This is a genomic window from Paraburkholderia gardini, from assembly GCF_907164575.1.
In the GTDB taxonomy this organism is placed as follows: Bacteria; Pseudomonadota; Gammaproteobacteria; order Burkholderiales; family Burkholderiaceae; genus Paraburkholderia; species Paraburkholderia gardini.
The window spans coordinates 1-115,343 of the sequence record NZ_CAJQYY010000007.1 but is presented as its reverse complement, the minus strand read 5'-3'; the positions used below and the strand labels follow the sequence as shown (position 1 = coordinate 115,343).

The window sequence follows — 115,343 nt, the reverse complement described above, 5'->3', positions numbered from 1 at the left end:
ATCCACCGCGTTGAGGAGCTGTCTTATGCTGTTTCGCCTGCTGGCCGCCTTGCCGTTCATCGGCATCCTGCTTGGAATTCCCTTCGTCAACCGCGTCGAACCGCTCGTGCTGGGCATGCCATTCGTGCTTGCCTGGATCGTGTTCTGGGTCGTGGCGGGCGCCGTGATCATGGGGATCATCTATCGTTTCGATCCAGTCAACCGCCAGGTCGCCGACGATACCGCGGAGGTGCAGTCATGAACAGCGCACTGATCCTGATTGCCGCCGTCACGCTTTTCGCGCTGTATCTGGGCGTGCGCGCGCGACACGGGCACGACATGAATCTCGAACAGTGGACCGTAGGCGGCCGCAGCTTCGGCACCGGGTTCGTGTTCCTGCTGATGGCTGGCGAAATCTACACGACGTTCACGTTTCTTGGCGGCAGCGGTTTCGCTTACGGTAAGGGCGCGCCGGTCTATTACATCCTCGCGTACGGCACGCTCGCGTACATCCTGTCGTACTGGCTCCTGCCGCCCATCTGGCGCTACGCCAAGGCGCAACGCCTCGTTTCGCAATCGCACTTCTTTGCCCGCAAATACGACAGCCCGGCGCTTGGTGTGCTGGTGGCGCTAGTGGGCGTCGCCGCGCTGATTCCGTATCTGGTGCTCCAGCTGAAGGGACTGGGCATCATCGTTGCGACCGCATCGTATGGCGCGATTTCGTCGACTGCGGCGATCTGGATCGGCGCCGTGGTCGTGACGGCTTACGTGATGGTGTCGGGTGTTCGCGGCTCGGCATGGAACTCGGTCGTGAAGGATGTGCTGATTCTCGCGATCGTGCTGTTCCTCGGTATCTATCTGCCGATCCACCATTACGGCGGACTGAGCGAAATGTTCCGCGACATCGATGCCGCGCGCCCAGGCTTCCTGACGCTCCCGGCAAAGGGCTCCAGCGTGACGTGGTTCCAGTCCACGGTTCTGTTGACGGCGCTCGGCTTCTTCATGTGGCCGCACACGTTCGGCTCGATCTATACCGCACGCGATGAACGGATTTTCCGGCGCAATGCAATGGTTCTGCCACTCTATCAGCTGATCCTGCTGTTCGTGTTCTTCGTCGGTTTTGCTGCGGTGCTGAAGGTGCCGGGCCTTAAGGGCGGCGATATCGACCTGTCGCTGTTCCGCCTGTCGATCCAGACGTTCGACCCGTGGTTTGTCGGCGTGATCGGCGCAGCGGGTGTCCTGACGGCGCTCGTGCCGGGTTCGATGATACTCACAAGTGCATCGACGCTGCTCGCGAACGACGTCTATCGCGGTGGACTGCAACGTAACGCGTCCGATGCGGCCGTCGGCAAGCTGGCGCGCCTGCTCGTGCCGGTGGTCGCGCTCGTCGCGGTCGGCTTTACGCTGCACGGCGGAGACACGATTGTCGCGCTGCTCCTGATGGGTTACAACTTCGTCACACAGCTGTTCCCGGCGCTGGTGTGCAGTCTTGCCAGACGTAATCGCGCGACGAAACAGGGTGCGTTTTGCGGGATTCTCGCGGGCGTCCTCGTGGTTGCACTCACAACGACCCTGCACACGAGCGTTGCGCAGTTGTTCCCATTCCTGCCCGACAGTCTGAAAGACGTGAATATCGGCTTTCTGGCGCTTGCCGTGAACGTGATCGTGCTGGCGATCGTGAGCGCGGTGACGCACCCGCGTGCGTCAGTTGAGCCGTCGCACGTGCGGCAGCATTAAGGCATTAAGGCTTCTGAACGGCTGACCGCGGCTTCCTGTTTCGACAGGGAAGCCGCGGTCGGGCCACTCCAGCGTGCTTAAACGACTGGCCGCCGCGCTTTGGCGTAAAGCGACGAATCGCTGAACGCCACCGCATCGAGCACGCGCCCGACAAGAATCAGCGCGGTCCGCTCGATCTGCGTACCCTGCACTTTCCCGCAAATATCGCCGAGCGTTCCGACAACGCGTTCCTCATCGGGCCAGCTCGCCCGATAAACGACCGCGACCGGACAATCCGCGCCATAGTGCGGCACCAGTTCGTCGACGATGGCTGCGAGATGCCGCACGCCAAGATGAATCGCCATTGTCGCGCGATGGCGTGCGAGATCGCCGAGTGCCTCGCCTTCAGGCATGCTGGTCTTGCGTGCGTAGCGCGTCAGGATCAAGGTCTGCGATACGTCGGGCAACGTGAGTTCGACGCCAAGCGTCGCCGCGCACGCGGCGGTGGCCGTCACACCGGGCACGATTTCACAGGGAATGTTCAACGCGCGCAACCGGCGGATCTGCTCGCCGATTGCGCCAAAGAGCGAAGGATCGCCCGAGTGCACGCGGGCAACATCCTGCCCCTTTGCGTGCGCGTCCGCGAGCAACGCGACGATTTCGTCAAGGTTCAGATCCGCCGTATTCACGACGCGTTCAGCCACGTTGCCCGCAAGCATCGCCTCCGGAACCAGCGAACCCGCGTAAAGAATCACCGGGCAGCGATGCACGAGCTTTAGCCCTTTCACGGTGATCAGTTCCGGATCGCCCGGCCCTGCGCCAATAAAAAATACGGTCATCCACGACTCCATCATTCCATTTGCACGAAAGACGTCGATACGTCTTTCGCTAAAGCATTTCTTTTAGCGCAGCAAGCAGTTGCGCGGGCGAATCGAATTCGCGATCGGCACGGCCAGGCGCCGGGCGGCGCACCATCACGACCGGCAAGCCAAGCTCGCGCGCCACGTCGAGTTTCGCCTCTGTCGCCTTGCCGCCGCTGTTCTTGCTGACCACGACATCGATCCGGTGCTCGCCAAACAGTGCGCGCTCGCCCTCTACGCTAAACGGCCCCCGCGCGTCCATCACACGCGAACGTTCGGTACCGGGTTGCGCGTCGAGGCACCGCACGATCCAGAACTGATGCGCCGGAATCTCATGCAGATGCGCAAGCGGTTCGCGTCCAAGCGTAAACAGTGGCTGCGAAAACGGCGCTAACGCCAGGACGATGCCCGCCCAGTCGTCGACCATGCGCCAGTCGTCGCCGGCCTGCGGCTGCCACGGCGCGCGGCGCACGGCCCAGCACGGCACGCCTTGCACACGGGTCGCCGCTGCTGCGTTCGCACTGATCCGCGCTGCGTAAGGGTGCGTTGCATCGACAAGCAGTCCGATTTCCTCGTCACGCAGATAGCGCGCGAGCCCCTCAGCACCGCCAAAGCCGCCGACGCGCACCCTGCAGGCAAGGTCCGCCGGCACCTTGCCAAGTCCGGCAAGACTATAGACGTCATGCGGGCCCAGTTGCCGCGCGACCTGCATCGCGTCGCCGGTGCCGCCCAGCAGCAGGACGCGCGTCATTGCGCGACGCCCACGATATTTCCCTGCCGGTCGATTGCGAACATCTCGATTTTCACTTCTGCTGGCACGATATCGCGCGCGATGCTCAAGGCATGAGCACAGACGATATCGCCAAGCGGTACACCATGATCGCGTGCAATCGCCAGTGCCTGCTGGCTGGTATTCGACGCGCGAACCGCCTGAACCAGACCGGCATCGGCGCCCCGCTCCGCGGCCCAGCCCGCGAGCCGGTCGAGGTCGATACTCGAATGGCTGCTGTGCAGATCGAGGTGGCCCGACGCGAGTTTGCTCAGTTTGCCGAATCCGCCGCACACACTTAAGCGTTCGACTGGCGCACGACGCAAATGCTTGAACACGGCGCCCACGAAATCGCCCATTTCGATCAGTGCGATATCCGGCAATGCGTAATGCGCGCGCATCGCGTCTTCACTCGCATTACCGGTGCATGCGGCGATATGTTGATAGCCGTTGGCGCGGGCAACGTCGATGCCCTGATGAATCGACGCGATATACGCGGAACACGAAAACGGCCGGACGATACCCGTCGTCCCGAGGATCGACAACCCACCGAGAATGCCAAGCCGCGGGTTCATCGTCTTTAGCGCCAGTGCCTCGCCGCCTTCGACGCCGATCGTGACGTCGAAGCCACCCGCATAGCCGTGTTCCGCGGCGAGATCGGTGAGATGCCGGGTCATCATCTGGCGCGGCACGGGATTGATCGCCGGCTCGCCAACCGCCAGCGTCAGTCCCGCGCGCGTGACCGTACCGACGCCCGGGCCCGCGAAGAAACGCACACCTGGTTGCGCACGCAACATGACGCGTGCGAACACGACTGCGCCATGCGTCACATCGGGATCGTCGCCTGCGTCCTTGATCGTGCCGGCTTCCGCGCCGCCGTCGTCCGTCAGGCGGCAAAACACGAGCGGCATCGGTACATGCTGCCCCTTCGGCAATACGATTTCCGCAACGTCGCCCGCCACACCCGCGAGCAGCAGACGCGCCGCGGCAAGCGAAGTCGCCGTGGCGCAGCTGCCGGTCGTGTAGCCGCTGCGCAGCGGCGCGGGCTGTTCGGGGGTTTCGTCGCGCATTTACGGTTTGCGGCTTTCAAGTAGCGTGATGGGCAGCGCCTGGCGCCAGGTGTCGAAGCCGCCCAGCGGCTGTGCCTGCGCGACGCTGATGCGCGTCAGCGTACCGCCATGCTGTTCGCGCCACGCGACAAGCGTCGCTTCGCTTTGCACGGTGACGGCGTTCGCCACGAGCCTGCCGCCGCTGCGCAGGCGCGCCCAGCAGGTGTCGAGGACGCCCGGCGCCGTGACGCCGCCGCCGATGAAAATGGCATCGGGCACGGCGAGTCCTTCAAGCGCGTCCGGCGCCCTGCCCGCCACGATCTGCAGACCCGGCACGCCGAGCGCATCGCGGTTGTGCTCGACGAAACGTTGTCGTTCACGATGTGCCTCGATGGCGATCGCGCGGCACGATGGATGCGCACGCATCCATTCGATGCCGATCGATCCGCAACCGGCGCCCACGTCCCAGAGCAATTCGCCAGGCTCAGGCGCGAGACGCGCTAGCGTGACGGCGCGCACGTCACGCTTCGTCAACTGGCCATCGTGCTGCCAGACTTCGTCGGGCAAGCCTGGCGTAAGCGGCAGCGCACACACGGCTTCCCCCGCCCGACATTCGATTGCGACCAGGTTGAGCGCGGCGACTTCGTCCTGATTCCACGCGTCGGCGCGCGCATCGATCCGGCGTTCCGACGCACCGCCAAGATGTTCAAGCACGATCATCCGGCTTGGACCGAAGCCGCGTGCGTTTAGCAGCGCGGCAATCGCGCCGGGCGTGCGGCCATCGCCGCACAGTACAAAGAGTCGCGTATCGCGATGCAGATACGCGTTGAGCGCGGCAAGCGGCCTTCCGACCAGCGAGACCATCATGACATCCTGCAGGGGCCAGCCGAGTCGCGCCGCGGCGAGCGAAAGCGACGAAGGCGCGGGCAGCACGCGCATTTCGTCGGTGGATAGCTGACGGGCGAGCGTTGCGCCGACGCCGAACAGCATCGGGTCGCCACTCGCGAGCACACAGACCGGTGCATCATCGTCGCGATGCGCGAGCACCTGCGTCACATCGAACGGACGCGGCCACGGTTCGCGACGCGCGCGCAGACGCGGCGGCAGCATCGCGAGATGACGCTCGCCGCCAAAGACCACCGATGCGTCCAGCAGCGCGCGCCGCGCCGGCCTTCCCAGACCGGCAAAACCGTCGTCGCCCATTCCCACCACGGTCAGCCATGCTGGCATGCACCCATCCCCATTCCTGTGTTCTGTCGACCAGAGTTGGCGCTTTAGCGCCTTACTCTGGTCCCATGCAACTTGTTGCGGTCGACCAGAGTTGGCGCTTTAGCGCCTTACTCTGGTCCCATGCAAGTCGAGATCGCGGCATGCCAGGCAACGCCGCAGCGTACTTGCGCTATTCGAAAAAAGGCATAATACAGCCTCGCCGGTGTCCCTCGGGACCTAAGAGGGAACACAGATCGACTGTGGCTGCCCCCGCAACTGTATGCAGCGAGTCCGCGCCTCACCTGTGCCACTGGTTCGACCGGGAAGGCCGGCGCGGACCACGACCTGCGAGCCAGGAGACCTGCCGGTGAGACCTGTTCGTGCCAGCCAACGTCGGGCGGGGTGTACCGATGCCGCAGCATCTCCTCCATGACGAGGCGCTCGGGCCGTCGCGCGACGCACAACCCGGTGATCTCTTGAACCACGTTACGTCTGCCTTCGCTTCCACTGCATCGCTGCGCCCTTCGGCTTGCCCGGGGCTGTGGCGCATCGTGCAGGCACGCGACGGCGGTCTGTGCAGAATCAGGCTGCCGTGCGGTGAACTGCGCGCGGATCAGGCGCTTGCTATCGCGGATGCTGCAAAGCGGCACACGTCCGGCGTAATCGAAGTGACGAACCGCGCGAACCTGCAACTACGCGGCGTACGCCCCGGCGAGGAAAACGCGCTAACAGGCCGGCTGCTCGACGCAGGATCAGGACCACAAGCGCCACGCGACGCTCACGAAACGAACCCGGTCGCGCGCGACGATCTTCGCAATCTGATGGTGAGCCCGCTTGCAGGGCGCGATCCGCACGCGCTCTTCGACATTACGTCGCTTGCTGCGCAGATACTTTCGCTTCTGCAAACCGATCCGCGATTCACGGCACTTTCGCCCAAATTCGCGTTGATGCTCGACGGTGGCGAACGTCTTGCCATGCTCGACCATCCGCACGATATCTGGCTTGCTGCAGTGCGGGATCGCAAGGACGTGCGGTTTGCCTTTGGGCTTGCGGGGTGTCCGCCTGTCTTGCATACATCCCGGCATACGGCGTCCGGTACTGTCTTGCCTCATCAGGTCCCCGCGCTCGTCGCCGCGTTGCTGCATACGTTTCTGGATCTCGCCGCACCTGACGACTCGCGCATGCGCGATGTGCTGGCCGCGCACGGCATCGCGGCCTTCATGGAGCAGGTGCAGGCGCGAGTCGATTTCACTCTTGCGAATGATTTTCACGTTGACGCCTGGCGTCGCTTGCCGGCTCAGGTGTCACTCAGACTCGGATCGCATTCGCAAGACGGTGCGAATCTCTCTTACGTGGGCGCTCAACCGGTGCTCGGCCGTCTCGACTTTAAAACGCTGCAGGCACTTGCCCGGCTTGCCATCGATGCCGGCAGCACAACGCTTCGCATGACGCCGTGGCAAGGCATCATCATTCCAGACGTTCCCGACGACAAAGCATCGCACGTGTTAAAGCGACTTGAGTCGATTGGACTCGTCACGGATGCCGCCAATCCGCCGGCACATGTCATCGCCTGCACCGGTTCGCAAGGCTGCGTGAAAGGCATGGCCGACACCAAGGCCGACGCCCTCCTTCTCGCGGCCCGCCTGCCGGCCGGTGTCGACGTTCATTTCAGCGGTTGCCCGCGCTCCTGCGCGGCGGCGCATTGCGCGCCGTGGACGCTGCTTGCCGTGGCGCCCACCCGCTACGACGTTTTTCGACGCGACGGCACACCTGGTTTTGGCGCGCCCGTCGCACGCAATCTGACGATCGATCAGGCGGCCGATACGCTCGAACGCCTGACCCGGAGTTCATTCGATGCTTGATTACATTCGCGACGGTCGGGAAATCTATCGCAGGTCTTTCGCCACGATCCGCGCCGAGGCCGACCTGCGTCGCATTCCCGCCGACCTCGAAAAGCTGGCCGTGCGCGTGATTCACGCGTGCGGCATGGTCGACGTCGTCGACGATCTGCAGTTTTCCGCCGGCGCGGGCGCCGCCGGACGCGCGGCGCTGCTGCGCGGCGCACCGGTGCTATGCGACGCGCGCATGGTCGCCGAAGGCATCACGCGCGCGCGTCTGCCGGCCGACAATCCGGTCATCTGCACGCTGGGCGATCCCGGCGTGGCGCCGATGGCGCTCACGCTGCACAACACGCGCTCGGCCGCCGCACTCGAACTGTGGCGACCGCATATCGAAGGCAGCGTCGTCGTGATCGGCAACGCGCCCACGGCGCTCTTCTATCTGCTCGAAATGCTCGACGCCGGTGCGCCAAAACCCGCGTTGATCCTCGGCTTTCCGGTGGGTTTCGTCGGCGCGATGGAATCGAAGACGATGCTCGCGCAGAACAGTCGCGGCGTGCCGTTCGTGATCGTCGCGGGACGCCGCGGCGGTAGCGCCATGGCCGCGGCAGCCGTGAACGCCCTCGCTTCGGAGGAAGAATAAATGACGGTGCGTGGACGTCTTTTTGGACTCGGTGTAGGACCTGGCGACCCGGAGCTGATCACACTGAAAGCGGTGCGTCTGCTGAAGGACGCGCCCGTCGTCGCGTACTTCGTGGCCAAAGGAAAAAAGGGCAACGCGTTCGGGATCATCGAGATGCATCTGGACGAAGCGCAGGAACGCCTGCCGCTCGTCTACCCCGTGACGACCGAAACGCTCGCGCCGCCGCTTTCGTATGAAACCGTGATCGCCGACTTCTACGACACCGCCGCCGACATCATCGCTCGCCATCTCGATGCGGGCCGCGATGTCGCGGTGATCTGCGAGGGCGATCCGTTTTTCTACGGCTCGTATATGTATCTGCATGACCGTCTGGCGCCCCGCTTCGAAGCGCAAGTGGTGCCCGGCGTATGTTCGATGCTGGGCGGGGCGGCGATACTCGGCTCGCCGCTCGTCTATCGCAACCAGACGCTTTCCGTGCTGTCGGGCGTGCTGCCGGAAGACGAACTGAAACGACGGCTCGCCGACGCAGACGCCGCGGTCGTGATGAAACTCGGCCGCAATTTCGACAAGGTGCGGCGCGTGCTGTGCGAACTCGGCCTTGAAAAGCGTGCGCTTTACGTCGAGCGCGCCACGATGACAAACCAGCGGATCGTGCCACTCGCTGAAGTCGATCCGATGGCGTCGCCCTATTTCTCGCTGCTCGTCGTGCCGGGTGAAAAATGGCGTGGATGAATTCAACCGCGCCCGCCATCGTGATTCTCGGCGCCGGCGCACTCGACACGGCGCGACGCATAGCGGCGTGCTATCCCGGCGCGCAGGTTCACGGGCTTGCAGGACGTGTCGAGGCGGACATCGCCTACAGCGAACTCAGCGCCCATCTGCGAGAGTTGTACACGCGCGGCACGCCGCTCGTCGCGTTGTGCGCAGCGGGCATCGTGATTCGCTGCCTCGCACCGCTGCTTTCGGACAAAGGCGCGGAGCCGCCCGTGCTGGCCGTGGCCGAAGACGGCAGCGCGGTCGTGCCGTTGCTGGGCGGTCTGGCCGGCGTGAACCGGATGGCCCGCGAAATCGCCGACGCGCTGAACATCGCGCCCGCCATCACGACGAGCGGCGAGCTGCGTTTCGGCACATGCGTGCTGAATCCGCCCGACGGGTACGCGCTTTCGAGTCTTGCCCAGGGCAAGCGCTTCGTATCGGACCTGCTCGCGGGCGAAAGTACGCGCATCGAAGGCGAAGCGCCCTGGCTCGACGACGCGCAGTTGCCGCGCTCATCCAACGCACGGCTCGCCATACGCGTCACGCCGCAAGCATGGAACGGCAGCGCGGACGAGTTGCTGATCCATCCACGCAGCGTCATCGCCGCGATCGGTGGTCTTGATGGCGACATCGTCGGGCATGTGCAGGATGCGTTGAGCGCAAACGGGATCGCCGCGCTCTCGCTGGCTGCGCTGCTCGCGCCCATGGAGCGCGCAGGGGAACTCGCGCTGACCGAAGCAGCCGCAGCGCTCGGCGTGGCGCTCCGTTTTGTCGCCATGCCCACCACCGGCAACAACGAACAGAAACCGCACACGCTCCTGGTCCCGGCGATGCGTGTGCCGCACGACATTCTGGCCGGCGATTCGCCGGTTGCGCTGGCGATCGCGCGCGCCCCGGTCGATCCCTTTTCCGTCGGGCAGACACGTGGGCGACTAAGCGTCATCGGTCTCGGCCCGGGCGATGCGCGCCTGATGGTGCCCGCCGCACGCGAGGCGCTCGACGCGGCCACCGATGTGCTCGGCTACGAAACCTACGTGACGATGGCGGGCCCGTTCCGCGCGGACCAGCGCGTACACGGCACCGACAACCGCGAAGAGATGCGGCGCGCGCGTCACGCATTCGAACTGGCCGCCCAGGGATGTTCGGTCGTGATGGTGTCGTCCGGCGACCCCGGCGTGTTCGCAATGGCCGCCGCCGTGCTGGAGGCGCTTCACGAATCGGGCAACGCACGCTGGGCCAGCGTCGAACTCGAAATCCTGCCGGGTGTATCGGCGGCCATGGCGACGGCCGCGCAGGCCGGGGCGCCGCTCGGTCACGATTTCTGCATGCTGTCGCTTTCCGATAATCTCAAGCCGTGGGATGTCATTGAAAATCGCCTGAGACACGCCGCCGGGGCCGATCTCGTGATGGCTTTCTATAATCCGGTTTCGCGCGCGCGCCCCTGGCAACTCGACAAGGCGCTCGATATCGTTCGCGAATTCCGTTCGCCTGAGACAACGGTCGTGCTGGGAAGAAACGTCGGCAGACCCGGCGGCCAGGTACGCCACACGTCGCTTGGAGCGCTTCGCAGTGAAATGGTCGATATGCGGACGATGGTGATTATCGGATCGTCGCTTACACGCGCGTTTTCGGTGAATGGCGGGGTGGAATGGGCTTATACGCCAAGGTGGTATCGCCAGGGTTAAGAAGTTGCATCCAGTGCTATTAACCGATGCACAACAGGTATCCAGTTCGATTATTGCCTGTAATAATGGAGGTTCTTAAGTCTTCAATTAAAGTTTTATTTTGCCGGGCCGTATACGGCCGTTAAGAACCCGAAACGAGGTGGTCGGTATATGGCGTCAAACGAACTGGCAGAAGAAGAATCGGTCGTCGCACCCGAGCTGGCGTTTAAGCCCAGTGACGTTCCTTTAGCCACACCGCTGTCGTGGCCCATTGTCGATCAGGACGGCGCCCTGTTGCGTGAGCGCGGCGCATCGATTGCCAACGAGGACGAACGCCGTTTTCTCTTCGCGCATTTCAAGCCTCGCCGCAAGGAGACGACGGTTGCGGGCGCAACGTCCGCGCAGCCTGAAAGCGAAACCCCGCTGCCCTCGTCGCTTCCCGAAATGCATTTGCCGATCGGCGCGCTGCTCGGCGTGCGTTCGCTGATCGGCATGGGCCGCCCGATGCATCCCGCCCGCGTGATCGGCTTCGCGCCGAACCAGGTGCTGTTCATCACGCCGCCGGCCGCGAACGGCAAGGCCGCGCCGATCGAGCTCAACGAAAACCTCGACATCGTCGCGATTGCGAGCCAGGCGGTGTACCGCTTTACGTGTACCGTCGAAGCGCTCTGCAGCAATCCCTTTCATTACATTGTGTTGTCGAAACCCGGCGCGATCCGCCGGCTGCGCGAACGGCGCTCGATCCGCGTGCGCGCGCATCTGGCCGTTCGCCACGGCACCGAAGCGAATGAAGCCTGGGACGGCGTGGGTCTCGCGGACGGCGTCAGCGTGCTGGGTCTGTCACTCGCGACGACGAGCGCGCTGGGGCGCATAGGTGAGCGGCTGCGTCTGTCGTTCTGGGTCACATCGGGCGAGATCGAAACGTTGATCGAAACGCGCGCGGTGATCCGCAATCTGCAAGCTCACGAGAAGCACAAGGAACTGGTCGCGCACGGCCTCGAGTTCGATGTGCTGGAACCGTCGATGCAGACCGCGCTCAAAGCGTTCGTGTTCGACCGTCAGGACGATGTGTACATCTGGAGCAGCATGACGCGTGCGTGAACCGAACCTGATCGCGTCCAGCGGAAATCACGATGCGATCAGATCTTCCGGTGTACAGCACAGTGCATCCCAGGCGCGCGCGATCTGTTCGCAACGGCCAAGCCTCACGGCACCACGTTCGAAATCGACGCACACGATCTGATCGGCAAACACCGGACGCACGGGCAGGTCGCTGCTGCGTCCATCCGATAGCAGCCACAGCCAGCGCTGCTGTCCCGGCTTGCCGCGCGCGGCGCGCTCAAGGACGTGAGCCGCCCGCGACACGCCGAGCGCAAGTGGCGTCCCTCCTCCTCCACCCACTGGCTGTAGCCAGCGCTCGTTCCACCAGCGCGGCACCGCGGGCCCGAACCGTACGTCGGCACGCGCACCGCCGAAACACACCAGCGCGGTTTCGGCGCGCGCAGTGGACGCCTGATCGAACATCGCGACAAGCAGGCCCTTTGCCAGCGCAAGCTGCTGGCCCGACATCATCGAGCCGGAACAGTCGAGAACGAAACAGTGCAGCACGCTGCCCTTCGACGCTTCGCGCCTGAAGCGCACGTGCGCGCGTGCGAGCGGCTCACGCCGTTTCGCCGCGAGCGTCGACGGCCAGTCGATACGTCTGCCGGGTTTTGAGCCCCGCGTGCCAGCGCCTGCTGTATGTGGCCATCGAACGCCGCTGATCGATCCAGCGGCGGCGCCTGATCGATGGCTCAGCGTTTTTTTGCAGGTAACGGAATGACGCCTTTGACGCGCATCGTACCGGCTGCCTCCGGCGGCAGTTGTCCCCAATCGCCTTCGCTGCCGGTTTTGCGTTCCGCCTGGGACGTCTGCGGAAATTCGTGCATTTCCTGTTGCGCAGGCGGCGATGACGATTGTGGCGCATGCGTATCCGCATCGCGATTCACGCGGCGGTGCCGCAACACCGCTTCCGCCACACGATCGACATGTTCGACCGTGATCGCCGCGGCCCCTTCCAGCGCTGCCAGCGCACGTGCTGCGCGCAGCATGACGATATCCGCGCGCATCCCGTCGACAGCGGCATCGATACATACACGGCTGACGTGCCCGTGAACCGTATCGTCGAACGCAAGTTGCGGCAGCCGTTCACGCGCGGCGTGAATACGCTGCACATAAGCTGCCTGTTGCGTCGCGTAGCTCGCGCGAAAGGTGTCCGGGTCAGCGTCAAACGCAAGGCGCGCCTTGACGATCGCTTGCCGCACCTTCGAATCGAAGCAGTTTTCGAGTTCCACCATCAAACCGAACCGGTCGATAAGTTGTGGGCGCAACTCGCCTTCCTGCGGATTCATCGTGCCGATCAGCACGAAGCTCGCCGCGTGACTATGCGAAACGCCATCGCGCTCAACCGTGTTCACGCCGCTCGCGGCTGCATCGAGCAGCGCATCCACAAGCGCGTCTGGCAACAGGTTGACCTCGTCGACATACAGCACGCCGCGATGCGCTTTTGCAAGCAGACCCGGCGAAAACTTCACCGAGCCGTCGCGCAGCGCGGTTTCGATATCCAGTGTGCCGATCAGACGCTCTTCGCTGGCACCCAGCGGCAGCGTGACGAGTTGCCCCTCGGGCAGCAATTCGGCGAGAGCCCGGGCGGTCGTCGACTTCGCGGTGCCACGCGGGCCGCTCACCAGCACGCCGCCGAGTCCCGGATCGATTGCCGCAAGCAATAGCGCCTGCTGCAACGGCGCCTGCCCGATCAACGCCGCGAACGGAAACGTGGTGCGGGCGGTTGACGACGACGCGATGCCGCCGCCGGGCAAATCCGTCGATGCGTTCATGTTCGTGTTCCTTCGAGTTGCTGTTCGCTTGCCAGCAGATGCTGCTCGATCTGCGCGCGATAGTCGCCCGGGTTTTGCCACAGGCCGCGCTGCACCGCTTCGAGCAGACGCTCGCAGATGCCATGCAGCGCGTGCGGATTGTGCTTCGCGAGAAAATCCCGCGTCGCGCTATCGTTCAGGTAGGCGTCGGTGACGAGCGCGTACTGGTGATCCGAAATCACGCGTGCCGTCGCATCGAAACCGTAAAGATAGTCGACGGTGGCGGCGATTTCCGCGGCGCCCTTGTAGCCATGACGCTTCACGCCGTCCAGCCATTTCGGATTCACCACGCGTGAGCGGATCACCTGCGCGATTTCTTCATGCAACGTGCGGATGCGCGGTGCAGCCGGATTGCTGTGATCGGCGTGATAGATATGCGGCTGCGTACCCGCGAGATGCCGGACAGCCGCGACCATGCCGCCCTGGAACTGGTAGTAGTCGTTCGAATCGAGTACGTCGTGTTCGCGATTGTCCTGATTCTGAAGCACGACATCCAGCGCCGCGAGACGTGTACCGAAGACCTCGCGCGCGTCCTCACCCGCGCTCTTCTGCGCGTACGCATAGCCGCCCCATGCCCGATACGCTTCGGCCAGATCCGCGTCGGTCTGCCATTGCCGTGTGTCGATCATCTCCTGCAGACCCGCGCCATACGAACCGGGCTTCGCGCTGAAAACGCGCCAGCCGGCGCGGCGGCGCGCTTCGGCTGCATCCATGCCGCGCGCCATCAACGCCTCTTTTTCGCGCAGCACGCGAGCGCGGACGGGATTCATTTCCTCGGGTTCGTCGAGTTCGGCGACAGCCTGCACGGCCGCGTCGAACAGATGCATCACGTTGGCGAACGCATCGCGAAAGAAGCCCGATACGCGCAAGGTCACGTCGATACGTGGGCGATCGAACGCCTCGATCGGCATGATCTCGAAGTCGGTCACACGATGGCTGCCTGGCGCCCACCGGGGTCGAACGCCGAGCAATGCCAGCGCCTGCGCGATGTCGTCGCCGCCGGTGCGCATCGTCGCGGTGCCCCACACCGACAGGCCGATCGCACGCGGATAGTCGCCGTGTTCCTGCACGTGGCGCTCGATCAGCTGCTGCGCCGATTTCAGGCCCAACGTCCACGCCGACTGGGTCGGCACGGCACGTGTGTCGACCGAATAGAAGTTACGGCCGGTCGGCAGCACGTCGGGACGACCACGCGAAGGTGAGCCGCTCGGGCCCGGCGGCACGAAGCGGCCCTCAAGCCCGCGCCCCAGTTGCAGCATTTCCTGCGGTCCACAGGCATCGAGCCGCGGCAGGATGTCGTTTCGCAGACGCTCGATCACACGTTCCGCCTGAGGCAACGTATCGGCTTGATATACCGCTCCAGCCTGCAACGCGCTCCCGCCTGCAATATCGTTCAGCAATGCCGACGCCAGTAATTCGAGCCGTTCGCGCGTGTCGCCGTTATGCCGCCACGGCGCGTCGCTGACCTGCTGAAGGACGTCGGGGCGCGCGCCTTCCCATGTCGCTGCCCAGTCCGCTGTCAAAGGATCGAAGAGATGATCCATCTGCAGATCGCGCGCGAGCGCATCGATCAGCCCTGCCTTCTCGCGCTGTCCGTCCCCCACCGGAAAACGGCCGAGCGCAAGCAGCGTATCGCGTCGCTGAACGCCTCGCGGCGACTGTCCAAACGTGTGCAAGCCATCGCGAATCTGCGCTTCCTTCAATTCGCACAGGTACGCATCGGCGCGCGTGAGCAGCGCGTCTTCCGCATCCAGGCCGTCGGGCAGACCGAGACTCAGCTCCTCGTGCAGACGATGCGTGATGATCGTTTCGAGAATGGTCCGCCGCAGCAGTTTCGAGCGACGTGGATCGACCATCAACGCTTCATAGTATTCGTCGACCTGGCGTTCGAGATCCTGCAACGGGCCGTAGCTCTCCGCACGCGTGAGGGGTGGCATCAGATGATCGATGATGACCGCCTGCGTGCGCCGCTTCGCCTGGCTGCCCTCGCCCGGGTCGTTGACGATAAACGGATACAGATGCGGCATCGGCCCGAGAATGAGATCGGGCCAGCAGGTGTCGCTGAGCGCGACGCTCTTGCCCGGCAGCCATTCCAGGTTGCCGTGCTTGCCGACATGCACGACCGCGTCGATACCGAACTGGTGACGCAGCCAGAAATAGAACGCCAGATACGCATGCGGCGGCACGAGATCGGCGTCGTGATAGCTGGCGTAATCGCCGCCTTCGCGCGAGCGCGCCGGCTGGATGCCGATGAACACATGCGCGCAACGCCAGCCCGCGATCATGAAGCGGCCACGCCGCAGCGACGGGTCCTGATCGGGCGTGCCCCATCGTGCGTTCAACGCGTCGCGTACCTCAGCGGGCAACTGCTGGAAATGCGTCAGATAGTCGTCGAGCGCAAGGCTTTGCAGTGCCGGGCGCAGGTCGCGCACCACCGGGTCGTTCGTCACGCCTTCAGTAAGCGTACGCATCAGGGCATCGCCATCGACGGGAATATCGTCAACCGTATAGCCCTGCTCACGCAACATCGAAAGAATGCCGACAACGGACGCAGGCGTGTCGAGCCCCACGCCATTGCCGATGCGCCCTTCGCTTACGGGATAATTCGCGAGAATCAGCGCGAGCTTCTTGTCCGCGTTGTCGATACGCCGCAGCCTGCACCAGCGTCGGCTCAACTCAGCGAGAAACGCGACGCGCCCGTGATCGGGCTGATAACGCACGACGTCGACTTCAGTGTGCGGACACCGATACGCAAGCCCCTTGAAACTGATGGCCCGCGTGATGATGCGGCCGTCCACTTCGGGCAGCGCGATATGCATCGCGATATCGCGCGAATTGAGGCCCTGATTGTCCTTGAGCCAGTCGTCGCGATTGCCGCCGCTCAGGATCACCTGCATCACGGGCGCGTCGCCCGCAAGCGCGAGCGGTTCGGGATCGTCAATCGCCGACGCGGCGAATGCAGTGGTGTTAAGTACCAGCGCCACGTCATGTCGCGCGCACAATTGCTGCACCATGTCGCGGCTGACGTTGTCCTTCAGCGATGTGATCGCGAGTGGCAACGGATTAAGACCCTGTGCATGGAGCGCGTCGATCAGTGCATCGAACACAGCGGTGTTCGCCGCCTGCAGATGCGCGCGATAAAAGAGAATCGCGACGACAGGTGCATTGGCATGCCAGCGTGCCTGCCAGTCTTCGATCGTCGGGACGTCGCGCGACGGATGGTAAAGCGATGCGGCGGGCAACGGTTGCGCAAGCGACGGCTCTTCGCCCCAGCCCAGCGCATGATGCGCGATACAACGCAGAAAACGCTCCGCATTCCGCGGGCCGCCCTCGCGAAGATAGCGCCATAGCTGATGACATAGCGCGGCATCGGCCGTGCTGCGTGCAAGCAGATTCGGGTCTTCCTGCAGGTCGCCTGAGAACATCGCCAGCACCTGCTGCCTGCGTTCGGCGAGCGCGACCACCTGTTCGATGCCGTAAGGCCAGTACGCCTCGCCGCCCAGATGATCGACGATCACCACCTTCGCGTACTGCAATACGTCCTCGACGTAGAAATCGACCGACGCCGGTTGCCTGAGAAACGTCACGTTCGCGAGCCGCAGGCTCGGAAAATCAGCGCCCAGCCGCGGAAATACGCTCGCGAGCAGCGATAGCGTGGTATCGGCCGAACTGAGCACCACGATGTCCGCGGGACGCTGATCGATCCGGATGACGCCGGCCGTATCGTCGACGAAACCGCCGGGTGTGGTGCGCAGCAGATGCATGTCGTTTTACGCCTGTTGCGTCGTGCCGTGGGGCACGGCATTCATCGCGACGTCGAACGCCTGCTGCAACGTTTTCCGGTCGAGGTCTTCGCCGATCAGCACGAAACGGCTCGCGCGTGGTTCGTCCGCCTGCCAGCGCCGGTCGAAATAGCTGTCGAAGCGCCGGCCCACGCCCTGAATCACGAGACGCATCGCAGCGCCCGGCAATGCCGCGAAACCTTTGACGCGATAGATCGTGTGGCTCTCGACCAGGCTTTGCAACGCCGCGATGGTCGCTTCACGCGAGGCAACATTTGCCGCGACCACGACGGAATCGAATTCGTCGTGGTGATGATCGGCGTCGTCGGCCGAACCGTGATGGTCGTGACGCAGATGGATCGACTCTTCGGAAGCCGACTGAAGACCCAGCAGCGCATGAAGGTCGAGTTGCCCCATGTGCGCGCGCACCACCTTCACCTGCGACGGGATTTCCTCATGGATGAGGGCCTCGACCTCGCGTTGCTTCGATTCGTCGAGCAGGTCGGTCTTGTTGAGAATCACCAGATCCGCTGCAAACAACTGGTCTTCGAACAGTTCGTGCAGCGGCGATTCGTGATCGAGATTCGGATCGGCCTTGCGCTGCGCGTCGACGGCCAGTGGGTTTTCCGCGAATTGTCCACTTGCTACGGCAGGACCGTCGACCACGGTGACGACTGCGTCGACCGTAAAGCTGTTCTTGATCTGCGGCCAGTTGAATGCCTTGACCAGCGGCTTGGGCAACGCGAGGCCGGACGTTTCGATCAGCACGTGATCGATCTGGTCGCGACGCTCGACGAGTTTTTCCATGACCGGGAAAAACTCTTCCTGCACGGTGCAGCAAAGGCAGCCGTTGGCGAGTTCATACAATTGACCTTCCGCCTCGCTGCCATCTTCATTGCAGCCGATGCCGCAACCCTTGAGGATTTCGCCGTCGATGCCGAGCTCGCCGAATTCGTTGACGATCACCGCAACGCGAAGGCCGCCTGCATGTTGAAGAATGTGCCGCAGCAACGTGGTCTTGCCGCTGCCGAGGAAGCCCGTAACGATCGTGACGGGAATCTTGCGCGTCTGCATCCTGACTCCAGGGGGTGGACAGTTGAAGTAGATGGGGACGAAAAACGGGTTGCCCGGAATGACTGGACAATCGAAGAAAGCATGGACGATACGCCGCATCCCCGCGGCATTTGCCTGTTTTTCTCGGGCCGGTATCCGGGCTGACGAAATCGCCGCTTCACCTTCCCGCGCATCGACACGTTGCGCAGTGGACACGTAGATACACGTCGTGGCGTGCATCTATTGAAGCCGGCCTGGCATTGCGTGTGCGCAATGCCTTCGCTTACCGTTGCGGGGGCAGCACAGGTTGGCCCGATCCGTGCAGGAACGGCTCCCTGTTTCCCGTTTAACTGCGCGCACGGAGCGTGCGCGCGAGCACCAGAGTGCGTGCGAGTGTAGGCTTCGACGGTGGCGACGTCAAGAAAAGGACTATGCGTACGACCGTGATCCCAAGCGCTTTCTGCAAGTTTTTTTCGCGCTCGCCTGTGATATCGTATGCGCGCGTTTGGTGCCCGCACATGCATTCGCATGTGCAGTTAAACGGGAAACAGGAAGCAAGGTGACGCGGCTGGCCTGTGCTGTCCCCGCAACGGTACACGACCCGCGGATCATTCGTCCGCGCATGTCATTCAACGCCACTGCCTGCGTCGTGCTGGTGGGAAGGCGAATGGCATGTGGTCGTCAGCCCGGATACCGGCCAGACGCGAGGGGCGACCGCTGCGATCGCCGAACGCCCGGTCCGCGGGGGACGGAATGAGGCGCCTGACGTGTGGCAACGCATGATTCATCGATTCCCTGAAGCCGTCATGACGGCGACTTCCCCGCTTTCCTTCCCTGACTGCACCACGCGGCCCGTGCCGTGCTGCACACGATGAGCCGCGCCTGGTTGATCGGCGCGGGCCCCGGCGACGTCGAACTCATGACGCTCAAGGCGACGCGCGCACTCGGCGAAGCTGACGTCGTGCTTGTCGACGATCTCGTGAACCCCGATGTGCTGCAATTCGCGCGCAAGGATGCGCAAATCGTCTACGTCGGCAAACGCGGTGGGCAACCGTCCACGTCGCAGGCCGGCATTGTCGAGGCGATGCTCACCCATTTGCGCGCTGGACGTAGTGTCGCCCGGTTAAAGGGTGGCGATCCGTTCGTGTTCGGGCGCGGCGGCGAGGAACAGCAGGCGCTCGCCGCGGTTGGCGTTCACGTCGAAATCATCAACGGCATCACGGCAGGTATCGCCGCGCCGGCCGCGATCGGCATCCCGGTGACTCATCGCGATCACGCGCAGGGCGTGGTGTTCGTCACCGGACACGGCGCGGGCAACGGTGAACCCGACTGGCGCGCACTCGTCGCCACGCGCATGACGCTGGTTATTTATATGGGCATGCGTCGGCTGAACGAGATCGAGGCCGCGCTTTTGCGGGCTGGCATGCCCGCGGAAACACCGTGCGCCGCCATCGAATCCGCGACACGACCCGAACAGCGGCACGTTCGCTCGACGCTCAATACGCTCGCGGCCCACGTCGCGGCGGCGGGACTCGGCTCGCCTGCGATCGTCGTAATCGGCGACGTCGCGACGCTCGGCGAGTCGCCCATTCCGCATGGCGACACCGTATGAAAACGCTGACAGTCGGCATCGGTTGCAGACGCAACGCGTCCGCCCGGCAGATCGAATCCGCCGTGCGCGCGGCGCTCGCGCTGGCGGCCCGTTCTCTCGACGAAGTCATCGCCGTCGCCACGATCGAATCGAAAGCGCACGAGCCCGGCATCGCTGGATTCTGTGCTCACCACGCGCTCCCGTTGCACACGTTCACCGCCGGACAGATCGACGCGTTCGGCGAACTGCCCACGCCGTCCAGTGCGGTACGCGCGAAACTTGGCGTCGACGGCGTATGCGAACCGTGCGCACTGCTTGCGTTGCCCGGCGCCACGCTGATCGTCCCCAAAACCGTGCTCGATGGCGTGACGATTGCCATCGCCAGCGCACCCTGAACATTACGAAAAACAGGACACGCCATGAAGACAGATCCCGAATCGCATCAACGCATGACGCAACGCCGTCGCGAGGGCCACGAAAAGAAACAGGCTTCGGCGACGGTCGAAAAAGGCCTGCTGATCGTCAACACGGGCACCGGCAAAGGCAAGACCACCGCCGCGTTCGGCATGGCCGTGCGCGTGCTCGGACACGGCATGAAACTCGGTGTAGTGCAGTTCATCAAGGGCGCGCTTCACACGTCCGAGCGCGACTTCCTCGGCGCGCAGGCGCATTGCGAGTTCATCACGATGGGCGACGGTTACACGTGGAATACGCAGGACCGCGACAAGGACATCGCGACGGCCCGCAAGGGCTGGACCGAAGCACGCCGCATGATCGAAAGCGGCGATTATCAGATGGTGATTCTCGATGAGCTGAATACCGTGCTGAAGTACGACTATCTTCCGCTCGACGAAGTGCTTGAAGTGCTGACGGCACGGCCGGACATGGTGCATGTTGTCGTGACCGGCCGTCACGCGCCCGATGCGCTGATCGAAGCGGCCGACCTCGTCACCGAAATGCGGATCGTCAAGCATCCGTATCGCGAGCAGGGTGTGAAGGCGCAACGCGGCGTGGAATTCTGAACGATGTCCGCGTGCCCCGCCCTCTTCATTAGCGCGCCGGCCTCGGGTCAGGGCAAGACCACGATTACCGCCGGTCTGGCGCGCCATCACGCGCAGCTGGGGCGACGCGTACGCGTCTTCAAGACGGGGCCCGATTTTCTCGATCCGATGATTCTCGCGCGGGCGAGCGGCGCGCCGGTGCAGTCGCTCGATCTGTGGATGGTCGGCGAACATGCGTGTCGCGTGTTGCTGGCGGAAGCGGCGGAAGACGCCGACCTGATCCTGATCGAAGGCGTAATGGGTCTTTTCGACGGCACGCCATCCAGCGCCGATCTGGCGACGACGTTCAACGTGCCGGTGGTCGGCGTGATTTCGGCGAAAGCCATGGCGCAGACGTTCGGCGCGGTCGCGTTCGGCCTTGCGCATTTTCGGCCGCACGTGCCGTTTCAGGGCGTGTTCGCGAACCGCGTCGGTTCGACGCGGCACGCACAGATGCTTGAAGAAGCGTTGCCCGACGGTTTGCGCTGGATGGGACATATCGCGAGCGCGAGCGACATCGAGTTGCCGGACCGCCATCTCGGCCTCCATCAGGCCGACGAAATCGCCGACCTCGACGCGCGCATCGACCGCGCAGCCGATGCGCTCGCCGGCACGCCGCTCGCCGGTCTGCCGGCGCCGGTGGATTTTGGCACGGCATCACGCGAAACGATGCCGCGTCTGCTCGATGGCATGCGGATCGCCATTGCGCGCGACGCGGCGTTTTCATTTATTTATCCGGCCAACGTCACGCTTCTCGAGAAGCTCGGCGCGAGCGTCACATATTTTTCGCCGCTCGCAGACGAACCCGTACCCGCGGCCGCCGACGCGCTCTGGTTGCCCGGCGGTTATCCGGAACTGCATGCACCGACGCTTTCGCGCAATACGGTCAGCGCGGCGTCGATTCACGCCCACGCGCGGGCCGGCAAAACACTGATTGCCGAATGCGGCGGCATGCTGTATCTGCTGGATACGCTCACTGATGTCAGCGGTACACGCACACCGATGCTCGGCCTGCTACCCGGCGATGCGACGATGCAGTCCCGTCTCGCGTCGCTTGGCATGCAGCAGATCACCGGTACGCGCGGCGCGATGCGTGGGCACACGTTTCACTACTCACGCCTGGAGACGACGATGACGCCGCTGACAAAAGCCGTGCGCGCGCAATCGACGGCACCGGGCGAAGCGGTGTTCCGGGCCGGCAACATCGTCGCGACGTACATGCACAGTTACTGGCCCTCCAATCCGGCTTTCACGGCTGCACTCTTTCATGGCGAAGCGTTTTAGCGATCCGGACCGCGCGGCCGTCTACCGCGCCATTCACGAGCGACGCGACATGCGGCACTTCGTCAGCGAGCCGGTCGATCCGGCCGTATTGAAGCGTTTGCTGGACGCCGCCCATCACGCGCCAAGCGTCGGTTTCATGCAGCCGTGGCGCATTGCCCGCATCACCGACGCCTCGCTTCGCGCCGCACTGCACGCCGTTGTCGAACGCGAGCGGCTGAACACCGCCGATGCGCTCGGCAAGCGTCGCGACGAGTTCATGAAGCTGAAAGTGGAAGGCATGCTCGAGTGCGGCGAACTGCTGGTCATGGCGCTCATGGACGATCGGGAGAAACACATTTTCGGTCGACGTACGCTGCCGGAAATGGACCTTGCGTCCGTTGCGTGCGCCATCCAGAACATGTGGCTCGCGGCCCGCGCGGAAGGCCTCGGGATGGGATGGGTATCGCTCTTCGACGTCGACGAAGTGCGCACGCTGCTACGTATGCCAGCCGGCGCGCGGCCGGTGGGCATTCTGTGTCTTGGGCACGTCGATGCGTTTTACGATCAGCCGATGCTCGAAACCGAACGCTGGGCATCGCGGATGCCGCTAGAAGCGTGTGTCTTTGAAAATTGCTGGCCCGAAGAAAGCGCACCTGGCGATAGCGTGAACGTGAACGCCAGCGCCGCTAAAGACGCCTAAGCCTCACGCGGTTATCGCTGGCGCGACACTTGCACGCGGCGCACCCACCCTCACCTTCAACCCGGCCGACGAAAATGCCTCGGCGGACTCTGGCGGCAACGCCGCATCGGTCACCAGCAGATCGACTTCTTCCGGACTGAATGCCCGCACCAGCGCGCTATGGCCGAATTTCGTGTGATCAGCTGCCACGACGCGCTGCTCCGCCTGCGCGAATGCAGCCTGTGCGAACGCCGCGTCCCACGGTAGCGAATCCATGAAGTGCCCGTGATTGTCGATCGCCGTCACCGAGACGATCGCGTAGCGCACATGGAACTGACGCATGAACGTCAGCACGTTCTCGCCGAACGCGGAGGCGTCATCCGGACGCAATTCCCCACCCGTCATGAAGACACGGTTTTCGTTGCGCGGCGCGAGCGTGCGCGCGATTTCCGCGGAATTCGTCACCACCGTGAGCCGCGAATGCGCACATAACGCCTGTGCGATGTGAACGCAGGTACTGCCGCTGTCGAGAATCAGCGAATCGCCGTCCTCGACCAGTTCGCCGATGCGCGCCGCGATGATCTGCTTGCCCTCGCGACTTTCCAGCATGCGGCGCTGGAACGGCGGCTCGTCGACGTGCCCCGGCAGCATGATGCCGCCGTGAACCTTGACGAGCAGTCCGTCGCTGATCATCGGTTTGACCGTGCGGCGAATGGTTTCGTCGGATACGTCGAAAAGCCTCGCCAGTGCGGTAATCGTGCAGGTCTGCTGCGAGCGCACGATGCGCATGATTTCAGCCTGGCGCTGGGTGGGAAACATAGGCGTGCCATCAGGTCTCGGAGACCGCAGTCTAACAAAGGCATTGGCTGCCCGGAAGCCAAACTCATCAAATTTCCACATGAATAAACATTTCATGCACCATTTAACGCCCATCTTTGTATAGATATCGATGTAAACGTTGAATTTACTGTCATCTTTCTGCGATATACTTCCATCAATATCCACATATATCCACACACATTCACGGAATAAAACCATGACAGCCACTCTTCCCCAGCATGCGCGTGTGGTAATCGTCGGCGGCGGCATCGTGGGCTGCTCGGTCGCGTATCACCTGACAAAGCTCGGCTGGACCGACGTCGTGCTGCTCGAACAGGGTCAGTTGTCATGCGGCACGACGTGGCATGCGGCCGGCCTTGTCGGCCAGCTGCGCGCGCAGGAAAGCATGACGAAGCTGATCCGCTATTCGACCGCGCTGTACGCCCGGCTCGAGGCTGAAACGGGGCTTGGCACCGGCTGGAAACAATGTGGATCGCTGTCGGTCGCGCGTACGGCCGAGCGCATGACGCAACTGAAACGCACGGCTGCGGTTGCCCGTGCGTACGGTGTCGCCTGTGACGTGATCGGCCCGAAAGAAGCGGGCGAACTGTGGCCGGTGATGCGCACCGACGATCTGCTCGGCGCGGTCTGGCTGCCCGGCGACGGCAAGGCGAATCCGACCGATCTCACCCAGGCGCTCGCGCGCGGCGCGCGAACCGGCGGCGCGCGCATCGTCGAAAACACACGGGTGAGCGCGATTCACACGCGGCCCTCCGCTTCGGGCGGCCGCGAAGCGTGCGGCCTCACGTGGCAAAACAAGGATGGCGAGACGGGCACGATCGAAGCGGAAGTCATCGTCAATTGCGCGGGACAGTGGGCAAAGGCAATCGGCCGTCTGTGCGGCGTGACGGTGCCGCTGCATTCGGCCGAACATTACTACATCGTCACTGAACGGATCGCAGGCGTGCATCCGGATCTGCCGGTCATGCGCGACCCTGACGGCTTTATCTATTTCAAGGAGGAAGTCGGCGGTCTCGTCATGGGCGGATTCGAACCGGACGCGAAACCGTGGGGCATGAACGGCATTCCGGAAAACTTCGAGTTCCAGTTGCTCCCCGACGACTGGGATCAGTTCCAGATCCTGATGGAAAACGCGCTGCAACGCGTGCCCGCGCTAGAAACCGCGCAGGTCAGGCAGTTCTATAACGGACCAGAATCGTTCACGCCGGACAACAACTTCATGCTGGGCGAGGCGCCCGAACTGAAACGCTTTTTCGTCGGCGCCGGGTTCAATTCGATGGGCATCGCATCGGCGGGCGGCGCGGGGATGGCGCTCGCGGAATGGATCGTCGCGGGCGAACCGACGATGGACCTGTGGCCTGTCGACATTCGCCGCTTCGCGCGCTTTAACGGCAACGACACGTGGCTGCACGACCGGGTCAAGGAAACGCTAGGGCTGCATTACGCGATGCCGTGGCCGAATCGCGAACTCGACAGCGCGCGGCCGTTTCGCCGCTCGCCGCTTTACGCGCTGCTCAAGGAAGACGGGGCGTGTTTCGGCAGCAAGATGGGTTGGGAGCGCGCGAATTTCTTTGCGCCCTCGCCGGCAGAAGCGCATATCGACTATGCGTTCGGCCAGCAGAACTGGCTCGCGTGGAGCGGCGCGGAACATCGCGCGTGCCGCGAGGCCGTGGCGCTCTTCGACATGACGTCGTTCTCCAAATTCCTGGTAAAGGGACGCGATGCCGAAGCGGTGCTGCAAGGCATCGTCGCCAACGATGTCGCGGTGCCGCCCGGCACGACGGTCTATACCGGCATGCTCAACGAGCGCGGCACGTACGAATCGGATTTCACGCTCACGCGGCTTGCCGATGACCAGTATCTGATCGTCACCGGTTCCGCGCAGACCACGCGCGATTTCGACACGATCGAAAAGCTGATTCCACAGGACAGCTATTGCACGCTCGTCGATGTCACCGGCCAGTATGCGGTGCTCGCGGTGATGGGGCCGCGTTCGCGTGCGCTCTTGCAACGCGTCTCAAGAGCAGACTTCAGCAACGAGGCGTTCGCCTTCGGGCAAAGCCGGGAAGTCGATATCGGCTATGCGACTGTGCGGGCGACGCGGTTGACCTATGTCGGCGAACTGGGATGGGAGCTGTATGTACCCGTCGAATTTGCCGTGGGCGTATATGAGACGTTGCATGCAGCGGGCAAGGAATTCGGGCTCGTGAACGCGGGGTACTACGCGATCGATTCGCTGCGGATCGAAAAGGGCTATCGCGCGTGGGGACGTGAGTTGACACCGGACTCGAATCCGTTCGAGGCGGGCCTCGGGTTTGCCTGCAAGCTTTCTGGCGACGTCGCTTTTCGTGGGCGCGATGCGTTGCTGAAACTGAAGGCAGCGCCTTTGCGGCGACGCATGGTCGTACTCACCGTCGACGGCGCCAGCGACCGGATGCTATGGGGTGGTGAAGCAATTCTGCGCGACGGCGTGGTGGTGGGATTCGTCTCGTCCGCCGCCTTCGGGCACACGTTCGGATGCCCGGTTGCGATGGGATACGTGTCGAACGCCGCGGGCACTATCGATGAGGCGTTCCTGGCAGACGGCCGGTTCGTCGTGGATGTTGCAGGAGACACGTTGCCGGCAACGCTGCACGTCAAGGCGCCTTACGATCCGAAGTCGCTAAGGATCAAAGCCTGATCGGGTGTGGTGTGTGGAGCGGCGCAACTGGCCCCACAGCGCTATCCGCGCCGCCCCGCTCCTGCAATGTCACGCGGTGCCGCACCCAGTAGCCGGTTGACCCAATGCGCCATATGACTCTGATGGGCAAAACCGGTCTCCAGCGCGATCTGCGTGACGCTCAGCCGTCCCTCCAGCAGCAACGCTCTCGCCCGCTCGACCCTGCGCTGGATCACATACCGATGCACCGGCGTGCCGAGCGTCTCCCTGAACAACGCCTTGAAATGCGGCACGCTCAGGCCAGCGACGGCAGCGAGTTCCGTTAGCGTGAGCGGCTGGTCGAGGTTGGCCTCGACGTAGTCGATGACCCGTGTCGCCATGATCGGCGCGAGCGCGCGTCGACGGTCGTCCCGCTCTGGAACGCCCGCCGTCAGCCTGACGATCAGCGCCGTGCACAGGCTTTCCGCATACAGCGCATCCGATGCTTCCTCGGCCTCGAGTTCTGCCCGCAATGCCCACGAAAGATGTTGCAGGCGCGGATCGCGTAGCTGGAATTGCGCGCGCAATGTTGTACGCGAAGGGCTCGCGTCGAGTTGCTCCATCGTCGTGCGCGCAAAGGTGTCGTCAATCCAGATGCGCAGGATCGTGCAGTCGCCGTCGTCCGTCCATTCGCCGTCGAGCCCCGCGGGGATGACGTCCATATCGCCGTGCGCCTGGATCCGCGACACGCGGCGACCGTCGCACCGGCAGCGCGCTCTCACCGGTGCGCCGACATGCACGCCAATGCGGTGATACGGCGTGCCCGGAATGCGATGCGCCCCCGCCGCAACACCCACCACCGCCGCGCCGAAACCTCGCCAGCCGGGCGATGCGCTCGAACGCGGGCTGACTGTTCTTCCGGCTGGCGGGACAGGCAAAGGGCGCGCGGTGTTCATGACGTTTCCTTCTGACAGGGGGCATTGGGTGCGCCCATTGTGATGCCATTCGGGCGATTCTGCAGGCGTTCATTGTCGTGCGGTTCGTCGAAAAAAATCATCCGGATCTGCTCAAACCGGTCCGTGTATGTGCATCCTGGTTGCACCGCTCGCCCATGATGGACTCACGCCATTCATTCATCGACGAGGAGTGCCACGTGTTTGTCATTTTCGGCGCAACAGGACATGCAGGCCGTCTCACCGCTACCCGGCTTCGCGAAGCCGGCCTTCCGGTACGCGCTGTCGTCAGGCGTGCGGACCAGGCAAAAGAATTGAAGGCGACCGGGTGTGAGATCGCGTTCGCGGACCTCATGGATCTGGCCTCGGTCACAAAGGCCATTGAAGGCGCACAGGCCGTGCAGATGATCTGCCCGGTGCCGTCCGGTCACGCAGACCCTGAACATGCAATGCACACCATGATCGATGTCGCCGCTCAGGCGTTGCGCGCCAACCCGCCGCAACATGTGCTCGCGATCTCCGATTACGGCGCCGAGCTCGACATGAATACCGGCATTACGCGGCTCTTCCATTATCTTGAACGGCAGCTCAGCGCGAGTGTGCCGCGTCTGACGCTGCTTCGCTCAGCCGAACACATGCAGAACTGGAGCCGCGCGATACCCGTCGCGCTCGCCACCGGCATGCTGCCAGGCCTGCATCATCCGCTCACGAAACGCTTCCCGAGCGTCGCCGCGCAGGATGTCGGCGCGCTGGCCGCGACGTTGTTGCGCGAAGGACCACCGGTCACCGCAACCCGTATCGTCAGCATTGAAGCGATGGTGCGCGTCTCGCCGATGGACGTCGCGCGCGTGATCCAGCAGGAAGCGGGGCGTGAGATCGTCGCGCGTGAATTGCCACGCAATCAATGGTTTTCGGTGCTCACCAGGGGCGGCTTAAGCGCGAAGCACGCAAACCTCATCGTGGATCTTTACGATGCGCACAACGCGGGGCACATCGATATCGAAGCCAATGTCACCGGGCGCCGTTTCGGTACGACCGCACTCGCGGACGTACTCGCGCCGCTCGTCAGACAGGCCGTGCTGGACGCTCAATGAAACGGTGCAAACACTCAGGAGACGCTACTAACCTGACGTGACCGGCACAAACGACCACGGCGCGCATGACCGGCACAACCGGCACCGCGCACCGCGCACCGCGACATGCGCGAACAGCAAACGCGGTTATTCGTTTTCTTCGAAGTAGTGTCCGAACTTGACCTGCTTCGTGCGGATATAACGCTCGTTTTCCTCGCGCGTCGGAATGGCGAGCGCCACGCGTTCGCACACCGGGATGCCGTGTTTCGTGAGCGTGTCGAACTTCTTCGGGTTATTGCTCATCAGTCGCACGGACGTGACCTTCAGGAGACGCAGGATCGCGGCGGCCGAATCGTATTCACGGGCGTCGTCGGGCAGGCCCAGATCAAGGTTCGCCTCGACGGTGTCGCGCCCCTGCTCCTGCAGCGCGTAGGCGCGGATCTTGTTGCTAAGCCCAATGCCGCGCCCTTCGTGACCGCGCAGATACAGCAGTACGCCACAACCTTCCGCAGCGATATAGCGCAGCGCCTGATCGAGCTGCTCGCCGCAATCGCAGCGATACGAACCCAGTACGTCGCCCGTCAGGCATTCCGAATGCAGACGCGTCAGCACGGACTTGCCGGTCGTGATGTCGCCCATCACCAGCGCGAGATGCTCCGCTCCGTTTTCGACGACGCGAAAGACGTATGACGTGAACGTGCCATAACGGGTGGGGAGTGTGGCGGTGGCGTCGAGCACGACGCATTCGCTGTCGTCGGATGCGCAGTTCGTGGACGGTACGTAAGGCGTGGACATGGCGTTGGACAAGAGTGCGGACAGATCTGATGCATGGCCGGGACGAAAACCCGGAGATCGATCCCGGCGTTGAAGCCAGGTCAAGACTGGACTGGAGTTTACCGCTATTCGGCATCGCGCACCGGTTCAACCCCACGGAACGCCCCGCTTCAGCCTGAAGCATGAAGCACCGCACGTGGCGCGCAACGGCAGAGCGCGCCTATACTGGAATCGCCTGTCTACACGACAGCGCGCCACCCACCGACGTGCTGCATTGCGATACGGAGCCGCTCCATGACAAGCGTTGCGCAAGTACTTAAAACGAAGCCGGACAACACCGTCTACACGGTCACGACCGGGGATTCCGTCTACGACGCGATCAAACTGATGGCGGACAGGCAGATCGGCGCACTGGTCGTCATGGATGGCGACAGCATCGCCGGCATCATCACCGAACGTGACTACGCGAGAAAGGTCGTGCTGATGGATCGCGCGTCGAAGGCGACGCCCGTGCGCGACATCATGAGCCGCGCAGTGCGCTTCGTGCGGCCCGAACAGACCACCGACGACTGCATGGCGATCATGACCGACTTCCGCATGCGCCACCTGCCTGTCATCGACAGGGAAAAACTCGTCGGCATGGTGTCGATTGGCGATCTGGTGAAGAACATCATCGCGGAGCAGCAGTTCACGATCCAGCAACTGGAGCTGTACATCACAGGAGAGCGGCCCGCGTAGCGGCGTCCGCATTGCAGTGCAGTCACCGCGCATCACACGGCGCAGGCGGCAACGAAAAAGCGCCCAAACCGCGAGGATTGGGCGAAGCCACCTGTATGGCGGCGGAGGTTCCCTGAAACAGGTTGCACCGGCTTTCGCCCTGGGACATCTGCATGCCCCAGGGCGAAAGCCGGCATGCGACGCAGGCCGTCAGTTCATGTAGTAACGGCTGACGGCGAGCGATTAATTGCCGAAGTAGACGTTCCGCTGTTGCGGCGTCATACCCGAAGCGCCCGATTGCGAAGAGCCGTGCGTGCCCATACCGTAACCGCTTGTATCGGCGGCCGGCGCCTGCGCCGTGGCCATGTTCTGCGCATTCACGCGCTGCTCGGCAGCCTGGATATCGGCCGGATATTGTGGATCGCTACGCGCCGGGTCATAGCCCGCCTGTTCAAGCTGGATCAATTGCTGACGCACCTCAGCGCGGGTGACGGGCTGGTTCGTCTGGGCAAACGAAATAACCGGAGCAGCAAGGACTGCAGCGACGACAACCACCTTGATCAGGGATTTCATGACTCACCTCCAGAACGCTGTTTTTGCCTGCGCAAAACACATGATGTGTCGAGCGACTAAATTCAGTGTAGTCACCACCGCACAAAGGGAAAACCCTTATTTCAGACATAAACACTTGCGAGATTCGCAAGAATACGGGCATGCAGGTTGGTTGAAAGCCTTGTCAGTCGATATTTACCGTAATAATCGCAGGAATCGTAAACGATTGAAGGGAATCCCGGATTCAAACGCCCGATATGCCCGTCGAAGGCAGTAAAAGGAGTCGGCGCGGTCCGCTGACGTATGCGCTATTGGGCATATAAAAACGCAATGGCCGATGCATTTCGCGTGAAAGGCCAATCCGTTTCGTCGCCGCGACGGCTGGGTCTGCCTCGTCTTCACCCTTGCCGATCCACAAATCGCGCCCGGTGCACAGATCGCGGCCGTCGAACGACTGCCCAATGCCGAACGCCGCCGTAAGCCGCCCGGGCCCACGCGCGAGATCGCGCAGCGGCACGCGCGGCCGCCTCGCTTCCATGAGCGGGATGCCATCGACAGGCTCGACGGCGCGAAGCAAAACGCCCGCGCCGATATTGACGGTTTCGCTCGACATATTGAGCATGTACGCTGTGCCGTATGTCAGCCGCACATACGCATGGCCCCGCTCGAGGAACATCGACCCGTTATAGGGGCGACGTCCCTGAAAGGCATGGCTTGTCGAATCACCCAGCGGATAGGCTTCCATTTCGACTATCCGCCCACTGATACGACCTTCCGGTATATCGTGAACGAGGTATTTACCGACCATGAAGCGCGCGAGTTCTATCGTGTCGACGGGTAGTTCATCACGCCTGAGCGGCACGATGCGCGCGGGTTGCGGTGTGATACGTTGCGTCAAAGCCTCATTTCGTGGTCGCGTGGCAGTCACTATGGCACCATTTGGGGTATCTTTACCTTCCGGCACAACTGAACAGGCATACCGGCAGGTGTTTTAGCGCTTCTGTCTGCATTATCGCCATTTACAAAGCAATACCAGAACACCGTTCCATCGCGACTCAATCCAGAAGTACCTTGGTGGTGTAGGGCAACGGTTCCGCCCGGAACCCGCGCAAAATTGTGACAACAGGAGAAAATGCATGAAGGCAATCCACGCAATCAAACTGGCAGGTAGCGCACTTCTCGTCGTGGCATCGATCAGCGCCTATGCCCAGGCAAGCGACGCCACCGCTCCCGATACGTCGACGACAGCTGGCGCCAAGCAGCAATACAAGGCGACCAAGGCAGCTAACCGCGCGCTCCAGAAAAAGGTGCGTGCAGCGCTGTCGAAGGCCAAGGGTGTAAGCGTCGCCAACATCACCGTTCGCGCACGCGACGGCGCTGTCACGCTGCAAGGCACCGTGCCGGAACAGGGTCAAAGCGACAAGGCAACGGAAGTCGCCAAGGGCGTGGCAGGCGTGACGTCCGTGAAGAACGCACTGTCGGTTCGTCCGGAAGGCACGTAATAGCAAGCGGGCCGATTCATCCCCGCCAGACGCCGCCCTCGAAAGAGGCGGCGTTTTTTTCGCATATTCCCGGCGTCTTTATAACGCGCTTTTAGAGCGGGCTTATAACCGGTGCTGTTGAACAGCGATTAAAGCCATCATTCAGCTTTCAAAACTTCGCTGCATTTCGCGGGCAATGACGATTTGCTGAATCTGCGTTGTGCCTTCATAAATCCGGAAAAGGCGCACGTCGCGATAGAACCGCTCGATGCCATATTCGCTCATATAACCCGCGCCGCCGAAAATCTGCACGGCGCGGTCGGCCACCCGCCCGCACATTTCCGTTGCGAACATCTTCGCGCACGATGATTCGGCCGTCACTTTCTCGCCCGCATCGCGCCGGCGCGCGGCGTCGACGATCATGCAACGCGACGCGTAGATTTCCGCCTTGCTGTCGGCGAGCATCGCCTGGATCAATTCGAATTCCACGATCGCCTTGCCGAACTGCCGGCGCTCCGTCGCATAACGCAGCGCATCGGCCAGCATGCGTTCAGCGGCGCCTGTCGCGACGGCCGCGATATGCAGACGTCCCTTGTCGAGCACCTTCATCGCGGTCTTGAAACCCACGCCTTCTTTTTCGCCGATGAGGTTTTCCGCCGGCACGCGACAGTTCTCGAAGATCACGTCACACGTATGCGCACCCTTCTGGCCCATCTTGCGATCGATCCGGCCAAGCGACAGCCCCGCCGTCCCGGCTTCGACAACGAACGCCGAGATCGCGCCCGCCCCCTTGCCGGCCGGGTCCGTGCGCGCCATCACGGTAAAGAGCCCGGCTTCGGGCGCATTCGTGATGAAGCGCTTGGTGCCGTTCAGCACATAATGGTCGCCGTCGCGCACGGCGGTGGTCCGCAGCGACGCGGCATCCGAGCCCGCTTCCGGTTCGGTGAGGCAGAACGAGCCGATCAGTTCGCCCGATGCGAGGCGCGGCAGATATTTTTCCTTTTGCGCAGGCGTCCCGTCGATCACAATGCCGGTTGAGCCGATGCCGTTGTTGCTGCCGATCGCCGAGCGAAACGCAGGCGAGGTCTTGCCGAGCTCCATCGCGGCAAGCACTTCCTCTTCCATCGTGAGGCCGAGGCCGCCGTACTCTTCGGGCAGACACAGGCCAAAGAGACCGAGATCCTTCATTTCCTGCAGCAGACCAGCCGGAATCTGGTCGGTTTCCGCGACGATCTCCTCGCTGGGTACGAGGCGCTCACGAACAAAGCGGCTGATGCTGTCGAGCAGCATGTTCAAGGTTTCCTGACTGCGGATCACGAAGTCTCCTTAAGATTGCAGTTTCATCATGCCTCGATAATTTTTTTATTCTAGCGTACAGGCTGGCTGCCTCCGCGGCCGCCCACCGCCCGTCGACACCCATACTGGACAGGAACTCCCCGCATGACTACAACATCGACGCTGCTGCCACGCTGGACACTGTGGGTGCCGGTCGCCGGCTGGATCGTGCTCGCTGCCGCCGCGCTACTGCCAGGCAATGCCGTACTGCTCGCGCTCGTCGGCGCCGCGCTCGCGGGTGCGGTCTTCGCGGGCGTCCACCATGCGGAAGTCGTCGCGCATCGCGTGGGCGAGCCGTTCGGCACGCTGGTGCTCGCCGTCGCCGTGACGGTGATCGAAGTGGCGCTGATCGTCTCCGTGATGCTGAGCGCGGGCCCCGAGAAAGCCGGCCTTGCACGCGATACGGTGTTTGCCGCGGTGATGATCGTCTGTAACGGGATCGTGGGGATGTGCCTGCTTGCAGGCGGCATCCGCCATCGGGAGCAGGATTTCCAGATTCGCGGCGCCAGTGCCGCGCTTGCGGTGCTGGCATCGCTTTCGGTACTGACGTTGGTGATGCCGAATTTCACCAGCGCCGCCGGGCCCGTGCTCACGCCTTCGCAACTGGCGTTTGCGGGCGTGTCGTCGCTCGTGCTGTATGGCGTATTCGTGTTCGTGCAGACCGTGCGGCATCGCGATTACTTTCTGGCCGACGTCTCCGATGAAAACACCCATGTCGGGCCGCCCAGCGCGCGGGTGACCCTGCTGAGCGCCGGTCTGCTCGTGGTGTGTCTCGTCGCGGTCGTCCTGCTCGCGAAGCTGCTTTCGCCCGTGGTGGAAACGGCGGTGGCCAATGCGGGCCTGCCAGAGGCCGTCGTCGGGATCGTGATCGCGGCGCTCGTGCTGCTGCCGGAAGCGCTCGCCGCGTTGCGCGCCGCGCGCGCGGACCGTCTGCAAACCAGCCTCAATCTCGCGCTCGGTTCGGCGCTCGCGAGTATCGGCCTGACGATTCCCACCGTCGCGGTCGTGTTTCTCTATATCGGTCAGCCGCTGCAACTCGGGATCGACGGCAAGGACATGGTGCTGCTGTTCCTGACGCTCGTGGTCGGCACGCTGACGCTCGGCACCGGCCGCACCACGATCCTCCAAGGCGCGGTGCATCTGTCGCTGTTCGCCGCGTGGTTGTTCCTGTCGATCGCGCCTTGAGGGCACGGGCCTTGCGGACGTGCTTTTCAAGGCCCGCGCAACCGCTCAGGCGATCGTTTCAGTCCAGTGTTCCGCGATCCATTCGCGAAACAGATTGAGCTTCTGCTGATGCGCGACGCTGTCCGGGTACACGAAGTAATAGCGCGCGCCCGTGGTCAGCACGGTATCGAACGGCCGCACGAGCCGCTTCGCCGCGACGTCCTCGTCGATCAGCGCGAGGTCGCTGATCGCGACGCCAAAGCCCTGTAGCGCGGCATTCGTCGCGAGATCGAGCGTATCGAAGCTTGGGCCGTGATTCGCATCGATATCGCGGGCCTCGACGTGATCGAGCCACATCTTCCAGTCGCGATGATCGCGCGTGGGATGCAGCAGCGTGTGCCGCGCGAGATCGGCGACACTGCCAAGCGGCTTGTCGTCGAGGAGTTCCGGCGCGCAGACGGGCGTCAGGCGTTCCTCGAACAGCGCCACCGACTGCACGTCCGCCCCCGGCGACGAACCGTAGACGATCGCGGCGTCGAACGGCTCGATCTGGAAATCGACGTCGTGCTGCCACGTGGTGGTGACCTGCACGTGCAGGTCGGGATATTCCGCCTGAAACTGCATGATCTTCGGCAGCATCCAGCGCATCACGCAGGTCGGCACCTTCAACGCCAGATCCGTGCGTTGACGCGTCAGGCGCAACGAGATTTCCTCGATCCGCGCGAAGCTCTCCTTGACGGCAGGCAGCAGCGATTCGCCTTCGGCGGTCAGCGTAAGACCCTTTGCATGCCGTTTGAACAGTGGAAAGCCGTAATAGTCTTCCAGCGCGAGAATCTGGCGGCTGACCGCGCCTTGCGTCAGGCACAGGTGATCCGCGGCACGCGTGAAGCTGCGATGCCGCGCGACCGTTTCGAAAATCTGCAGGGCGTTAAGAGGGGGAAGTCGTCGCATGATGGGGGCGCCCAGCTATCAGGAAAATGCATTGCAGCCCGCGTATCGATCCAATGCGCGGATGCGTGTCACGCCCGCAGGATACGCCATTCAAAACACCTGCACGACTGGCGTTTGCCCGCGCACGCATGCGTTCGTCTCATGGGCACGTCGATCTTCAGGCCGCTGCACCGTGAAAAAACAGTTCGGGGATGACACCGGAGCGCCGTTCTTCATGCGGCTTACGCACCGCTTTAGTGCCGCACGCGTGTTTTTCGCACCATGACAGACCTTTCCTCATACCTCCAGTCCGCGCAGCCTGCGCTGCCACGCTGGACGTAAACCCGCACACGGCGCTGCCCCAAGCCTTCGCACGATCGGCACAGGCCGCCATCTGGCGTGCTCCGCCCCGAAGCGCATGAGAATACGTCATGGCGTCCATGCAGAGATTTCGTTTGTTGCGTGATTTTGGCAAACCTAGAGTGCATCAACGCGCCACACCATCGGCTGCGCCGGGTTGCAACGTTCACAACGGGAGAGACGGCCATGCATGACATCAAAAGACGACAGGTAATCAAGACGATCGGTGCGGCAGTCGCTGCCTCCACGCTGCCGATGCCGTTCATCAACGTGAATGCGCAGGAACGCAAGTTCGCCGGTCAGACGCTGCGTCTGTTGACCTGGTCGGACGACACGGGCGCCGCCGCCATGCGCAACATCGCGGCCACGTTCACCGAAAAAACCGGCGCGAAAGTCATCGCCGACCGCGCCGACGGCACCTCCGGCATGGTCGCCAAGACGAAGGCCGCGGGCGACCGTCCGACCTATGACGTGATCACGCTGGCAGGCGTCGGCGCCTCGGGGCTCGGCGATGCGGGTCTGCTCGTCAAGCCCGATCTCGACAAGCTGCCCAATCTCAAGGACGTACCCGCGCAGTACCGCACGGGCGCGAATGGCTTTGGCGTCGGTTACCTGCTGTGGTCCGACGGCCTGATCTACAACACCGCGACCGTCAAGACGCCGCCGGCATCGTACGAAGCGCTGTGGGACCCGAAGTACGCCGGCCGCATTTTCCTGCCGCCGCCGGAATGGGCCGAAGCGGTCGATCTCGCGATCATCTCTGCGAAGCTCGCGGGCGGCTCGCAGCAGAACATCGAGCCGGGCTTCAGGAAGCTCGCGCTGCTGAAAGACCGCGTGATGACGCTCGGCGAAAATCCGAACCAGGTCGCCGACCTGTTCCGCACCGGTTCGCTCGATATCGGCGGCATCTATTCGCCGGCCTTTTTTCCGGCGCAGATCCGCAAGCCCGAGTACAAGATGGGCATCACCTATGGCATGAAGGAAGGCTTCGCGACGCAGCTGATGTTCACGGTGATTCCGAAGGCGCACCCGGGCAACATCGATCTGATCCACGCGTTCATCAACCATTCGATCGACGCCGGCGTGCAAGGTCGCATGGCGGCCGACGTGCTGAACGGCCCGGTGAATTCGAAAGCGCAGATTCCCGCGGAGAGCCGTGCGTTCGTGCCGAGCCCGCAGCAGATCGCCGAAAAAGCCATCCTGCACGACGACAAGGCGCTCGCCAGCGTGCAACCCGCGTGGATCAAGCGCTACACCGAAATCTTCGCGGCATGACCACGATGCCCGCGCTTTCGTCGCCGCGCGCCAGCTCCGGTGCACCGGATGAACCGGGAGCGGGCACGTCGGACGGTCTGCTCGCGCGGGCCCGTCCGTGGATCCTGCTCGCGCCGATCCTCGCGTTTCTCGCGGTACTGGCGGCCGCGGCGCTCGTCGTGCTGCGGATGAGCTTCGGCACGTCCGGTCACGAATGGCACGGCTTCACGCTGCAGAACTACGCGGACCTCGCCGACAGCTACTTCATGAAATCGTTGTGGCTGACCTTGCGGCTCGCGTTCCAGAGCATGGTGTGCGCCGTGCTGCTGGCGATCCCGGTCGCGCTGGCGATGGCGCGCACCGAATCGCGGCTGGCGCGTCGCCTGCTGCTGGCGGGCGTGCTGTTGCCGCTGCTCGTGAATCTCCTGCTGCAGGGATATGGCTGGCTCGTGATCCTCGGGCCAGCCGGCCTGCTCAATCACGCCTTGATCGCGAGCGGTCTCGTCGATCGCCCCGTGCAGTGGCTCTATCGCGAGCACGGCGTGCTGCTCGGGCTGATCCAGACCGCGTTCCCGCTCGCCGTGCTGCCGCTTTCGAGCGCGATGCGCGCGGTGTCGCGCTCTTACGAGGAAGCCGCCGCCACGCTCGGCGCGACACGCATGCAAACGCTGCGTCATGTGATGTTGCCGCTCGCGATGCCCGGTCTTGTATCGGGCGCGCTGCTCGTATTCGCCTACAACGCCAGCGCGTTTGCCGTGCCGCTGCTGCTCGGCGGCCGCCGCGTGCCGATGCTCGCCGTGCTGGTCCACGATCAGGTCGCGCCGCTCCTGAACTGGCCGGCGGCCTCTGCATCGGGCATCGTGCTGATGGTCGCGACGCTTGTCGTGATGGCGATCTCGCAGCGCCTCGTGCACCGCACGCAACGTCTCGAAGTGGAGCCGAAAGCATGAGCACCGTCGCCCGTTCGCGCACGTTCCGCCTGCCCTCGACGATGCCCGGCCGTCTCGGCAAGATGTCGAGCCTGCTCGCCGCGATCGTGCTGTTTCTCGCCGCGCTGCCGATCCTCACGATGATCACGATGTCGTTCAGCGCATCGGACACGCTCGATTTTCCGCCGCACGCATACAGTCTGCAGTGGTATCGCGCGGCCTGGCACACGTTCGTCTCGCCCGATGCAAGCGACGTGCTCTCGATGGGCAGCGCGCTCTCCACGAGCCTGATCGTCGCGATCTCGACCATGATCATCGCGACGCTGGTGTCCGTGCCCGCCGCCTACGCGCTGTCGCGTTACCGCTTTCGCGGCAAACCGGCGGTCGAGCAACTGGTCGCGTTGCCGCTCGTCTATCCGCTCGTGATGCTCGGGCTTTCGTTGCTGCTGGTATTCAACGCGCTGCCGGTCGAACTCGGCGTGTTCAGGCTCATCATCGCGCACGTGATTCTCGCGCTGCCGTTCACGGTGAAGAACTGCGCGGCATCGGTGGCGACGATCGGCCTGGAATTCGAGGAAGCGGCCTGCGTGCTCGGCGCGAGCCCGCGACGCGCGCTGATCGACGTCGTGCTGCCATTGATGAAGCCGGGCATTCTCGCCGGCATGCTGTTCGCGTTCATCATCTCGTTCAATGAATTCACCGTGACGTTTTTCCTCTACGGCATCAACACGATGACACTGCCGGTGTGGCTCTACAGCCGCACCGTGTCGTCGCTCGATCCCACCGTGTTTTCGTTCGCGGTGTTCATCGTCGCGATCGATTTCGTACTGATCTGGGCGCTGGAAAAACTGGTCGGCGACGAAGGTGTCGCGCTCTAACTTGTGCAAGCTTGAGGAATCACCATGACGCATCTGACCTTGCAATCCGTGACGAAGCGCTTCAACGGCTCGACCGCTGTCGACAGCGTCGACCTCAGCGTGCCCGACGGCAAGCTCGTCTGCTTCCTCGGCCCGTCGGGTTGCGGCAAGACCACGCTGCTGCGGATCATCGCCGGCCTTGAAACGCCGACCTCGGGCGGCGTGATGTTCGCCGGCAAGGACCTCACGCATGTGCCCGCGAACCGGCGCGATTTCGGCATGGTGTTCCAGTCGCTCGCGCTGTTTCCCCATATGAGCGTCGCGGAAAACATCGCGTATCCGCTGCGGCTGCGCAAGACGGACAAGGCCGCGCAATCGCGCCGGATCGCCGAGCTGCTCGAACTGATCCAGTTGCCGCACATGGCGAACAGGCCGGTGACGCAACTCTCGGGCGGCCAGCGTCAACGTGTGGCGATCGCGCGCGCGATCGCTTCGTCGCCAAAACTGCTGCTGCTCGACGAACCGCTTTCCGCGCTCGACGCCAAACTGCGCGAAGCGATGCAGGTCGAAATCCGGCTGCTACAACAGCGCCTCGGCATCACGACGATCATGGTCACGCACGACCAGCGCGAAGCCATGACCATGGCCGACGAAATCGTCGTGATGGAAAAAGGCCGCATTGCGCAGGTCGGCAGACCGCTCGATATCTACCGCGATCCGGTGAGCGAATTCGTCGCCGGTTTCATCGGCCTTGGCAACATACTGCCGGTTACGCACGACGGCCACGGCGGCGTCAGCCTGCCAGGCGGCCAGCAGATCATCGTGGCGAATCCGGCGCGCGTCGCCGCGGCGGCCAGCGACGGAATACGCCTTCTCATCCGGCCCGAGGACGTCTGCGTCAAACCGGCTTCCGGTGAAAAGAGCGGCAACCAGCTGGCCGGCACCGTCACGTTCATTCGCGACGTGGGCGCCACGCTCGAAGCGACCATCGACTGCGCGGGCTTCACGCTCACCGCCGCGACCACGCCGCGCGAAACGCCGGGTCTTGCGACCGGCATGCCCGTGCTTGCCGAACTGCCCGCGCACGCGTGCAAACTGATTGCAGCCCGCACCACGCATTGATATTTCCAGTACCCACGTTTTCGACAGAGGAACGACTCATGACCACCCTTCACTCCCTCAACGCACGCACCCGCCGCATGCTCAAGGCGACGGCTGCCACGCTTGCATTGACCGGCGCCGCGGCGCTCGGCGCGTATGCACCGGCCGCACACGCCGATGCCATCGACACGATCGCGAAGACCGGCGTGGTGCGCGTCGGCGTTTTCATGGACTATCCGCCGTTCGGCTCCATCGGTCCGGACATGAAGCCGATGGGTTATGACATCGACGTCGCCAACCTGATCGGCAAGACCCTCAACGCGAAGGTCGAACTGGTCGCCGTGACGGGCGACAACCGGATGGCGTACCTCGCCGATCACAAGGCCGACATGCTGCTCTCCGTCGGCCAGACGCCGGAGCGCGAAAAGGTCATCGACTTCTCGAAGCCGTACGCGCCGTACTACCTCGCCGTGTTCGGTCCGAAATCGCTGGCCGTCAAGAACGCGAACGACCTCGCCGGCAAATCGATTTCGGTGGCGCGCGGCACGCTGGAAGATCTGAGCGTCACCAAGATCGCCCCGCCGACCGCCACGATCAAACGTTTCGACGACCCGAACGGCGCCATTTCTGCATTTCTTTCTGGTCAGGTACAGTTGATGGTGGTCGGCAACGACGTGGGTGCGACGATTCTCGCCCGTCACCCCGCGATCGATCCGGAACAGAAATTCGCGCTGTTCAGCTCGCCGGATCACGTCGGCCTCAACAAGAACGAGCCGCGCCTGCTGCAAAAGGTCGACGAAACGATCTCGAAGGCACGCAAGGACGGCACGATGAACGCGATTTCGCAGAAGTGGCTGCGCACGCCGCTGCCGGCCGATCTTTAAGCCGACAGCGCAGGCCCGGGCCGCATCTGCCGCACCCGGGCTTCACCAGACGATGACCAGCACCTCATGAGCTATGTGTTCGATTTCAGCGGCTTCGGCATATACACGGGTCTGCTTGCCCGTGGCGTCGGCGTCACCCTTGGGCTTACCGCCGCATCGACGGTGCTGGGCGGGCTCATCGCCATTGCCGGTGCGGGCATCGGTATCGGCGGCCCGCGCTGGGCGCGCATGGTCGTCGCGGCGTATGTGGAGCTGATCCGCAACACGCCGTTTATCGTGCAGCTGTTTTTCATTTTCTTTGGCTTGCCGGGGCTCGGCATTCATATCGGCGAAGTCTCGGCCGCGGTTCTCGCGATGTCGGTGAATCTCGGCGCGTATGCGACCGAAATCGTACGCGCCGGCATCGATTCGATTCCGCGCGGCCAGGTACAGGCCGCGATGGCACTCGGGCTGCACGGTCGTCAGGTGTTTCGTCACGTGGTGCTGCCGCAGGCGATCGCGAACGTCTTTCCCGCGCTGCTGAGCCAGGTGCTGATCGTGATGCTCGGCTCAGCGGTGGTCTCGCAGATTTCGGTGCCGGACCTGACGTACGCGGCCAACTTTATCCAGTCGCGCAATTTCCGCTCGTTCGAGAGCTACGTGATCATCACCGCGACGTATCTGTTCCTTTCGATCGCGTTGCGGCTGCTGATGAACCGTCTCGGCGCGCGCCTCTTCGCCGGTCGCATGCCGCGCTCGCGTTCCACGCCGCGCGGCCTGTTGCGTCTTGTCCTTGCGTGGCGCAGTACGCGCGCGTTGCCTGCGGAGCGTTCGTGATGATGGAATTCACGCTCTGGGATATCGCCCGCAACCTGCTGCTCGCAGCACGCTGGACCGTACTTCTTTCGTTGATCGCCTTTGTGTGCGGCGGCACGGTCGGGCTGATCCTGCTCGCCGCACGTGTGTCGCCGCTGTCATGGCTGCGACGCGTCGTCGTGCTCTACGTCGAGTTGTTTCAGGGCACGCCGCTACTGATGCAGCTTTTCCTCGCGTTCTTCGGGCTGCCGCTGCTGGGCATCGACGTTTCGCCATGGGTCGCGGCGACCGTCACGCTCACGCTCTATACGAGTGCCTATCTCGCGGATATCTGGCGCGGTTGCGTCGAAGCCGTGCCGCGCGGCCAGTGGGCGGCGGGCGCGAGTCTTGGCATGACGCACACGCAGCAGTTGCGCTATATCGTATGGCCACAGGCGCGCAAGATCGCAACGGCGCCGACCGTGGGCTTTCTCGTGCAGGTCGTGAAAAGCACAGCGCTTACATCGATCATCGGCTTTGTCGAACTCACAAAGACCGGCTCGATGATCACCAATGCGGTGTTTCGTCCGTTCCCGATCTACGGCATGGTCGCATTGCTCTACTTCGCGATGTGCTTTCCGCTGACCTGGTATGCGCGTTCGCTGGAACGCAAGGCACGGGTCGGACAGCATCGGTAAACGTTGCGCATCATTGACGCGTATCCCAGGTACGGACCGTAGCGCTGCCTGACGCGCCAGCCGGTGAAATGAAAGCCGGCTACCCCGTCCGTGGTTCTGTCGAAGGCTCCCCTGGCACGCGGCGCTCCCGCGGCATGGCAGCACCCGGCGTGCGTCCGGCCGGGCCGTCTGCCCCGGTCGCCGGGCGACTTCCGTCCTCGGCGTCATGGTCGGGTGGCGACCACGCACCGGGTCCATTCGACGGGGTGTGAAGCTGCATGTGCGGCACGGGAATCTCGATCCCGGCCTCGTCCATCTTGCGCTTGAGCCGCGCGTTAAAGGCGCGCGCCACGCTCCACTGTTGTAGCGGCTTCGTTTTGATCTGCGCTTTCACGACCATCCAGTTGGTCTCAAAGCGGTCGAGCCCCCACACTTCGACCGGCCCCAATATCTCGCTGCTGAGGCGAAAATCCTGCATCAGCTCGGCGCCTGCTTCCGTGATCATGCGCGTGACTTCCTCCAGATCAACGGAGAACGGCACCCGCACCTCGAATAACGCGTTGGCGAAGTCGCGCGACAGGTTCTTCACGATCTTGATCTGCGAGAACGGAACGGTGTGTACCGCGCCTTGCCCGTCACGCAGCCGGACCGTTCGAATCGTCAGGTCCATGACAACGCCCGCATGACCACCATCGATCTCGATCCAGTCACCGACCGAGATTGTTTCCTCGACAATGATAAAGAGCCCCGTGATCAGATCGGTCACGAGCGTCTTTGCACCGAAACCGACTGCGAGACCGATCACGCCCGCACCGGCAAGAAGCGGTGTCAGATTGATGCCCAGACTGGCGGCGGCAATAATCGCAGCCAGGCTCGCTACCGTCACGAAAACCGCGTTGCGCACAATCGGCAACATCGTGCGGGCGCGCACGCCAGGATTGAGCGCCTTGTTACGCGAGCTGCCGGGGCCCAGTGTTTCAAGAATTGCGGTGTCGATCAGAATCCAGATGAACCAGGCAACGAAGACCGTTGCAATGACTGCAATCAACGCATGCCTGAAAGCCGGTGTCATCGCACTGTGCCTGACCAGGCGCGCAATCGGACCACTCCACAAGTCCAGTTCGAACTGGATGAACACGAGCCACACCAGAAGAATGAACAGCGTGCTCGCGAAGCGCACGAGTCGCATCAGATGCGGCGCGCGGCGCTGCCTGGGCGTATCTCTTCGACGTGTGAAATGCAGCAGGAGTGCCGACGCGAACAGCGTGAGCACAAGTAACAGCGCACTGAAAAGCGACAGTTGCAATACATTCCCGGCCGCGCCGCGTGCGTCGACGATTGCGACGATCGATGCGATCGCGATCACGAGGATCGGGATGTGCCACAACGACGCAAGGATATCGAACGCTTCCGTGGCGAGTTTGTGATCGCGCCTTCGCGCATACGGGCGATTGCGTATCAGATGCGTGACGGGCCGCCGGTAAGCGAGCGCGAAATATGCGATCAGGAGAACAGCCGCCACATTTGCGAATGCCGACACGAGCCCGGAGAGATTCGCGCCCAGCAGCTGTGTGACATCCGGGTTCGCCGTAGCGTCGCCGAGCGCGCCACATACGCCGATCGCGAAAAGCGGCCAGAAGCTTCGCGCGAGCAGCTGCTGGACCGCAGTACGCCGGTGTGCCGAACTGAAGACCGAGAACATGATCATGCAGATCGCCGAGAAGATCGAGCCTGCAACGATCGAGTAGGCGATCACGACTCCCAGCGTGCGGCCGAGCGCATCGGGCATTCCACGCACGAACAGCAGCACCGCCACGAACGCGAGAATCCATGGACCCGCCCGCTGCAATGCGAAGTTCAACAGTTCTATCGACGTCGGATTTGGCTTCAGCGCGACGTCCCAGCCATAACGTATGCGAAGGCGCCGCTGCAGATAGATCAGCAAGCCGGCGCACCCGCCCCAGACCGCCAGCGTCGCGGTCATGCCGCGCAAAACGATGCCGGGCGACTCGCCGCTCTCACCCGACACGATGGCCCGCAGCTCATTTGCCGCCACTCTGGAACGGGCCACCCAGTAGTGCAGCGGTGTGCGACCCTCGTTCAGATCCGTCTCGACGGACGCAATGCCTGATGCAATCGCGCCGAGCAGATCGCTGTTGGCCTGTGCGGACGGCAGGGGTGTCTGCGCCGCGGGCGCAACACTTTGGGTGCCTTCACGAAGCCCCTTCAAATGGGCGACGAGCGCTTTGCGTTGTGTATCGTTCTCGAGCGTGCCGATCAGGTTGTCCAGCGAGCTCGCGAGTTCAGCCTGGCTGGCGGGCGAAGGTGCCGATGCAGCCTGTACCGCCGAGGCCGGCTGCGCTGAAGCACCGTTCGCCCTGTTGGCGAAGTTTTGCAGCGCGGCGGGAAGCGGCACGGCTAATGCCGGATTGCCGGCCGTCGTAAAGAGCAGAAGGCAGCTGGCCACGGTCAGCCATAAGCACGCACACCAGACGGCGCGCAGCGTACGTGTGCGCCACAAGCCAGCATGTAGAACTGCGCGAGTCCACGGTCTTGTGAAGACCCCGGCATGGTGGGTTTCACACCGCATAAATGCTGCCATGGAGATCCCTGACGAAAGGTCACCCCTAAGAGCCGGGTCACGGGCTAACGCGAATGCGAAGCGTCCAGCCACGATCCGTCTGCGCTGCGTACCGGAACTACGGACCATTGCGTGCACCCGCATGAAGCGACGCCCTTCGGCGCCCTCGCGCCAAGGTTAGCGCATCAAGCGTCGCTGTGTCATCTGCAATGCGCGCCGCGCGTGCAGCAGGCACCGTCGATCCCTCGCTCGCGGAAGTCCTGTCCACAACGTCGGCTTCGCAGCAACTTTCACTATATTTACATCGAGCCGCTGGCGCGAAACCAGACATCGGTATGCAGTTGGCAGCCGCGGCATCGCTCGCCCTCGCCAGCCAGGCGATAGCGGTCTGACCGGCATACCTGAAACGCGGCCTGTCAGTTCACGACAACATGGTAACGCCCTTTCCGGTTCCGGTCCCAAGGCCGTCCGTCGCCACTCCCTCGATCACAATATATAGTTGTGACATCTACTATTTTTTCTGAAAACCCTAAATAATTACGGATTCATGCCGACAATCGTTTTGTTGACTACGCATCCAGATTACTGAAAACGTCTGGCAATATCAGGGCAACATGCCCACTCACTGTCGATCAGGTTACGCATGCAGAAGCTCAAAGGCTCGATCAGGTTGAAGGTGTACGCGGCTCTCGGGGCCTGCCTGACGATTGTTTTCATCAACGGCGTGATTGAGGCGCGAGGAGCGCGCGCGCTCGAGGAACACCGCGCGAACAGCTATGCCCATGAAACGGTACCGGTGGAAGATCTCGCGGCAACCCGGATCAACGCACTGGGAATCCATATCGCACTGATGCGACTGCTTGCCCAGCGCGATCCCGGCGAAGTGCAGCAGACAGAAGCACACATTCGCGAACTGGAAAAAAAACTGACCGCCTCATGGACCGACTATTACCCGGGCAGGCTGACCGACGACGCGAAGCGCGCAGTCGCGAACCGGATCGCTACGTGCGTCAACGAGTTCCTCTCACTCGTCGACGCCGCAGTGGCCGATATCGATGCCGGCAATCCTGCCGGTGCTGCTGCGACCCTGGACAAGCTGATGTCCGTCAGCGTCAGTCTCTCTGACGGGCTGGACAGGAATTCCGCCATGCAGGTTGCCCAGATCGAGGAATCCAACCAGAAAAGCGAACACCTCTATGTTCTGGTGAGGTGCCTCGAATGGGGAGGATTTTTCATGGCGTTCGTGGTTGTCATCTGTGCGGCGGCCTATCTCCTGAAGGTGATCCTCGGTCCGCTCAGGTCCGCGGTGGAGGTGGCCGAACGCATCGCTGGCGGCAAGCTCGACAACGACATCACCATTGTGTCGAACGACGAGTTCGGCAATATGCTGCATGCGCTCAGGACGATGGACCGGCAACTGACCGATGTCGTACGCGGCATCAAGAGTTCCAGTGAGTCAATCTCGGTCGCCGCGGGTGAGATCGCCGCTGGCAACACCGATCTCTCGTCCCGCACGGAGCAGCAGGCTGCCTCGCTTGAGGAAACAGCCGCCAGCATGGAACAGCTCACGGCGACGGTCCGCCAGAACGCCGGGAACGCCCATCAGGCGACAACCCTTGCATCCAGCGCCACTGAAATTGCTCACGCCGGTAACGCCGTTGTCGGCCGCATGCTGGCAACGATGGGTGACATATCAACCAGTTCCGCGACGATCGGCGACATCACCACACTCATCGAAAGCATCGCGTTCCAGACGAATATCCTTGCACTCAATGCCGCCGTGGAAGCAGCGCGCGCGGGCGAGCAGGGTCGCGGCTTTGCCGTTGTCGCGGGCGAGGTTCGCAGTCTTGCCCAGCGCGCGTCGAGTGCGGCGAAGGAGATCAAGGATCTTGTCCAGCACTCGGTGCAGACCGTGCGCGTCGGGTCGGAGCAGGCGGGAGAGGTCGGGCGCACGATGGAGCAGGTGCTGCAGGCCATCAAACGCGTGGCAGACATCAATGCCGAAATCTCGGTAGCGTCCGAGGAACAACGCCGCGGCATCGAGCAGGTCAATCTTGCGGTCGGTCAGATGGACGAGGTGACGCAACAGAATGCCGCGCTGGTCGAAGAGGCCTCAGCGGCGGCCCAATCGCTCGACCAGATGGCCGCGCAGCAGAAGAACGCGGTGGCCGTCTTCACACTCGGCGATCGCGGCATCGGCCCGACACCTGCTCTCCACGGTATTGGGGCGGGATAGACAGGTGGCTGACAACGCTTCGCCGGCCAGCGGAGCGCGGGTTATCGCAAAGCCCGCTGATACTCGCCAGCCTGCGTCGCCTTGTAAAGCATGTCGCCCACGCCCGCAAACGTACCCGATACGCTTGCGCTGGCGCTCGCCCGGCATGCGCCATGGCGTTTCGTATGAAGCTGCGCCCACTCCACCGCTTCCAGATGGCGAAGCGCCGCGGGCAGAATGGCGCTCTCCTCCCGGCCCCTCGCTTACCGCACGAGCCTGGCGCATCGGGCAAGCGCCGACGACAGCCCGGTCAGCGCGGCCCTGCTGACGGGCGGACGCGCAACATTCGATTCGGGATCGTCATGCCGCCCGTGTTCGCAAAGGCTCAGCAGCAGAAGTTCATCGACTTCAGCGCAAACTTCCGGCACGCGGTTCCGAACCCGACTGAAGCGTCGCGCTTCCTTGCAGCGCTGAAGCAGGTGCACGGTCTGTCGTACCTACGTGATCACCGACTGCATGGCTAACCAGCACGGGGGCAATGCGCCCTCGTCTTCCGCATGCACAGCGCCCAGAACACATAGCCACCTGTGTAGCAGGCTGGAGAGTCGCGTTGATACCCGGCACACGCGGCCACATTGAGGATCTCCTCGCCTGCCCATTCTGTAAAAGGGTTACAGTAGACGGTTGCAATGGCAGGAAACCATGACCCCACATTCCCCTCCCGCGCGGAAAGGGGCACGCGTGCCTTGCAAGGAACAAAATGGGGGCTCGACACTCGATCCCCCGCGGCAAGTTTTGAGGTGCAACCAGACCGATGACAAATCAACTACCCGTTGCCAGCCCGGAACTGACCCTCAAGATCTGCCCTCCCCGTGCACCGCGACACATGCTCGCGCGAGCGCGCCTGAGCGCGGAAAGTGGGCGCTTTCGCGAATGTCCGGTGACGATCGTGCAGGCGCCACCGGGCTTCGGGAAAACCTCACTGCTGATCCAGTGGCGCCACGAATACCTGATGCGCGGCAGCGCGGCGGCGTGGCTCTCGCTTGACGGGCGAGACGATCCACGGCGCCTGCTCGTGGGTTTGACGCTGGCCGTCCGGACCGGCTCCGGGCGGGCAACCTTCGGCAGACGTCTGCTGGAAGGCGGCGCCGCGCCAGACGCGCCGCTCGAAGGCGTCATCGCGTGGCTTGCCGATGTCGCGCGCACAGCGCTCGACATCGTCCTGATACTCGACGAAGCGGAGCAGTTGCAGCAGGCGAGTCAGGAGGTGCTCGGCCACCTGCTCGAAAACCTGCCCGCCAACCTGCGCGTCGTGGTTGCCGCCCGCGGCGGTTACGACAAGGTCATCTCACGCCTGCGTCCCTACGGTCTTTGCGCGACGGTCGATGCCTCGTCGCTGCGCTTTCGCCTCGATGAAACCATCTCGTTGATTGCGAGCCGCTTCGGTGCCGAGGTCAGTGCTGACGCGAGCGCGAGGCTGCACGACATCACCGAGGGCTGGCCGCTTGGCCTGCAACTCGCCCTTTCCGCCATCGCTGATACACAGGATCCCGTTTCCGCGATTGACGCCTTCGCCAGCAGCGCGGGCGGCATTCGCGAACAGTTCGTGATGGCGCTGCTCGAACGACTCAGCCCCGAAGACGCCGATTTCCTGTCGCGCATCTCGATCGTCGACCTCATGCACGCAGACCTCTGCGCAGCGCTCACCGGGATGCCCGACGCAAGGCAACGGCTCTTGCGTCTTGCCAGCGAAACACCCCTCTTTTTCAGCGCGCAGGGGCGTGGCGAGTGGTTCCGGCTGCACTCGATGGCCCGCGAAGCTTTGCGCGTGCGTCTGGCTGCACTCCCCGACACGTTACGGCTCGATCTGCACAGGCGCGCGATGCAATGGCTGGCTGACGAGGGCATGACCGAAGCCGCTGCGCGCCACGCCCTCGCGTGCGGGGAGACCGAGACCGCCTACGCACTCGCACAGCGCAGCCTCCACGAAGCCTTGACGCAGGGGCGTCTCGTCGACGTGCTCGAATGGCTGGACTGGCTGCCGGAGACGGTGCTGGACCAGCATCCGCGTATGCGCCTTGCGATTGCGTGGGCGCTGGCAATGAGCGACCGTCACCAGGAAGCGCAGATCCAGGCTCAGGCCATATTGCGTAGCGCCGAGCCCGAGGAGGCGGTGCAATACGAAGTCGACCTTATCTTGAGCGCGGCGGCGTATTTTGCCGACGAACCCGACCGCGCGGCTCGCGTGATGGAGCGTTGGGGCGACACGCCTCCGACTGACGACGCCTGGCTGCAGCAGGTGCATGCGAACCGGCTTGCCGCGCGGGCAACGATGCTGGGCGAGTACGCCGCATCGCGCCATTTGCTGCGGCAAACGCCGCGTGGTGGATCCACGGTCGCCTGCCGCTACGTGAGCCGCTGGCGCGACTACATGACGGGCTTTGGCTATCTGCTTGAAGGGCAGATGCTGCTCGCCGAGCGCACCCTGCGCCCGGCGCTGGTCCAGGCGGACGACGATCTTGGCCGGCGACACCCTTTTTCCTGCATGATCGCGGCGCTGCTTGCCGCGACCCGGTTCAAACGCGGCGATTTCGACGAAGCTACTGCACTACTGGCCAACCGTCTCGACATCCTGGAACGGCGCGGCACGCCCGACGCGGTCATCGTGGCGTACCGGACGCTTGCGCGTATTGCCGCCGTCGCGGGCGCCGACCATCGGGCGCTTGACCTCCTGGGGACGCTTGACGCGATCGGCGCTGCACGCGGCACGCCGCGGCTTTGCGTCGCCAGCCTGACCGAGCAGATCCGGTTGCATAGTGGACGCTACCGTGCCGCGACATGCCGGACGCTTGTCGAACGCATCGACCAGATCGTGGCGCGGCACGCGTCGCCAGATGACCACGTCAAACGTCGCACGCTGCTTTTGCATCAGGACATCGCGCGCGCATATGCCGACATGGCCGCCCAGGACTGGAAGGCCGCCGGACGGAATCTGGCGCGCGCGCAGGCCGGCGCCGAGGCAATGAATCAGGGTGCCGTGCGGGTCGACGTGATGACGTTGCGGGCTTTCGTCCTCGATAACTGCGGGGAGCCCACCGCTGACCTGCTGAACGAGGCGACAGGCCTCAGTGAGTCATACGGAATGAAGCTGGTGCCGCTCGACCTGCACCCTGCCGTCGCCGGGTGGGCCAACGTTCCCGGAGGCAATCGTCAAACTCATCCGCACGCCGGGGTGTATCAATCCGCGACAGAGGTCGCCACGCCTGCGGCGGAGGGCACGAGCGGGCATCGTGCAATCCCCAGCATGACGCTGACGCCGAAGGAGCGTTCCGTGCTGGAACTGCTCACTCGCCACCTCACCAACAAGGAAATCGCACTCGCCCTGGGAATCGGCCAGGAAACGGTGAAATGGCATTTGAAGAATCTGTTCGTCAAACTCGATGTGACTTCACGCAAGCAGATTGTTTGTCGCGCACAACTCATGGGCCTCCTTCAGGATACGGCCCGGTTGAGTCCGGATTCGGCTGAATGAACAAACAGGCGGCGCCAGTGAATCCGGTATGACATGGTTGATTTTTCAAATAGACCGGATTCGACGTCCCCTTGCCTGCATGCCGTTAAGACCCTTAAGGGAAATCCTGACGACCTTTTCCCGGTCCAGAAAAATATAGATGTGAAATCAACCAGTTTTTGTCACAAATGCGCAACGCAGCGTGAAGTGGTGGGTAGCGCGAAGCGCGCGATGTTCTCCCGGGGTTCCCTGAAAGCCTTATGCAGCATGGAGAAGCGGTTCTTCGCCGGTACCGGAATTACGGGAAACCCGGCCCCCCTCCGATGGGGGGGAAAGATGCGAGACGGTTACGTATGCTCTCAATCTAACAGCAGCGCGGATCCACAGGGGCTTGCCGCGGTGCGTCAGATTGACCATCAATACGCCGGAGACCGCATGAAGTTAAAGATTACAGGGGCAGCAGCACTTCTCGCATTTGCAGGTGTCGCACACGCGCAGTCGTCAGTGACGCTGTACGGAACAGTGGATACGGGTTTGCTGTGGCAAAACACTGCAGCCGCAAATTTCCTCCCGGTCGCTTCAAAAAACCCTGATCTCGGGCACGTCGTCCGCCTGAAGGACGGCGGCATTTACTCGAGCCTCTTCGGCATGAAGGGCACCGAGGACATCGGCGGCGGCTACAAGATCAACTTCCGGCTCCAGGGCTCTTTCGATAGCGGTACCGGCAAGTTCCAGCTGAGCGACACGGCCGGTGCGACAGCCATGTTTAACCAGATTGCAACGGTAGGCGTATCGGGCGCGTTCGGCAAGTTCGACGCCGGTCGCCAGCTCGCTCCAATGGCTTACGCCCTCGCAGATACGGACGTGCGCAACGCGTGGTTCTTCGGCAGCGTCCTGACCGCGTGGCTCACGATGAACCAGCAGTCGGGCTGGACGGCAAACAGCACCAACGGCAGCATCGGTGCGCTGTATGACAGCAATGCGCTGGTCTACAACTCGCCCTCCTTCCATGGCGCATCGGTCGCGCTGGAATATGCTCCGGGCGGCGTGGCGGGTCACTTCCAGGGCGGCACGCGCGAATCCGCAGTGCTCAAATATTCGAACTACGGCCTGAATGCCGCAGCCGTCTACTACAACGGGCATGATGCCAGCCCGTACCCGTACCCGACTGCGGGAAACCCGGGCGCGACCCCGATCCCGGCTACGGGCGTGAACAACAACCGCTTCGTCTACTTCGGCGGGAAATACACGTGGCATGGCCTCTCGGTCTCGGGTTCGTTCAGCAACGGTCGCAACCCGGCGAACGAGAACGGCAACCTCGCGGCGGGCGTCGCCTCGGGTGATTTCGACATGTGGACGGGTGGCATCGGTTATCGTTTTTCGCCTGCATTCGAAGTCACGTCGGGCATCTACTACGTGAAGGACGAAAAGCATAACCAGAACCAGTCGGACGCCTATGTGCTCGGTGCCGACTACAGCCTGTCGAAGGCAACGACGCTGTATGGTCAGGTCGGCTACGTTTCCAACCGTGGCACGATGAACCAGACTCTCGTGTACGGCCAGCCGGTTGCGGTGGGCAAGAATACCGCCGCTGGCATGGTCGGCATCCGCCACTCCTTCTGAGGCGGAACGCCAGGCTGGCGGGTCGCAGATACGCCTTCTTCGGCATTCAAAGCCGCCTCGTTCGAGGCGGTTTTTTTATGTGCCGGATATGCCCGGCAACGTCTGGGCGAACACGTTCGCACGCCCTCCCAGCCGGCGCACGAAATGCTTGCGAGTTCAATCAGTGTATGATTTGCCGGCTCTCTGCCACCGGGGCGTTGATCGACTGGTCAGGCGAAGCAAGGAACGCGCGACTCCCCGCAATCTCACGTTACACTTTCATGACGACGGCCGATCCTACACCTGATGAATCCCTGACCTATCGGCTCAAGGCACTTGGCAAGATCGCCGACCGGATGAGCAGCGAGTTGTCCCGCGGAAAACTTGGCCTGCCCATGCCAGAGGCAATGATTATTGGCGTTCTCGGCGCCTTTGGGCCGCAAACCGTCATGGACATCTCACGCCGGTCGAACCTCGACAAAAGTCAGGCAAGCCGCACTACCGAGACGTTGATCGGAAAAGGACTGCTGTCGCGCACGGCGAGCAATCAGGATGGTCGCAGCGTCATCATTTCGTTGATGCCGGAAGGACGGAAGATTTTCAGGAAAATTGCCCCGATGGTGGAGACGCGGGACAAAGAACTCTACCGGTGTCTGAGCGAACCGGAGATGGACGCACTGCGATATCTGCTGGACAAGCTTCTCGAATCGCACGGATGGCAAGCCGAATAAGGCCTGTCACGCATACTCGCTGATGCATGACCAGCCGGTGCGAGACGCGCCTGCTCGACCAGCCCGCTGTGCGGGGGGTTACATCCGAACCCGCGTATCGCAACGACACTGGCTGGCCAGCCGGCGGTGAAGCCGACTGGCCATCGAGGTTACTGGGTGCCGAATGCCGGTTTCCCGACTGTCAGCTTGTTGTTCACCGAAGTCACGCCTGTTACTCCACCCGCGATTTCCGCGACTTTCGCGACCTGCGCAGCGTCTGATGCGGTTCCGTTCAGCGTGACAGCGCCGTTCTTCGCGGTGACACTGATATCGCCGGCGCTGATCTCCTTGTGCTTCGAGATGGCCGCATAGATATTCTTGCGCAGCGCGCGATCCGCCTTGCGGCCGGTCCCGGCCGGTGCCGCGCTGGACGCGACCATTGCGGAAGCACCGGCAGGCGCCGCCGCTGCACCGGATGCCTGGCCGCCCTGCGACCACGCGTTCATGGACATCGCAACGATGCACGTGCCGATCGCCAGCCTGAGTCCCCTGATTTTTTGCATTCACGTCTCCTGTTGTCGTGGGCCGGCGGCCCCGTAGATTGCCGGGCGCGAGCCCGGCGGATTCCGCTTTGACCGGATCAGGTTTTCGCTACCATGGTGGGCGACGTCAGGCCGTGAGGTAGTAGTCTTTAAACCTGTCCCTCAACTGGTTCTTGAGGACCTTGCCAGTCGCGCCGAGAGGAAGGGTGTCGATAAATACGACGGCATCGGGCTTCCACCATTTCGCCACCCGGCCGTCAAAGAAATCGAGCAGTTCAGCGCTTTCAAGCGCGCTCCCAGGTTGCTTCACGATCAGCAGCAGCGGGCGTTCGTCCCACTTAGGGTGCCTCGCGGCGATGCACACTGCACTCGCCACTTCCGGGTGCAGGCTCGCCACGTTTTCGATGTCGATCGAACTGATCCATTCACCGCCGGACTTGATGACGTCCTTGCTGCGGTCGGTGATCTGCATGAAGCCGTCGGCATCGATCTTCGCCACGTCGCCCGTCGGAAACCAGCCGTCGCATAGCGGCGACGTCTCATCGCAACCGAAATATCCCGTCGTCACCCACGGACCGCGCACCTGCAGGTCACCCGCCGCGCGGCCGTTCCACGGCAACGCTTCGCCGTCGGGGCCCACGATTCTCATGTCGATGCCAAACACGGCACGGCCCTGCTTTGCCTGGACCGCATAGCGCTGCTGCGTCGGCAACGACAGGTGATGGCCCTTGAAACTGCACACCGTGCCGACCGGGCTCAGTTCGGTCATGCCCCACGCGTGCAGGACATCGACGTGATAGCGCTCCTGGAATTCTGTCGTCATGGCGGTCGGGCATGGTGCCCCGCCGACGATCGTGCGGCGCATGGCAGTAAACGTCGAGCCACGCTCGGCCACATGCCGGAGCAGCCCCTGCCATACGGTCGGAACACCCGCGGAGAGCGTGACCTGTTCGGCCTCGATCAGCTCATAAAGCGATTTTCCGTCGAGTGCGGGCCCCGGAAACACGAGCTTGGCGCCGACCATGCATGCGATATACGGCAGACCCCACGCATTCACGTGGAACATGGGGACGACCGGCAGGATCACATCGCGTGCCGAGCAGTTCAGCGAGTCGGGCAATGCCGCTGCATAGGTGTGCAGAATCGTCGAACGATGGCTGTACAACACCCCTTTCGGATTGCCGGTGGTGCCTGACGTGTAGCAGAGCGACGACGCGGTGTTCTCGTCCAGAAGCGGCCACGTAAAGTCATCGCCGTGTCCGTCGATGAGGTCTTCGTAGCACATCAGCATGCCCGGCACATCGTGCGTGGCCGGCATGTTCGCGCGATCGGTCATCGCGACGAACACCTTCGGGCTCTTGATACGCGACGCGACGGACTCGATCAGCGGCAGGAACGTCAGGTCGAAGAAGATCGCGCGATCGTCAGCGTGATCGATGATGTAGGCAAGCTGATCGACGTGCAGACGCGGGTTGAGCGTGTGCAGGACAGCGCCGGAACCCGACACCGCAAAGTACAGCTCCATGTGGCGGTAGCCGTTCCATGCCAGCGTGCCGACGCGCTCACCCTCGCCGATCCCGATACCAGCGAGTGCATTGGCGAGGCGTCGGGCGCGTTGCGCCAGATCGCGATAGCGATAGCGGTGAATGTCGCCTTCGACCCGTCGCGACACGATTTCCTGCTCGCCGTGATGCCGCTCGGCGTGGGTGAGGAGCGAGGCGACCAGCAGCGGCTGCTGCATCATCAATCCATGCATGGGGTACCTTCCTGATTTATCTGATTTCCGCATTGCTGCGCGTGACACTGTGCCGGGGGCGCCTCGTCGACAGTGAGTTCGAGCGTGCCGCCGACGTTCCGGACGGGAATCTTTTGCAGATTCAGACCGTCCAGCCCCGGCATGCAACCGGTCACGACGTTGAAACGCAGGCCGTGCGCGGGGCAACGAAGCAGGTGCCCTTCGAGCTGGCCGCCCGCAAGCGATGCGCCGTTGTGCGGGCACGCGTTTTCGATGGCGTGGAGTTCGCCTTCGATGTTAAAGATCACGATGCTGCGGCCATCGACGAAAGCAAGCTTGCGCTGTCCTGGCGCGAGTTCATCGGCCGGCCCGACGGGTATTTGGCGCGACATCATCTGTTCTCCTGATCGCCCGTCGAGCGCAACATGGCATCCACGATTGCGCCGGGCGAGTATGCACCTGACAGCGACAGGGCCGAATTGATCACAAAATGCGGCACGCCACTCACGCTGTCAGCCTGCGGGGAATCTGGGCGTGCCATGCTGTCCCCGCGTCGCGCTGCCGCCAGGTGTTCGGCGAGATCTGCCGCATCGAGGCCGCACGCGAGGCCAATTCGCTCGAGCACGTCCGGGTCGCCAATATCTTCGCCGTCCATGAAGTAGCCGGTGAAGAGGCGGTCGATCAGCGGCGCAGGTGAAAATCCCGCGCCCGTGGCGACAGCCCACGCAACGAGGCCGTGCGCGGCCCGCGTATTGGGCATCACCTCGATCCTGTCGAACGCCAGCTGGACGCCAGCGGCGTGCGCGGCCTCCTGGACCTGTGCGCGCCGCGCTGCGACCGCGCCAGGACTTCCCAGACGATTCACATAGAACGCCTGATAAGGCACGCCACCTGCCGGCATATCCGGCAGCAACTGATGCGAGTGCCACCGCACCTTGACGGTGACATCCGGGCGCAAGGTGGCGAAGCGGTTGACGGCCGCGTCGAGATTGCGCTTGCCAATCAGGCACCACGGGCAGACAAAATCGAAGTGGACATCGACCGTCAGTGACGCGTTTCTATTGACAGGAGTGCCCTGCTTCGTTGTCCCGTTCATGTCAGAGAAGCTCACGAATCAGGGTTTCTGCCTGCGGCCACTCGCCGTAGCTGGCCGCCGGGTTCAGATGCCCAACCTCACCGAGGTCGACGAGGCGGCTGCCCCAGTCCGCGGCCATCGCCGCAGCACGATCGAACGCTCCCAGCGGATCGTTGCGGCTGGCGCCCAGAATGCTCGGGAACGGCAACGGCTTGCGCGGATGCGGCAGCCAGCCATTCGCTTCGAGCGCGTCGAGCGTCGGATAGCCGGCGGGCATGGGCATTTCCACGTCCGCGGGCGTCGCGAGCAACGCGCCCTGGATCGGGCGATGGTGGCGCTGCGCCCATTGCACGGTAATCATCACACCGGCGCTATGAGCGACCAGTACGATCGGGCCATCGATCTTCGCGATCGCCTCGTCCAGTGCCGCGACACGCGCCGCACAGCTGAGCTTGTCGTGCTCGAGCGGCGGCACCGAAGCTGCCTTGGGCAGGCGCGCCTGCAACAGCGTCTGCCAGTGTTCGGCGACGTGATCGCGCAGACCCGGCACGATCAGTACGGTCGGTTCTGTATTGAGAGTCACGATGCGGATCCCTTCAGGTTAGTACGGCCGGTCGCCGACAATGCCGGCGCGGTCCATCTTGCGATGGCACGGCGGGTAATCCATCACCGCGTAGTGCTGTGTGCTGCGGTTGTCCCAGATCGCGATGCTGTTCGGCTTCCAGCGCCAGCGCACCTGGTGCTCCGGGATATACGCCTGGCTGATCAGATAACGCAGCAGTTCGGACGCGCCCGGATTGGCGTCCTGACCGAAACGCACGCGCGCCGGCGTGTGGAAGTTCGTGAAGTGCGTCGTGAACGCATTGACGAACAGAATCTTCTCGCCCGTGTCGGGGTGCGTGCGCACGACCGGATGCTCCGCGTCGGGGTACTGGGCCTTCAGTGCATGGCGCTTCCCGATCGGCATCGCCGCACCGAAACTCGCCTCGATGCTGTGGCGTGCGCGCAAATCGGCGATCTGCTCCTTCACGTGCGCGGGCAGGTTCTCGTACGCGAGCACCATGTTTGCCCACATCGTGTCGCCGCCGACGGGCGGACATTCGACGCAGCGCAGCACGGCACCAAATGGCGGGGCTTCCCGCCACGTGGCGTCCGAGTGCCAGGAATTTTCGTAGCGGTCGTTGGGCTGGTCCGGCGACTTGTAGATACGCACGAGTCCCGGATGCTCAGGGTCGCTGCCCGCAACCGGGTGATCTTCCAGTTCGCCGAAGCGGCGCGCGAAACTGACATGTTCAGCGCGGCTGATGTCCTGATCGCGCAGGAACAGCACGCGATGTTTGACCAGGTTCGCGCGGATCTCGGCGAAGAGCCCATCGTCATGGATCGCATCGGCGAGCTTGACGCCGACCAGTTCAGCGCCGAGGGCGTTAGTGAGTTGTTCGACACGCATGGTGCCCTCCCTAGATAACGAAGACCGACGAGCCCGTCGTCCTGCGCGTTTCGAGATCGCGATGCGCCTGCGCGGCATCCTCGAGCGAGTAACGCTGGTTGATCTCGATCTTGATGCGGCCGGCCGCAACGTGGCCGAACAGTTCGGCAGCGAGGTCCGCTTTTTCCGCCGGGTCGGCGATATAGTCGGCGAGCGCCGGACGCGTCAGATACGGCGAGCCCTTCATTGCGAGGATCTGCGGGTTGAATGCAGGGATCGGGCCCGATGCCGTGCCAACGCAAACAATGAGACCGCGGCGCTTGACCGAATCCAGCGTGGCTTCGAAGGTGTCCTTGCCGACGCTGTCGAAAACGACATTGACGCCAGCGCCATCGGTCAACTCGCGCACGCGCCGTGCGACATCTTCATGGCTGTAGTTGATGGTGTAGTCGCAACCGTGCGCGCGGGCGACTTCCGCCTTCGCGTCGCTCGACACGGTGCCGATCACCGTGACCCCGAGCAGCTTCGCCCATTGCGAGACGATCAGCCCGACGCCGCCAGCGGCCGCGTGCAGCAGGACCGTGTCGCCGGCCTTGAAGTCATGGATGCGTCGCATCAGATACGACGAGGTCAGCCCGCGCATGGTCATGGCTGCAGCCGTTTCGCACGCGATGCCGTCAGGCAGCTTGATGAGCGGCGCGGCCGGGCACAGGCGCCCGGTGCTGTACGCGCCAAGCGTGTTAATGAAGCCTGTGTAGGTGACACGATCGCCCACCGCGACGTTCGTGACGCCCGCGCCCAGCGCCTCGACCACGCCGGCTGCTTCCACGCCCATGCCGGCAGGCAGTGGGACCGGATACAGGCCGGAGCGGAAATAGGTATCCGCGAAGTTCAGGCCGACTGCCTCATGGCGCAGGCGAACCTGCCCCGGGCCCGGATCGCCCACTTCAACGTCTTCGTAGCGCAGGACCTCAGGGCCACCGGTCTCATGAAAGCGGACTGCTTTCGCCATGATTCGTTCTCCAGGTTGTTTCTTGATCTGCTAAAAAGGATTACGCCTGCCGGAGGACCATCGCCTCCCGCCGCAGGCGTCTGTTACCGCATGACGTCCGGGTACTGCCGTGCTCCAGCGCGACGTGGCTAGTGCCCGGCCTGCTCACGCAGTGCGTTCACACGGTCGAGATCGCGCGCGTAGCTGCGACGGCCGATAGCGAACGCAACAGCTGCGAGCAGCGGTGCCAGCGGTACCAGCTGCAGGGCGCCGAGCAGGCCGATGCGGTCTGCGACGATGCCCGTGAGAATCGCCGCGGGGGCGAGGCCTAACAGGTTGTTCGCGAGTGTCAGCGTGGCGAATGCCGAAGCGTGGATCGACGGCGGCGTAAGGTTCGCTAGCATCGCGCCCGAAGGCCCCGTCGCGCCAGCACAGAAAAACATGCCGCAACCGATCAGGACGAGCTGAGCCGGGCCGCCCGGCAGCTGGAACGCCGTACCGAGCAGCACGCAGCACAACAGGCAGTACGCGATCGCGGCCATCCACTTTCTCTTTGCAACCTTTCTGCTGAGACGGTCGGCCAGGTTGCCGCACACGATCATGCCAAGGCCGGTTACCAGCACGAACACCGCGGCACTCATGGCCGCCTTGCCAGGCGCCATGCCGTAATAGCGGTTCAGGAAGCTCGGCATCCACGCCCACACGGCCGCCGGCACGAGCAGATGAATCCCGCTGCCCACGTAGGCGCAAACGACGGAGCGCGTGGAAAACAGTCCCTTCACCAGCGCGCTGAAACTCATGCGCACGTCAAGGTCGCCCTTCGTCGCGGCGCCCGGCGGTTGCACTGCCGCCAGCTTTTTCTCGGTGACAACGCAACGATAGACGACCACCAGCACGATACCGAGGCAGGCCATGGCGCCGAACGACCAGCGCCATCCGAGATGGGTCCCGACGGCGCCGCCGATCGCCATGCCCAGCACGGAGCCAAACGCGCCGCCCGCCATGAAGGTACCCGTGAGCGTGGCGCGCAGGCGCGCCGGAAAAATACTCAGGACGAGCGCGATGCCCACGCTGCCGTAGGCCGCCTCGCCAATCCCGACGAAAGCGCGCGCAATCAGCATCTCGCCGTAACTCGTCGAGATCGCGCAGCCGAGCGTCGCGAGACTCCACAGCGCCGCCATCAGTGCGATGCTCTTGACGCGGCCCCAGCGATCCGCCAGAACCGAAAGCGGAAAGGTCAGCACGCCAACCATCAATGCGACGACGCTGCTAAGCGAGCCGAGCTTCGTGTCGGAGAGGTTCCACGCGGACTTGATAAACGGAAAGACCGCGTTCAATACCTGACGCGACATATAGTCGGAAAGCAGCAGACCGATCGTCAGCGCGCAAACCACCCACGCGTAGACTGGAATGTCCGACTTCGTTACTGTAGTTTCGCCCGTCGTGGGCTCAGCGTGCTGCAAAAGCATTGTTGTCTCCATCACGTCTCTCGGCATCTCGTGCCTTTTGCCCGCAAGGGACCAAAGGGGCCGGTATGTGTGTCGCTTCCCGAACCGGGTCCGGGAGCCTCCTTCAACCACCCTGTTACGCTGCGCGCAGCGGCCGGTTCTTCACACCAGCCTTGCGGTTCGGTGCCATGCCGTTGGCCGCGAGCGTTTCATCGACTGTCTCGTACTGCACACCGATCTTGTAGATTGCGCGCGCTTCCTTGCCGCCCGCGATCTCACGACCCAGTTCGCGCGCCACACGCACGCACTGTTCGATCTGCTGCGCCGAAGTCATCCGGTTGCCGTGCTGGTCGATGATCGTGTCCTCGATGCCGCAGCGCGGATGCAGACCCATCGCCATCGCCATCATGTTGAACGGCAGCACGTTCTTCAGCAGCGACTCGGCCGTGAGCGTGCCGCCATCCGGCGCACGGTGCACGAAGTTGAAGAAGTTGTGCGGGTTCGGGCCGTCGAAGCCACCGCCGATGCCAATCCACGTCAGGTTCAGCGGACCCTTGTAGACGCCCTTGCGCACGAGGCGATCGAGCGTTTCGAGCGCATGGATGCCGGTGAGCTGGAAGTGCGGCTGGATGCCCGAGGCCTGCAGGCGGCGCAGATGCTCTTCCACCCACGCCGGGCCGGCCGGCACGGTCATTTCACTATATGCGGCATGGAGAAGCGGATTCGCAAGCGAAGTGCCTTCAAGGTACTCCGGATAGAGCAGTTCCATGATGTTCATCTGCGTGGTGTTGATCGCGACGGTCACCTGGTCCGGCCTCGGGTCGAGATCGGCCAGCATGTGACGCGTGTCGTCGGACAGCCACTTCGCGGCCTGGCCATCGTCTTCCGGTGCGAACGAAATCGAGCCGCCCACCTGGATGATCATGTCCGGCACGGCTGCACGCACGCCTGCAATCAGTTCATTGAACTTCGACAGACGCTTGGAGCCTTTGCCGTCCAGTTCACGCACGTGCAGGTGAAGCACCGTTGCACCCGCGTTGTAGCAGTCCACAGCCTTTTGAATCTGCTCTTCCATCGTCACCGGAATGTCTTCAGGGAAATCCTGGGGCATCCATTCCGGACCGTACGGTGCGACGGTGATGACTACCTTTTCCTGATTTTCGGGGTGCAGCGAGTCGTCGAGAAATTGCATCGTGTTCTCCAGATATGGTTGGACTTTCCACCTCCGCGCCAGAGCAATCCTGGACGCGACGGAAAATGAATCAGTCCGGCGAAGATACGGCAATCCGGCAATGCAGTTTTCGTTTTTGGTGACATTGTTTTATGATTCAACGACACCAGGCGTTAACACCAGTGCTGCGCATACGGGCCGCGCTCCGGCCAGAAAAGGAACGAAATCAGATGCAAACCATGGTGAGATCGTCGTCGATGCACGGCTATTTCGACGTGACGCGGCGGCTCGGCCTCAATCCCTATGAGCTTGTCCAGGAAGTAGGTCTCGACGCGGTGGCGCTGGCGAATCCCGATGACCGGATTCCGGCAGACGGCGCCTGCCGGCTGCTGGAAATAACGGCGGAAAGGGCGTCGTGTCCGACACTCGGGCTGCAGATTGCACAAACGCGCCAGCAGTTCGGTAGTGGAGTTGTCAACATTCTGCTTGCCCACAAGCGCACGCTACGCGACGTACTGCTGGCCGCTGCCCAATATCGACATCTGCTTAATGAAGCGCTGGGTATTCACGTCGAAACGACCGGCGATACGGTGACGATCCGCGAAGAACTCATTGCAGAACCAGGTACGCGGACAGTGCAGGCGATGGAGCTGGCAGTGGGCGTGCTCTCCCGTCATTCCAGCGCGCTTCTCGGCGCCCACTGGAAACCGCACAGTGTGCACTTCACGCATCTGGCTCCCGGTGACCTCGTTTTCCACCGCCGGTTTTTCGGATGCCCGATCACGTTTGAAAGCGATTTCAACGGCTTCGTCTGTGCGGCGGAAGATCTGGATTTTCCGAATCCGAATGCCGACCCCGTACTGGTCCGCTACGCGGAAAACCTCGCCAATCCGCTCAACGCGATGGCGGCCGATTCGATTGCGCTGGAGGTGCGCAAGGCGATTTATCTGCTGTTGCCTCTTGGCCAGGCCTCGATCGAACTGGTGGCGCGGCAGGTGAACCTGACAGTGCGCACGCTGCAGCGCCAGCTCGATTCGACCGGTTCCAGTTTCTCGGGCATCGTTGAAGAAGTGCGGCGTGACCTCGCCGTGCGCTACCTCCTTAACCCACGCTACCCGATCGGCCGGGTCGCCGCCCTGCTGGGCTACACCAACCAGGGGTCGTTCACGGTCTGGTTCCAGGGGCGCTTCCAGATGACGCCCCGTGAATGGCGCAATCGTCATAGAAGCAGCCCGTAGTTCTCTCAGGTCATACCTCCCCTGAAAGGGCCTGCTTGCCGCAGCACCGATCGCATTCGCGCCTGTTTTAGCTGCGCGCGAGCCTGTGTCCGCTGGCTCAGTCCAGTCGAAAGATCTTTACCGTGCTTGTCAGCAACCCGGTCTGCTGGTGCTGCAATTTCACCTGCTCGACAGTGGCCGCAACGTGCGCCGCATTTTCGCGGGTCGCTTCGTCGATGCCGGCAATATTGTCGCCCACCTGGTCGATGCCCGCACGCTGGGCGTCGGTCGCCTGCGCCATCTCGTGAACGATGGTAGTCAGACGCGTGACACTTTCCAGTATTCCCGCGATCGTGTTGCCCGCGCTTTCGACGAGCGTGTTGCCGGTCCGGGCACGATGGACGGATTCGCCGATGAGTGCACGGATCTCCTTGGCGGCGGCTGCACTGCGCTGCGCCAGAACACGTACTTCTGCCGCCACCACCGCAAACCCGCGCCCCTGCTCCCCGGCGCGGGCGGCCTCGACGGAAGCGTTAAGCGCGAGGATATTCGTCTGAAACGCGATGCCGTCGATCACGCCGATGATGTCCGTGATGCGTTCGCACGAGCGGTAAATCTCGCCCATGGTGTCAATCACGGCATCGATCGCCGCGCGCCCTTCGGTTGCGACTTCGCTCGCCGAACCCGCGAGCGCACGCGCGGAGCTCGCGTGGTCTGCGTTCTCGTGGACACTTTGCTTCAGTTGCTCCATGGCCGCGACGATGCCTTCGAGGGAGGATCGTTGCTGGTCGGTACGCTCCGAAAGGATCGCATTGCGCTCGCTGATGCTGGCGACCGCCTCCGCGACTTCGCGGGCGCTATTACGCACCTGCAGCAGCGTCTTGCGAACCATCCCGAGCGTCGAGTGAAAGGAGCAGCCCACGCCGCTAACAGGGCGGACCGGACACTCACTCAGCGTAATGTAGCCAGACTCGCGCCCAATGCCCTGAGCCATCATTTCGAGCTCGCCCGCGATCCGCGCGTCACGCTCCTGGCGCACGGAGATGGCCGCGAGAAACAGCGTCTGGAGCCATAGAAAGGCCCAATGCTGCGCCACCACATCAAGCCCTGTCCGCGGGAACGCACTCGCGTCCCAACCCCAGGCCTGGAAATAGTTGAATGCGAGTTGCTGCACGGATATGAATCCCGTGGCGAGCAGAATGACCCGAACGTCGCGGTAAGCGAGCAGCAACGACAGCAGGATGAACACCATGAAGTGAAACTCATCCTGCCCTTTCCCGATGTCGATCATCACGGCCGCGCCGCCCATGAAGGTAATCGCGGAAACCAGCCGGGTAGCCCGATGTCCGGGCATGGCAAACGCGAGGGCAGTCGATAAAAGCGCGAATGGCAGCCCGACTACCCAGGCCGGCCTGAGGTTGTCGAAGTGCCACCCGATACCAAGCGAACCCGCCAGCATGATCCAGTTGACGACCGCACAGGCGCGGTCCGCGCGTTCCCGGGCGGCCGCAAGAGGACTGTTGACACTTGCCGTACCGCCCCCCGAGGTCGGGTTCGAGCGCCGCGCGCTGACGTGGACTTGCGGCCCGGCGCTGGCTGCGCCTGTGAGACTACCTTGCATGTATCGACTCCTGAAATTCCGCTAGACAGGGCCAGGGTCGCTGACGGCGACACGATCAGCGACCCCCTGCGTCCGGGCGGCGAACCGCGCGCCTCTTCGTGACATTTAACGGAAATCATCCGCAGACGCTGTATAGGGGAATTCCACAAGTTGATATAACAACCATTTTGCTTGCTATCTCAACCTTATCGACACTGCAGCATCTTTCGTACTTTTTGCACCTTACAAGCGGGGGGATGTGGAGAGGTACAGTCAGAACGGGCTGGCGAGGCCCCGCTTCTGCCCTTCCATTGCCGTCAGGAAGCAGCCTTTCGAGCCGGGTCCTTCGATGTGAGAGCCGCCCTGGCAACGCGTTCCTGCGTCGTCGCCTGTTTTCGTGCGGCAGGTACTCCGGGGTGATCGATGAGATAGACCGAGCGATCTTTCGCGTCCTTGATCCACGCCGGCGCGCGCGCGTGGCCGCTCCAGGTGGCGCCGGTCTTGGGGTCGCGATACCTCGGCGGCAGCTTTGCAACCGGGGCCGCCTTCACCTTCTCCGCTGGCCTCGTCTTCCTGGGTGGCTTGATTTCTTTCGCACCCGGGCGGCTGAAATCGACACCCGCACGCCTGAGAAGCCTGACTGCCGGTGACTCGTCGGTGGTAATCGCCGTTTCCGCAGCGCGCTTCGAGGCCATCGCCCTTTTCGCGTTAGCCATCGCTTTTGGAGCCGCCGCGCGCTTGTGCGTCGAAGGCTCGCCCAGTTCGTCCGCGGAAATGCCAAAGCGCTTCATTTCGATTCGAATTCTGGCGATCGCTGCCTCGCGCTTCTGGCTCTCCACAGCCTCCTGTTGCAGCCGCTTTATCTCTGCCTGGATTTCGTCGTAGGACCTCACTGCACTTCCCCCACGTTGTTTTTGGTGCCGGAATTATAGGTTTGAATTCGTGATCGGGGTAAAGCCTCCATCTACCGATCGTGTCGAACCCCGTCGACAAGGATGCTTACTGAAACGTTGATTTATCAACCATATTGAAAGGAACAGGAGGAATCGGACACCGGGCTATGCATGTGCCCAAAACCGGCATCAATCACTCCCTCCGCGCCCCGAATCAATCTACCAGACCTGAAACAGCGGATTTCATTTCCGAAATCAAAGGTGTCCGCGCCGCCGCGAGATCCCTCGAACAATCAATTACTTACAGAAATCAGACGCACATGGCCCAATCCTTGCACTTGCTTAACCTCACTTCGGCACGCGCACTCGCGTACACGCTTTATCGCCTTGACTCATCGGCCACGCGGCACAGGCTGTCACCAATAAACCCATCTATCCTTTATACGGCGATGACTCACACTGAACGAAAAGACGTAGACACCCGGCCCGTCGCGGCAGCCGGCTCCCACCATGACCGGACCGACGCGACGCAAAACGGGCGATGTGCGAAGGACCGGGCTCAAGCCACAACGAACTGGGCGTGGGCGCGCGATACGGCTCACTATGACTGGATGAATTCACACGCCCCTTTCTTCGAGCGTTCCTGAGCCCGCGTGTCAGGCCCGCCTGTTTGCGGAAGTGTGAAGCACTATCAGTTTCCAGCCCTTTTCTGGTGCGTGGCTGGTCCGTTATCCGAGAGATGAGACAACTCCATCATGGCCTTTTCACCGATCCGTTCATTGCTGATTGCCAACCGGTCCGAGATCGCGATCCGGGTGATGCGCGCGGCCGCCGAGATGAACATTCGCACCGTGGCGATCTACTCAAAGGAAGACCGGCTCGCGCTGCACCGCTTCAAGGCTGACGAAAGCTATCTGGTCGGCGAAGGCAAGAAGCCACTTGCAGCCTATCTGGATTTCGAGGACATCCTGCGTGTGGCCCGCAAGGCCAACGTCGACGCGATCCATCCCGGGTACGGCTTTCTCTCCGAGAATCCCGATTTCGCGCAGGCCGTCATCGATGCCGGCATCCGGTGGATGGGTCCGTCGCCCGCGGTTATGCGCACGCTCGGCAACAAGGTCGCCGCGCGCAATGCGGCGATCGCGGCCGGCGTGCCGGTCATGCCCGCCACTGCACCGCTTCCGCAAGATCTGGACAAGTGCAGGCGTCTTGCCGCGGGCGTGGGCTTTCCGCTGATGCTGAAGGCAAGCTGGGGCGGCGGCGGGCGCGGCATGCGGGTGCTCGAACGCGAACAGGATCTCGAAACCGCGCTGCCTGCTGCCCGGCGCGAAGCGCTTGCGGCTTTCGGCAATGACGAGGTGTACGTTGAAAAGCTCGTGCGTCACGCGCGCCATGTCGAGGTGCAGGTGCTGGGCGACACGCATGGCAACCTCGTCCATCTGTACGAGCGAGACTGCACGGTTCAGCGACGCAACCAGAAGGTCGTCGAACGTGCCCCTGCACCCTACCTGGACGCCGCCACCCGCGCAAATCTGTGCGAGTCCGCGTTGCGCCTGATGCGCGCGGTGGGCTACAGCCATGCGGGCACCGTTGAATTCCTGATGGACGCCGACTCCGGCCTGTTCTATTTCATCGAGGTCAATCCCCGCATTCAGGTCGAGCACACGGTGACGGAGATGATCACCGGCGTCGACATCGTGAAGGCGCAGATCCGTATCACCGAAGGTGGCAGGATCGGCATCACCGACGACGAAACCGACGAATCCGGCAACATCCTCACGCGCGCCGCCGGCGTGCCCGCGCAGGCGGCGATCCCGCTCAATGGTCACGCACTGCAATGCCGGATCACCACCGAAGATCCGGAGAACGGCTTTCTGCCCGACTACGGGCAGCTCACGGCCTATCGCAGCGCCGCCGGCTTCGGTGTACGCCTCGATGCGGGCACCGCGTACGGGGGCGCGGTCATCACGCCCTACTACGATTCGCTGCTGGTGAAAGTGACCACGTGGGCACCCACCGCGGTTGAATCGATCCGCCGCATGGACCGGGCATTGCGCGAGTTCCGTATCCGCGGCGTGGCTTCGAACCTCCAGTTCCTCGAGAACGTCATCAATTACCCGGCGTTTGGCCGCGGCGAGCTCACCACCCGTTTCATCGATACGACGCCCGAACTGCTGGCCTTCACGAAGCGCCGTGACCGCGCCTCGAAGCTGCTGCGATATCTGGGTGAAGTGACTGTCAACGGGCACGCGGAACTGGTCGGACGGACGCTGCCCGCGTTGCCGCTGGCGAAACCTGTTTTGCCACGCGTCGACAGCAGCGGGCCGGTCCCCGCCGGTACACGGGACCGGCTGCGCGAGCTGGGCGCGGAGAAATTCTCACAGTGGATGCTGGACCAGAAGCAGGTGCTGCTGACCGACACCACGATGCGCGATGCGCACCAGTCCCTCTTCGCCACCCGCATGCGCACCGCCGACATGCTGCCGGTCGCGCCGTTCTACGCGCGCGAGCTGTCACAGCTGTTCTCACTCGAGTGCTGGGGCGGGGCGACCTTCGACGTCGCACTGCGCTTTCTGAAGGAGGACCCATGGGAGCGTCTCGCGCAACTGCGCGAACGCGTGCCCAACATTCTCTTCCAGATGCTGTTGCGCGGCTCGAACGCGGTCGGCTATACAAACTACGCGGACAACGTGGTGCGCTTCTTTGTCCAGCAGTCGGCCAGCGCGGGCGTCGACGTTTTCAGGGTGTTCGACTCGCTCAACTGGGTGCGCAACATGCGCGTGGCGATCGACGCGGTATGCGAGAGCGGCGCGCTGTGCGAGGGCGCGATCTGCTACACAGGCGACCTCTTCGACCCCTCGCGCGCGAAGTACGACCTCAAGTACTACGTAGGCATTGCCCGCGAGCTTCAGCGCGCAGGCGTGCACGTGCTGGGTATCAAGGACATGGCCGGCATCTGCCGGCCCCAGGCCGCGGCCGCGCTCGTGAAGGCGCTCAAGGAAGAAACCGGCCCGCCCGTCCACTTTCACACGCACGATACCAGCGGAATTTCCGCCGCCTCGGTGCTGGCCGCGATCGGCGCGGGCTGCGACGCGGTCGACGGCGCACTGGACGCCATGAGCGGACTGACGTCCCAACCCAATCTGTCCAGTATCGCCGCTGCCCTGTCAGGCAGCGAGCGCGACCCGGGCCTGGACCTCGAACGGATGCACGAGGCGTCGATGTACTGGGAGGGCGTGCGCCGCTACTACGCGCCGTTCGAATCGGAGATCCGCGCCGGCACGGCCGATGTGTACCGGCACGAGATGCCAGGTGGCCAGTACACGAACCTGCGCGAGCAGGCGCGCTCGCTTGGCATCGAGCATCGCTGGACGGAGGTCTCCCGCGCCTATGCCGACGTCAACCGGATGTTCGGCGACATCGTGAAGGTCACGCCGACCTCGAAGGTGGTCGGCGACATGGCGCTGGTGATGGTCGCCAACGACCTGTCGGCGGCCGACGTATGCAACCCCGCCAAAGAAATCGCTTTTCCCGAATCGGTTGTCTCGCTTTTCAGGGGCGAACTGGGCTTCCCGCCAGATGGCTTTCCGGCAGACCTGTCGCGCAAGGCGCTCAAGGCCGAGCCACCCGCGCCTTACCGGCCGGGGGACCAGATTCCGCCTGTCGATCTCGAAGCAGCGCGGGCCGATGGCGAAGCCGCGTGCTGGCAGCCGCTCGACGACCGCCAGCTCGCGTCGTACCTGATGTATCCGAAGCAGGCGATCGAGTACTTCGAGCACCTGCGGACGTACAGCGATACCTCCATAGTGCCGACGCCTGCCTTCCTGTATGGCCTGCAACCGCAGGAAGAAGCGGCGATCGATATCGACCCGGGCAAGACCTTGCTGGTCACGCTGCAGGGGCAGCACGCCGATGCCGAAGACGGCATGGTCAAGGTGCAGTTCGAACTGAACGGCCAGTCGCGGACCACCCAGGTCAGGCGGCGCACTACGGTGCAGACCGGAGCCGTTCGCGAGCGCCGGGCCGCCGCGGACCCGTCGAATCCATTACACGTGGCCGCGCCGATGCCGGGCTCGGTGGTTACGGTCGCCGTGCAGCCGGGCCAGCGCGTGAGCGCCGGCAGCACGCTGCTCGCGCTGGAGGCGATGAAAATGGAAACGCACATCGCAGCCGAGCGCGATTGTGAAATCGCCGAGGTGCGGGTGCAGGCCGGCGACCGTGTTGCCGCCAAGGATCTTCTGATCGTGTTGAAGGACGCCTGAGAAAACGTCGCGCCATCGGTTCAGGCGGGTCCGGCCCCTTCATTCAGTAACAACTATATGAGAGACAGATGAACGAAATCGGCGGTTACGACTTTGAAGACCTGGAAGCAGGCATGAGCGCCAGCTTTGCGAAAACCATTACGGAGGCGGACATCCTGCTCTTCGCGGCCGCATCGGGCGACATCAACGCAGTTCACATCAACGAGGAGTTCGCGCGGACCACGCCGTTCAAGGGACGCATTGCGCACGGGATGCTGTCCGCGAGCATGATTTCCGCGGCCCTCGCCGGGCGCCTGCCCGGCCCGGGTACCGTGTATGTCGGACAGAACCTGCGTTTCAAGGCACCGGTCCGGGCCGGCGATACCGTGCACGCAACGGTCGCCGTGAAGGAACTGCAGCCGGAAAAGAGCCGCGTCGTGATGTCGACCGTCTGCACGGTGGCGGGAAAAGTGGTGATCGACGGCGAAGCGGTCGTCATGGCGACGTCCCGTGCGCGGCGTGTGGCCGAATGCGCGGACGGTGCCGGAGAGCCTGCAATCACGAGTGAGTCAATCGAGGCGCAACAATCATGCCGTTAAACGTACCCACTGAATACGTACAGGGATTCATCACGTCCGGCCAGCAGTTCTGGCGCGCCATGGCCGCTCTGGACGCGAATGGCGTTCCCCCCGACGACACGTCCGCTGCATTGCAGCCCCTGAAATCGCTCGCCGCTCCCGTGGCGCTGCTCGAAGCGCATTCGGCGTACTGGCCACAACTGGCGACCGTCTGGACCCGCACCCTGGTGGGCACGATGGGCGCGGAAACCGAGCCCGTGATCGCGCCGGAGCGGGGCGACCGCCGCTTTGCTGCGGAAGACTGGCACAGGAGCGCCTGGTATAGCCTGCTCAAGCAGAACTACCTGCTCAACGCACGGTTGCTTGAAGACATCGTCGATGCAGTCGCCACGACCGAAAAGGACAAGCGGAAGTTCAGGTTCTTCACGCGCCAGCTCATCGATTCGCTGAGCCCGGCCAATTTCGCCGCGACGAATCCCGAGGCGCTCAAGCTCGCGTTCGAATCCAGCGGCGAAAGCCTGCGTGACGGCTTCACGAACCTGCTTGCCGATATGCAGCGCGGCAACATCTCGATCACGGACGAGACCGCTTACGAGATCGGCCACAACGTGGCTGCTTCGCAAGGCTCGGTCGTGTTCGAGAACAATCTGTTCCAGTTGATCCAGTACGCTCCGCTCACGGAGAAGGTCGCGAAACGCCCGCTCCTGATCGTGCCGCCGTGTATCAACAAGTTCTACATTCTCGATCTGCAGCCCGAAAATTCCTTTGTGCGCTTTGCCTGCGAACAGGGCATGACCGTGTTCATGGTGTCGTGGCGCAACCCGGATGCCACGATGACGCAAACGACGTGGGACGACTACGTCGAACACGGTGCATTGACGGCGCTGAACGTTGCGCAGTCAATTACCCGCGCCGACCGGGTCAACGCGGTGGGCTGGTGCGTAGGCGGCACCATTCTGTCGTCGGCCACGGCGATCGCGCGGGCACGCGGTGAAGACAAGGTGGCAAGCCTCACCTTACTCACCACGATGCTGGATTTCGGGGAACCCGGCGAGCTGGGCGTCTTCATTGACGAAGCGGGCGTCGCACAGCGCGAGAGCGCGATCGGGCAAGGCGGCCTCTATTCCGGCAAGGAACTCGGGTTCACGTTCCAGACACTGCGGGCAAACGACCTCATCTGGCCGTACGTCATCGGCAATTACCTGAAGGGCAAATCGCCGCCGGCATTCGACCTGCTGTACTGGAACGCCGACAGCACCAATCTGCCGGGGCCCATGTACACCTGGTATCTGCGCAACATGTACCTCGAGAACAACCTCTGCAAGCCGGGCCGCCTGACGATGTGCGGCACGCCCGTCGACCTGGGGAATATCGACACCCCGACCTACGTGCTGGCAACCGAAGAAGATCACATCGTGCCGTGGCGCTCGGCTCATCGATCCACGCAACTGCTTGGCGGCCCGACGCAGTTCGTTCTCGGCGCGAGCGGCCACATCGCCGGAGTCGTCAATCCCGCGTCGAAGAACAGGCGGAGTTTCAAGGTCAGCGACGATTCGACCGCCGATCCGGATGCGTGGCTGGCTTCCGCCGAAACGCGGCCGGGCAGCTGGTGGAACCACTGGATCGAGTGGCTGAAGCCGTACGCTGAAGCATCGGTCAAAGCGCGCGTGAAGCCTGGAAACACCGTTCACAAGGCGATCGAGCCGGCCCCCGGACGCTATGTGAAAGTGCGCACCGCATAGTTCGCACCCCGCTCGGGATCTGCAAGGCCGCGAAGCGTTTGCCGCTTCGCGGCCTTTTAGCATCGGCTTGATGCCTTGCACTGGCGTACGCGCGTGCCGGCGCCCAGACCCCTGACAGAAACGCCACGGCGGCATTATTTCCGCAGTGGCGTTTCTGTCCGTCTGCACGGCGATGGCCTTCGCGCTTAACGCGCCGCGCCAGTCGACTTGCGCAACTTCGCGACATCGTCCGGCGGCACAGCCGGTGCGTTGTTGTTCCAGCCGGCCCGGATAAACGTCAGTACGTCGGCGATCTGCTGGTCGTTGAGTACGGGCGCGTACTTCGGCATTGGATACGGCGCCGGAATACCGCCGACCACCAGATCGCCCGTGCCGTTCAACGTCACGTTGACAAGCGACGACGCGTCTTTCTCCAGCACGTTCGGATTGCCCGCCAGCGGCGCGAGCATCGGCGCGAAGCCCCGTCCGTCGACGCCGTGGCAGTGCATGCAGTACGCCGTATAAACCTTCGCGCCCGGATCGTTTGCTGGCCGGTTCAGCGACACCTTCGTCGCCTTCGGGTCATACGCATACTGCGCGCCGCCGTAGCCGCCCGCGGCCGGCAGCGACTTCAGATACCGCGCCATCGCGCTAACGTCGGTATCGTTCATCGCCTGAGTGCTGTTGTTGATCACGCTCGTCATGGAACCGAACGCGGACGCGTGCGCGTTCGCACCGGTCTTCAGGAACGTCGCGAGATCCTGTTCCGTCCAGCGGCCGAGCCCGACGTTATGCTCGCCCGTCAGGTTCGCGGCAAACCAGCCGTCGAGCAGACCGCCCGTCAGGAACGCGCTGCCGCTTTCGTCGAGTGCCTTTTCCTGGAACGCGAATCCGCGCGGCGTGTGACACGATCCGCAATGTCCCAGCCCCTGGATCAGATAGGCACCGCGATTCCATGCGACGTCCTTGCCCGGTTTGTCCTGGTACATGCCGCTTTTCAGGAACACGAGATTCCACAGCTTCAGCGGCCAGCGCATGTTGAGCGGCCATTTGATATCCGGCTCGCGGTTCGCCTGCTTCACCGGTGCAACGCCGCTCATGAAATACGCGTAGAGCGCGTGCATGTCGTCGTCGTTGATCTTCGCGTACGACGGATAAGGCATCGCCGGATACAGGTTATGACCATCCTTCGCGACGCCTTCACGCATCGCGCGCGCGAAGTCTTCCCCGGTATAGCGGCCAATGCCGGTGTCCGGGTCGGGCGTGATGTTCGTCGTATAGATCCGGCCCATCGGCGTGTTCATCGGCAGACCGCCCGCGAACGGCTTGCCGCGCGGCGCCGAGTGACACGCGATGCAGTCGCCGAGCTTCGCCAGGTACGCGCCGCGTTGAACGAGCGCGTCGTCGGCCGCATGCGAGACGAACGGCAACGCCATGCCCAGTGCCGCGGATAACGCTTTGAGTGTGATATTCATCGACGTTCTCCGCTCAGGCGGTCTGCAGCTGGTTGCCGACCGGCAATTGCCGGATCCGCTTGCCCGTCGCTGCAAAGATCGCGTTCGTCAGCGCCGGCGCAAGCGCCGCCGTACCCGGTTCGCCGATGCCCCCGGGCGCCTCGGTACTCCTCACGATGTGGACGTCGATCGGCGGCGTCTGATCGATGCGCAGCATCCGGTAATCCGTGAAGTTGTTCTGCTCGACGCGGCCATCCCTGATCGTGATTTCGCTGTAGAGCGCCGCCGTGATCGCGAAGATCACGCCGCCCTGTATCTGTGCCTCGACCGTATCCGGATTCACAACCATGCCGCAATCCACCGCGCACACCACGCGCCTGACCGCGACTTCGCCCTTGTCGATCGCCACGTCGACGACCATCGCAAGGAAGCTGCCGAACGCATGCATCACCGAAACGCCGCGCCCCTGGCCTTGCGGCATCGCGCTGCCCCAACCGGCCGCCTGCGTGGCGACGTCGAGCACGTTGCGCGCGCGCGGCGACTTGCCGAGCAGGTCGCGACGATATTTGACGGGATCGATCTTCGCCTGCGCGGCAAGTTCGTCCACGAAACTTTCGACGACGAACGTGCCGCGCGTGGGTCCCACGCCGCGCCAGAACGCGGTGGGCACGGCGTGCGGCTCCTGGCGCACATAGTCGATGAGCTGGTTCGGCAGGTCGTACGGCAGGTCCGAGGCCACTTCGACGGCATCGGGATCCAGGCCGTTTTTAAACGCCGGTGGCGCGAAGCGGGCAAGGATCGATGAACCCACGATGCGGTGCTGCCACGCAACCGGCTTGCCGTTCGCGTCGAGGCCCGCGGAAATCCTGTCGTAGTAGTACGGGCGGTACATGTCGTGCTGGATGTCTTCCTCGCGCGTCCACACCACCTTGACCGGCACGCCGAGCTGCCTGCCGATCTTCAGCGCCTGCGTCGCCATATCGAACTCGAGCCGCCGCCCGAAGCCGCCGCCCAGCAGATGGTTATGGACGGCAATCTTCTGCGCCGGCAGGCCGGTCACGGCCACGGCCGCATCGACGATGCGCGTCGGCACCTGTGTGCCGAGCCAGACATCGCAGCCATCGGGCCGCACATGGACCGTGCAGTTGACCGGTTCCATTGTCGCGTGCGCGAGAAACGGTTGCTGATACACCGCATCGACGCGCGTCTTCGCGGACGAAAACCCGCTATTCACATCGCCGTCCTTGCGTGCGACGGCACCCGTGCGCTGCGCGGCGTTCGCGAGATCGTCGACAATCTGTTTCATCGATATCCGCGCGCCCGCGCCCTCGTTCCACGTGATTTCGAGCGCCTGCACGCCGCGCTTGACGGCCCATGTGTGGTCGCCGATCACGGCCACGCCATTGTCAAACTTCACCACCTGACGCACACCCGGAATCTTCCTCGCGTTCGTATCGTCGACGCCCGCGAGCGTGCCTCCGAATACCGGGCACGTCGCAATGGCCGCATAAACCATGTCGGGCACACGTACGTCGAGACCGAACACCGCCGTGCCATCCACCTTCTCTGGCGAGTCGAGGCGCTTTGCGCCCGTGCCGACCAGCTTGAAATCCTTCGGATTTTTAAGCTGCACGTTTTGCGGCACGGGCAGTTTCGCCGCCGCATCGACGAGATCGCCGTACGCGATGCTGCGGTTGCTGTCGGGATGCACGACCTTGCCCGCCTGCGCGTGACAGGTCGCGGGATCGACCTGCCATTGCTGCGCGGCCGCGCTGACCAGCAGCACGCGTGCGGTGGCGCCCGCACGCCGCATCGGTTCCCACGCGTAACGGATCGACGTCGAGCCTCCCGTGAGCTGGCCGCCGAGCAGCGGATCCGTGAAGAGCTTCGCGTCCGGTGGTGCGTGATCGATCGTGACGCTATCGAGCGGCACTTCGAGTTCCTCCGCGATCAGCATCGGAATCGACGTGTACACGCCCTGGCCCATTTCGACCTTGGGAATCACGAGCGAGACCTTGCCGGTCCGGTCGATCTGCACGAACGCGTTCGGCGCGAATACGCCGTCTTGCGGCGTCTCGACGCCGTCGCCGCCGATCACCGATTTTCGTGACGCCTGATCCTGGCTTGCCGCCGGCAGACTGAAACCCAGCAGCAGGCCGCCGCCTGCTGCCGCGCCGACCGTCGCACCGAACTTGAGAAACGTGCGACGGGACACGCCGTGCGGATCCTTTTCGCGCTTGCCGTCGTTTTTCGCATCGAGCAGTCCTTGCGACATGTCACGCCTCCTTCGCTGCTTGCCTGATGGCCGCGCGGATGCGGTTGTACGTGCCACAGCGACAGATGTTGCCTGTCATCGCGGCATCGATATCGGCATCGGTGGGATTGGGGTTCGACGAGAGCAGCGAAGCCGCGGACATCACCTGTCCGGACTGACAGTAGCCGCACTGCACGACATCGAGCTGACGCCACGCGGTCTGCACTTTCCTGCCCGCGGGCGTGTCGCCGACGGCTTCGATGGTCGTCACCCTGCGCTCGCCGATTGCCGCGACCGGCAGCACACATGAGCGAACCGCGACGCCGTCGAGATGGACGGTGCAGGCACCACATTGGGCAATGCCACAGCCAAACTTGGTGCCGGTCAGCCCGACGAGATCGCGCAACACCCAGAGCAGCGGCATATCGGGTGGTGCATCGACGGTATGAGTCTGTCCATTTACGGTAAGCGTTGTCATAGGCGGCTCCGGATTGTGGGGCTATTGTTTTGGATGGGACAGGAATCGCGCTGGCAAGCCGGAATTTATTCCGTCGGCCATCGCTAATACGGGACTATGCTGATGAACAGCGCGAGGACCAGCGTCTGGCACTCAGTGGGACAGCAATGAACGGCGATGAAGGAAGAGGCGAAACGATTGTAGCGCCGACTGAAATTGCGTGTTGGCCGTCTGTCAGCGCGTGTGCCGGCAGGCTGGCAGAATCGCCTGACGAACTGAAAGGAGAGAACGATGAACGAAGCGCGCGCGATTCAATTCCTGAACACCATTCGCAAACCGTTGTTGTCGCTGCACAAGGCGATTCTCGACCACGAGCGTGCGTCGTATGAGAAAGACTTCGGCCCGGTCACACCGGCGGCGTTTCTTCAGGTGCTGATCAACGGCTCGGGCTTTCGCTGGATCACGCCGCTCTCGACGCTCATCGCGAACATCGATGAAGTCGTCGACGACAAGGAAGCCACACCCGCCGACAGGACGGCCGCCGCGGAAGCGGTTATCGCCCTGTTCGCGCCCGGCGACCCGAACGCGGTGTTCCTGCCGCGCTATCTGCCATTGCTGCAGATGAGCCCCGACCTGTTGCACGCGCATGGGCAGGTCGCGCAGGCGCTGCGCGAGGCGGCGGACAGGTAGCGCACGGCCAGCGGTGCGGCGTTCGCGTCAGGCAAAAGCTTTTACGACGATGCGTGCCGCGGCAGCGAGTACGTCGCTGCGCGACTTCGCGTCCCTGTCACGCTGCGTGAAATAAGTCACGAGCACGATCGGCGGTTTTGCGGGCGGCCACAGCACGGCGAGATCGTTGGTCGCGCCGTAATCGCCCGTGCCGGTCTTGTCGATCACGTCCCAGCCCGTTGGGACGCCCGCGCGAATCCGCTCGCCGCCCGTTGTATTCGCGCGCATCCACGCCTGAAGCTGGTTGCGCTGCGGCGCGCCCAGCGTATCGCCAAGTGCGAGGCGCTGCACGCTTGCCAGCATCGCGGCCGGTGTCGTCGTGTCGCGCGGGTCACCGGGAATTGCCGTGTTCAACTCCGTTTCCCAGCGGTCGAGGCGGAACGTTTCGTCGCCGGTCGAGCGCGCGAATGCCGTGACCGCGGACGGCCCACCCACGATTCTGATCAGCAGGTTCGCGGACGTGTTGTCGCTATAGTCGATGCCGGCCGCGCACAGTTCGGCAATCGTCATGCCTTCAGCGACATGCTGTTCGGTAACCGGCGAATACGCGACGAGGTCGGCCTTCGTATAGCGCACGCGCTGTTGCAGAAACCCGGGCTCCTTCGCGCTGCGCGCGAGGATCGCGGAGACGATCATCACCTTGCACGTGCTGCAAAACGCAAAGCGTTCGTCCGCGCGATGCATCAGCGTGGCGCCATTCGCCGTATTCAGCGCCGCGACGCCAAGGCGCCCTGCTGCCGAGGTTTCGAGTGCCGCCAGTTTCGCCTCCGGCGAAGCGCCTTTCGAAGCACCGGTTGCCCACGAAGAACAGGCCGCGATGAAAGGGGTGGAAGCAGCCGCGAGCAACAGCCCGCGACGGGAGGATGAATGAGTCATGGCTGGATGTTTGCCGGAATGGTCATGGTGCGTTTCGATTGCATGATCTCGTGAAGGTTCCCCGCTAGCCAGGTGCACGCCGGCGGGTCCCGAATATCCTCACCATTGTTTTTTCAACCTGAAGCGGCCGGATTCCGTGCGTCAGGTCGCGCAAAGGACGTTTCGCTATTGACAACGTCATCATCATGCATTTCAGACTGCGCTAAATCCCCTTGTTTCAGGGGATTTTATGCGTCGTTCACTTGTTTGAACCGCTCGATGGCATTGCTTGCGCAAGAATTCGCCCGCTTTTGTCGCGATTGTTTCAGCGCAGCGTGCAATCAAAGGTGAGGTTCTGCGGGAGGTCTCCCGATGCGTCTCGTCCGGTCCGTTGCTAGCGCAACGAACGGCTTCGCGGCTTTGCACCGCTGGCTTGTGCGACATCGTTCAGCTTGCGCCACAACGTCGTCTTGCTGATGCCGAGCATCTCGCACACCTGGTCACGGTCGCCATTGCATGCGTCGAGCGCGGCGCGAATCTCGTCGGCTTCGACGCGGCGGCTGCGCTGACGCAACGTCAGGCTCGCCGCTTCGCGCGATGCACGCTCGAACAGTTCGGGTGCGATAGAACGCAGCACATCGCCCGTCAGTTCAACTGCATCCGGGTCCGCGAGTTCGACCGCGATCCGTTCGATCACATTCTGTAACTCGCGCACGTTACCGGGCCACGGATGTTCGCTTAACGGAACACGAACCGCGTGCAGCACTTTCGCCGCGTCGGTGACGTTGTGAATCTGCCGTGCCAGACGCGGCTCGCGGCGCGCAGTCTGCACGAGCAGTTCAGCGGCGAGCGGCAGAATGTCCACCTGCCGTTCGCGCAGCGGCGGCAGTGCGATGTTCAGAATATTGAGCCGGTAATACAGATCGGCGCGAAACTCGCCGGCGTCGATGCCTTCTGTCAAACCACGATGCGTCGCCGCGACGATACGCACGTCGATGCGCGTCGGCTCCGTCGAACCGAGCCGCACGACTTCGCGTTCCTGCAACACACGCAACAGACGGCTTTGCAGCGGCAACGGCATTTCGCCGATCTCGTCGAGAAAGAGCGTGCCGCGATGCGCCGCTTCGATCAGGCCCGCCTTGCCGCCGCGTCGCGCGCCGGTAAACGCGCCCTCTTCATAGCCAAAAAGTTCGCTCTCCAGCAGCGCTTCGGGAAACGAGCCGCAATTGATCGCGACAAACGGAAAGTCGCGTCGCGCGCTCGCCTGATGGATGCTCTGCGCCACCATCTCCTTGCCGGTGCCGCTTTCACCGCGAATCAGAACCGTCGCTTCCGACTGCGCGTAGCGTCGCACGAGGCTGCGCACCCGCTCGATGGCCGCGCACTCGCCGACGATGTCATCGAGCGTGTAGCGCGCGGCGAACTGTTGCGCGCGCTGCCGCGACCGCAGCGTCCGGTCGAGCCGTTCGACCGCGCGCGATTCCTGGAACGTCAGCACAGTGCCACTGGTGACGCCGTTATCGGCGAGCGGACCGCGATGCACGACATAGCTCACGCCGCGCACCGTTTCCAGCGATTCGCCCTCGGCGTCGGGCACGGCGTTGGCGATATCGGGCGCGAGATCGAGCAGCAGCTTGCCGGCCGCGGTGGCGGGATCAATACCGAGCGTGAGCGCGAGGCGCTGGTTGATCGCTTCGACGCGCCCCTGCGCATCGAGCGCGACGACGCCGTCGCGCAGATGTTGCAACACGCTGTCGAGCCGCTGCCGGCGCACCGCTTCGCGCCAGGTGGCTTGCGCGACATCGAGCGCGTTATCGAACGCGGCGCGCACCGAAGCACGCGAATACAGAAACACCGCGCCCATGCCGGCTCTCGCGGCGAGGTCGGTGACGAGCCCCGGCCCGACCACCGTTTCGACGCCGCGATCGCGCAGATCGAGCACGCACGTTTCCGCGTCCTGTGCGGATTCGTAGGAGCCGAACACGACGTCGATACCGTAGGCGGAAACGAAACGGCGCAGCTCGCCAGGCGTTTCGCCGTGTGTGACGAGCCCAACCGATGCGCCATCGCGCCGCGCGCGCGCCAGCGCATGCATGACGTCGAAGCCGGTCGGTGCGACCAGTACGACCGGCACGTTGACGCGCGCTTTCAGGTACGTCCCGTTCGATCCGGCGGCAACGACGATGTCCGGACGGTTCGCGCCCGCCGCCGCGATTTCGTTGACGGCGTCTTCGAAGCCACGTGAGATAAGCCGCAGATCGGCGCGGCCATCGTATTCACCCGCGATGTCCCGGTACAGGTCGCGCAGCTTGCTGATACCGATCGCCCACATGCGCGGACGCGGGCCGGATACGGGAAGCGGCATCATGATCGCTCGGGTTTCGTGGCGTCGAAATTCATCCTGAGATTATGCATCATACTTCATCGATGAAATTTTAAATTTCATTTATGAAATCACACGGTCAAACCGCGAATTAGCGATCGTCTTTTAAATCAATGGTTTAGCGCGTTTTCATGTGACTGGCCCGTTCCTTGCTGTACAGGGTCCAGTCATGGTCAAGGAGATGTTGTGAACACAGGAAATCCAGCAGGCGCCGGCGCGGCGTTCCGCGCCGCAGTTGCCACTGAACAGCCGCTGCAGGTTGTCGGCGCGATTACCGCCTACGCGGCGAAGATGGCCGAGGCCGTCGGTTTCAAGGCGGTCTATCTGTCGGGCGGCGGCGTCGCGGCCAATTCGCTGGGCGTACCCGATCTCGGCATCAGCACGATGGACGACGTCCTGATCGACGCCCGGCGCATCACCGATGCAACGAACCTTCCGCTGCTCGTGGATATCGATACCGGCTGGGGTGGCGCGTTCAACATCGCGCGCACCGTGAAGTCGTTCATCAAGGCGGGCGTCGCGGCTGTGCATCTGGAAGACCAGGTCGGCCAGAAGCGTTGCGGCCATCGTCCGGGCAAGGAATGCGTGTCGAAGGAAGAGATGGTCGATCGCGTGAAGGCCGCCGTCGATGCCCGCACCGACGACCAGTTCGTCATCATGGCGCGCACCGACGCCGCCGCGGTCGAAGGCATCGATGCGGCGATCGAGCGCGCGGTGACGTATGTCGAAGCCGGCGCGGACATGATCTTCCCCGAAGCAATGAAATCGCTCGACGACTATCGCCGCTTCAAGGCCGCGGTCAAGGTGCCGATTCTCGCGAACCTGACCGAATTCGGCTCGACGCCGTTTTTCACCACCGCCGAACTGCGCGACGCGAACGTCGACATCGCGCTCTACTGCTGCGGCGCGTATCGCGCGATGAATGCAGCCGCGCTCAACTTCTACGAAGTCGTGAAGCGCGACGGAACGCAAAAGGCTGCGGTGGAAACCATGCAGTCGCGCGCCGATCTGTACGACTACCTTGGCTATCACGCGTACGAAGACAAGCTCGACGCGCTGTTTGCCGGACAGAAATAATCAGGACCTTGAGGACGACACCATGAGCGAAGCAGATAACAGCGCGCCTGCAGCCGGCGCATTCAAACCGAAGAAATCCGTCGCCCTGTCGGGCGTGACGGCGGGCAACACGGCGTTGTGCACGGTCGGCAAGACCGGCAACGACCTGCACTACCGCGGCTACGACATCCTCGACATCGCCACCACGTGCGAGTTCGAGGAAATCGCGTACCTGCTCGTGCACGAAAAGCTGCCCACGCAGGCTGAACTGGCGGCCTACAAGACGAAGCTCAAGGCATTGCGCGGCCTGCCCGCGAACCTGAAGGCCGCGCTCGAATGGATTCCCGCGTCGGCCCATCCGATGGACGTGATGCGCACCGGCGTCTCGATGCTCGGCACCGTGCTGCCCGAGAAAGACGACCACAATCTGCCAGGCGCGCGCGATATCGCCGACCGGCTGATGGCGTCGCTCGGTTCGATGCTGCTCTACTGGTATCACTACTCGCACAACGGCAAGCGTATCGAGGTCGAAACCGACGACGATTCGATCGGCGGCCACTTCCTGCATCTGCTGCACGGCGTCGCGCCGTCGAAGTCGTGGGTCGAGGCGATGCACACGTCGCTCAATCTTTACGCCGAGCATGAGTTCAATGCATCGACCTTTACCGGCCGCGTGATCGCGGGCACGGGCTCGGACCTCTATTCGGCGATCACCGGTGCGATCGGCGCGCTGCGCGGCCCGAAGCACGGCGGCGCGAATGAAGTCGCGTTCGAGATCCAGTCGCGCTACCAGACGCCCGATGAAGCCGAAGCGGATATCCGCCGGCGCGTGGAGAACAAGGAAGTCGTGATCGGTTTCGGCCATCCGGTGTACACGATCTCGGACCCGCGCAACAAGGTGATCAAGGACGTCGCCAAGAAGCTGTCGAAGGAAGCCGGGAACCTGAAGCTCTTCAGCATCGCCGAGCGGCTCGAAACGGTGATGGCCGATGCGAAGAAGATGTTCCCGAATCTCGACTGGTTCAGCGCGGTGTCGTATCACATGATGGGCGTGCCGACGGCGATGTTCACGCCGCTTTTCGTGATCGCGCGAACCGCGGGCTGGAGCGCGCACATCATCGAGCAGCGCATCGACAACAAGATCATCCGACCCAGTGCGAATTACACCGGTCCGGACAATTTGCCGTTCGTGCCGCTGGCAAAGCGCGGCTGAGCGAGCGGGCCCATCGGCGGCGCAGTGAAAGCGCCGCATGTTTCTCCTCCATCGCGTGCACGACGCGCGACGCGATGAAGTTGGGCCTTGACTCGCTCAACCCACGAGTCAAGGCTGTTTTTTTACCCGGATATTTCCGGACGCTGCAACTCGCGCCCGGTGTACCACCTGACCACAAGACACCATGAGCCAACACATCTCCAACGTCCGGCCCGAACCGGATCAAGTTCTCGTCGATATCGTCGATTACGTGCTCAACTACACGATCGACAGCACGCTCGCGCTCGAAACAGCGCGTAACTGCCTGATCGACACGCTCGGCTGCGGACTCGAGGCACTCACGTACCCCGCCTGCACGAAACTGATGGGACCGATCGTGCCCGGCACGATCGTGCCGAACGGCGCGAAGGTGCCGGGCACCTCGTTCCAGCTCGATCCGGTGCAGGCCGCCTTCAACATCGGCGCGATGATCCGCTGGCTCGACTTCAACGACACGTGGCTCGCCGCTGAATGGGGCCATCCGTCGGACAACCTCGGCGGCATTCTCGCCACCGCCGACTGGCTCTCGCGCAACGCCATCGCCGCGGGCAAAAAGCCGCTGACGATGAAAGACGTCCTGGTCGGCATGATCAAGGCGCACGAAATCCAGGGCTGCATCGCGCTCGAAAACTCGTTCAACAAGGTCGGGCTCGATCACGTGCTGCTCGTGAAGCTCGCCTCGACCGCCGTGGTCGGCCAGCTGATCGGCCTCACGCGCGATGAGCTGATCAACGCGGTGTCGCTCGCGTTCGTCGATGGCCACTCGCTGCGCACCTACCGTCACGCGCCGAACACGGGCTCGCGCAAGTCGTGGGCCGCGGGTGATGCGACCTCGCGCGCCGTACGTCTCGCGCTGATCGCGAAGACCGGCGAAATGGGCTATCCGTCCGTGCTGAGCGCTAAAACGTGGGGCTTTTACGACGTGCTCTTCAAGGGCAACGCGTTCCAGTTCCAGCGTCCGTACGGCTCGTACGTGATGGAGAACGTGCTGTTCAAGATCTCGTTCCCGGCCGAATTCCACTCGCAGACTGCCGTGGAAGCCGCGATGACCCTGCATGAAAAGCTGCGTGCAGCCGGCAAAAAAGTCGAGGACATCAGCAAGATCACGATCCGCACGCACGAGGCGGCGATTCGCATCATCGATAAAAAGGGTCCGCTGAACAATCCGGCCGACCGCGATCACTGCATCCAGTACATGATCGCCGTGCCGCTGATTCACGGTCGCCTGACGGCAGCCGATTACGAAGATTCGATCGCCCAGGACGCGCGTATCGATGCGCTGCGCGACAAGATGGAATGCGTCGAGGACACGCAGTTCACGCAGGATTATCACAACCCGGAAAAGCGCTCGATCGCGAACGCGCTCACGGTCGAATTCAGTGACGGTTCGAAGTTCGACGAGGTCGTCGTCGAATATCCGATCGGCCACAAGCGGCGGCGCACCGACGGCATTCCGCTGCTGGTCGAGAAGTTTAAAACCAACCTCGCCCGACGTTTCCCGGCGAAGCAGCAACAGGCGATTCTCGACGTGTCGCTGGATCAGGCAAGGCTCGAAGCCACGCCGGTCAATGAATACGTCGATCTGTATGTGATCTGAGCGCGCTGAAACCAGGCAGCCAGGCTACACCATCAGGCAACGACAGACAGCCCCGGCAAGCGACTTGCCGGGGCTGTCTTATTTTGCGTCGTCAGGGTTTGAACGAAACAATGCGCCTAGCCGCGCCCTTGCGGCAGATACGGCATTGGATCGATCGGCATGCCGTCGTGACGCAGCTCGAACAACACGGAGACACGTGTGTTGTTCTCGTTGCCCATTTCGGCAATCTGCTGTCCCTGATGCACGATGTCGCCCGTTTTGACGAGCAGCTTGCGGTTGTGCGAGTAAGCCGTCAGAAAGTCCTTGTTGTGCTGGACGATGATGAGACTGCCGTACTCGTTGAGCCCGGTGCCGGCATACATGACCTTGCCGTCGGCGGCCGCGCGCACGGGATCGCCGGCATTGCCCGCGATTTCGATACCCCTTGTTTCACCCGCCTGGAACGGCTCGACGACGACACCCTGCGCCGGCCACGCCAGCGCCACGCTCTTTGCGGCACGCCTGGTCTGCGCTGCCATCGCGCGTGAATCCGCGGAACTCGCCGGTGCGCGCGCAGCGACCGGATTGCCATTCGCATCGACAGTCGTGGTCACCGTCTGCTGCGTGACGATGCGCAGCACCTGCCCTTTCTTCACGTGCGCCGAAGCGTTCATCCGGTTCCACGCCAGCAGATCCTTCACGCTGCAATTGTTCTTCTGCGCGATGCGAGCCAGTGTGTCACCGCGTTTGACCCGGTAATGGATCGTTTTTGTCGTCGTGACGGTGCGGGTGGTAACCGCATCGCTTGCTGCCTGCTGCGCCTGCGTGGCTGCATCGGATGCCTGTGCGGCAGCCGCCGCGGCCTGCGCGCTCGCGGCCGCGTTATCCGCCGAAGCACCTTGCTGCCCGACGTTCGCACAACCGCTGATCGCCACGGCGACCCACAAACCGGCGAGACCCGTTTTTGTCCTGTCGAAGCGACTTCTCAACATGTTCGACTCCTGCGTCTTTCAGTAGCCACGCTTTTCGTACGTTGCGCAGAAGGCATGCATTCACGTAATGGCGTCTTATACGGACGGCACAATGGAAAACCCACATCGTTGAGTCCGCAACCAGCTTGCGCCGGTCCGCGCATGAAGCGGCCTTCTCATTCTCGCAACAGGGAAAGACTCCTCACACGAAAAGGGCCAGATTCACGATTAGATTTCACGCAGCATTGTAATGGTCGCTTCACAATCTGCGCGCTGTCCGAACAACTCGATACAAATGCTTACGAAGCGAATATTTCGACCGGCTGAAGTCGATATCGCCGCAACCTGGGCGCGAAAACGGACATCCGCCGGACGTGGGGTGCGATCGTGGCCCCGTGACTCGTCCAGCACGGCGCAACCGTTCAGGTCAGAAACCCGCACGGCGGCTGGCACGACCGCCTCTTTCTTAACGGCAGCATGCTCACGAACTTGAGGGAAAGCTTGAATACGCGCGGCTTTCAGTCGGGTTGCCACGCGATGCCGCTTGAGCCGCATCGCGCATGTTTCAACCGCACGCGCACCCGAACGCTTCGCGCATTGAGCGGTGCCTGCAGGGCTCGTTAAGCGATTTGCCCGGACCTGCTAACATCGGCGGGTTGTATCACGCGCTGAAACCGCAGTCGCGCCGGGGAATTTCCGTTATCAACCCGGCCGGTTTCATCGGCCCGGCAGCCGGTTCACGACTGCCTGCACAACCAGCTTTCCCCGCTTTTCGTGGCGCTTCGCGCCTTGCGCGCCATTCCGGCCGCGCAGGCAACGCACGCGATACCGGTTCTCCTTATTCAGCAAACCTCATGCTGGCAACCACGCATCTCGCGTGCGTCCCGCATGAGGTTGTTCTGGCAACACTTATGCAAACGTCACAGCACCGTCTCGTCGAGCTTGATTTCTTTCGTGGGCTCGTGCTGCTCATCATCGTGGTCGATCACATCGGCGGCAGCATCCTGTCGCGCTTCACGCTGCACGCCTGGGCGTTGTGCGACGCCGCGGAAGTGTTCGTGTTCCTCGGCGGGTTCGCCACCGCAACCGCGTATGCCGCGCTCGCCGAACGTCGCACCGATGCCATCGCCCGTAACCGCTTTCTCAAACGTTCGCTCGAGATTTACCGTGCGTTTCTCGTCACCGCAGGCCTGATGCTGCTCGTCAGCGCGATGATGGTCGCGTTCAGCGTCGACGCGCCGAACCTCGCCACGAACGATCTCGATGACCTGATCAATGCGCCGCTTGCGTCGCTCGGCGACATCCTGCTGTTCCGTCGTCAGCCATATCTGGCGTCGGTGCTGCCGATGTACGCGTTCTTCGCGCTGATGGTGCCCGTCGTGCTGCCGCTCGCGCGCGGCAAGCCGTGGCTGCTGCTCGCGGGCAGCGTCGCGCTGTGGGCCGGCGCGCCGCATCTGGCCGGCTGGCTGCCGGGCGTCGGAAACACACCGTGGGACTTCAACCCGCTCGCGTGGCAGCTGATGTTCGTAGTGGGCCTGATCGCGCGTTGCCAGCCGGTCTGGCAGCGCGTCGCCGCGTGTCGCTGGGGCTGGATCGTCACCCTGCTGGCCGCGGGGGTCGTCGGAGCGGCGGCGTACTACAAGCTCGCCATCGCAACGGCGCCACTCGCCCCGGGCTTCAAACAGAATCTCATGTGGCTGCGTGTGCTGAATTTTCTGGCGATCGCATGGCTGGTCGCCACGCTCGTACGCTTCGGCTGGACCGGCAAGATCGCGCAAAGGCTGCCGTGGATCAGTCTGATCGGCCGCAAGGGCCTCGTGTGTTTCGTCGCGGGAACCGTGATTTCGCTCGTCGTCGATTCGCTGCTGTATCAGGCAACCGATGGCCTGCTCGACGTCCCGCTCGGCCTCGCCGCCGATGCGATCGCGGTCGTCTCGCTAATGCTCGTCGCGTGGGCGGCGGAGCCGGTTTCGCGGTTCATCGCGTCGTGCGCGAGCCGCCGGCCCGCTCGTGCGCGAGGCATCGCAAACCTCGCGCGCGCATCGGGCACGGCGCGAGCCAATCGATACGACTAGCGCGCCCAGTCGTTCCACAGCACCATCAGCACGGTCATCAACGCCGGGCCGATAAAGAGACCGAGCAGGCCGAACGTCTCCGCGCCGCCCAGAATGCCGAACAGCACGAGCAGAAACGGCAACCGTGTCGAGCCGCCAATCAGCACGGGCCGCACGAAATGCTCCGCGACGAACACGACGACGAAGCCGACCGCCGCCAGGCCGATCGCACCCGCGACCGAGCCTTGCACGAACAGCCAGAGCGCCGCGCAGCAGAACACGATGGGCGCGCAGAACGGCAACATCGCCGCGATGGCGGTCACGAGTCCAAGCAGCGCCGCGTGCGGCACGCCGACGATCGCATAGACGACTCCGAGCAGCACACCTTCGCCGAGCCCGACCACCACGAGGCCCGTTACCGTGCTGCGTACCGCGCCGGCCATGCGCTGGATCAGCCGCGCGCCTTCCGGGCCGAACGCGCGCCGCGCGCCCGTGAGCAGCGTATCCGACAGCTTCGGACCGGCCTGCAGGATCATGAAGAGCGTCACGAGCATGAAGCCGAACACGACGAGCACATGCGCCGCACGCGCGCCGAAATGCCGCCCGAAAGTCAGTACGGCCTCGCTGTGCAGGCCTTTCATCGCGGCCGAGCCGCGCAGCGGCTGTTCCAGATTCGTCTGCCACCAGCCCGTGATCTGGGCGACGCCGAACGGCAGATGGTTAACGAAGTCCGGCACCGGAACGCCGTTTTCCTGCGCGTCGCGAAACCATGCAAGGACATCGTGCGCCTCGTTGAGCGCCTGCGCGATACCAAGCCCGATCGGCAGCACCACCAGCAGCGAGACGGCCGCGGTGAACACGAACGCAATCACCGTCGTGCGGCCCTGGAACAGGGTGTGGCTTTCCACGCGTCTGAGCAGCGGCCAGAGCGCGATGGCGATCACGCTCGCCCAGACCACGGCAGGGATGAACGAACGCACGATCCACAGCGCTAGCAGCACGAGCGCTACGTACAGCACCTGCAGCCCGATTTTCTGGGCTTTCTGGCGACTGGATTGCGGGTCGGGCGATGCGGGCAGACGCTGGTTCATGAAGCCTCGATGCTGGGTTGAATAACGACGGACGATGCGGCCTGAGGGGAAAACGCCTCCGAAAGCGCGACGCACGAAGCGATCCCGCATCTTAAAGGATGCCCGGCGCGAGCCCGCCCGTCGACAGTGAAGCCGTCTCGACCGGCCACCAGACGCCGGCTGGATGTCGCGCCCGAAACAACACAGCGTTGCAAAAACATGCCATATCGCGTGAAACGGGGCGTCGTTCCGTCCCGCAAGGCGACCGTGGCACCATTGTTGCTAAACATGGAACGGTGTTTCAACGTATGCACAATGTTCTTCCCGCGCGCGCGGGACTACATTCGGGCACACCACACAACGGAGCCGACCATGCAGACCCTAGCGTCCTTACCTCTGAGCGGAACAGAAGGCGTGCACATCGAGATTCTCGAGCGCTCCGACACGACGCTGGTCATCCGCTGGGTCGAGCCGGGCCGCTGCCATTACGGCGAGCAGCGCTGGCGCCGCCGCTCGGCGCACACGTCGGGCACCTGCGCGCTGTCGCGCAGCAAGATCCGTCGCGGCGATGCCGTCTTCAAACCGGCTGAGCGCCCCGCGCCTTCGAACGCAGCGGCCATGATCTCCGCCGAAATCCTCGGCAACCTGCTCGACGCCTGATCCGGTTTCATCGCGCCCCTGGCGACGGCAGGCCGATCGCGCGGGCACGGTGCTTCGCCGGCGGCAGGTTCGCCAGCGACTGCGCCTCTACGAGCGCCTCGATGCGCGCCGCGATATCGGCGTCGAACGCGGCGGCCTTCGGGCCCGATGTATCGACGTGCAGCAGCATCTGCTCACCGGCAGCCACGGGCACATCACGAGCGTCGGTGAACATCTCCAGATAGATATGCAGCCGCTTCGTGTCGTGCGCGAGCACGCGCACATCGACGCGCACCGGCGCATCTTCCTTGATCTCGTGCAGATAGTTGACGTGCGCCTCGAGCGTATAGATCGACCGGGCGCGCGCCCGGCGCGTCGCATCATCGAGTCCGATCCGCTCGATCAGCACGTCCGCCGCGTAACTGAAAAGCAGCAGATAGAACGCGTCGCGCAAATGGCCGTTGTAGTCCACCCATTCGGCGCGGACCCTGTCGCGATACACAACCAGCGGCGTTTCGTCGGGCATGGGATTTTCCTGTTCTGTTCCAGTCCGGGTCGCGATGAATCGCCCGTCAGCCACATCGTAAACGGTCGACGGCATGCGTTGCAGCGGGGCACGTCTTTTCTGCCATCCGGCGATGCCCGTACGCGCGCATCAACGGACGCCGGCGCCTCGCTCGCATTTGATAGCGCGCAAGGCGGGCGATTGCGGCGAGCGCCCGTGTGCGGTACCGTGAGACGGATCGCGCCGGCGGCTCACGCGCATCGCCGGCTTCACCGCACCGCATCATCCACGCAACGCCGTTTGGGACGGGACCATGGCAGAAAACGATCCGACGCTATCGATTGCTCCGCAACAATTCTCCACCGACGTCATGCTCGAAAAATACGCCAAGGGCGACGAGCAGACGGTCGACGACGTCTACCGGCGCGTCGCGCGCGGCGTGGCGATGGCGGAGCCGGAAGCGCTGCGTCCGGTGATCGAGGCACGCTTCGTCGACAACCTGCTGCACGGCGCGCTCGGCGCCGGCCGCATCATGAGCGCGGCGGGCAGCGGCCTCGCGGCCACGCTGATCAACTGCTTCGTGCAGCCGGTCGGCGATTCGATCCAGGGCGTCGACGACGAAGGTCTGCCCGGCATCTACGTCGCGCTGTTGCAGGCCGCCGAAACCATGCGGCGCGGCGGCGGCGTCGGCTATAACTTTTCCGCGATCCGTCCGCGCGGCGCGCGCGTTCACACCACCAGTTCCTCGGCATCCGGTCCGTGCAGCTACATGGATGTGTTCGACGCGTCGTGCCGCACCGTCGAAAGTGCGGGCTCGCGGCGCGGCGCGCAGATGGCCGTGCTCGACTGCGATCACCCCGACCTCATCGAATTCATCGAAGCCAAGCATTCGAAGGGACGCTGGAACAACTTCAACGTGTCGGTCGCCGTGACGGACGCGTTCATGCGCGCGGTCGAAGCCAGCGCGCCGTGGCAACTCGTGCATCGCGCGGAGCCCTCGCCCGCGATGCGCGCGGCGAACGATCTGCGCCAGCGCGACGACGGCTACTGGATCTACGCCGAGAAACCCGCGCGCGAAATCTGGGACAAGATCATGCGCTCGACGTATGACGTCGCCGAACCGGGCGTCGTGTTCGTCTCGCGCATGAACGAGGACAACAACCTGCGGGCGATCGAAACGATCCGCGCCACCAACCCGTGCGGCGAGCAGCCGCTGCCGGCGTATGGCTGCTGCAATCTGGGGCCGCTCAATCTCACGCGTTTCGTTATCGATCCGTTTGCGCAGATGCACGGCGGCACGCCTTCGTTCGACTGGGAAGCGCTCGCGCACCGCACGCGCACGCAGGTGCGTTTTCTCGACGACGTGCTCGACGTCACGCTCTGGCCGCTCGACGAACAGCGCGACGAGGCCGCGGCGAAGCGGCGTATCGGCGTCGGCCTGACCGGTCTGGGCGACACGCTCGTGATGCTCGGTCTTCGTTACGACGCGCAGGAAGGCCGCGATTTCGCGGCCCGCGTCGCGCGGCTGATGCGTGACGAGGCGTATCGCGCGTCGGTCGAACTCGCACGCGAGCGCGGCGCGTTTCCGCTCTTCGACGCGGCCCGCTATCTGGAAGACGGCACCTTCGCGTCGCGCCTGCCGGAGGACCTGAAGGACGCGATCCGTCGCCACGGCATCCGCAACAGTCACCTGCTTTCCATCGCGCCGACCGGCACGGTCAGCCTCGCGTTCGCGGACAACGCGTCGAACGGCATCGAGCCCGCGTTCTCGTGGACTTACACGCGCATGAAGATCATGGCCGACGGCAGCCGTCAGCAGTTCGCGGTCGAAGATCACGCGTGGCGTCTCTACCGCGAACTCGGCGGCGACGTCGGCACGCTGCCCGACTATTTCGTCAGCGCGCTGGAGATGTCCGCGCGCGACCATCTGGACATGATGGCGGCCGTGCAGCCCTTCGTCGATACGTCGATTTCGAAGACGGTGAACGTGCCCGCCGATTACCCGTTCGAGGATTTTGAGGGCCTCTATTTCGATGCGTGGAAAAGCGGGCTGAAAGGGCTCGCCACGTATCGTCCCAACGAGACGCTCGGTGCCGTGCTGAGTGTCACCCCCACCGGGACGGACACGCCCGACGAAGTGCCCGGCGCGGCGGATCTCGACCCGCTGCGCGTGACGCTCGATCATCGCCCGAGAGGCGAGCTGCCCGCCATCATCGAAAAGGTCGAGTATCTGACGCAGCTCGGCAAGAAGTCGCTGTACGTGGCGGTATCGTTCATCGAGGTCACCGGGCGCATTGCCGGCGAGGAAGTCACCATCGAGCGGCCGATCGAAATTTTCATCCCGGCCGGCCAGCGCGACGATTCGCAGCAATGGATCACAGCCACGATGCGTTCTCTGTCGCTCGCGGCGCGCGGCGGGTTCATCGCACGCAATCTGCAGGACATGCGCAAGGTCTCGTGGGATCGCGGCCAGGTGCGGCTCGGCGAAGTGCTGCGCCCCGACGGCCATCGTTCGCCGCGCTGGCACGATTCGGAAGTCGCGGCGCTCGGCTACGCGATCCAGCAGATCCTGCACCGTCGCGGTTTTCTGGACGCGGAAGGCAACCAGGTGCCGTCGCGCCTGCTCGCCCGCCTGCCACGCGGGCAGATGGTCGACACCACGCACGCGGCGATGGCGAATGCGCCGCGCCGCGAGCCCGGCGCGGATTCCGGCGCCGATGCCAGCATCACAGCCAGCGCACCCGCATCCGCGCCGGCCATGCTCGGCAGCAAGTGCGACTACTGCGGCGCGAACGCCGTCATCCGAAAGGACGGCTGCGATTTTTGTACCGCCTGCGGGGAAATTGGCGCGTGCGGGTAAGCGGATTTATCAGGAACCTCGCGCTGATGTGGGCCGCACCATAAAATGAAATATCCGCAGCATAAAATGAAATGACCAACAGCATAAAATGAAATATTTCATTTCGTGCAATGTTCAAGCAAATGTCCGTCCCGCGTCCGCCTGTTTAGCAGGCGGGCGCTTTTAAATCGGCTTCCATCTAACCGTCATCACCGTTGCCGCCCACTCGACCGCAGATGCACGTACAGTGCTCGGCTAGGATTTTCGGTATTGCTGAACTGTCGAGATCGATCTGCTCACGGATAATGCTGGGAAACCTAATTTGTGAGACTGGGCCGCGTTTCGTGAGACTGGATTTACCAAATTAGCGGGACTGCCCGGATTGGCGGTCGCTTCTCGCGGGATTCGCCGGTTCGGCTTTCCTGTGGGCAGGAGGTCGAACTATCGTGCTGGTACACGTTTAGTGCGACGGAAATGTGCGCGGGTAAAACACTGCGTGACGTTGAAGGGCAACCACCTTTACAATCCAATGCCGCCCCCCAACGGAGCTTAATCGGGCCCGCGTTAACGTAGGCTTCTCACGAGGTATCCCCGCGCGCTCGGCATCACTTAGCAGCGCATATCCGCAATGATCGCGTGATACAGGAGAAAGACGTACGGGGGCGGCACCTTACGATAGAGACGAACCGGGACCGAATGGCCAGCATTCCCAACTTCGACGCGATCACCGAGTCGGCTGTCCGCAGCAACATAGGCTTCTTTTCGCGCCGCGTTCTCGGAATCTCATACGACCGCCTGAAGGCGATCATTTACCCGCGCGCGCCTTACCGTAGCTTTATCATCAAAAAGCGCGACGGCACGGCGCGGCTCATTCACGAACCGCGCAAGCGCTTGAAGATCCTACAAGAAAAGGTTCTTGCGTTTTTGGACGAACGCTCCGGTCCGGTAAAGCCCTCAGTGCACGGCTTCGTTCGCAAGCGAAGCATCCTGACGAACGCGCGGGTGCACTGCTCGCCGAAGACCCAGCACCTGCTCAACATTGACTTGGAAGATTTCTTCCCCAGTATCACGTTTTATCGAGTTAGGGGCGTGCTGCGGAAGCATCCGTTTAACTTCTCGCACGAGGTGGCTACGGTCATCGCCCATCTCTGCACGCTCGACCGGACGCTGCCGCAGGGCGCGCCCACCTCGCCGTTTTTCTCCAACCTGATCTGCCGGTCGATGGATCGCGACTTGACCGAACTGGCGCGCCATAGCCTGGCACGCTACACACGCTACGCCGACGATATAACGTTCTCGTTTCACGTCCGCAACGCCGCGCGACTGCCGGCTGCGATTTGCTCCGTCGATGCAGAAGGCGCCGTTCAGATTGGCCAGGAACTGCACGATGTTCTCGTCAACAAGCACCATTTCAACCTCAACTCGTCGAAGACGCGGTTGAGCGACCGCAGCCGAAGGCTGGAGGTTACCGGGCTCACGATCAACCGATTTCCGAACGTTCCTCGCATCTTCATCGACCGGATTCGTGGCGCGCTGAACGCATGGGAGAAGCACGGTTACGATGCTGCCGAAAAGACGTGGCAAGCTCGTGTGGTGGCACAGTCCAACGGGGCGTATGAGAAGAAACCGTGGAAACGCCAGACGCGCAGCGGGAAGGTTCCTGAACTGAAAAACGTCCTCTGGGGCAAGTTGCTTTACCTGCGCATGGTGCGTGGAAAAGACGATCTGATCTACACCAAGCTCGCCGAGCGCTATAACGCCGCCGTCGGTGCGGCGCAAGCCACAGGGGTATTTCACGCGCCGAAACTACCGGTGCAGCCGGTGGTGCGGGACAAAGTAACCGCGCAGGAAGCGTGCTTCGTCGTGGAGTGGTATGGGGATTATAACGAGCCGGGTATCGGAGCCGAGATGCCCTACGTCCAAGGAACGGCCTTCGTCTACCGCGAACTCAATGTGCTCATAACCTGCAATCACGCGCTCGTCTGGGAAAACGAAGAAGGGAAGTTCCCTGCGGTGATCGACTATGAAAGCGCGCACCTCAGCGGCAAAGTTTTATCACTCGTTCGGCCGGGAACCAAGGAAAAGTGGCCCGCCAAGGTCATCTACCGCAATAAGCCAATGGATTTTGCCCTGCTCGCTTTCGACGGCGCGCCTCCGCTGCACCGGTATTTCTCCGCGATGGACAACCCCATCGAGCCGGGCGCACAAGGGTTCCTCATCGGTTATCCGGCGTGGAAACGTTGGAATCTGCCAGACATCAACCAGCAGACGGTCTTGAATCGGACTTCGCCACACATCGGCATGAACAGTTTTACCGTCACCGGAGCAGGTAGCATCCGGCCCGGCAACAGCGGCGGACCCTTCACAGATGACCGTTTTCGGGTCGCGGGCATGGCGCAACGCGGGGCGCACATGGGCGTTGGGCATGACGAGAACCTGTGCATCGAGATCATCGACGACTTGATTGCGAAATACAGAGCATCGATGGTCCCGCCGCCTCCGGCTGCCCCCGCGCCGGCTGACCCTGCGGCTTCTGTCTCTGCACCGGTGCTGGGGGTGCCTCCCCCCGCGCCAAGCGCTCCTGCGGCTCCAGCTTCTTCGCAAAATGCCGCGCCCGTAGCACTACCCCCGCCGCAGACTGACACTTGAACGAAAACCGGCTCGGCGCAAGGCGCCCGCGTGCCGCTATTGGGAATAGTCTCTTGAGTCCACGAATGCACGTGCAACGAAGCGGGGCGATGACAAGTAAAAGATGGGCGCTGAGCGTCACGCATTGCTCAAGGTATTTCTGATCGCGAGGATAAGCCACGGCGAGCGGTTCCGAATCGTGGCGCACTGCATTTAGGCTTGGCACGTGCGAGCGCAACTTCACAGTCGGCAAGCTTGTTTAGTCCGATCAGAAGTCGCACCAGTCCGCGTACGGTAGCTCGCCTTTCTGCCTGGCGGCGTCGTCTACGAACAGTTCCCAATACACTGCAGGCGCGCGATCCATGATTCGCTGTTGATCGGGGCTTCCGACACGCAAGACCAGTTGTGCAGTTTCGTGAAAGTTCTCGCGCAGATTCAATGTCTCGCCAGGCAATATCCGGAGCGACCGACCATCCGACCGTTCAGACAAGTACCGGTACCACGAGTAACCGAGCCCCTCTATGCGGCCCTTGCCGTGCCCCCGCATGTGCTGCAAAAGCTGACCCTCATGCGTTCCAATGACGTCAGGGATTGCGACGCGCAGCGCCCAGTGGTGCGCCGTAAGGTTGCCCTCGTTCTTGAGGTCCCCAACCAGTACATACTCTCGTTGGTCACCTCGGGCTCCGCGCGGTACTGTTTTGAATGAGGCCGTCACGTGAGGCCGCGTGCGCCGGTTCATCACGTCACGGATGGCGAACCCGTGCATCGGTTGAGCTGATGCGTCGATGCGACTGTAATATCTGCGGTCGCAGGTATTTTGATATGCCGTATCACCTTCTTCGACCTTGACAACGAAGATCGATCCGCCATCAGCCGGGATGTGCGTGATAGTGAAACCGCGCAGCACCGGGTCTGTATTGGAGACAATGATTTCTCTCAGGCGATCTTGCGTCACGCGCGCGTCTCGCACTGGCGAGATCTCGCCAGCATAGGACTTGGCGTCGCGTTGAACTTCGCCGAGGCCATATATCAACGTGCCCCCACCCGCGTTGGCGAATGCTGTAACGTCTGCGATCAGATCCGTTCGCGCCCTGTCACTCATGTTTTCGAGTTTGGCCCCTGCTTTGAATTCGAGGTTGACCGACTCGGCCACGACGTCGCGGAGAGCCTGGATATCTTCAATCGTTTCGTACACGGTGCGTCCCATTGATCGTTAACCGCGCCTCGCGACGACGCGTTTACCAAACATACTACTTGATCCTCAACGTCCGTTGAGTGGTCTACTCGCACATCCGTTTTGCGAACGAGAACTACTGGCAAGAGCCGAGTTGGGCCAGATCCTCATGCCGCCGACGCTGACTCCACAGCAGGCCACTAAGTCGGCCACGAGGCACCAAAAGATACCGGTCTATGACGGTCAGTGTGGCGACGCGTTGGCTAAACACGTTTTCGTTCCGTTGCATATGCGCGCTATGTCGACAGAATTTAACTTAGCTCGTACAGGGCGCAGATGGGCGATACCAGCAAGAATCGAAGGATTGACGAACATGGTTGACACTGCCCAACAGGAGATCGAACTGGCGGTTATGCTCCATGAGACTTGGGGACCCACGGCATATGACACCGGCCTTCATGCACGCATCGGAACTTCCTATGCGGCACACGCCTTTCAGATTATCCGGTTGTAGCTGCGTCGTGAGCGGTTTCAAAGTCGCGCCCCCACCCGCGTGCTCGCTTGCGCTGAAATTCCCCTGGCAGACTTCTATCGGACAGCCGACTACCTTTCCGCCTGTCTCCCGTATCTTCGGGACCCACAGCGGCAGGAGTTTGCGCCGTTACAATGGTAGCCATCGGTGTTCATGCAATGGAACATTTGAACGAGTCACACGCCGTGCCGCATTTTGTTTGCCAAGAGAGAAAATCTAATATGCATAATCGCGCTGCGTTGCAAACGGGGAGTTCCGTGAGACGGATGGGCGTGGACGCCCTAGTTCGATCACTGGCCGTGTCCCAAGACCGACCGTTGATGCTCTTCCTTGGCGCGGGCGCATCGATGACTTCCGGGATGCCTTCCGCTAACCAATGCATCTGGGAATGGAAGAGGGATATCTTCCTTTCGAATAATCCCGGTATTGAGGAGCAGTTTAGCGAACTCTCCCTGCCCTCTGTGCGTGGCAGAATCCAGACGTGGCTGGACAGGCAACGGTGCTATCCTGCCGCAGGGCATCCCGACGAATATGGGGCATACATTGAAGCATGCTTCTCGCGCAGTGACGATCGTCGTCGCTATTTTGAAAGATGGGTCAAGCAGTCTACGCCCCACACCGGTTACAGGCTGCTAGCCGAGCTCGCCGCTTCCGGTTTGATTCAAACTGTGTGGACGACAAATTTCGACGGACTCATCGCGCGCGCTGCGACTGCCACGAATCTGACACCCATCGAAATCGGAGTAGATTCCCAGCAACGACTTTATCGCGCGCCAGGTAAAGGCGAGCTGGCCTGCGTCTCGATGCACGGCGATTACCGATATGATCGACTCAAAAATTCGCCTGGAGAACTCGCCCAGGTTGAAGTCCAGCTTCGTGACTCGCTCATTGAGGCCTTAGGAACACATACCGTCGTTGTTGCTGGATACAGCGGTCGCGACGAGAGTGTGATGCAGGCATTCCACCACTACGCGGCATCAGGTCCCGCGCGAACAGATTTGCCGCTGTTCTGGACGCAATACGGCGAGGACCCGCCTTTGGATACGGTCAGCGCCTTCCTCTCGACGAATGACGACGAGCCGTCCCGCTTCCTCGTTCCGGGCGTTTCCTTCGACGATCTCATGCGGCGGTTGACGCTCTACCTGTCAAAGGGGCCGGCCAGAGACCGCGTCAATAAGATCCTTGACGAGCATGCGACGACGCCCGTTAACCAGCTCACTGCATTCGGGCTCCCCCCGCTTCCCCCTACCGGCCTCATCAAAAGCAACGCAATTCCGCTGACACCGCCTCAGGAGCTTTTGGAGTTCGATCTGCATCAATGGCCGGCTTCCGGAACCGTGTGGGCCACGTTGCGGGAGCTTGGCGACAAGCACAATTTTGTCGCCGCGCCGTTCCGATCGAAGATTTATGCGATCGCTATATCCGAAAGTCTACGCCTCGCGTTCGGCGAAAATCTGAAAGGGGAAATCAAACGGGTACCGTTGAACGATGACGATCTACGATACGAAGACGGCGTCATCAACCAGCTTGTCCGCCGTGCGACCGTCCTCGCCTTATCGGCCAAGGCAAATTGCCCGTCAGACGGAGAGTCGTTGATCTGGACATCCGAGAAGGTCGAGGATCTGCGCCTGGACGGGGTCGACTGGAAAGTTCACCAGGCCGTACTGGTACAGATACGCCCGCTCGGAAGCGAGCTGGCGCTCGTCCTGAAGCCCACCCTGTACGTTACCGACCAAAGTGGAGCGATCGCACCCAAGGATACCGAGCGGCTCGTCAAGCAGCGCGTGCTGGGCTACCAGCACAACAAGGAATTCAACGGCGCAACCGAAGCGTGGCGACGTCGCCTCGTGCCTCAGCGCGATTTTCATGTCCGCTTCCCCGACCATGAAGACGGTATCGATCTGACCTTCTCCGGACGACCGCTGTTTGCGCGAATCACTGACGAGCGCGAGCGTACCGTTTCACTCAGCTCCGCTCAGGAGTTAGCCGCGAGGCAGGCCGGACTTCAACTCGCAGAACCGCGACTGAAATTCGCGCGCAAATCGGCAGCCGGGCCGGCATTCGACACCCATCCCGTCCGAGGCTTGATCAACAACAGGCCGTTCGATTCCAGCCTCACCACGGCAGGGATAGCTTCGTCCATCCGCGTCGGGATCATTGCGCCCGCCCGGGACGCCACACGCGTTCACCAGTACCTGTCCCAGCTTCACGTCGCGGCACAGCCGGGGAAGGACGCGGATTATCTCCCGCCGTTTCCAGGTTTCGCGTCCGCCTACCAGTGCCCGATCGAGATCCCTTCGGTTGGTGAACAATCGTTCGTCCAGCTTGACGAGCCGGACAGCATGACCCCCTCCTCGGCACGCGCTTTGGCCGGAGCAATCACCAGATCGATTGCCTCCCTGAGTGCGTCGCAGCGTCCCGACGTAACCATCATTTACGTCCCCGATCGCTGGGCTCCGTTGCGCAACTACATGATCGACGATGAAGAGTTCGATCTACACGATTTCGTCAAGGCGGCGGCGATTCCGAAAGGCTGCGCGACACAGTTTGTCGAAGAGGACACCCTCCGTAACACGCAGCAGCAATGCCGCGTGCGCTGGTGGCTCTCGCTTGCCCTGTACGTCAAAAGTATGCGCACGCCGTGGACGTTGGAAGGCCTCAGCGAGAAATCCGCCTATGTGGGTCTCGGCTTCAGCGTCAAACGCAAGACGGCGCAGAATGCGGGCGCACACGTCGTGCTGGGCTGTAGCCACCTCTATAGCCCGAACGGCATCGGTCTGCAGTTCCGCCTGAGCAAGATCGAAGATCCAATCATGCGCAACAAGAATCCCTTCATGAGCTTCGACGATGCAAGACGGCTCGGTGAGGGCATCCGTGAACTGTTTTTCGCCGCCCATCTTCGACTTCCTGAGCGAGTGGTGATCCACAAGCAGACCCCATTCCTTCGCGAAGAACGCAGTGGGCTCCAAGCTGGACTCGAGGGCGTTGCGTGCGTCGAGCTATTGCAGATATTCGTTGACGACACGCTACGATATGTGGCGTCCCACCCAACCTCCGACGGAAAGTTCGAGATCGACAACTATCCCATTCGGCGCGGTACGACAGTGGTCATCGACGATCACACGGCTCTTTTGTGGGTCCACGGCGCATCTACTGCCCTGAATCCCGGAAGACACTATTTCCAGGGCAAGCGGCGAATTCCAGCCCCGTTGGTGATCCGGCGTCATGCGGGCACGACCGATTTGATGACCATCGCAGATGAAGTTCTCGGCTTGTCGAAGATGAACTTCAATAGTTTCGATCTGTACGGGCAACTTCCAGCAACGATCGAAACATCACGGCGCGTTGCGAGGATCGGTGCACTGCTCGATCGATTCTCGGACCACTCGTACGATTACCGTCTGTTTATGTAGAGAAAGAACTCACCGTGTAGAAAGAACTCTGATTTTATTAATACACTGAACGCAGTGGTCATCCGCGTTGCCCGTACAGAAAGTAGTCGTCAATCTCTTGATTCTCGCGGGATTATGACCTGCGAGGGACCGGACTGTTTTATCGCTAGGCGCAGCGCCTCCACCGGCCCGTCGGACTCGCGCGACTGCTTTGAATTGTACTGCGAGCACTACGCCGATCAGGGCAGCGACACCAAGCGTACCCCACACCAGCGTTGCACTCCGCTCCCCGACCGCCAACCAACTGCCGAGATAATTCCTCCAAGCACCGCCGCAGCCTAGGACTGAGGCTGCCAGAATCCGATTGGAACCCAAAGGCCCTGTCCTTGGTCCGCAAAGCCTCCATGCAGGTATGAGCGCGACACCCCGGCGTTGAACGTTTCACATCCTCTTGGAAGCTGAATGCAGCCCGGGCAGGATGATCCCACATCGCTGCATATCGGATCAAAGGCACAGTTGAATGCATGCAACGAGGCGTCGTCGAACCAGCGTCTCAAATAGTGCTGAAACAGTGTCAGCAAACCGCCAGCCGTAAAGTTCTGGACCGACGTGACATACACGAGGAAAGAAAGATCCATCGGGAACAGGTACTCTGTCAGGCTCTGACTGTCGTACCCGCTGTGGCGCCGCGCAGTCAGCATCAGTGAATGGCTGATCGTGTGCAGGAGGTGAAATGGCGCTGCGGCAGAATGTCCGACTGTCTTGGTGAGCTCGATTGCCGAACCCGGCGCAGATGTCAGGGCAGGACTACAAGTAAGCAGACAGGCCTGCGCTGCTGCCGCTGACGCGAAACATGCTTCAGGGGGTGGTTCCCAGCCGGCATGATCAACGCACCAGCGCAAAACCTTGACGGGATCAAGCCTGATCCACAATGCCTCGGTTTGTGCGCTGAACGCGTACAGCACGGCTTTTCCCTTTGCCGCCGTCCTGATCCTGTCCTCGAAGGGGTTGAGTTTGACGGCTATCTGATCGGGCTCCCTTTCTGGCTCACGCTTCTCCCGCGTGAAGCCAACCGCGCTCAGGACAACTTTCAGATCCGGAATGTGAGCAATATCCTGGATACCGTAGGTATCGCGAACATCGCTCCAGTCTTGTGCCCGGCTTTCTCCAAGTACCGGGTCGGGCGTTGAGGCAATCAACTGGCTAACACTTCGCCGTCCTACATCATGTCTGAGCAGGACAGCTTCCATGGTTCGACGCTGCTTGATCAGATCCAGCAGGACGGCATCGTCTGGAATAAACTGGCGGACCTCACCGAAGGTTCCTTCCGATGCACCCATTCGGCTAATAAGCTTCGACAGGCGCTCCCTAGCGCTGTCTCGTGACTTATGTAACGCCAGTCCGCCGGCGATCAGGCTGTCCAGCTGGTCTATCTCCCCAAGCAGTTCCTGACGTTGCTGGTCAATGTCGGCCATGTCCTCAGGCCTAGCCTCGCCGCCCTCAAGGATCTGCAGCAATTGCGCCTGTAATGCCTCGCTGTCGATGCGTCCGAGTAGCCCAAGCGCAACACCCTCGGCAAGGTCGCGCGCCCGTCCTTTCAGTGTGCTCTCAGGCTGCTTTGCCAGTTCAGCCTCGATGTTCGACACGAGTTCACCGGGTTTCTTCGAAAGCGCAACAAACTGGATAACCTGCGGGAAGAAAGCATCACCACCGCTAACGGGCGTACCTTTCTGAAGCGTGGAACTGTCCGGCACTCGCCCGACCGTACAGGTCGGACACATCTCCACTGATGCTGAAGCAATGTTGCTGTCGGTCAGAAGGTCGAAGAAAACATTTTGACGGTACATGCCCGCGTTATGGCGAAGCCCGAGCTGATCGTAACTCCGTGCCGCCGGGGGCGTTCCTATCTGGGAAAGATGCCCGCAGCGGTGGACGACAACGAACGGGACCTGCGTCATGTGCCCGCCGCATCCCTTTTGAGTGCATCGAATGGAGGATCCATGTGCACTGTCGAGCCCGGATATGCGACCGTACGCCGTCGCGAGCAGGTGCTCGTGCTGGCGCCTTGGCTTGTCATGATTCTGCACGGCGCCGCATGTGGTGCATCGAAGGACCAGTGGATACGGCGTGACGAAGAGCGTTGAGGGCGCCTGGATACGAAATTCACTTCGCTGCGCGGCCTCCTCGATCAGCGCATCGACCTCACCACCAGCGTTTTGCCAGTCAGCAAGGTATTTTCGGACTGCGTCCACGAGCTGCGTACGATCCAGTCCTTCCAGCGCGTCCTCCCTGTCGGCAACACCCACCACCTGAGCCAGCGCCTGGTTTCTCAGTCGGGTCACCGCGCCAGGGAGAAACGCCTCATAGAAGATCCGGCTGTTCTGTACGAGTTCCTGGTCTTCGTTGTCTGCCATAGTCTTACCGTCCCAATGCAGCTAGCGTTCGCTGGTCCTTTGGACCTGCGGGAACAATTTCAATCTGATTTTCGATATCGCGGAACGAGCGCATGGGCGGAAACTGATAGATCGACTCCAAGGCCGAACCCAGATCCTTGTCTGCACTGGCAGCATTCAGATTCTCAAGCCGGTGCAGGCCCCGATCGACCTCGTCTTCCAGTTGCTTGCGAAAGGCCGCCAGCACGCGTGCATCAAAAAGATGGGAAACCTCTGTAGGCGCGTCGAGCGCCTGCAGGAGCATCGCGCGAAGATGCAGACGCGCCTCCAGTGCGGGCTCCTTCAGCACTCTATGAAGCTGGTTGGCGTATCGGGTCAATGTGCTGCCCCAACCGGCCTGAAATTTTGCCCAGTTGTACACCACCGCCGTGAAAACGCCCGGAAGCGTCCGCTGCAGAACGTTTGGCGCAAACCGGTTGATCGGGACGGAGTCGACCAGCTTGTCAAGGAAAAAGTGATAATCGTCGAAGTTCAGAAATACGCCCGACTCAAACAGCTTCCCCGCGCTTAGCACTGAAACGACAATTCCCGGGTGCACGCGACCGCTCCGTGCCGATGACTGAATGTATTCGGCCGTGGACCGGGGCCAGCCATCGAGCACCATAAAGTTGAGTTCGGCAATGTCGACGCCGTGAGAAACGACGCTCGTCGCAACCAGATGTCGCATCGGATCTTCAATACTCTTCGTCTCGACCTGCCTGAGTGCGTCGAGAATATCGTCAAGTTGGGTCTGGCCATCAAGCAGGCGATGGTTACGTACATTCCCGTCGCGCGTATTCAGGTCGTCCAGGTGAGTGCGAATCGTGGTTGTCTGGCGCTTCTGGTTGGCATAGATGAGGTCCGTGTTCAGGTACTTGCCGATGTATGCACGAACCTCGCGAGCCCGTTCTGCGGACACACCGATCTCCTGAACCACCTCCGGATCAAGCGTTGCCAGTCCGCGCAGCCATTCATCGATCTGGTCAAGATATCGGGACGCGATCTCGGCCGATGCCCTTTCCGTGCCGCCTCGCGCAAAGCTCAACGGCAACACACCGGCAAACCAGCGGCGGATGAGCGGCTGGCCGCCCTCCCTGCTCACGCGCGCATAGAACGACTCACCCTGCCGCGCACCGGGTGCGGGGAAGCGGAATCCCGGCCGCATGTAGAGATTCTGGATGTGGTTCTCGAAGTCCTTGATGGTGGCGGTCGCGGCAAGCACTTTCGATAGCTGACCACCGTGACCGAGCTGCAACGCCTGCAACAGCGTCTCGTAGTGCGCATCGAAATTGCCGAGCGACTCACGAAGCAGATGCAGTTCGTCCTGGATCATGAAGCTGAATCCTGGATCGAGCATCGGTGGCAGTTGCAGTGTCCTGATCTTGCTCGTTCGCGAGTTATTACCACAATCGGCCGATTCGAAGGCCCGATCGCCACCGAATAGCGTCTGGCGGATTCGCTGATGTTTGCATTTAGGCTCCGCATTGAATCCGTGCTCGGGGCAGAAGTGCCGAAACGCACCCAGATAACCGGCAAAGCGTTCGTTATGTGCGATAACAGCAAGCTTGTCGACCGTCCCGACGAGCACGGTTGGCAGGTAGCGATAGCACTCTTCGTCGCTTACGTAGATGCCGACCTCCCCTACGATACCCTCACCATAACTACCACTACCCGCTTCAGTATTGCTCCAGCACCGCTCGTTCGAGCACCGGTGCTTCATTCTCACCCTGTCGATATCGCGCACCACCCGTACCGAATCACTCATGCCACAGTATGGGCAGTCCGTGATGAAGCGAAACCGTTGCAGTTTTTCCTCGTTTAACTCCGGCAGCCATACATCGGCACCCTTCACTTCCGGGCGGCTGATACGCCCCGGCGTGCCACGGCCGGTGTAGTAGCCAACCGTAAAAGGATGGCCCTTGATGCCCTCACGGCAGCGCAGGATCTCCGCCTGCGCGACCACAAAGGACAACCGCTGAAACTGTTGTGCCGACAGCATCCGTAGCGGAAAGCGCATCCACGCGGTCGTGCCGTACTGTCGTCCCCTGAGCCGTCCGTAGAGCATGGCGAAGGCAATGATGCCGAGGTAAGCCTCCGTCTTCCCGCCACCGGTCGAAAACCACAGGACGTCCGCAAACTTTGCGACATCCTTGCGCTCAGACGTCAGCGCATGGCGGTCAAAAACGGCTCTGACCTGCGTCAGGATGAAGCCGAGCTGAAAAAGATGCCATCCGTCAAACGACTTGTTCTGAAGTGCGATTGCGCGCTTCATCACCTCGTTCATCCAGCAAAAGCACCGTAGCAGGTCCTCGTGGCGCCCGAGCAGTTCGATGCCGTCAACAATACGCGCGACTTCGCGCTCGTATTGCGCCCGGTCAGCCCTTACCGCGTCGACTTCTGCCGCATTGCCTGCTTTCTCCTTCAGTACGTCCTCCCAAACCAAATCGTATCGTTTCAGCGCGTCCACAAACCCGTTCAGGACATCAAGCGGACGCGTCGCCAGCAGATCAAAGCTGGCCGGAAACGGCATGCCGACCTCATCAGCACCCGGCGCATCAACCCGGGGCTGCGCAAACAAAGGCATCGAATTTGTTCGAAAAACAGAGTCCGTCACCCGCTGGACGGCACAGGTTACGCCGTACCCTGCTACGCCATCTTCGGATCGGTACCGATAGTCCTCCGGTTGCAGTCGATGCGGGACATCGTACTGACGCCCGGCATCCAGCCGGGCGCAAAATTCAACGTCAAGCAGGCACGGCCGCATCAGACCATACGCCCTACCGGTCGTCGGATCAGTATTGTTCTGAATGTAGATTTCGAGAAGATACCGTGATGCGTCGCTCGCGAAATTCGGAGGCGGCCGCCGCAACCGTGTACGCAAAGCCACTTCGTGCATCAGGATCGATGTATCGACGAAGAGATGTCGTCGCACCAGATCAGCCAGTTCCTCGTCGCTTGCACAATCACCCCTGCCCCAGGGTACAACCAGGTTTGCATAACCACGATCGTTGAGGGGGCATGTGCGGAAAACGCGTGGATCGGATTTCCAGCGTTCGCCCGCCGTTCGAAGGAGCCCGCCGAGCGCGTCCTCGGACCAGCTGTTGAGTCGTTCAGCGTGCAAGGAAAACTTCACATCCGCAAATTCCACGGAATAGCGTTTGAAGCAGTCCGGAATCTTCTGCTGCGTTTTTTCGCCGTCGGGATTGACCTGTATCTGCTCACGCATTTGTCGCAACGACGGAATGTATCGATGCACAACATCGAAGCGGCCGTTCAGCGTAATGTCTACGCGCCCATCAGCGGTGGGCTCAACCATCAGGACCATGCCCATCGCGCTCGGTGGCTGTTCCCGGTGATAGGCCGGGTCCGGCCGTGGCGCGAGGCCGCCGACGAGTGAAATCTCTGCCGGGTCCAGTTCGGTCGTCACCCCGTCGGGCGGCAGGACGGCGCTGCGTTTGCCAGTAAGGCGCATGCGCATCGCGTCCAGCAACCGCTCCGATATATCCATCTTCTCGTTGTAGCTCAGTGGCATACGGATTCTCTGATCTCGCTGGATTTATTCTGTCAGAAGTTGCGGCGCAAAGGCAGCATCGCCGTCGCTCAGTCATTCAAGGTCGGAAGGTGCTCGCCGGCATGATGAACGACGATTTTCCGGTCCCCGGCGTCCCAGTGAAAATGCAGTCGCAGGGTGTATCGTGGGTCAAAAGCCCGCCCGAGCCTGATATGGCGGGACGCATCGACCTTCTCTCCCTTGTACACTTTGAAATAATCGCTTTCGTGTTTGCCTTTCGTTACCGCGGACATGTTGCCAGCGTAGGAAGCCGGGATCGGGGCCAGCATGTTTTCGACCTGGGCAAGCGACAGGTTCTTTCCGGAATACATCGCATAGAACCCCTCGACCAACACCGTGAGAATCTTGCCGAACGCATCCAGATCCTCGAACGGCGAGTTCCGCATGGAACGTTCACAGCCTGGGGTGAACACGATCTGTGACGGATGCCGGACAGCGAATCCCCGCGCAACGTCACGTATGGTCCTGCTGGCAGGCGATTCGCTGTGCGATCTGGCGGGACGTTCAATGCGAACAACCCGGCAGACCTGCAACATTGAATCAAACACTTCCCTCAGGAATCTGCGCGATCCGATCTGGATTGCGGAGACTTCCCGGTTACGCGACACGGCGATTGCCTTGCGGATATCGCTACCGATACGACGATGCTCCGTCCGGATGACGGCGATGGCGTTTTCAACGAGATTCGCCATTTTGGCCGCGTTCGGTACTTCGACGAGTTCGGCAAGAAGGCGAATCGCAGCGGGCACTTTCGGGCCGATTACCTTGCCCGCCGCCCAGTGCTGGACAGCACTCTGGGTGATTTCGTATTTCCGGCTTTTGAGATGTCGGGTCAGCTCTGCAACTGACCCCAGCCTGGCCACAGCAGCATCCACATATTCCTGCCACTTCTCGGCTACCCCGAGGGTCTGCTGCAGGCCGTGATTGTCCTGGGCAAACATTTCGAAGAGCTCATGCTGGGTGGCGATGCGTTCATCGCTATTTTCGAGCAGGACCAGTTCGTGTCCGACCTGCAGATCGTCCGCCGGGCCGACTACCAGTGCCTCGCTTTCAAGCCTCATGAGCTGTCTGTCGGCTCTCCAGCGCAGCGGCTCCCGTTGCCCATCCAGATACAGGACGACCATATCGCTACTGGATCCGGCCTCATCGTTCGTTTCGCGCACGATGTGCACGGGCTCGGCCAGCAACGTTTGAAGCCAGTCATCGAAGCTTCGCGAAGTCTCAAGCTGCGCGACTCTGAGCGCCTGAGGATAGCTGCCGTCCATGTCCAGTTGATGGTAGCGGGCAAAGTCAGCCGGCTCGCCTGCTGGATCGATCAACTGGTCGCGCAGATACTCTCCACGCGGCCAGTCGAGATTCCACAACCGCAGCTTGTCGCCATCAGGGACGCTTGGCAGCGCGTAGCTCTGCCACCATTGCGCCATCTGTGCGCATACCCGCTCACTCTCGAACGGGTGGCACAGGACAATCCTTCGTCGCGTATCAACGCCCAGCCAGTGCCTGCGCGAGGGAAACAGGGGGGCGGCAAACAGCACGACGTCCATGCCCTGCGGGGCAATCGCCGAAGCGCCGTCCATGTGTTGCACATTGATCCGTGTGACTGCGTCGGGTCCGAGTTCCTCATGGATCCACTCCTTCAGTATCGCGGCCTCCCGCTGGCCCCCGACCAGTACACACATCCGATGGCGCTGCCCAAGAGCTTCCGATGCGAGGTGTAGGATGACCTCGGACCGTCCATGCCTCGCACTCTCGAGTTGCCTGATCCCTTGCCGTGCCAGCGCCAGCACTTCATCCAGTAATGCCTGGATGTCGCCACGATGCACGCGCATGCGCGACGCCGTCTCAATCCACCCCTGTATGGGGCGCACGGGAAACGGGCCGCCACGCATGCTGCGAATCATGCTTCGTTCATGTATGGCGAACGGTACGTTGAGACATCGCAAGGCGCGATCGGCCGCGAGAAGCGCGGCGAGCTCCTGTGAATGGCTCCCTGTCTGGTCGGCTAGCCGCTTCAGGTTCCAGACCAGATATCCCAGTTTCTTTACAAGATTGTCCATGGCCGGATCGCGTGCCGCCACGACTTCGATGGGTGATAAAGCGGGCACGCCAGAACTGGCATCCGGAACTCCGGTGCGATCCCCCAGCCGGCTGATCCACGCGTGCATCTCAAAGGATTCTTCTTCTGGCGACGTACCCGTATAACCCACCGCCACGATGGGAACACCGGGAAATACTGCCGGAAGCGCCTTGAGAAGATTGGCTGCGTTATCGTCACATCCTTGCGCGGACATGGCGACCACGATCGAGAACGGCGAACTGTGTTGCTCGAGCAGGTTCAACGTGGCCAACAGGTCGCCGTGACCGTCGACGAGAAGCGTGCGCTGAAATCCGGTTCGCTCAAGTGACCGCCTTCCGTCGACCAGCTGAGGACGCATCACAGTGGAAGTCGCAAAATCCCGAAGCATTCTCCGTGGACGCCCGAACACCAGCAGGTCATTGCGCCGGGCCACCGATATGCGGTTAAGCCAGGGCGAGCGGACAAGACCTTGCGCTGCATCGAGCCGTAGGCGGTGAAGATAGAACGCGATCCGGGGCAGCCTCGACGCGTGGCTTACCGGGAGCGCGACCGAGACTGACTGTCCGTATCGCACGAGTCTGCCCATTGCCGCCATTGCTACGGCTTCGGCCTCATCCGGCTTGTCCAGTCCCTCCGCCTGCCATACTGCCTCCTTCCCCGTCAGCAACTCTGCGGCGGTAACCGCGGGCCAGGAATGCTCGACGACTTCGCGCCAGCCCGCTGCCTGCATGCGATCGTTCACGTTGGCGTTCCTTCAATGGCCGGCGACAGCTGCGACGCATACTCCCTGACGGCACGCTGCAGGGCGTGTGTGAACCTGTACGTGACCTTGCCTTCTTTGCCGGCTCTGGCGGAAGCCTCCTTGTTGTTAGCCTCGATGACGCGAAGGCTGGTCCACCAGCGAACGACGTTGCCTGCCTGTTCCGGGGCAATGTGTTCCGCATGTTCGCCTCCGACGAACTCGATCGCCGCCTCAAGATCTTCCGTCGAGAACTCGCTTAACGCATCGAATGTGTGCAGCGCACACGCGAGCGGCATCGACCAGGCGAGGCTCGTCATGCCTGTCTGCTGCACAAAATTCTCAAACGCCCTGGCCGGCAACGTCGCGAGGCTGGCGAAATCTTTCGAGAGGTCCTGGAGACTGCCAGCATCCCTTTTCTTCTTGTTACGGATATCGATGAACTTCAGGAGCGATGCGTGCCATCCTTCCGTCGCCTCATAAAGGTTCCGTGCCATCTCCGGCGTCACGCCAAGACCCTGTTGTTCAAGCAGCGCCTCGCATGCGGGCTGCGTCCAGCGATTCAATTCGACGTGACCGCCAATTTCGCCTGGTGCGGCAGTGAGCCACGGATGCGAATGCCAGCTCCACATCGCTCGTGCCCCCAGAAGGAAGACAATGCGCAGCGGATTCCTGAGACGCGTCGCACGCGCAGCCTTCTCATTGGCAACGCTAAGCAGATCGTTGATCCGGTTAATTGACGGGCAGTCCTCGAGCGATACAAGAATGACTGAAGGACTCGACATCGCCCAGCTTTCGATTGCCGTATCGATGACTTCTGCAAAGCGCTTCAGCTCGTACGTTTCGGCATTTGGAATGGTCTTGATGTCGTTTTTCGAGAGCGTCTTGCCAAACTGATACTCGATGATCCCCCGGAAACTGTCTTCGAGAGCCTTCGTACTGAGACCCAGAGCTGGCGTCCCCATCACGATCGAAACAGAATACTTCGGCGCTCCATCTGGCGAATTGGCAATGAGAACCTGTTTTTCGTCGTGGAGCGTGAGTGGCGACGGGATCAGATCAGTTCTGCACGGGTGACACGTCAACGCATCCTGCGCCTGATTTTGCAGATTCCGGATGGCATCCTGTAGGTTGAGATGAATGTCATCGGGCGTGCCGATCAACTGAAGGATCGACTGGTTGCGAAGCGCGTACTGGTGATTGAAGCGATCCACCTCCCGCAACACGCCCAGCCCCACCAGTTCGCGAAGCAGTCCCTCGAATCCCGATTCGCTCATCTGCTCGAACTCCTCGGGCACCAACCCCCGGGCGACATCGAGAGCCTGCTTTACGGTGAAATTGCCAATGGCCTTTCCGTATTCGTCCATCAGGCCGTTCATGACGACGGCGTACCGCCTGTCAAGATTGAGCGTCATGTTTAACCGCTCGCCTGACAGTCGACGCACGTCCGAATTACTCTCGATGCTTTCGATGTCAGCCTGACGAATGACACGCAGGCCAGCACTCGAACTGCGGTCACGCCCTAGCTGCTCGACGAGCTCGCTGCAGAAAATGTGCAGGAGACTGGGATGGCGATTGGTGAAAGCCATGATGCGATCGACCAGTTCACCTTCCTCGAACCGGTATCCTAGCGACGTCAGCGGTTGCAGGATGAGGCTGCGCGCGTCTGGTGCTGGCAGGATCTCGACGGGTAGCGGACTCCCCAGCTGCTCCAGCGGGACGTTCGGATAGGTGCGAAAGCGGTTGACGTTGTTGAGCCCGGCGAATACGACGCGAAAACGCTGGTTCGGATGATTGACCAGGGCAGCCAGCGCACGTACAAGCTGGAAATCCTTTCGCGCATCCTTGTTCAGCACAGAGTCGATTTCATCGAGGCAGAATAGGACACGCGTAGCGCCTTCCCGCTGAAATTCGGCGTGCAGGCGCCCGTCCAGACTGACATCCGAATTCTGACTCAACAGCTTCGCCTCGATGAGCTTTTTCGCCAGATGTTCCAGCACGCGCTTTTCGACATCCATTTCCTCACGTTCGACAGCGTGCTGGAACTGGCCGTCCATGCGCAGATAGAACGCGTGGTTTCTCGCCGGATCGCGCTTCTTGAACTCCTGCACGGCCGCGTTCAGCAGCGTTGTCTTGCCGAGCTGGCGGCCGCCATAGACCAGTGCCGCGCCGCGAGGCTCGACCAGGGAAGCGATTGCGTTTTCCCGTCCAAACCGCATTTCAGGAGGCGCGGGCATGCGGGCGTCCCCCTTCGTATACGGGTTGAAAAACGTCCATGCGGCCGTTACACGCAGGAACATTTCAAGGGCCGCCTGGGTATGGGCAGACGTCGCGAGATATGAGAGGACGACAGGATCGAGCAGGAAGATCGTGCATTTGCGATCCCGGCAGAAGTTGGCAAAGGCATTGCGCTCTTCGCCACTGAGCGGCTCGCCAACCAGCAGCACGGCGCGATCCGGCAAGCCGTGACGCTCAACGAGTTCGGCGAGACCGGCCAAGGACCAGTTACCGTGCACAAGGATCACGTTAAGCAGAGTCGATGATGAAACATCACCCTCGAATAACGGGAACCCCTTCGGCAAGGCCGGGCGCTGCACCCGGATCTTCAGGCGCCGGAATCCCCCGCCTGGACTGTATTCGCAGTCGAGCAGTACGTCCGGAATTCCCTGCGGGTATTCCTCTGTGAATCCGAGGAATCTGAGCACACCGACGATACTTTCGTAGGTTTTGCGGTCGAGCGTCGATCGCTTATTGGGCCCCTTTCCGCCCCATTCCATCAACGTCGCAATCGTATCCCTGAAGGCCGCCTTCTGAACAGAGTAGTCAAGTCCTCCAGGTTGCTCCTGGATGACCCGGTCGCCTGCCTCCCGGGGATTCTGGTGGGTGTGAAGCAGTTCAAACAGTTCGGGTTCAATCTGAATGAAAGTCTTCAGATCGACGTTTTCGTGTTGCGATGACTCGAGAAGACGGGCGTTGCGGTTGATGTGGTCCTGCAACTGATTGATCAACTCCCGCACAACTGTCAGGCTTCGCCGTTCCAGCGCTGAACGGGCGCGTACATCCCATCCATCAGGTACAGCATCCGGACCCACTTTCGTGCGGATCGTCAGCAGTGCCTGGTTGAGTTCCTCGTCGAGTTCCGATGCGTTGCTGTTCAGCAGTTTTTCAAGGCCACGCGTCCTGCTGTTGATCGCGTCGCCGATGAACGATACGTCAATGAACGGTTTCAGGGACGACAGCTTTTCGAGCCAGTCGTCGGCGATGTCCATGTTGGACAAATGCTCATCTTCCGTGATGAGGTCGGCCGACATCGCCTGGACCGACAGGTTCCTGAACTGATCGATATCCTGCTTATGTCCGGCGCGGATGCCAGCGATGGACGCGATGGTCGCATCGATCTCTCCGTCGAGCTTGCTCCCGAGACCTTCCAGCTGGCGCAGCAGTAGCAACTGGGCCCAGTGGGCCTTATGCCTGGCCGCGAGCTCGACCATGTCGCCAAGCCAGTTCGTCGACAGGAGGCGCATCGCATACCATTCGAACCGCAGATCGACGCCAACGTCCCCAATTTCCAGACGGGCCAACGTTTCGGGCAGACGGAACGTGGCATCAGTCTGCTCGAACTTCCATGTTGAGTGGGAGTCGAGCCGAATTTCGCCTTGCAGACACTGCAGTGCGTTCAGCAACAATGCGCTGCCCGCCCGATGTTCAAGGTCAGCTGATCCTGGATGCGAAAGGAGCATCGCAATTGAACGGTCAAGCTGGGTATGAAACTTCTTGATGAACTCTTTTGTTTCATTTGGCCGAACGTCGGCCGGGATAACTTCGAGCAACCACGCCTGTGCGATGGCCACCAGCGAATCGATCTGTTGACAGAAACTCGTGTACGCAGTGCTGTCGATGTTATCGGTTTGGCCGTCAGCCCTGATCCGCGCCACCAGTTCGTCAAGAAGCGCCCTCGAATCCGCATGTGCGCGATATCGCTCGACAAACGTGCGCACAGCAATGCTGTCTCCACGCTCGCCAGCCCGGATTGCCTCGATTGCCTCACCGATGACAGGTTCGGTCGGGCACAGTTTGAGTGCAACCCGCAGCGCGTGCCACCGCGTAGTCCGCTGGGCGTTGATATCCACCCAGGCGTTCACCTGATCCTGCAATCTTGCAGCGGCGAGATGGGCCTCTTGCGCGTCTTCATTACGCAGGAGGTCGAGGTCAACCCGTCCTCCGCGCATTGCGAACTCGGCGGCGGTGGAGATCAGCTGCCGGAGCGGGCCGTCAAAGTAGTCTACGGCGACCTTTAGCAATGTCGGGGCGAGCGTCTCGCTGCCGGCAAAGAGCGCGGGCTGCAGCGTCGCGCAAACGAGGAGATACGGCACGAGCTTGCCGATCGGTTTGCGGGCGAGCTGTTCCTCGAGATCCGTATGATTGACAAGGTTCAGATCGCGCTGCGTATAACTGAGGGAATCACGGTCTTTGGGCCAGAAATTGATGCCGTGGAACGCGGAACGCAGCAAGGACGCGTCAAGAACCCGGCCGCTCAGTAGCGTCGATTCGTTGGCATCGCGCAGCATCTGGTACGCGACGTTAAGATGACCGGCAGTGAGCCAGTGGACGGCCATCGATTCCGCCAGCCCGGTTGGCACCTCCGCGTATTGATCGTACGCCAGCCGGAATGCCTTTAGCGCCTCTTCTCTTGATTCCGAATACTGCAAATGGCGCAATGCATCCTCAACGCCGAGAACCTTCGGTTCGGCGGGTACATCTTCAAAAGCCTCAATCTCCGGATACGACTCGACGCCGTCGTCTTCGTCTGTGCGATCCCATGCAATGTCATCGCCAGCACCTTGTGCCAGACCTTCCTCGCGGACAACTGACCCGGTTACGACAGCGTCTTGCGCGGCCGGCATTTCAGTCGTTAAAGACGGATCCTCAATTTCGGAGTGTGCATTCGCCTGTGCATCCGGCTTCGGCTCTTCCGTCGGGACAACGGCAATCTTTCCCGTCGTTGCAGAATCTGGGAGGATTGTCTGCACAGGGCTTTCAACCGGCTCGGAGACCGTACTTCCCCTGCTGTCTTCGTGCGCTGTCTGCGGGGTCTGCGGGGTCTGCGGTAACTCGTCGTCACGCTTGCCTGCCTCGCGCACGCTGGGTTCGCCGCCCAACGCATTGACTACCGACTTTAAGGATTTCACGGCCTCCGGATTCAGCGTCTCTGCATCGAAGTCCCAGTCCGTAAGGGTTGCCTCATCTTCCATGAGATCATCGAGCGTCCTTCCATCTGGGACAAGGCTATGAGCGGCTTCGACCCGAATCGTTTCCAGCTCACGCTGGGCGTCGCTTACCTCGTTCAGCTTCTTTGTTTCACGCGCCTTTAGAGCGGTCCTCGCCGTGTACTTGGCTTCCGCAATCTGTGTGCGGATCTCTTCGATCTCCAATTGCGCGGCAGAAATCTTTCCGTTTTCGATAGCAAAACGGTCTACGAAATCCTTGAGATTTCGACGCTCAGTCAACGTCATCTCGAACCAGGTCCGTGGTTGCCCTTTCTCCAGCGCGGTGATGACCGCCACTTTCCATGCCGAACGCAGAGGTGGAATCAGGTCTCGCTGGTCGCTGTGCGCGAAACCGAGTGCCGTTGTCACCTCAAGCAATCCGTCACAATAGCGGTCAACCAGAACCGCCGCTTCCGCCGTGGAGATCCGTTCGCTCAGCTCGATCAGCCTCTGCAGATGCTGGTCAAGGATAGCCTTGATCCGAAGCGCCGGTTCCGGATCGGAGCCTCCCGTGCGCTGGGCCTCAAGGCCTATCTCGCCAATCAGCTCATATAGCTGTCGCAATGTGCCCGGCATGGGCAACTGGCCTTCATCCTCCGATACGGTTGCTACCGCAACCTGGGCTGCTGGTATCACAACGTCGTTTCCGAGCGCTTGCGGATGTGACGGGGCGGCGTTTGTTCCAGACTCGCTGCGTTCCTTCGATGGTGATTGTGGTAGCGGCTCCTCGACTGCCTCGGCCGGCAGCCCCCTGAACGTCCTGTAATAGGTCAGCACGCTGGGTTCGATCGCTGCTGCTTCTTCGAGCGCTCGCTTTCCGAAAAAAGTGAACCCGCAAAATATCGCCTCCGCCAGCAACGACCTGTCGGCTTCCTCAAGCCTTGTCCAGTTCGCCAGTTCGTTTCGCGCGCGAAGCCAGCTTTCTGCGGCACATTTGAGCATCAGCTCAAACGCGCGCTCCACCGTGGTATTCGCCCGATTTGCCAGTGCTTGAAGCTTCAACTGGTGATGTCTGAAGTCCTTGTGCTCGCGTTGGGCAAGCAGATCGGACAACATCTGCCGCTGCTGCCCCTCCTCGATCCGTGAGAACTCCGTCAGGTCGGCTTCATCGCGAAGGTGCCAACCCTCGTCAAAGCGCGCGAGCGCATGCGCTTCCGGGCTGCCCGCCCCATCACCGATCAGCATGATCGGAGTACCAAGGTTGCGATAGTGAAGCAATGCCGCGACAAAACGGCTCAAGCGGGCATTGCGGCCTAATAGAATCTCAAGAAGCTTTTTATCGGTACGAAAACTCCTGGGCAGCTTAAAGTGCTTCTGCAGCGCCTCCGGATTCGATTTCCCCTGAGAGTCGATGTGCCAGCAATCCGGTAACCCCTTGGACTTATCGGAGATGGTCTCCAAGTCAACATTTTGCATTATTAGCCGTTGTCTTTGTATGCCAGTCTGTCAGCGCTCCATGAATCTGCCGTCCATTCAGCCGAAGCGCGGCTCACTTCTAAAAGAATACCAGTCATTGCGAGGAAAAGTAGACTGCTCAAAACATGTTAGGCACATACTTTGATCCCGCAATGCAATATCGCTCGCTGAGTGTCGGTCATCGTCATTGCTTGGAGCCCGCGGTTAGGAACGGGAAAGGCGGACATACGAAAATCAAACTCTTTGCCAGTCGCCCTTCTCTTGCCGACCGGGCGACTGAAAATGAACAAGTATCAGGGCGAGAACGCGCGCCGGCCGTTGCTGTCGGCGTCCATAGTACGGGCGCGGCACGCGCAGCAAATGGTGGGCTCTCCAAGATATTTATGAGTGAGACCAAAGATTTTTAGCGGTAGGTGGATCGGGCGCCAGAGCGGCCGCCGCCTGCGCGGTGCGGTAAGTCCCGGCCAAGCCTTTCAGTTTATCGATGACTGCTTGACCAACGCGCGCAGCCTTGCGGGTAGAGTTCATGGCGATCGCCGTGACACGACGGACGCGTATCATCGACGCCTTGCGCGGGCGGCGGTTGTCAACGTACTTGTCGCGTCACTTCACGCGAACTGCTTTAGTTCTGCCGGTTGCATGCGCTCCGGATTGAGCCAGAC

The 115,343-nt window shown here is 62.3% G+C and carries 83 protein-coding genes and 3 riboswitches; of the genes, 42 read left to right on the top strand and 41 right to left on the bottom strand.

Annotation, left to right across the window (positions count from 1 at the left end; all coding sequences use genetic code 11):
* Positions 1-25 precede the first annotated feature (25 nt).
* Positions 26-241, top strand: coding sequence for a DUF3311 domain-containing protein (locus LPA34_RS07695; protein ID WP_228976633.1), 216 nt, complete (start codon positions 26-28; stop codon positions 239-241).
* Positions 238-1,716 (top strand): sodium:solute symporter family protein, encoded by a 1,479-nt coding sequence (locus tag LPA34_RS07690; protein ID WP_228976631.1) that lies wholly within the window; start codon positions 238-240, stop codon positions 1,714-1,716. The genes LPA34_RS07695 and LPA34_RS07690 overlap by 4 nt, the downstream gene beginning before the upstream one ends.
* 77 nt (positions 1,717-1,793) lie before the next feature.
* Here the strand turns inward: LPA34_RS07690 and cobM are convergent, their stop codons facing one another.
* From cobM to cbiE, 4 genes are read right to left on the bottom strand one after another with little or no spacing between them, the layout of a single operon-like run.
* Positions 1,794-2,534 (bottom strand): precorrin-4 C(11)-methyltransferase, encoded by a 741-nt coding sequence (gene cobM / locus LPA34_RS07685; protein WP_228976629.1) that lies wholly within the window; start codon positions 2,532-2,534, stop codon positions 1,794-1,796.
* A gap of 49 nt (positions 2,535-2,583) precedes the next feature.
* Positions 2,584-3,306, bottom strand: coding sequence for a cobalt-precorrin-6A reductase (locus LPA34_RS07680; RefSeq protein ID WP_228976627.1), 723 nt, complete (start codon positions 3,304-3,306; stop codon positions 2,584-2,586).
* Entirely contained in the window at positions 3,303-4,394 is a 1,092-nt protein-coding gene (locus tag LPA34_RS07675) for a cobalt-precorrin-5B (C(1))-methyltransferase (RefSeq protein WP_228976624.1), read from the bottom strand. Before LPA34_RS07675 ends, LPA34_RS07680 begins: the two co-directional genes overlap by 4 nt.
* Positions 4,395-5,603 carry a precorrin-6y C5,15-methyltransferase (decarboxylating) subunit CbiE gene (gene cbiE / locus LPA34_RS07670; protein WP_228976622.1) on the bottom strand — a complete coding sequence of 403 codons (1,209 nt, stop codon included), beginning with the start codon at positions 5,601-5,603 and terminating at the stop codon, positions 4,395-4,397. It lies immediately after the preceding gene.
* Between the two features lie 183 nt (positions 5,604-5,786).
* Positions 5,787-5,965, top strand: a riboswitch (cobalamin riboswitch).
* Positions 5,966-6,058: 93 nt separating this feature from the next.
* Between cbiE and cobG the strand changes: the two genes are divergently transcribed.
* From cobG to LPA34_RS07645, 5 genes are all read left to right on the top strand, one after another.
* A complete protein-coding gene (gene cobG, locus LPA34_RS07665) occupies positions 6,059-7,444 on the top strand; it encodes a precorrin-3B synthase (RefSeq protein ID WP_324251714.1) in 1,386 nt (461 codons plus the stop codon).
* A complete protein-coding gene (locus tag LPA34_RS07660; protein WP_228976619.1) occupies positions 7,437-8,063 on the top strand; it encodes a precorrin-8X methylmutase in 627 nt (208 codons plus the stop codon). Before cobG ends, LPA34_RS07660 begins: the two co-directional genes overlap by 8 nt.
* Complete coding sequence (locus tag LPA34_RS07655) at positions 8,064-8,795, top strand: precorrin-2 C(20)-methyltransferase (protein WP_228976617.1); 732 nt, start codon at positions 8,064-8,066, stop codon at positions 8,793-8,795.
* Positions 8,792-10,504, top strand: coding sequence for a precorrin-3B C(17)-methyltransferase (gene cobJ / locus LPA34_RS07650; RefSeq protein ID WP_411178854.1), 1,713 nt, complete (start codon positions 8,792-8,794; stop codon positions 10,502-10,504). Before LPA34_RS07655 ends, cobJ begins: the two co-directional genes overlap by 4 nt.
* A gap of 150 nt (positions 10,505-10,654) precedes the next feature.
* Positions 10,655-11,584 carry a flagellar brake domain-containing protein gene (locus LPA34_RS07645; protein ID WP_228976612.1) on the top strand — a complete coding sequence of 310 codons (930 nt, stop codon included), beginning with the start codon at positions 10,655-10,657 and terminating at the stop codon, positions 11,582-11,584.
* A gap of 27 nt (positions 11,585-11,611) precedes the next feature.
* Here LPA34_RS07645 and LPA34_RS07640 read toward each other — a convergent pair whose 3' ends face one another.
* From LPA34_RS07640 to cobW, 4 genes are read right to left on the bottom strand one after another with little or no spacing between them, the layout of a single operon-like run.
* Positions 11,612-12,247, bottom strand: a complete 636-nt coding sequence (locus LPA34_RS07640) for a vWA domain-containing protein (protein WP_228976805.1) — start codon at positions 12,245-12,247, stop codon at positions 11,612-11,614.
* A 29-nt stretch (positions 12,248-12,276) separates the two neighbouring features.
* Positions 12,277-13,359: an ATP-binding protein gene (locus LPA34_RS07635; RefSeq protein WP_228976610.1), complete on the bottom strand. Its 1,083-nt coding sequence runs from the start codon at positions 13,357-13,359 to the stop codon at positions 12,277-12,279.
* Positions 13,356-17,162, bottom strand: a complete 3,807-nt coding sequence (cobN, locus tag LPA34_RS07630) for a cobaltochelatase subunit CobN (RefSeq protein ID WP_228976606.1) — start codon at positions 17,160-17,162, stop codon at positions 13,356-13,358. Before cobN ends, LPA34_RS07635 begins: the two co-directional genes overlap by 4 nt.
* Before the next feature lie 6 nt (positions 17,163-17,168).
* Positions 17,169-18,254: a cobalamin biosynthesis protein CobW gene (gene cobW / locus LPA34_RS07625; protein WP_228976604.1), complete on the bottom strand. Its 1,086-nt coding sequence runs from the start codon at positions 18,252-18,254 to the stop codon at positions 17,169-17,171.
* Between the two features lie 109 nt (positions 18,255-18,363).
* A riboswitch (cobalamin riboswitch) is annotated at positions 18,364-18,631 on the bottom strand.
* Positions 18,632-18,722: 91 nt separating this feature from the next.
* Positions 18,723-18,949: riboswitch (cobalamin riboswitch) on the top strand.
* 155 nt (positions 18,950-19,104) lie between these two features.
* Here cobW and cobA point away from each other — a divergent pair.
* The 5 genes from cobA to bluB are packed head-to-tail and all read left to right on the top strand — an operon-like array spanning position 19,105 to position 22,827.
* Positions 19,105-19,845 (top strand): uroporphyrinogen-III C-methyltransferase, encoded by a 741-nt coding sequence (gene cobA / locus LPA34_RS07620; protein WP_228976602.1) that lies wholly within the window; start codon positions 19,105-19,107, stop codon positions 19,843-19,845.
* Complete coding sequence (locus LPA34_RS07615; protein ID WP_228976600.1) at positions 19,842-20,219, top strand: cobalamin biosynthesis protein; 378 nt, start codon at positions 19,842-19,844, stop codon at positions 20,217-20,219. Before cobA ends, LPA34_RS07615 begins: the two co-directional genes overlap by 4 nt.
* A 24-nt stretch (positions 20,220-20,243) precedes the next feature.
* A complete protein-coding gene (gene cobO, locus LPA34_RS07610) occupies positions 20,244-20,846 on the top strand; it encodes a cob(I)yrinic acid a,c-diamide adenosyltransferase (RefSeq protein WP_228976599.1) in 603 nt (200 codons plus the stop codon).
* Positions 20,847-20,849: 3 nt separating this feature from the next.
* Positions 20,850-22,148, top strand: a complete 1,299-nt coding sequence (locus tag LPA34_RS07605) for a cobyrinate a,c-diamide synthase (RefSeq protein ID WP_228976598.1) — start codon at positions 20,850-20,852, stop codon at positions 22,146-22,148.
* Positions 22,132-22,827 carry a 5,6-dimethylbenzimidazole synthase gene (gene bluB / locus LPA34_RS07600; protein ID WP_228976597.1) on the top strand — a complete coding sequence of 232 codons (696 nt, stop codon included), beginning with the start codon at positions 22,132-22,134 and terminating at the stop codon, positions 22,825-22,827. Before LPA34_RS07605 ends, bluB begins: the two co-directional genes overlap by 17 nt.
* Positions 22,828-22,830: 3 nt before the next feature.
* Here the strand turns inward: bluB and LPA34_RS07595 are convergent, their stop codons facing one another.
* Positions 22,831-23,625: a DeoR/GlpR family DNA-binding transcription regulator gene (locus LPA34_RS07595; RefSeq protein ID WP_228976596.1), complete on the bottom strand. Its 795-nt coding sequence runs from the start codon at positions 23,623-23,625 to the stop codon at positions 22,831-22,833.
* A 217-nt stretch (positions 23,626-23,842) separates the two neighbouring features.
* Between LPA34_RS07595 and LPA34_RS07590 the strand changes: the two genes are divergently transcribed.
* Complete coding sequence (locus LPA34_RS07590) at positions 23,843-26,326, top strand: GcvT family protein (RefSeq protein ID WP_228976594.1); 2,484 nt, start codon at positions 23,843-23,845, stop codon at positions 26,324-26,326.
* Between the two features lie 41 nt (positions 26,327-26,367).
* Here the strand turns inward: LPA34_RS07590 and LPA34_RS07585 are convergent, their stop codons facing one another.
* Positions 26,368-27,240: an AraC family transcriptional regulator gene (locus LPA34_RS07585; protein WP_228976593.1), complete on the bottom strand. Its 873-nt coding sequence runs from the start codon at positions 27,238-27,240 to the stop codon at positions 26,368-26,370.
* A gap of 197 nt (positions 27,241-27,437) precedes the next feature.
* On the opposite strand from LPA34_RS07585, the gene LPA34_RS07580 reads away from it, so the two are divergent.
* Positions 27,438-28,331 (top strand): NmrA family NAD(P)-binding protein, encoded by an 894-nt coding sequence (locus LPA34_RS07580; protein WP_228976590.1) that lies wholly within the window; start codon positions 27,438-27,440, stop codon positions 28,329-28,331.
* Between the two features lie 126 nt (positions 28,332-28,457).
* Here the strand turns inward: LPA34_RS07580 and ribA are convergent, their stop codons facing one another.
* The gene (ribA, locus tag LPA34_RS07575; protein ID WP_228976589.1) at positions 28,458-29,105 is read right to left on the bottom strand and encodes a GTP cyclohydrolase II; all 648 of its coding nucleotides are present in this window, start codon (positions 29,103-29,105) and stop codon (positions 28,458-28,460) included.
* Between the two features lie 273 nt (positions 29,106-29,378).
* Here ribA and LPA34_RS07570 point away from each other — a divergent pair, with 273 nt between their 5' ends.
* Positions 29,379-29,822 (top strand): CBS domain-containing protein, encoded by a 444-nt coding sequence (locus LPA34_RS07570; protein WP_228976587.1) that lies wholly within the window; start codon positions 29,379-29,381, stop codon positions 29,820-29,822.
* A 222-nt stretch (positions 29,823-30,044) separates the two neighbouring features.
* Here the strand turns inward: LPA34_RS07570 and LPA34_RS07565 are convergent, their stop codons facing one another.
* Both LPA34_RS07565 and LPA34_RS07560 read right to left on the bottom strand, forming a co-directional pair.
* Complete coding sequence (locus tag LPA34_RS07565; RefSeq protein WP_228976585.1) at positions 30,045-30,374, bottom strand: DUF4148 domain-containing protein; 330 nt, start codon at positions 30,372-30,374, stop codon at positions 30,045-30,047.
* 223 nt (positions 30,375-30,597) lie between these two features.
* Entirely contained in the window at positions 30,598-31,251 is a 654-nt protein-coding gene (locus LPA34_RS07560) for a DNA-3-methyladenine glycosylase (protein ID WP_411178866.1), read from the bottom strand.
* 238 nt (positions 31,252-31,489) lie between these two features.
* Between LPA34_RS07560 and LPA34_RS07555 the strand changes: the two genes are divergently transcribed.
* Positions 31,490-31,855 carry a BON domain-containing protein gene (locus LPA34_RS07555; RefSeq protein WP_228976583.1) on the top strand — a complete coding sequence of 122 codons (366 nt, stop codon included), beginning with the start codon at positions 31,490-31,492 and terminating at the stop codon, positions 31,853-31,855.
* A gap of 141 nt (positions 31,856-31,996) precedes the next feature.
* Here the strand turns inward: LPA34_RS07555 and LPA34_RS07550 are convergent, their stop codons facing one another.
* Positions 31,997-33,151, bottom strand: a complete 1,155-nt coding sequence (locus tag LPA34_RS07550; protein ID WP_228976581.1) for an acyl-CoA dehydrogenase family protein — start codon at positions 33,149-33,151, stop codon at positions 31,997-31,999.
* A gap of 123 nt (positions 33,152-33,274) precedes the next feature.
* Here LPA34_RS07550 and LPA34_RS07545 point away from each other — a divergent pair, with 123 nt between their 5' ends.
* Positions 33,275-34,354, top strand: a complete 1,080-nt coding sequence (locus tag LPA34_RS07545) for a calcium:cation antiporter (RefSeq protein ID WP_228976580.1) — start codon at positions 33,275-33,277, stop codon at positions 34,352-34,354.
* 45 nt (positions 34,355-34,399) lie between these two features.
* On the opposite strand, the gene LPA34_RS07540 is transcribed toward LPA34_RS07545, so the two are convergent.
* Positions 34,400-35,284, bottom strand: a complete 885-nt coding sequence (locus tag LPA34_RS07540; protein ID WP_228976577.1) for a LysR substrate-binding domain-containing protein — start codon at positions 35,282-35,284, stop codon at positions 34,400-34,402.
* A 525-nt stretch (positions 35,285-35,809) separates the two neighbouring features.
* On the opposite strand from LPA34_RS07540, the gene LPA34_RS07535 reads away from it, so the two are divergent.
* The 7 genes from LPA34_RS07535 to LPA34_RS07505 all read left to right on the top strand — a co-directional run bounded on the left by LPA34_RS07535 (position 35,810) and on the right by LPA34_RS07505 (position 42,120).
* Entirely contained in the window at positions 35,810-36,898 is a 1,089-nt protein-coding gene (locus tag LPA34_RS07535; RefSeq protein ID WP_228976575.1) for an ABC transporter substrate-binding protein, read from the top strand.
* Positions 36,895-37,827, top strand: coding sequence for an ABC transporter permease (locus LPA34_RS07530; RefSeq protein WP_228976571.1), 933 nt, complete (start codon positions 36,895-36,897; stop codon positions 37,825-37,827). Before LPA34_RS07535 ends, LPA34_RS07530 begins: the two co-directional genes overlap by 4 nt.
* Positions 37,824-38,684, top strand: a complete 861-nt coding sequence (locus LPA34_RS07525; protein ID WP_228976570.1) for an ABC transporter permease — start codon at positions 37,824-37,826, stop codon at positions 38,682-38,684. Before LPA34_RS07530 ends, LPA34_RS07525 begins: the two co-directional genes overlap by 4 nt.
* 24 nt (positions 38,685-38,708) lie before the next feature.
* Positions 38,709-39,785: an ABC transporter ATP-binding protein gene (locus tag LPA34_RS07520; protein ID WP_228976567.1), complete on the top strand. Its 1,077-nt coding sequence runs from the start codon at positions 38,709-38,711 to the stop codon at positions 39,783-39,785.
* Between the two features lie 38 nt (positions 39,786-39,823).
* Complete coding sequence (locus tag LPA34_RS07515) at positions 39,824-40,648, top strand: transporter substrate-binding domain-containing protein (protein WP_228976565.1); 825 nt, start codon at positions 39,824-39,826, stop codon at positions 40,646-40,648.
* A gap of 66 nt (positions 40,649-40,714) precedes the next feature.
* Positions 40,715-41,464 (top strand): amino acid ABC transporter permease, encoded by a 750-nt coding sequence (locus tag LPA34_RS07510; RefSeq protein ID WP_228976563.1) that lies wholly within the window; start codon positions 40,715-40,717, stop codon positions 41,462-41,464.
* Positions 41,464-42,120 (top strand): amino acid ABC transporter permease, encoded by a 657-nt coding sequence (locus LPA34_RS07505; RefSeq protein WP_228976561.1) that lies wholly within the window; start codon positions 41,464-41,466, stop codon positions 42,118-42,120. The genes LPA34_RS07510 and LPA34_RS07505 overlap by 1 nt, the downstream gene beginning before the upstream one ends.
* A 79-nt stretch (positions 42,121-42,199) precedes the next feature.
* On the opposite strand, the gene LPA34_RS07500 is transcribed toward LPA34_RS07505, so the two are convergent.
* Positions 42,200-44,566 (bottom strand): mechanosensitive ion channel family protein, encoded by a 2,367-nt coding sequence (locus LPA34_RS07500; protein ID WP_324251713.1) that lies wholly within the window; start codon positions 44,564-44,566, stop codon positions 42,200-42,202.
* Positions 44,567-45,356: 790 nt separating this feature from the next.
* Here LPA34_RS07500 and LPA34_RS07495 point away from each other — a divergent pair.
* From LPA34_RS07495 to LPA34_RS07475, 5 genes are all read left to right on the top strand, one after another.
* Positions 45,357-46,916 carry a methyl-accepting chemotaxis protein gene (locus LPA34_RS07495; protein ID WP_228976799.1) on the top strand — a complete coding sequence of 520 codons (1,560 nt, stop codon included), beginning with the start codon at positions 45,357-45,359 and terminating at the stop codon, positions 46,914-46,916.
* 164 nt (positions 46,917-47,080) lie between these two features.
* A complete protein-coding gene (locus LPA34_RS07490; protein WP_228976558.1) occupies positions 47,081-47,419 on the top strand; it encodes a hypothetical protein in 339 nt (112 codons plus the stop codon).
* 290 nt (positions 47,420-47,709) lie between these two features.
* The gene (locus LPA34_RS07485) at positions 47,710-50,427 is read left to right on the top strand and encodes a LuxR C-terminal-related transcriptional regulator (protein ID WP_228976556.1); all 2,718 of its coding nucleotides are present in this window, start codon (positions 47,710-47,712) and stop codon (positions 50,425-50,427) included.
* 414 nt (positions 50,428-50,841) lie between these two features.
* Complete coding sequence (locus LPA34_RS07480; RefSeq protein ID WP_228976553.1) at positions 50,842-52,029, top strand: porin; 1,188 nt, start codon at positions 50,842-50,844, stop codon at positions 52,027-52,029.
* A gap of 260 nt (positions 52,030-52,289) precedes the next feature.
* A complete protein-coding gene (locus LPA34_RS07475) occupies positions 52,290-52,739 on the top strand; it encodes a MarR family winged helix-turn-helix transcriptional regulator (protein ID WP_228976552.1) in 450 nt (149 codons plus the stop codon).
* Positions 52,740-52,888: 149 nt separating this feature from the next.
* Here the strand turns inward: LPA34_RS07475 and LPA34_RS07470 are convergent, their stop codons facing one another.
* The 9 genes from LPA34_RS07470 to LPA34_RS07430 form a co-directional block, all read right to left on the bottom strand.
* Positions 52,889-53,281 carry a BON domain-containing protein gene (locus tag LPA34_RS07470; RefSeq protein WP_228976550.1) on the bottom strand — a complete coding sequence of 131 codons (393 nt, stop codon included), beginning with the start codon at positions 53,279-53,281 and terminating at the stop codon, positions 52,889-52,891.
* A 106-nt stretch (positions 53,282-53,387) separates the two neighbouring features.
* The gene (locus LPA34_RS07465) at positions 53,388-55,016 is read right to left on the bottom strand and encodes a 3-(methylthio)propionyl-CoA ligase (RefSeq protein WP_228976548.1); all 1,629 of its coding nucleotides are present in this window, start codon (positions 55,014-55,016) and stop codon (positions 53,388-53,390) included.
* Entirely contained in the window at positions 55,004-55,387 is a 384-nt protein-coding gene (locus tag LPA34_RS07460) for a Rieske (2Fe-2S) protein (RefSeq protein WP_228976798.1), read from the bottom strand. The genes LPA34_RS07465 and LPA34_RS07460 overlap by 13 nt, the downstream gene beginning before the upstream one ends.
* Positions 55,387-56,091: a DsbA family oxidoreductase gene (locus tag LPA34_RS07455; RefSeq protein WP_228976546.1), complete on the bottom strand. Its 705-nt coding sequence runs from the start codon at positions 56,089-56,091 to the stop codon at positions 55,387-55,389. Before LPA34_RS07455 ends, LPA34_RS07460 begins: the two co-directional genes overlap by 1 nt.
* Before the next feature lies 1 nt (position 56,092).
* Positions 56,093-56,653 carry an RBBP9/YdeN family alpha/beta hydrolase gene (locus LPA34_RS07450; RefSeq protein WP_228976544.1) on the bottom strand — a complete coding sequence of 187 codons (561 nt, stop codon included), beginning with the start codon at positions 56,651-56,653 and terminating at the stop codon, positions 56,093-56,095.
* A gap of 18 nt (positions 56,654-56,671) precedes the next feature.
* Positions 56,672-57,520 (bottom strand): TauD/TfdA dioxygenase family protein, encoded by an 849-nt coding sequence (locus LPA34_RS07445; RefSeq protein ID WP_228976543.1) that lies wholly within the window; start codon positions 57,518-57,520, stop codon positions 56,672-56,674.
* Between the two features lie 10 nt (positions 57,521-57,530).
* On the bottom strand, positions 57,531-58,511 hold the full coding sequence (locus LPA34_RS07440) for a quinone oxidoreductase family protein (protein ID WP_228976542.1): 981 nt from the start codon (positions 58,509-58,511) through the stop codon (positions 57,531-57,533).
* Positions 58,512-58,639: 128 nt separating this feature from the next.
* Positions 58,640-59,959: an MFS transporter gene (locus LPA34_RS07435; protein ID WP_228976541.1), complete on the bottom strand. Its 1,320-nt coding sequence runs from the start codon at positions 59,957-59,959 to the stop codon at positions 58,640-58,642.
* A gap of 115 nt (positions 59,960-60,074) precedes the next feature.
* A complete protein-coding gene (locus LPA34_RS07430; RefSeq protein WP_228976540.1) occupies positions 60,075-61,130 on the bottom strand; it encodes a beta-keto acid cleavage family enzyme in 1,056 nt (351 codons plus the stop codon).
* 209 nt (positions 61,131-61,339) lie between these two features.
* Here LPA34_RS07430 and LPA34_RS07425 point away from each other — a divergent pair, with 209 nt between their 5' ends.
* On the top strand, positions 61,340-62,347 hold the full coding sequence (locus tag LPA34_RS07425; RefSeq protein ID WP_228976796.1) for an AraC family transcriptional regulator: 1,008 nt from the start codon (positions 61,340-61,342) through the stop codon (positions 62,345-62,347).
* A gap of 97 nt (positions 62,348-62,444) precedes the next feature.
* Here LPA34_RS07425 and LPA34_RS07420 read toward each other — a convergent pair whose 3' ends face one another.
* Positions 62,445-63,947: a methyl-accepting chemotaxis protein gene (locus LPA34_RS07420; RefSeq protein ID WP_228976536.1), complete on the bottom strand. Its 1,503-nt coding sequence runs from the start codon at positions 63,945-63,947 to the stop codon at positions 62,445-62,447.
* A 296-nt stretch (positions 63,948-64,243) separates the two neighbouring features.
* Positions 64,244-64,819 carry an H-NS family nucleoid-associated regulatory protein gene (locus tag LPA34_RS07415; protein ID WP_228976534.1) on the bottom strand — a complete coding sequence of 192 codons (576 nt, stop codon included), beginning with the start codon at positions 64,817-64,819 and terminating at the stop codon, positions 64,244-64,246.
* A 755-nt stretch (positions 64,820-65,574) separates the two neighbouring features.
* Here LPA34_RS07415 and LPA34_RS07410 point away from each other — a divergent pair.
* From LPA34_RS07410 to LPA34_RS07400, 3 genes are all read left to right on the top strand, one after another.
* Positions 65,575-69,081, top strand: a complete 3,507-nt coding sequence (locus LPA34_RS07410) for a pyruvate carboxylase (RefSeq protein WP_267478866.1) — start codon at positions 65,575-65,577, stop codon at positions 69,079-69,081.
* Between the two features lie 68 nt (positions 69,082-69,149).
* Positions 69,150-69,659 carry a MaoC family dehydratase gene (locus LPA34_RS07405; protein ID WP_228976532.1) on the top strand — a complete coding sequence of 170 codons (510 nt, stop codon included), beginning with the start codon at positions 69,150-69,152 and terminating at the stop codon, positions 69,657-69,659.
* A complete protein-coding gene (locus LPA34_RS07400; RefSeq protein WP_228976530.1) occupies positions 69,650-71,380 on the top strand; it encodes a PHA/PHB synthase family protein in 1,731 nt (576 codons plus the stop codon). Before LPA34_RS07405 ends, LPA34_RS07400 begins: the two co-directional genes overlap by 10 nt.
* A gap of 185 nt (positions 71,381-71,565) precedes the next feature.
* Here the strand turns inward: LPA34_RS07400 and LPA34_RS07395 are convergent, their stop codons facing one another.
* The 3 genes from LPA34_RS07395 to LPA34_RS07385 are packed head-to-tail and all read right to left on the bottom strand — an operon-like array spanning position 71,566 to position 75,545.
* Positions 71,566-72,834, bottom strand: coding sequence for a cytochrome c (locus tag LPA34_RS07395; RefSeq protein WP_228976528.1), 1,269 nt, complete (start codon positions 72,832-72,834; stop codon positions 71,566-71,568).
* Between the two features lie 13 nt (positions 72,835-72,847).
* Positions 72,848-75,088: a xanthine dehydrogenase family protein molybdopterin-binding subunit gene (locus LPA34_RS07390; RefSeq protein ID WP_228976526.1), complete on the bottom strand. Its 2,241-nt coding sequence runs from the start codon at positions 75,086-75,088 to the stop codon at positions 72,848-72,850.
* A gap of 1 nt (position 75,089) precedes the next feature.
* The gene (locus LPA34_RS07385; RefSeq protein ID WP_228976520.1) at positions 75,090-75,545 is read right to left on the bottom strand and encodes a (2Fe-2S)-binding protein; all 456 of its coding nucleotides are present in this window, start codon (positions 75,543-75,545) and stop codon (positions 75,090-75,092) included.
* Between the two features lie 270 nt (positions 75,546-75,815).
* On the opposite strand from LPA34_RS07385, the gene LPA34_RS07380 reads away from it, so the two are divergent.
* On the top strand, positions 75,816-76,214 hold the full coding sequence (locus tag LPA34_RS07380) for a hypothetical protein (protein ID WP_228976518.1): 399 nt from the start codon (positions 75,816-75,818) through the stop codon (positions 76,212-76,214).
* 27 nt (positions 76,215-76,241) lie between these two features.
* Here LPA34_RS07380 and bla read toward each other — a convergent pair whose 3' ends face one another.
* Complete coding sequence (gene bla / locus LPA34_RS07375; RefSeq protein ID WP_228976516.1) at positions 76,242-77,129, bottom strand: class A beta-lactamase; 888 nt, start codon at positions 77,127-77,129, stop codon at positions 76,242-76,244.
* Between the two features lie 373 nt (positions 77,130-77,502).
* Positions 77,503-79,476, bottom strand: a complete 1,974-nt coding sequence (prpR, locus tag LPA34_RS07370; RefSeq protein WP_228976515.1) for a propionate catabolism operon regulatory protein PrpR — start codon at positions 79,474-79,476, stop codon at positions 77,503-77,505.
* A gap of 201 nt (positions 79,477-79,677) precedes the next feature.
* Here prpR and prpB point away from each other — a divergent pair, with 201 nt between their 5' ends.
* From prpB to LPA34_RS07355, 3 genes are all read left to right on the top strand, one after another.
* Positions 79,678-80,568 carry a methylisocitrate lyase gene (gene prpB / locus LPA34_RS07365; protein ID WP_228976513.1) on the top strand — a complete coding sequence of 297 codons (891 nt, stop codon included), beginning with the start codon at positions 79,678-79,680 and terminating at the stop codon, positions 80,566-80,568.
* A gap of 22 nt (positions 80,569-80,590) precedes the next feature.
* Complete coding sequence (gene prpC / locus LPA34_RS07360; protein ID WP_228976511.1) at positions 80,591-81,760, top strand: bifunctional 2-methylcitrate synthase/citrate synthase; 1,170 nt, start codon at positions 80,591-80,593, stop codon at positions 81,758-81,760.
* A 184-nt stretch (positions 81,761-81,944) separates the two neighbouring features.
* Positions 81,945-83,396, top strand: a complete 1,452-nt coding sequence (locus LPA34_RS07355) for a bifunctional 2-methylcitrate dehydratase/aconitate hydratase (protein WP_228976510.1) — start codon at positions 81,945-81,947, stop codon at positions 83,394-83,396.
* Between the two features lie 116 nt (positions 83,397-83,512).
* Here the strand turns inward: LPA34_RS07355 and LPA34_RS07350 are convergent, their stop codons facing one another.
* Complete coding sequence (locus tag LPA34_RS07350; protein ID WP_228976508.1) at positions 83,513-84,367, bottom strand: peptidoglycan DD-metalloendopeptidase family protein; 855 nt, start codon at positions 84,365-84,367, stop codon at positions 83,513-83,515.
* A 207-nt stretch (positions 84,368-84,574) separates the two neighbouring features.
* Positions 84,575-84,901, bottom strand: coding sequence for a hypothetical protein (locus LPA34_RS07345; RefSeq protein WP_228976505.1), 327 nt, complete (start codon positions 84,899-84,901; stop codon positions 84,575-84,577).
* Between the two features lie 356 nt (positions 84,902-85,257).
* On the opposite strand from LPA34_RS07345, the gene LPA34_RS07340 reads away from it, so the two are divergent.
* Positions 85,258-86,421, top strand: a complete 1,164-nt coding sequence (locus LPA34_RS07340) for an OpgC domain-containing protein (protein WP_228976503.1) — start codon at positions 85,258-85,260, stop codon at positions 86,419-86,421.
* Here the strand turns inward: LPA34_RS07340 and LPA34_RS07335 are convergent.
* Positions 86,418-87,491 carry an AI-2E family transporter gene (locus tag LPA34_RS07335; RefSeq protein WP_228976501.1) on the bottom strand — a complete coding sequence of 358 codons (1,074 nt, stop codon included), beginning with the start codon at positions 87,489-87,491 and terminating at the stop codon, positions 86,418-86,420. The genes LPA34_RS07340 and LPA34_RS07335 overlap by 4 nt on opposite strands.
* A 351-nt stretch (positions 87,492-87,842) precedes the next feature.
* Here LPA34_RS07335 and LPA34_RS07330 point away from each other — a divergent pair, with 351 nt between their 5' ends.
* Complete coding sequence (locus LPA34_RS07330) at positions 87,843-88,130, top strand: DUF3331 domain-containing protein (protein WP_228976499.1); 288 nt, start codon at positions 87,843-87,845, stop codon at positions 88,128-88,130.
* A gap of 7 nt (positions 88,131-88,137) precedes the next feature.
* Here the strand turns inward: LPA34_RS07330 and LPA34_RS07325 are convergent, their stop codons facing one another.
* Entirely contained in the window at positions 88,138-88,635 is a 498-nt protein-coding gene (locus LPA34_RS07325) for a thioesterase family protein (RefSeq protein WP_228976497.1), read from the bottom strand.
* 292 nt (positions 88,636-88,927) lie between these two features.
* Here LPA34_RS07325 and LPA34_RS07320 point away from each other — a divergent pair, with 292 nt between their 5' ends.
* Both LPA34_RS07320 and LPA34_RS07315 read left to right on the top strand, forming a co-directional pair.
* On the top strand, positions 88,928-91,474 hold the full coding sequence (locus LPA34_RS07320) for an adenosylcobalamin-dependent ribonucleoside-diphosphate reductase (RefSeq protein WP_228976496.1): 2,547 nt from the start codon (positions 88,928-88,930) through the stop codon (positions 91,472-91,474).
* A 675-nt stretch (positions 91,475-92,149) separates the two neighbouring features.
* On the top strand, positions 92,150-94,102 hold the full coding sequence (locus LPA34_RS07315; RefSeq protein WP_228976494.1) for a reverse transcriptase domain-containing protein: 1,953 nt from the start codon (positions 92,150-92,152) through the stop codon (positions 94,100-94,102).
* 247 nt (positions 94,103-94,349) lie between these two features.
* Here the strand turns inward: LPA34_RS07315 and LPA34_RS07310 are convergent, their stop codons facing one another.
* The gene (locus tag LPA34_RS07310; protein ID WP_228976492.1) at positions 94,350-95,288 is read right to left on the bottom strand and encodes an AlbA family DNA-binding domain-containing protein; all 939 of its coding nucleotides are present in this window, start codon (positions 95,286-95,288) and stop codon (positions 94,350-94,352) included.
* Positions 95,289-96,107: 819 nt separating this feature from the next.
* On the opposite strand from LPA34_RS07310, the gene LPA34_RS07305 reads away from it, so the two are divergent.
* Positions 96,108-99,200, top strand: a complete 3,093-nt coding sequence (locus tag LPA34_RS07305; protein ID WP_228976489.1) for an SIR2 family protein — start codon at positions 96,108-96,110, stop codon at positions 99,198-99,200.
* A 317-nt stretch (positions 99,201-99,517) separates the two neighbouring features.
* On the opposite strand, the gene LPA34_RS07300 is transcribed toward LPA34_RS07305, so the two are convergent.
* From LPA34_RS07300 to LPA34_RS07285, 4 genes are all read right to left on the bottom strand, one after another.
* Positions 99,518-101,593: a hypothetical protein gene (locus LPA34_RS07300; RefSeq protein WP_228976487.1), complete on the bottom strand. Its 2,076-nt coding sequence runs from the start codon at positions 101,591-101,593 to the stop codon at positions 99,518-99,520.
* Positions 101,594-101,597: 4 nt separating this feature from the next.
* Entirely contained in the window at positions 101,598-105,143 is a 3,546-nt protein-coding gene (locus tag LPA34_RS07295; RefSeq protein WP_228976485.1) for a DEAD/DEAH box helicase family protein, read from the bottom strand.
* Between the two features lie 68 nt (positions 105,144-105,211).
* Positions 105,212-108,001 carry a DISARM anti-phage system protein DrmE domain-containing protein gene (locus LPA34_RS07290; protein WP_228976484.1) on the bottom strand — a complete coding sequence of 930 codons (2,790 nt, stop codon included), beginning with the start codon at positions 107,999-108,001 and terminating at the stop codon, positions 105,212-105,214.
* Entirely contained in the window at positions 107,998-114,666 is a 6,669-nt protein-coding gene (locus LPA34_RS07285; RefSeq protein ID WP_228976483.1) for a Cdc6/Cdc18 family protein, read from the bottom strand. Before LPA34_RS07285 ends, LPA34_RS07290 begins: the two co-directional genes overlap by 4 nt.
* Between the last annotated feature and the right edge of the window lie 677 nt (positions 114,667-115,343).

Coding starts and splice junctions, on each gene's coding strand:
- LPA34_RS07695 (WP_228976633.1), top strand. CDS start 26: ATGCTGTTTCGCCTGCTGGCCGCCTTGCCGTTCATCGGCATCCTGCTT.
- LPA34_RS07690 (WP_228976631.1), top strand. CDS start 238: ATGAACAGCGCACTGATCCTGATTGCCGCCGTCACGCTTTTCGCGCTG.
- cobM (WP_228976629.1), bottom strand. CDS start 2,534: ATGACCGTATTTTTTATTGGCGCAGGGCCGGGCGATCCGGAACTGATC.
- LPA34_RS07680 (WP_228976627.1), bottom strand. CDS start 3,306: ATGACGCGCGTCCTGCTGCTGGGCGGCACCGGCGACGCGATGCAGGTC.
- LPA34_RS07675 (WP_228976624.1), bottom strand. CDS start 4,394: ATGCGCGACGAAACCCCCGAACAGCCCGCGCCGCTGCGCAGCGGCTAC.
- cbiE (WP_228976622.1), bottom strand. CDS start 5,603: ATGCCAGCATGGCTGACCGTGGTGGGAATGGGCGACGACGGTTTTGCC.
- LPA34_RS07660 (WP_228976619.1), top strand. CDS start 7,437: ATGCTTGATTACATTCGCGACGGTCGGGAAATCTATCGCAGGTCTTTC.
- LPA34_RS07655 (WP_228976617.1), top strand. CDS start 8,064: ATGACGGTGCGTGGACGTCTTTTTGGACTCGGTGTAGGACCTGGCGAC.
- cobJ (WP_411178854.1), top strand. CDS start 8,792: ATGAATTCAACCGCGCCCGCCATCGTGATTCTCGGCGCCGGCGCACTC.
- LPA34_RS07645 (WP_228976612.1), top strand. CDS start 10,655: ATGGCGTCAAACGAACTGGCAGAAGAAGAATCGGTCGTCGCACCCGAG.
- LPA34_RS07635 (WP_228976610.1), bottom strand. CDS start 13,359: ATGAACGCATCGACGGATTTGCCCGGCGGCGGCATCGCGTCGTCGTCA.
- cobN (WP_228976606.1), bottom strand. CDS start 17,162: ATGCATCTGCTGCGCACCACACCCGGCGGTTTCGTCGACGATACGGCC.
- cobW (WP_228976604.1), bottom strand. CDS start 18,254: ATGCAGACGCGCAAGATTCCCGTCACGATCGTTACGGGCTTCCTCGGC.
- cobA (WP_228976602.1), top strand. CDS start 19,105: ATGAGCCGCGCCTGGTTGATCGGCGCGGGCCCCGGCGACGTCGAACTC.
- LPA34_RS07615 (WP_228976600.1), top strand. CDS start 19,842: ATGAAAACGCTGACAGTCGGCATCGGTTGCAGACGCAACGCGTCCGCC.
- cobO (WP_228976599.1), top strand. CDS start 20,244: ATGAAGACAGATCCCGAATCGCATCAACGCATGACGCAACGCCGTCGC.
- LPA34_RS07605 (WP_228976598.1), top strand. CDS start 20,850: ATGTCCGCGTGCCCCGCCCTCTTCATTAGCGCGCCGGCCTCGGGTCAG.
- bluB (WP_228976597.1), top strand. CDS start 22,132: ATGGCGAAGCGTTTTAGCGATCCGGACCGCGCGGCCGTCTACCGCGCC.
- LPA34_RS07595 (WP_228976596.1), bottom strand. CDS start 23,625: ATGTTTCCCACCCAGCGCCAGGCTGAAATCATGCGCATCGTGCGCTCG.
- LPA34_RS07590 (WP_228976594.1), top strand. CDS start 23,843: ATGACAGCCACTCTTCCCCAGCATGCGCGTGTGGTAATCGTCGGCGGC.
- LPA34_RS07585 (WP_228976593.1), bottom strand. CDS start 27,240: ATGAACACCGCGCGCCCTTTGCCTGTCCCGCCAGCCGGAAGAACAGTC.
- ribA (WP_228976589.1), bottom strand. CDS start 29,105: ATGTCCACGCCTTACGTACCGTCCACGAACTGCGCATCCGACGACAGC.
- LPA34_RS07570 (WP_228976587.1), top strand. CDS start 29,379: ATGACAAGCGTTGCGCAAGTACTTAAAACGAAGCCGGACAACACCGTC.
- LPA34_RS07565 (WP_228976585.1), bottom strand. CDS start 30,374: ATGAAATCCCTGATCAAGGTGGTTGTCGTCGCTGCAGTCCTTGCTGCT.
- LPA34_RS07555 (WP_228976583.1), top strand. CDS start 31,490: ATGAAGGCAATCCACGCAATCAAACTGGCAGGTAGCGCACTTCTCGTC.
- LPA34_RS07545 (WP_228976580.1), top strand. CDS start 33,275: ATGACTACAACATCGACGCTGCTGCCACGCTGGACACTGTGGGTGCCG.
- LPA34_RS07540 (WP_228976577.1), bottom strand. CDS start 35,284: ATGCGACGACTTCCCCCTCTTAACGCCCTGCAGATTTTCGAAACGGTC.
- LPA34_RS07535 (WP_228976575.1), top strand. CDS start 35,810: ATGCATGACATCAAAAGACGACAGGTAATCAAGACGATCGGTGCGGCA.
- LPA34_RS07530 (WP_228976571.1), top strand. CDS start 36,895: ATGACCACGATGCCCGCGCTTTCGTCGCCGCGCGCCAGCTCCGGTGCA.
- LPA34_RS07525 (WP_228976570.1), top strand. CDS start 37,824: ATGAGCACCGTCGCCCGTTCGCGCACGTTCCGCCTGCCCTCGACGATG.
- LPA34_RS07520 (WP_228976567.1), top strand. CDS start 38,709: ATGACGCATCTGACCTTGCAATCCGTGACGAAGCGCTTCAACGGCTCG.
- LPA34_RS07515 (WP_228976565.1), top strand. CDS start 39,824: ATGACCACCCTTCACTCCCTCAACGCACGCACCCGCCGCATGCTCAAG.
- LPA34_RS07510 (WP_228976563.1), top strand. CDS start 40,715: ATGAGCTATGTGTTCGATTTCAGCGGCTTCGGCATATACACGGGTCTG.
- LPA34_RS07505 (WP_228976561.1), top strand. CDS start 41,464: ATGATGGAATTCACGCTCTGGGATATCGCCCGCAACCTGCTGCTCGCA.
- LPA34_RS07490 (WP_228976558.1), top strand. CDS start 47,081: ATGAAGCTGCGCCCACTCCACCGCTTCCAGATGGCGAAGCGCCGCGGG.
- LPA34_RS07485 (WP_228976556.1), top strand. CDS start 47,710: ATGACAAATCAACTACCCGTTGCCAGCCCGGAACTGACCCTCAAGATC.
- LPA34_RS07480 (WP_228976553.1), top strand. CDS start 50,842: ATGAAGTTAAAGATTACAGGGGCAGCAGCACTTCTCGCATTTGCAGGT.
- LPA34_RS07475 (WP_228976552.1), top strand. CDS start 52,290: ATGACGACGGCCGATCCTACACCTGATGAATCCCTGACCTATCGGCTC.
- LPA34_RS07470 (WP_228976550.1), bottom strand. CDS start 53,281: ATGCAAAAAATCAGGGGACTCAGGCTGGCGATCGGCACGTGCATCGTT.
- LPA34_RS07465 (WP_228976548.1), bottom strand. CDS start 55,016: ATGCATGGATTGATGATGCAGCAGCCGCTGCTGGTCGCCTCGCTCCTC.
- LPA34_RS07460 (WP_228976798.1), bottom strand. CDS start 55,387: ATGTCGCGCCAAATACCCGTCGGGCCGGCCGATGAACTCGCGCCAGGA.
- LPA34_RS07455 (WP_228976546.1), bottom strand. CDS start 56,091: ATGAACGGGACAACGAAGCAGGGCACTCCTGTCAATAGAAACGCGTCA.
- LPA34_RS07445 (WP_228976543.1), bottom strand. CDS start 57,520: ATGCGTGTCGAACAACTCACTAACGCCCTCGGCGCTGAACTGGTCGGC.
- LPA34_RS07440 (WP_228976542.1), bottom strand. CDS start 58,511: ATGGCGAAAGCAGTCCGCTTTCATGAGACCGGTGGCCCTGAGGTCCTG.
- LPA34_RS07435 (WP_228976541.1), bottom strand. CDS start 59,959: ATGCTTTTGCAGCACGCTGAGCCCACGACGGGCGAAACTACAGTAACG.
- LPA34_RS07430 (WP_228976540.1), bottom strand. CDS start 61,130: ATGCAATTTCTCGACGACTCGCTGCACCCCGAAAATCAGGAAAAGGTA.
- LPA34_RS07425 (WP_228976796.1), top strand. CDS start 61,340: ATGCAAACCATGGTGAGATCGTCGTCGATGCACGGCTATTTCGACGTG.
- LPA34_RS07420 (WP_228976536.1), bottom strand. CDS start 63,947: ATGCAAGGTAGTCTCACAGGCGCAGCCAGCGCCGGGCCGCAAGTCCAC.
- LPA34_RS07410 (WP_267478866.1), top strand. CDS start 65,575: ATGGCCTTTTCACCGATCCGTTCATTGCTGATTGCCAACCGGTCCGAG.
- LPA34_RS07405 (WP_228976532.1), top strand. CDS start 69,150: ATGAACGAAATCGGCGGTTACGACTTTGAAGACCTGGAAGCAGGCATG.
- LPA34_RS07400 (WP_228976530.1), top strand. CDS start 69,650: ATGCCGTTAAACGTACCCACTGAATACGTACAGGGATTCATCACGTCC.
- LPA34_RS07395 (WP_228976528.1), bottom strand. CDS start 72,834: ATGAATATCACACTCAAAGCGTTATCCGCGGCACTGGGCATGGCGTTG.
- LPA34_RS07390 (WP_228976526.1), bottom strand. CDS start 75,088: ATGTCGCAAGGACTGCTCGATGCGAAAAACGACGGCAAGCGCGAAAAG.
- LPA34_RS07385 (WP_228976520.1), bottom strand. CDS start 75,545: ATGACAACGCTTACCGTAAATGGACAGACTCATACCGTCGATGCACCA.
- LPA34_RS07380 (WP_228976518.1), top strand. CDS start 75,816: ATGAACGAAGCGCGCGCGATTCAATTCCTGAACACCATTCGCAAACCG.
- bla (WP_228976516.1), bottom strand. CDS start 77,129: ATGACTCATTCATCCTCCCGTCGCGGGCTGTTGCTCGCGGCTGCTTCC.
- prpR (WP_228976515.1), bottom strand. CDS start 79,476: ATGATGCCGCTTCCCGTATCCGGCCCGCGTCCGCGCATGTGGGCGATC.
- prpC (WP_228976511.1), top strand. CDS start 80,591: ATGAGCGAAGCAGATAACAGCGCGCCTGCAGCCGGCGCATTCAAACCG.
- LPA34_RS07355 (WP_228976510.1), top strand. CDS start 81,945: ATGAGCCAACACATCTCCAACGTCCGGCCCGAACCGGATCAAGTTCTC.
- LPA34_RS07350 (WP_228976508.1), bottom strand. CDS start 84,367: ATGTTGAGAAGTCGCTTCGACAGGACAAAAACGGGTCTCGCCGGTTTG.
- LPA34_RS07345 (WP_228976505.1), bottom strand. CDS start 84,901: ATGCGGCTCAAGCGGCATCGCGTGGCAACCCGACTGAAAGCCGCGCGT.
- LPA34_RS07340 (WP_228976503.1), top strand. CDS start 85,258: ATGCAAACGTCACAGCACCGTCTCGTCGAGCTTGATTTCTTTCGTGGG.
- LPA34_RS07335 (WP_228976501.1), bottom strand. CDS start 87,491: ATGAACCAGCGTCTGCCCGCATCGCCCGACCCGCAATCCAGTCGCCAG.
- LPA34_RS07330 (WP_228976499.1), top strand. CDS start 87,843: ATGCAGACCCTAGCGTCCTTACCTCTGAGCGGAACAGAAGGCGTGCAC.
- LPA34_RS07325 (WP_228976497.1), bottom strand. CDS start 88,635: ATGCCCGACGAAACGCCGCTGGTTGTGTATCGCGACAGGGTCCGCGCC.
- LPA34_RS07320 (WP_228976496.1), top strand. CDS start 88,928: ATGGCAGAAAACGATCCGACGCTATCGATTGCTCCGCAACAATTCTCC.
- LPA34_RS07315 (WP_228976494.1), top strand. CDS start 92,150: ATGGCCAGCATTCCCAACTTCGACGCGATCACCGAGTCGGCTGTCCGC.
- LPA34_RS07310 (WP_228976492.1), bottom strand. CDS start 95,288: ATGGGACGCACCGTGTACGAAACGATTGAAGATATCCAGGCTCTCCGC.
- LPA34_RS07305 (WP_228976489.1), top strand. CDS start 96,108: ATGCTCTTCCTTGGCGCGGGCGCATCGATGACTTCCGGGATGCCTTCC.
- LPA34_RS07300 (WP_228976487.1), bottom strand. CDS start 101,593: ATGGCAGACAACGAAGACCAGGAACTCGTACAGAACAGCCGGATCTTC.
- LPA34_RS07295 (WP_228976485.1), bottom strand. CDS start 105,143: ATGCCACTGAGCTACAACGAGAAGATGGATATATCGGAGCGGTTGCTG.